The 113,643-nt window shown below is 70.6% G+C and carries 100 protein-coding genes (2 of these 100 cut by a window edge); 40 read left to right on the plus strand and 60 right to left on the minus strand.

Annotation, left to right across the window (positions count from 1 at the left end; translation table 11 throughout):
* Positions 1-308: the beginning of a 5-(carboxyamino)imidazole ribonucleotide synthase gene (locus ABGA98_RS02595; RefSeq protein WP_347616534.1), read on the minus strand. The gene continues 841 nt to the left of window position 1, outside the view; 308 of the gene's 1,149 nt are visible here — the first part of the coding sequence; its start codon is at positions 306-308; the stop codon falls past the left edge of the window.
* 206 nt (positions 309-514) lie between these two features.
* Between ABGA98_RS02595 and ABGA98_RS02600 the strand changes: the two genes are divergently transcribed.
* The gene (locus ABGA98_RS02600) at positions 515-997 is read left to right on the plus strand and encodes a GtrA family protein (protein WP_347616535.1); all 483 of its coding nucleotides are present in this window, start codon (positions 515-517) and stop codon (positions 995-997) included.
* Here the strand turns inward: ABGA98_RS02600 and ABGA98_RS02605 are convergent.
* Both ABGA98_RS02605 and ABGA98_RS02610 read right to left on the minus strand, forming a co-directional pair.
* Positions 981-2,258 (minus strand): ATP-binding protein, encoded by a 1,278-nt coding sequence (locus tag ABGA98_RS02605; protein ID WP_347616536.1) that lies wholly within the window; start codon positions 2,256-2,258, stop codon positions 981-983. The two genes, ABGA98_RS02600 and ABGA98_RS02605, sit on opposite strands and share 17 nt — an antisense overlap.
* Positions 2,259-2,262: 4 nt before the next feature.
* Positions 2,263-2,931, minus strand: a complete 669-nt coding sequence (locus tag ABGA98_RS02610; protein WP_043620820.1) for a response regulator transcription factor — start codon at positions 2,929-2,931, stop codon at positions 2,263-2,265.
* A 331-nt stretch (positions 2,932-3,262) separates the two neighbouring features.
* Here ABGA98_RS02610 and ABGA98_RS02615 point away from each other — a divergent pair, with 331 nt between their 5' ends.
* Positions 3,263-4,318, plus strand: coding sequence for a methyltransferase domain-containing protein (locus ABGA98_RS02615; protein ID WP_347616537.1), 1,056 nt, complete (start codon positions 3,263-3,265; stop codon positions 4,316-4,318).
* A gap of 47 nt (positions 4,319-4,365) precedes the next feature.
* Positions 4,366-6,714: a glycoside hydrolase family 95 protein gene (locus tag ABGA98_RS02620; RefSeq protein WP_347616538.1), complete on the plus strand. Its 2,349-nt coding sequence runs from the start codon at positions 4,366-4,368 to the stop codon at positions 6,712-6,714.
* Here the strand turns inward: ABGA98_RS02620 and bfr are convergent.
* The 6 genes from bfr to ABGA98_RS02650 form a co-directional block, all read right to left on the minus strand.
* A complete protein-coding gene (gene bfr, locus ABGA98_RS02625) occupies positions 6,687-7,169 on the minus strand; it encodes a bacterioferritin (RefSeq protein WP_347616539.1) in 483 nt (160 codons plus the stop codon). The two genes, ABGA98_RS02620 and bfr, sit on opposite strands and share 28 nt — an antisense overlap.
* Positions 7,170-7,193: 24 nt before the next feature.
* Positions 7,194-7,370, minus strand: coding sequence for a (2Fe-2S)-binding protein (locus tag ABGA98_RS02630; RefSeq protein ID WP_132618226.1), 177 nt, complete (start codon positions 7,368-7,370; stop codon positions 7,194-7,196).
* A gap of 135 nt (positions 7,371-7,505) precedes the next feature.
* Positions 7,506-8,126, minus strand: a complete 621-nt coding sequence (locus tag ABGA98_RS02635) for an MBL fold metallo-hydrolase (protein WP_347616540.1) — start codon at positions 8,124-8,126, stop codon at positions 7,506-7,508.
* Complete coding sequence (locus ABGA98_RS02640; protein ID WP_347616541.1) at positions 8,126-9,211, minus strand: S-(hydroxymethyl)mycothiol dehydrogenase; 1,086 nt, start codon at positions 9,209-9,211, stop codon at positions 8,126-8,128. Before ABGA98_RS02640 ends, ABGA98_RS02635 begins: the two co-directional genes overlap by 1 nt.
* A 101-nt stretch (positions 9,212-9,312) precedes the next feature.
* Positions 9,313-9,825, minus strand: a complete 513-nt coding sequence (locus tag ABGA98_RS02645; RefSeq protein WP_347616542.1) for a PH domain-containing protein — start codon at positions 9,823-9,825, stop codon at positions 9,313-9,315.
* Between the two features lie 68 nt (positions 9,826-9,893).
* Positions 9,894-10,712: a biotin--[acetyl-CoA-carboxylase] ligase gene (locus ABGA98_RS02650; protein WP_347616543.1), complete on the minus strand. Its 819-nt coding sequence runs from the start codon at positions 10,710-10,712 to the stop codon at positions 9,894-9,896.
* Between the two features lie 114 nt (positions 10,713-10,826).
* On the opposite strand from ABGA98_RS02650, the gene ABGA98_RS02655 reads away from it, so the two are divergent.
* Positions 10,827-11,906 (plus strand): epoxide hydrolase family protein, encoded by a 1,080-nt coding sequence (locus tag ABGA98_RS02655; RefSeq protein WP_347616544.1) that lies wholly within the window; start codon positions 10,827-10,829, stop codon positions 11,904-11,906.
* A 1-nt stretch (position 11,907) separates the two neighbouring features.
* On the opposite strand, the gene ABGA98_RS02660 is transcribed toward ABGA98_RS02655, so the two are convergent.
* Complete coding sequence (locus tag ABGA98_RS02660) at positions 11,908-14,553, minus strand: phosphoenolpyruvate carboxylase (RefSeq protein WP_347616545.1); 2,646 nt, start codon at positions 14,551-14,553, stop codon at positions 11,908-11,910.
* Positions 14,554-14,601: 48 nt separating this feature from the next.
* Positions 14,602-14,850, minus strand: a complete 249-nt coding sequence (locus ABGA98_RS02665) for an ATP-binding cassette domain-containing protein (protein WP_347616546.1) — start codon at positions 14,848-14,850, stop codon at positions 14,602-14,604.
* Between the two features lie 35 nt (positions 14,851-14,885).
* Here ABGA98_RS02665 and ABGA98_RS02670 point away from each other — a divergent pair, with 35 nt between their 5' ends.
* The 6 genes from ABGA98_RS02670 to ABGA98_RS02695 all read left to right on the plus strand — a co-directional run bounded on the left by ABGA98_RS02670 (position 14,886) and on the right by ABGA98_RS02695 (position 20,708).
* Positions 14,886-16,475: an acyl-CoA carboxylase subunit beta gene (locus tag ABGA98_RS02670; protein ID WP_347616547.1), complete on the plus strand. Its 1,590-nt coding sequence runs from the start codon at positions 14,886-14,888 to the stop codon at positions 16,473-16,475.
* Positions 16,472-16,672 carry an acyl-CoA carboxylase subunit epsilon gene (locus tag ABGA98_RS02675; RefSeq protein WP_347616548.1) on the plus strand — a complete coding sequence of 67 codons (201 nt, stop codon included), beginning with the start codon at positions 16,472-16,474 and terminating at the stop codon, positions 16,670-16,672. The genes ABGA98_RS02670 and ABGA98_RS02675 overlap by 4 nt, the downstream gene beginning before the upstream one ends.
* Before the next feature lie 108 nt (positions 16,673-16,780).
* Positions 16,781-17,725, plus strand: coding sequence for an NYN domain-containing protein (locus tag ABGA98_RS02680; RefSeq protein WP_132591039.1), 945 nt, complete (start codon positions 16,781-16,783; stop codon positions 17,723-17,725).
* Between the two features lie 142 nt (positions 17,726-17,867).
* A complete protein-coding gene (locus ABGA98_RS02685) occupies positions 17,868-19,274 on the plus strand; it encodes an Ada metal-binding domain-containing protein (RefSeq protein ID WP_347616549.1) in 1,407 nt (468 codons plus the stop codon).
* Complete coding sequence (locus ABGA98_RS02690) at positions 19,271-19,783, plus strand: methylated-DNA--[protein]-cysteine S-methyltransferase (protein WP_347616550.1); 513 nt, start codon at positions 19,271-19,273, stop codon at positions 19,781-19,783. Before ABGA98_RS02685 ends, ABGA98_RS02690 begins: the two co-directional genes overlap by 4 nt.
* A 31-nt stretch (positions 19,784-19,814) precedes the next feature.
* Positions 19,815-20,708 carry a hypothetical protein gene (locus tag ABGA98_RS02695; protein ID WP_347616551.1) on the plus strand — a complete coding sequence of 298 codons (894 nt, stop codon included), beginning with the start codon at positions 19,815-19,817 and terminating at the stop codon, positions 20,706-20,708.
* Positions 20,709-20,768: 60 nt separating this feature from the next.
* On the opposite strand, the gene ABGA98_RS02700 is transcribed toward ABGA98_RS02695, so the two are convergent.
* Together ABGA98_RS02700 and ABGA98_RS02705 are read right to left on the minus strand one after the other, a co-directional pair.
* Positions 20,769-21,713 carry a hypothetical protein gene (locus ABGA98_RS02700; RefSeq protein ID WP_347616552.1) on the minus strand — a complete coding sequence of 315 codons (945 nt, stop codon included), beginning with the start codon at positions 21,711-21,713 and terminating at the stop codon, positions 20,769-20,771.
* Positions 21,710-22,345: a hypothetical protein gene (locus ABGA98_RS02705; protein ID WP_347616553.1), complete on the minus strand. Its 636-nt coding sequence runs from the start codon at positions 22,343-22,345 to the stop codon at positions 21,710-21,712. Before ABGA98_RS02705 ends, ABGA98_RS02700 begins: the two co-directional genes overlap by 4 nt.
* A 116-nt stretch (positions 22,346-22,461) precedes the next feature.
* Between ABGA98_RS02705 and ABGA98_RS02710 the strand changes: the two genes are divergently transcribed.
* Positions 22,462-23,568: an RNA-guided endonuclease TnpB family protein gene (locus tag ABGA98_RS02710; protein WP_347616554.1), complete on the plus strand. Its 1,107-nt coding sequence runs from the start codon at positions 22,462-22,464 to the stop codon at positions 23,566-23,568.
* 119 nt (positions 23,569-23,687) lie between these two features.
* On the opposite strand, the gene ABGA98_RS02715 is transcribed toward ABGA98_RS02710, so the two are convergent.
* The 10 genes from ABGA98_RS02715 to ABGA98_RS02760 all read right to left on the minus strand — a co-directional run bounded on the left by ABGA98_RS02715 (position 23,688) and on the right by ABGA98_RS02760 (position 32,457).
* Positions 23,688-26,438 carry a BTAD domain-containing putative transcriptional regulator gene (locus ABGA98_RS02715; protein WP_347616555.1) on the minus strand — a complete coding sequence of 917 codons (2,751 nt, stop codon included), beginning with the start codon at positions 26,436-26,438 and terminating at the stop codon, positions 23,688-23,690.
* Positions 26,439-26,558: 120 nt separating this feature from the next.
* Positions 26,559-26,975, minus strand: coding sequence for a Tad domain-containing protein (locus tag ABGA98_RS02720; protein WP_347616556.1), 417 nt, complete (start codon positions 26,973-26,975; stop codon positions 26,559-26,561).
* A complete protein-coding gene (locus ABGA98_RS02725) occupies positions 26,972-27,364 on the minus strand; it encodes a TadE/TadG family type IV pilus assembly protein (RefSeq protein WP_347616557.1) in 393 nt (130 codons plus the stop codon). The genes ABGA98_RS02720 and ABGA98_RS02725 overlap by 4 nt, the downstream gene beginning before the upstream one ends.
* Positions 27,361-27,798, minus strand: coding sequence for a TadE family protein (locus ABGA98_RS02730; protein ID WP_347616558.1), 438 nt, complete (start codon positions 27,796-27,798; stop codon positions 27,361-27,363). The genes ABGA98_RS02725 and ABGA98_RS02730 overlap by 4 nt, the downstream gene beginning before the upstream one ends.
* Positions 27,779-28,015, minus strand: coding sequence for a hypothetical protein (locus tag ABGA98_RS02735; protein ID WP_246083657.1), 237 nt, complete (start codon positions 28,013-28,015; stop codon positions 27,779-27,781). Before ABGA98_RS02735 ends, ABGA98_RS02730 begins: the two co-directional genes overlap by 20 nt.
* Entirely contained in the window at positions 28,012-28,932 is a 921-nt protein-coding gene (locus ABGA98_RS02740) for a type II secretion system protein (protein ID WP_347616559.1), read from the minus strand. Before ABGA98_RS02740 ends, ABGA98_RS02735 begins: the two co-directional genes overlap by 4 nt.
* Positions 28,925-29,776: a type II secretion system F family protein gene (locus tag ABGA98_RS02745; protein WP_347617692.1), complete on the minus strand. Its 852-nt coding sequence runs from the start codon at positions 29,774-29,776 to the stop codon at positions 28,925-28,927. The genes ABGA98_RS02740 and ABGA98_RS02745 overlap by 8 nt, the downstream gene beginning before the upstream one ends.
* 2 nt (positions 29,777-29,778) lie before the next feature.
* Complete coding sequence (locus ABGA98_RS02750; protein WP_347616560.1) at positions 29,779-31,074, minus strand: ATPase, T2SS/T4P/T4SS family; 1,296 nt, start codon at positions 31,072-31,074, stop codon at positions 29,779-29,781.
* On the minus strand, positions 31,071-31,787 hold the full coding sequence (locus ABGA98_RS02755) for a hypothetical protein (RefSeq protein WP_347616561.1): 717 nt from the start codon (positions 31,785-31,787) through the stop codon (positions 31,071-31,073). Before ABGA98_RS02755 ends, ABGA98_RS02750 begins: the two co-directional genes overlap by 4 nt.
* A gap of 1 nt (position 31,788) precedes the next feature.
* Entirely contained in the window at positions 31,789-32,457 is a 669-nt protein-coding gene (locus tag ABGA98_RS02760; RefSeq protein WP_347616562.1) for an SAF domain-containing protein, read from the minus strand.
* Between the two features lie 335 nt (positions 32,458-32,792).
* Between ABGA98_RS02760 and ABGA98_RS02765 the strand changes: the two genes are divergently transcribed.
* Positions 32,793-37,502, plus strand: a complete 4,710-nt coding sequence (locus tag ABGA98_RS02765; RefSeq protein ID WP_347616563.1) for an FtsK/SpoIIIE domain-containing protein — start codon at positions 32,793-32,795, stop codon at positions 37,500-37,502.
* 187 nt (positions 37,503-37,689) lie between these two features.
* On the opposite strand, the gene ABGA98_RS02770 is transcribed toward ABGA98_RS02765, so the two are convergent.
* Together ABGA98_RS02770 and ABGA98_RS02775 are read right to left on the minus strand one after the other, a co-directional pair.
* Complete coding sequence (locus ABGA98_RS02770; RefSeq protein ID WP_347616564.1) at positions 37,690-38,967, minus strand: hypothetical protein; 1,278 nt, start codon at positions 38,965-38,967, stop codon at positions 37,690-37,692.
* Between the two features lie 32 nt (positions 38,968-38,999).
* Positions 39,000-39,386 carry a hypothetical protein gene (locus tag ABGA98_RS02775; RefSeq protein WP_347616565.1) on the minus strand — a complete coding sequence of 129 codons (387 nt, stop codon included), beginning with the start codon at positions 39,384-39,386 and terminating at the stop codon, positions 39,000-39,002.
* A 95-nt stretch (positions 39,387-39,481) separates the two neighbouring features.
* On the opposite strand from ABGA98_RS02775, the gene eccB reads away from it, so the two are divergent.
* Positions 39,482-40,930, plus strand: a complete 1,449-nt coding sequence (gene eccB, locus ABGA98_RS02780; RefSeq protein ID WP_347616566.1) for a type VII secretion protein EccB — start codon at positions 39,482-39,484, stop codon at positions 40,928-40,930.
* A 4-nt stretch (positions 40,931-40,934) separates the two neighbouring features.
* Here eccB and ABGA98_RS02785 read toward each other — a convergent pair whose 3' ends face one another.
* The 8 genes from ABGA98_RS02785 to eccD form a co-directional block, all read right to left on the minus strand.
* Positions 40,935-41,705 (minus strand): hypothetical protein, encoded by a 771-nt coding sequence (locus tag ABGA98_RS02785; RefSeq protein ID WP_347616567.1) that lies wholly within the window; start codon positions 41,703-41,705, stop codon positions 40,935-40,937.
* Entirely contained in the window at positions 41,702-42,724 is a 1,023-nt protein-coding gene (locus tag ABGA98_RS02790) for a hypothetical protein (protein WP_347616568.1), read from the minus strand. The genes ABGA98_RS02785 and ABGA98_RS02790 overlap by 4 nt, the downstream gene beginning before the upstream one ends.
* The gene (locus tag ABGA98_RS02795; RefSeq protein WP_347616569.1) at positions 42,721-44,043 is read right to left on the minus strand and encodes a WXG100 family type VII secretion target; all 1,323 of its coding nucleotides are present in this window, start codon (positions 44,041-44,043) and stop codon (positions 42,721-42,723) included. Before ABGA98_RS02795 ends, ABGA98_RS02790 begins: the two co-directional genes overlap by 4 nt.
* Positions 44,043-44,435: a hypothetical protein gene (locus tag ABGA98_RS02800; RefSeq protein ID WP_347616570.1), complete on the minus strand. Its 393-nt coding sequence runs from the start codon at positions 44,433-44,435 to the stop codon at positions 44,043-44,045. The genes ABGA98_RS02795 and ABGA98_RS02800 overlap by 1 nt, the downstream gene beginning before the upstream one ends.
* A gap of 69 nt (positions 44,436-44,504) precedes the next feature.
* Positions 44,505-44,810: a WXG100 family type VII secretion target gene (locus ABGA98_RS02805; protein ID WP_347616571.1), complete on the minus strand. Its 306-nt coding sequence runs from the start codon at positions 44,808-44,810 to the stop codon at positions 44,505-44,507.
* Between the two features lie 17 nt (positions 44,811-44,827).
* Positions 44,828-45,145, minus strand: a complete 318-nt coding sequence (locus ABGA98_RS02810) for a WXG100 family type VII secretion target (protein WP_347616572.1) — start codon at positions 45,143-45,145, stop codon at positions 44,828-44,830.
* Positions 45,146-45,406: 261 nt separating this feature from the next.
* Positions 45,407-45,850 (minus strand): YbaB/EbfC family nucleoid-associated protein, encoded by a 444-nt coding sequence (locus ABGA98_RS02815; protein ID WP_347616573.1) that lies wholly within the window; start codon positions 45,848-45,850, stop codon positions 45,407-45,409.
* Between the two features lie 21 nt (positions 45,851-45,871).
* On the minus strand, positions 45,872-47,329 hold the full coding sequence (eccD, locus tag ABGA98_RS02820) for a type VII secretion integral membrane protein EccD (RefSeq protein WP_347616574.1): 1,458 nt from the start codon (positions 47,327-47,329) through the stop codon (positions 45,872-45,874).
* Between the two features lie 146 nt (positions 47,330-47,475).
* Between eccD and eccCa the strand changes: the two genes are divergently transcribed.
* From eccCa to ABGA98_RS02835, 3 genes are all read left to right on the plus strand, one after another.
* Positions 47,476-51,456, plus strand: a complete 3,981-nt coding sequence (gene eccCa, locus ABGA98_RS02825; protein WP_347616575.1) for a type VII secretion protein EccCa — start codon at positions 47,476-47,478, stop codon at positions 51,454-51,456.
* A 79-nt stretch (positions 51,457-51,535) separates the two neighbouring features.
* Positions 51,536-51,835: a hypothetical protein gene (locus ABGA98_RS02830; RefSeq protein WP_347616576.1), complete on the plus strand. Its 300-nt coding sequence runs from the start codon at positions 51,536-51,538 to the stop codon at positions 51,833-51,835.
* Entirely contained in the window at positions 51,832-52,959 is a 1,128-nt protein-coding gene (locus ABGA98_RS02835; protein ID WP_347616577.1) for a transglycosylase SLT domain-containing protein, read from the plus strand. The genes ABGA98_RS02830 and ABGA98_RS02835 overlap by 4 nt, the downstream gene beginning before the upstream one ends.
* A gap of 596 nt (positions 52,960-53,555) precedes the next feature.
* Here the strand turns inward: ABGA98_RS02835 and ABGA98_RS02840 are convergent.
* The 4 genes from ABGA98_RS02840 to ABGA98_RS02855 form a co-directional block, all read right to left on the minus strand.
* Positions 53,556-55,607, minus strand: a complete 2,052-nt coding sequence (locus tag ABGA98_RS02840) for a hypothetical protein (protein WP_347616578.1) — start codon at positions 55,605-55,607, stop codon at positions 53,556-53,558.
* A gap of 108 nt (positions 55,608-55,715) precedes the next feature.
* Positions 55,716-56,864, minus strand: a complete 1,149-nt coding sequence (locus tag ABGA98_RS02845; protein ID WP_347616579.1) for a S8 family serine peptidase — start codon at positions 56,862-56,864, stop codon at positions 55,716-55,718.
* 16 nt (positions 56,865-56,880) lie between these two features.
* Positions 56,881-59,043, minus strand: coding sequence for a serine/threonine-protein kinase (locus ABGA98_RS02850; protein ID WP_347616580.1), 2,163 nt, complete (start codon positions 59,041-59,043; stop codon positions 56,881-56,883).
* Between the two features lie 275 nt (positions 59,044-59,318).
* A complete protein-coding gene (locus tag ABGA98_RS02855; RefSeq protein WP_165960088.1) occupies positions 59,319-59,591 on the minus strand; it encodes a WXG100 family type VII secretion target in 273 nt (90 codons plus the stop codon).
* A gap of 129 nt (positions 59,592-59,720) precedes the next feature.
* Between ABGA98_RS02855 and ABGA98_RS02860 the strand changes: the two genes are divergently transcribed.
* From ABGA98_RS02860 to ABGA98_RS02880, 5 genes are all read left to right on the plus strand, one after another.
* Positions 59,721-60,440: an SDR family oxidoreductase gene (locus ABGA98_RS02860; RefSeq protein WP_347616581.1), complete on the plus strand. Its 720-nt coding sequence runs from the start codon at positions 59,721-59,723 to the stop codon at positions 60,438-60,440.
* 34 nt (positions 60,441-60,474) lie between these two features.
* The gene (locus ABGA98_RS02865) at positions 60,475-62,229 is read left to right on the plus strand and encodes a biotin carboxylase N-terminal domain-containing protein (RefSeq protein WP_347616582.1); all 1,755 of its coding nucleotides are present in this window, start codon (positions 60,475-60,477) and stop codon (positions 62,227-62,229) included.
* A 165-nt stretch (positions 62,230-62,394) separates the two neighbouring features.
* Positions 62,395-63,762 carry a hypothetical protein gene (locus ABGA98_RS02870; RefSeq protein WP_347616583.1) on the plus strand — a complete coding sequence of 456 codons (1,368 nt, stop codon included), beginning with the start codon at positions 62,395-62,397 and terminating at the stop codon, positions 63,760-63,762.
* A 190-nt stretch (positions 63,763-63,952) separates the two neighbouring features.
* Positions 63,953-64,462: an AAA family ATPase gene (locus tag ABGA98_RS02875; RefSeq protein WP_347616584.1), complete on the plus strand. Its 510-nt coding sequence runs from the start codon at positions 63,953-63,955 to the stop codon at positions 64,460-64,462.
* Between the two features lie 45 nt (positions 64,463-64,507).
* The gene (locus ABGA98_RS02880; protein ID WP_347616585.1) at positions 64,508-65,110 is read left to right on the plus strand and encodes a histidine phosphatase family protein; all 603 of its coding nucleotides are present in this window, start codon (positions 64,508-64,510) and stop codon (positions 65,108-65,110) included.
* 202 nt (positions 65,111-65,312) lie between these two features.
* Here the strand turns inward: ABGA98_RS02880 and ABGA98_RS02885 are convergent, their stop codons facing one another.
* Genes ABGA98_RS02885 through ABGA98_RS02895 form a run of 3 tightly spaced genes read right to left on the minus strand, consistent with a single transcriptional unit; the run spans position 65,313 to position 68,885 of the window.
* Positions 65,313-66,236 (minus strand): carbohydrate ABC transporter permease, encoded by a 924-nt coding sequence (locus tag ABGA98_RS02885; protein ID WP_347616586.1) that lies wholly within the window; start codon positions 66,234-66,236, stop codon positions 65,313-65,315.
* Positions 66,233-67,219 (minus strand): ABC transporter permease subunit, encoded by a 987-nt coding sequence (locus ABGA98_RS02890; RefSeq protein ID WP_347616587.1) that lies wholly within the window; start codon positions 67,217-67,219, stop codon positions 66,233-66,235. The genes ABGA98_RS02885 and ABGA98_RS02890 overlap by 4 nt, the downstream gene beginning before the upstream one ends.
* Before the next feature lie 25 nt (positions 67,220-67,244).
* Positions 67,245-68,885 carry an extracellular solute-binding protein gene (locus ABGA98_RS02895; RefSeq protein ID WP_347616588.1) on the minus strand — a complete coding sequence of 547 codons (1,641 nt, stop codon included), beginning with the start codon at positions 68,883-68,885 and terminating at the stop codon, positions 67,245-67,247.
* A 223-nt stretch (positions 68,886-69,108) separates the two neighbouring features.
* On the opposite strand from ABGA98_RS02895, the gene ABGA98_RS02900 reads away from it, so the two are divergent.
* The 3 genes from ABGA98_RS02900 (at position 69,109) to ABGA98_RS02910 (ending at position 74,188) form a co-directional block, all read left to right on the plus strand.
* Entirely contained in the window at positions 69,109-70,320 is a 1,212-nt protein-coding gene (locus tag ABGA98_RS02900) for an ROK family transcriptional regulator (RefSeq protein WP_347616589.1), read from the plus strand.
* A gap of 104 nt (positions 70,321-70,424) precedes the next feature.
* Entirely contained in the window at positions 70,425-73,187 is a 2,763-nt protein-coding gene (locus ABGA98_RS02905; RefSeq protein WP_347617693.1) for a glycoside hydrolase family 3 C-terminal domain-containing protein, read from the plus strand.
* Complete coding sequence (locus ABGA98_RS02910; protein ID WP_347616590.1) at positions 73,184-74,188, plus strand: LacI family DNA-binding transcriptional regulator; 1,005 nt, start codon at positions 73,184-73,186, stop codon at positions 74,186-74,188. Before ABGA98_RS02905 ends, ABGA98_RS02910 begins: the two co-directional genes overlap by 4 nt.
* A 12-nt stretch (positions 74,189-74,200) precedes the next feature.
* Here the strand turns inward: ABGA98_RS02910 and ABGA98_RS02915 are convergent, their stop codons facing one another.
* Positions 74,201-74,776: a DUF6506 family protein gene (locus ABGA98_RS02915; protein WP_347616591.1), complete on the minus strand. Its 576-nt coding sequence runs from the start codon at positions 74,774-74,776 to the stop codon at positions 74,201-74,203.
* Positions 74,777-74,967: 191 nt separating this feature from the next.
* On the opposite strand from ABGA98_RS02915, the gene sigJ reads away from it, so the two are divergent.
* A complete protein-coding gene (sigJ, locus tag ABGA98_RS02920; protein WP_347616592.1) occupies positions 74,968-75,873 on the plus strand; it encodes an RNA polymerase sigma factor SigJ in 906 nt (301 codons plus the stop codon).
* 75 nt (positions 75,874-75,948) lie between these two features.
* Positions 75,949-77,070 (plus strand): FAD-dependent oxidoreductase, encoded by a 1,122-nt coding sequence (locus ABGA98_RS02925; protein WP_347616593.1) that lies wholly within the window; start codon positions 75,949-75,951, stop codon positions 77,068-77,070.
* 79 nt (positions 77,071-77,149) lie between these two features.
* On the opposite strand, the gene ABGA98_RS02930 is transcribed toward ABGA98_RS02925, so the two are convergent.
* The 8 genes from ABGA98_RS02930 to ABGA98_RS02965 all read right to left on the minus strand — a co-directional run bounded on the left by ABGA98_RS02930 (position 77,150) and on the right by ABGA98_RS02965 (position 89,300).
* Entirely contained in the window at positions 77,150-79,837 is a 2,688-nt protein-coding gene (locus ABGA98_RS02930; RefSeq protein WP_347616594.1) for a cellulose binding domain-containing protein, read from the minus strand.
* Between the two features lie 193 nt (positions 79,838-80,030).
* Positions 80,031-80,549, minus strand: a complete 519-nt coding sequence (locus tag ABGA98_RS02935; protein WP_347616595.1) for a hypothetical protein — start codon at positions 80,547-80,549, stop codon at positions 80,031-80,033.
* 70 nt (positions 80,550-80,619) lie between these two features.
* On the minus strand, positions 80,620-83,496 hold the full coding sequence (locus ABGA98_RS02940) for a glycoside hydrolase family 3 C-terminal domain-containing protein (RefSeq protein WP_347616596.1): 2,877 nt from the start codon (positions 83,494-83,496) through the stop codon (positions 80,620-80,622).
* 14 nt (positions 83,497-83,510) lie between these two features.
* On the minus strand, positions 83,511-84,332 hold the full coding sequence (locus ABGA98_RS02945) for a carbohydrate ABC transporter permease (protein WP_347616597.1): 822 nt from the start codon (positions 84,330-84,332) through the stop codon (positions 83,511-83,513).
* The gene (locus ABGA98_RS02950; protein ID WP_347616598.1) at positions 84,329-85,192 is read right to left on the minus strand and encodes a sugar ABC transporter permease; all 864 of its coding nucleotides are present in this window, start codon (positions 85,190-85,192) and stop codon (positions 84,329-84,331) included. Before ABGA98_RS02950 ends, ABGA98_RS02945 begins: the two co-directional genes overlap by 4 nt.
* Positions 85,193-86,497, minus strand: coding sequence for an extracellular solute-binding protein (locus ABGA98_RS02955; RefSeq protein ID WP_347616599.1), 1,305 nt, complete (start codon positions 86,495-86,497; stop codon positions 85,193-85,195).
* Between the two features lie 16 nt (positions 86,498-86,513).
* Entirely contained in the window at positions 86,514-88,799 is a 2,286-nt protein-coding gene (locus tag ABGA98_RS02960) for a TIM-barrel domain-containing protein (protein ID WP_347616600.1), read from the minus strand.
* A gap of 120 nt (positions 88,800-88,919) precedes the next feature.
* Positions 88,920-89,300: an ATP-binding protein gene (locus tag ABGA98_RS02965; protein ID WP_347616601.1), complete on the minus strand. Its 381-nt coding sequence runs from the start codon at positions 89,298-89,300 to the stop codon at positions 88,920-88,922.
* A gap of 257 nt (positions 89,301-89,557) precedes the next feature.
* On the opposite strand from ABGA98_RS02965, the gene ABGA98_RS02970 reads away from it, so the two are divergent.
* Both ABGA98_RS02970 and ABGA98_RS02975 read left to right on the plus strand, forming a co-directional pair.
* Positions 89,558-90,391 (plus strand): helix-turn-helix transcriptional regulator, encoded by an 834-nt coding sequence (locus ABGA98_RS02970; protein ID WP_347616602.1) that lies wholly within the window; start codon positions 89,558-89,560, stop codon positions 90,389-90,391.
* Positions 90,388-90,591: a DUF397 domain-containing protein gene (locus ABGA98_RS02975; protein WP_347617694.1), complete on the plus strand. Its 204-nt coding sequence runs from the start codon at positions 90,388-90,390 to the stop codon at positions 90,589-90,591. The genes ABGA98_RS02970 and ABGA98_RS02975 overlap by 4 nt, the downstream gene beginning before the upstream one ends.
* 62 nt (positions 90,592-90,653) lie before the next feature.
* Here ABGA98_RS02975 and ABGA98_RS02980 read toward each other — a convergent pair whose 3' ends face one another.
* Together ABGA98_RS02980 and ABGA98_RS02985 are read right to left on the minus strand one after the other, a co-directional pair.
* Positions 90,654-91,481: an alpha/beta hydrolase gene (locus tag ABGA98_RS02980; protein WP_347616603.1), complete on the minus strand. Its 828-nt coding sequence runs from the start codon at positions 91,479-91,481 to the stop codon at positions 90,654-90,656.
* 144 nt (positions 91,482-91,625) lie between these two features.
* Complete coding sequence (locus tag ABGA98_RS02985; protein ID WP_347616604.1) at positions 91,626-93,014, minus strand: NAD(P)H-quinone dehydrogenase; 1,389 nt, start codon at positions 93,012-93,014, stop codon at positions 91,626-91,628.
* Between the two features lie 142 nt (positions 93,015-93,156).
* On the opposite strand from ABGA98_RS02985, the gene ABGA98_RS02990 reads away from it, so the two are divergent.
* The gene (locus tag ABGA98_RS02990; protein ID WP_347616605.1) at positions 93,157-93,648 is read left to right on the plus strand and encodes a gamma-glutamylcyclotransferase; all 492 of its coding nucleotides are present in this window, start codon (positions 93,157-93,159) and stop codon (positions 93,646-93,648) included.
* Here the strand turns inward: ABGA98_RS02990 and ABGA98_RS02995 are convergent.
* The gene (locus tag ABGA98_RS02995; protein WP_347616606.1) at positions 93,645-94,949 is read right to left on the minus strand and encodes an MFS transporter; all 1,305 of its coding nucleotides are present in this window, start codon (positions 94,947-94,949) and stop codon (positions 93,645-93,647) included. The genes ABGA98_RS02990 and ABGA98_RS02995 overlap by 4 nt on opposite strands.
* A gap of 109 nt (positions 94,950-95,058) precedes the next feature.
* Here ABGA98_RS02995 and ABGA98_RS03000 point away from each other — a divergent pair, with 109 nt between their 5' ends.
* From ABGA98_RS03000 to ABGA98_RS03025, 6 genes are all read left to right on the plus strand, one after another.
* The gene (locus ABGA98_RS03000) at positions 95,059-96,051 is read left to right on the plus strand and encodes an Lrp/AsnC family transcriptional regulator (RefSeq protein ID WP_347616607.1); all 993 of its coding nucleotides are present in this window, start codon (positions 95,059-95,061) and stop codon (positions 96,049-96,051) included.
* Positions 96,048-97,352 carry a M20/M25/M40 family metallo-hydrolase gene (locus tag ABGA98_RS03005; RefSeq protein ID WP_347616608.1) on the plus strand — a complete coding sequence of 435 codons (1,305 nt, stop codon included), beginning with the start codon at positions 96,048-96,050 and terminating at the stop codon, positions 97,350-97,352. The genes ABGA98_RS03000 and ABGA98_RS03005 overlap by 4 nt, the downstream gene beginning before the upstream one ends.
* A 3-nt stretch (positions 97,353-97,355) precedes the next feature.
* Complete coding sequence (locus ABGA98_RS03010; RefSeq protein WP_347616609.1) at positions 97,356-98,159, plus strand: purine-nucleoside phosphorylase; 804 nt, start codon at positions 97,356-97,358, stop codon at positions 98,157-98,159.
* Complete coding sequence (locus ABGA98_RS03015; RefSeq protein ID WP_347616610.1) at positions 98,156-99,787, plus strand: phospho-sugar mutase; 1,632 nt, start codon at positions 98,156-98,158, stop codon at positions 99,785-99,787. The genes ABGA98_RS03010 and ABGA98_RS03015 overlap by 4 nt, the downstream gene beginning before the upstream one ends.
* Positions 99,788-100,671: 884 nt before the next feature.
* On the plus strand, positions 100,672-101,034 hold the full coding sequence (locus ABGA98_RS03020; protein ID WP_347616611.1) for a hypothetical protein: 363 nt from the start codon (positions 100,672-100,674) through the stop codon (positions 101,032-101,034).
* A gap of 182 nt (positions 101,035-101,216) precedes the next feature.
* Entirely contained in the window at positions 101,217-102,626 is a 1,410-nt protein-coding gene (locus ABGA98_RS03025) for an ATP-binding protein (RefSeq protein ID WP_347616612.1), read from the plus strand.
* Between the two features lie 99 nt (positions 102,627-102,725).
* Here the strand turns inward: ABGA98_RS03025 and ABGA98_RS03030 are convergent, their stop codons facing one another.
* From ABGA98_RS03030 to ABGA98_RS03040, 3 genes are read right to left on the minus strand one after another with little or no spacing between them, the layout of a single operon-like run.
* Complete coding sequence (locus ABGA98_RS03030) at positions 102,726-103,211, minus strand: GyrI-like domain-containing protein (protein ID WP_347616613.1); 486 nt, start codon at positions 103,209-103,211, stop codon at positions 102,726-102,728.
* Positions 103,212-103,228: 17 nt separating this feature from the next.
* Complete coding sequence (locus ABGA98_RS03035; protein WP_347616614.1) at positions 103,229-104,158, minus strand: sigma-70 family RNA polymerase sigma factor; 930 nt, start codon at positions 104,156-104,158, stop codon at positions 103,229-103,231.
* Positions 104,155-104,973 (minus strand): MerR family transcriptional regulator, encoded by an 819-nt coding sequence (locus ABGA98_RS03040; RefSeq protein ID WP_347616615.1) that lies wholly within the window; start codon positions 104,971-104,973, stop codon positions 104,155-104,157. Before ABGA98_RS03040 ends, ABGA98_RS03035 begins: the two co-directional genes overlap by 4 nt.
* Before the next feature lie 102 nt (positions 104,974-105,075).
* Between ABGA98_RS03040 and ABGA98_RS03045 the strand changes: the two genes are divergently transcribed.
* From ABGA98_RS03045 to ABGA98_RS03055, 3 genes are read left to right on the plus strand one after another with little or no spacing between them, the layout of a single operon-like run.
* Positions 105,076-105,774 carry a TetR/AcrR family transcriptional regulator gene (locus ABGA98_RS03045; protein WP_347616616.1) on the plus strand — a complete coding sequence of 233 codons (699 nt, stop codon included), beginning with the start codon at positions 105,076-105,078 and terminating at the stop codon, positions 105,772-105,774.
* Positions 105,734-107,209: an AMP-binding protein gene (locus tag ABGA98_RS03050; RefSeq protein ID WP_347616617.1), complete on the plus strand. Its 1,476-nt coding sequence runs from the start codon at positions 105,734-105,736 to the stop codon at positions 107,207-107,209. The genes ABGA98_RS03045 and ABGA98_RS03050 overlap by 41 nt, the downstream gene beginning before the upstream one ends.
* Positions 107,206-107,961: an enoyl-CoA hydratase/isomerase family protein gene (locus ABGA98_RS03055; protein ID WP_347616618.1), complete on the plus strand. Its 756-nt coding sequence runs from the start codon at positions 107,206-107,208 to the stop codon at positions 107,959-107,961. Before ABGA98_RS03050 ends, ABGA98_RS03055 begins: the two co-directional genes overlap by 4 nt.
* A 51-nt stretch (positions 107,962-108,012) precedes the next feature.
* On the opposite strand, the gene ABGA98_RS03060 is transcribed toward ABGA98_RS03055, so the two are convergent.
* Genes ABGA98_RS03060 through ABGA98_RS03070 form a run of 3 tightly spaced genes read right to left on the minus strand, consistent with a single transcriptional unit; the run spans position 108,013 to position 110,084 of the window.
* On the minus strand, positions 108,013-108,624 hold the full coding sequence (locus ABGA98_RS03060) for a PH domain-containing protein (protein WP_347616619.1): 612 nt from the start codon (positions 108,622-108,624) through the stop codon (positions 108,013-108,015).
* Positions 108,621-109,694 carry an adenosine deaminase gene (locus ABGA98_RS03065; protein ID WP_347616620.1) on the minus strand — a complete coding sequence of 358 codons (1,074 nt, stop codon included), beginning with the start codon at positions 109,692-109,694 and terminating at the stop codon, positions 108,621-108,623. The genes ABGA98_RS03060 and ABGA98_RS03065 overlap by 4 nt, the downstream gene beginning before the upstream one ends.
* Positions 109,695-109,736: 42 nt before the next feature.
* Positions 109,737-110,084, minus strand: a complete 348-nt coding sequence (locus tag ABGA98_RS03070; protein ID WP_347616621.1) for a cupin — start codon at positions 110,082-110,084, stop codon at positions 109,737-109,739.
* Positions 110,085-110,557: 473 nt separating this feature from the next.
* On the opposite strand from ABGA98_RS03070, the gene ABGA98_RS03075 reads away from it, so the two are divergent.
* Positions 110,558-111,247, plus strand: coding sequence for a hypothetical protein (locus ABGA98_RS03075; RefSeq protein ID WP_347616622.1), 690 nt, complete (start codon positions 110,558-110,560; stop codon positions 111,245-111,247).
* A 160-nt stretch (positions 111,248-111,407) separates the two neighbouring features.
* Here ABGA98_RS03075 and ABGA98_RS03080 read toward each other — a convergent pair whose 3' ends face one another.
* Positions 111,408-112,010 (minus strand): hypothetical protein, encoded by a 603-nt coding sequence (locus ABGA98_RS03080; protein WP_347616623.1) that lies wholly within the window; start codon positions 112,008-112,010, stop codon positions 111,408-111,410.
* A gap of 184 nt (positions 112,011-112,194) precedes the next feature.
* Here ABGA98_RS03080 and ABGA98_RS03085 point away from each other — a divergent pair, with 184 nt between their 5' ends.
* Positions 112,195-112,599: a MarR family transcriptional regulator gene (locus ABGA98_RS03085; protein ID WP_347616624.1), complete on the plus strand. Its 405-nt coding sequence runs from the start codon at positions 112,195-112,197 to the stop codon at positions 112,597-112,599.
* Here ABGA98_RS03085 and ABGA98_RS03090 read toward each other — a convergent pair.
* Positions 112,586-113,643 carry the 3' portion of a thymidine phosphorylase gene (locus ABGA98_RS03090; protein ID WP_347616625.1) on the minus strand. Its footprint extends 220 nt past the window's final position, so 1,058 of the gene's 1,278 nt are visible here — the last part of the coding sequence; the start codon falls outside the window, past its right edge; it ends in the stop codon at positions 112,586-112,588. The genes ABGA98_RS03085 and ABGA98_RS03090 overlap by 14 nt on opposite strands.

The following is a 113,643-nucleotide window of genomic DNA, read 5'->3' on the forward strand; positions in this document are numbered from 1 at the left end:
ACGAGGGCCTCGGCCCCCGGGTGCACGGTGTGGCCGTCGGCGACCAGGGCCCTGATGTGCTCGGTGGGCACGTGCTCGTGGTCGAACGTGATCGCGGCGCAGCCCTTGGCGAACGCGCGGAGGTCGCCGAGGTCGCGATAGTCTCCGACCCGCGCGTCGGTGATCACCCGGGCGGCGCTCTCGCCGGGGGCCGCGGCCAGCACCCGCAGTTCGACGCCGAGCGCGATGGCGGGCGGCTGCGTCATCCGGGCGAGCTGGCCGGCGCCGACGATGCCCACGACCGGTCCGATGGGGCTGTAGGAACTCACGCCAGGTGAGCTTACCGGGACGGAACGACTTCCCTGACGGGCGGCCCTTCCAGATCATGGCAGGTTAGCGGGCTTGGCGGGGGTTAGGACGATTTCGCGATGAACGTTCCTTTGCGCGGTATGTTCATCTGTCTGACACCGGGCCTGCACGGTGACCGGTACGCTGAGTTGGTCAGGCTCGACAAGGGAAGGGACCGAGCAGAGACGTGGACTTCGCCAAACGCCTCTACGAGCGGTTCGCCTCCCTGCTGCACGAGCTGGCCAAGTTCGGCAGCATCGGGGCCATCGCGTTCCTGATCGACACCGGCGCCTACAACCTCTTCCTGCTGGGGGTCGACGTGGGGCCGCTCACCTCCAAGGTTTTCGCGACCACGATCTCGGCGACGTTCGCCTACCTGGGCAACCGCTACTGGACGTTCCGGCACCGGGAGCAGAGCGGGCTCGGGCGCGAGTATTTCCTGTTCTTCCTGCTCAACGGCATCGCCCTGCTGTTCGGGCTGCTGGTGATCGGCTTCACCACGTACACGCTCCACCTCGACGACCCCCTCAGCGCCAACATCGCCAACATCATCGGCGTCGGGCTCGGCACGCTGTTCCGCTTCTGGTCGTACAAGAAGTGGGTGTTCCTGGAAGCCACCGAGCCCATTCCGGTCGAGCTGCCGGAAGCCGGGGTCAGGCAGGACCGCTGACCACGCGGTTGCCGCCGTTCTCCTCCGCGGGGCGCAGGAAGACGGCGAACGTGGCCGGGCGCCGGCGCACCAGCTCCAGCCTGCCGCCGTCGGCGGCGGCCAGCGCGCGGGCCAGCGTCAGGCCGAGTCCGGTGCCTCCGCCGCCGCTGACGTTCCGCTCGAAGATCCTCGGGGCGATCTCGTCGGCGATGCCCTGGCCCTCGTCCGCGACCTCGATCACCACGTAGTTGTCGCCGCAGGTGGACGTCACGGTGACGGCGCCGCCGCCGTGGCGCAGGGAGTTCTCCAGCAGCGAGGCGATCACCTGGCCGAAGCCGCCGGTGGTGGCCATCGCCTTCATCCCGCGGGTGCCGTCGAGCCGGATCTCGCGGCCCGCGTCGCGGAAGACCGGCTCCCACTCGATGATCTGCTGGCCGAGGATCTCGTCGATGGCGACCGGATGTGCCTGGGCGTGCCGCTGGCGGCGGGCCGCGGCCAGCAACTCGTCGATCACGGCGGTGAGCCGCTCCGCCTGGACGATCGCCGCCTCGCCCTCCTCTCGGACGACCTCCGGCTCGTCGGAGGAGGCGACGATCTCCTCCAGCCGCATGGTCAGGCCGGTCAGCGGCGTGCGGAGCTGGTGGGAGGCGTCGGTGGCGAACTCGCGCTCGCGGGTGAGCAGGTCGGAGATGCGGGTGGCGCTGCGGTCGAGCACCTGGGCCACCCGGTCGAGCTCGGGGATGCCGTAGCGGTGCTTGCTCGGCCGCGCGTCGCCCGAGCCGAGCCGGTCGGCGATCTTCGCCAGGTCCTGCAGGGGGAGCGTCAGCCGGCGTGACTGAACCACGGCCAGGCTCACGGCCACCGCCAGAGCGGCCACGGCCAGGGCCACGATGAGCAGCAGGCGGGCGGCCACGTCCTGTTCGACCTGGTCGCGGTCGCGACTGATCCGGACGTAGACGCCGGTGTTGGTCTGGGCGTCCTCCGTCATGAGGTGACCGGACGGCGGAGGCGAGCCGACCACGGTCACCCGGAGGGGGGTTCCGTGCTCCCAGATCTGGATGTATCTTCCCGGGTATTTCTGCTCCAGCTGCTGGGGGTCGAGTGGCGTCTCCTGGACACGGGCGTATTCCACCTCTCCCACGAGACGCTTGGCTTCGGACCCAAGCTCCTGAGCCGCTTCGTCGACGATCAGGCGACTCACCACGACGCCCAGGGGGACCCCCAGCAACAGGACCGCGATGACCGCGACGACCAGGGTGGAGGTGAGCAGTCGGCGGCGCATCCGCCTACTCGCGTTCGAACCGGAAGCCGACTCCCCGAACGGTCGTGATGTAGCGGGGCTTGGCGGCATCGTCGCCGAGCTTGCGGCGCAGCCAGGAGATGTGCATGTCGAGGGTCTTGGTCGAACCCCACCAGTTCGTGTCCCAGACCTCCCGCATGATCTGCTCGCGGGTGACGACCTTGCCGGCGTCGCGCACGAGCACGCGCAGCAGGTCGAACTCCTTGGTCGTCAGGTGGAGCTCCTTCTCCCCCATCCAGGCCCGGCGCGAGTCGGCGTCGATGCGCACCCCTTGGACGACCGGGGTCTCCGAGGTGCCTCGCCGCAGCAGGGCGCGGACCCTGGCGAGCAGTTCGGCCAGCCGGAACGGTTTCGTCACGTAGTCGTCGGCGCCCGCGTCGAGCCCGACGACCGTGTCGACCTCGTCGACGCGTGCGGTGAGTATCAGAACCGGAGTGCCGTGCCCTTCGGCGCGGATCCGGCGGGCCACCTCCAGACCGTCCATTTCGGGCAGGCCAAGGTCGAGAACGATGAGGTCTATGCCGCCCGACAGGGCCCTTTCCAGGGCCTGCGGGCCATCGGGACTCACCTCGACCTGATAACCCTCGCGGCGTAGCGCACGCGCGAGCGGCTCGGAAATCGAGGTGTCATCCTCGGCTAGAAGTACGCAGGTCATGAAGCGATCGTAGGACCTTAGGCGATCGTTTCCCGGGCACAGCGCGCGGTTTGACTCGTAGTTGACCTATCCATTGACCTGGGCAAACTCGGCTAAATATCACTTAGTCAGGATTAAATTACCGTGATTATCGACGCGAAACTTGGCCGCCCGTGCACGATGCGCCAGAGTGAAAATTCCGCCCAGCACTTTCCGCCGATCACTTTCCCCGGTCGGGAGCCCGGGTAGGGGACGCGTCCGGGGCGGAACCGGTTGTGTGGCAAAAGACCTTTTCCAGGTGCCACGCGGCCCCGATCCTCGATCGGGGCCCGGCCGGAAGAAGGAGATGATCATGATGACCACGAGCAGCGACGCGTTCGCCGACCGCCTGCTGGGATCGGCACTCGGCACCATCGACCTGCTCTCCATGCACATCGGCGACCGGATGGGCTGGTACCGCGCGCTGGCCGCGCACGGCCCGGCCGACGCCGCCGAACTGGTCGCCCGTTCCCGCGGCCACGAGCGGTACGCCAGGGAGTGGCTGGAGCAGCAGGCCGCCACCGGGATCCTGGAGACCGCGGAAGACGGCCGCTTCGCCCTGCCCGGCGGCGCGGCGGAGGTGCTGACCGACGAGTCCAGCCTGGCCTACCTCGCCCCGCTGGCCCGGATGCTGGCCGCGGCGTCCGTCCAGTTGCCCGCACTCCTGGACGCCTACCGCGACGGCGGCGGGGTGCCCTGGGCGGCGTACGGGGCCGACATGCGGGAGTCGCAGGCCGACATGAACCGGCCCTGGTTCGAGCGCGCCCTGCCGGACGCGCTCGCGGGCGTGCCCGGCCTGGACACCGTGTTGCGGCGGCCCGGCGCCCGGCTCGCCGACGTGGGCTGCGGCGGCGGATGGTCGGCCATCGCGCTGGCCAGGGCCTACCCCGGGGCGACCGTGGAGGGCGTCGACATCGACGGCCCGTCCGTCGAGCTGGCCACCCGCAACGCGGCCGGCGCGGGCCTCGGGGACCGGGCGACCTTCCGCCGCGGCGACGCGGCACTGCTGGACGAGGGCCGCTACGACGCCGTCTTCGCCTTCGAGTGCGTGCACGACATGCCGCGGCCGGTGGAGACGCTGGGGGCGGCGCGGCGGGCGACGAGGCCGGACGGCGCCGTCGTGATCATGGACGAGGCCGTCGGCGACTCCTTCACGGCGCCCGCCGACGACGTCGAGCGGCTGATGTACGGCTTCAGCCTGCTCATCTGCCTGCCCGACGCGATGAGCGAGCAGCCCTCGGCCGCCACCGGCACCGCGATGCGGCCGGGCACGCTGCGCCGCTACGCCCGCGAGGCCGGCTTCTCCGACGTCGAGATCCTGCCCATCAAGGACTTCGGCTTCTGGCGTTTCTACCGGCTCATTTCCTGAGCAGAGGTCGGATGTCTCGCCGCGCGGTCCTGCTAACCTGAGGCCGCATGGCGGACATCTTCGGAAATACACCCGATGACCTGGCGCTCTGGTACGACGAACCGGCCACCGACTGGGAGACCCAGGCGCTGCCCATCGGCAACGGCGCCCTCGGGGCGATGGTCTTCGGCGGCACCCGCACCGAGCGGCTCCAGTTCAACGAGAAGACGTTGTGGACCGGCGGGCCGGGGTCGGCACAGGGCTACGACTTCGGCAACTGGGCCTCGCCCCGGCCGGGCGCCCTGGCCGGGGTCAGACGGCGGCTCGACCGCGACCTGCGGATGTCGCCCGAGGAGGTCGCGGCCGAGCTGGGGCAGCCGAAGTCGGGGTTCGGGGCGTACCAGGCGTTCGGCGACCTGTGGCTGGAGATGGCTGGGGGAGGCGCGGTCGGCGGCTACCGGCGGGAGTTGCGCCTGCGGGAGGCCGTGGCCAGGGTCGGCTACACCGCGGGCGGCGTGCGCCACGCGCGCGAATACTTCGCCTGCCATCCGGCGAACGTGATCGCCGGGCGGCTTTCGGCCGACCGGGCGGGCGCGGTGTCGTTCACGCTCCGCGCGACCTCGCCGCACCTGCCGGCCGGCGGGCAGGCCGGCGTCGCGAACGGGCGGCTGACGCTCAGGGGGGCGCTGGCGGACAACGGGCTGAGGTACGAGGCCCAGGTGCACGTGGTCGCGGAGGGCGGCACCCGCACCGACGGGGACGGCCTGATCACGGTCGCCGGGGCCGACAGCGCGTTCTTCGTGATGTCGGCGGGCACCGACTACGCCGGGACGTACCCGGCGTACCGCGGCGACGACCCGCACGCCGCCGTCACCGCCGCCGTGGACCGGGCCGTGGCGCTGGGCTACGACGATCTGAGGCGGGCCCACCAGGACGATCACCGGGCGTTGTTCGACCGCGTGGTGCTGGACCTCGGGCAGCGGGCGCCGTCCGTCCCCACGGACCGGCTGCGGGCCGCCTACACCGGAGGCCCTGGGGCGGACGACCGCGCGCTGGAGGCGCTGTTCTTCGCCTACGGCCGCTACCTGCTGATCGCCTCGTCGCGGCCCGGATCGTTGCCCGCGAATTTGCAGGGCGTCTGGAACGACTCCACCAGCCCGCCCTGGGCCGGCGACTACCACACCAACATCAACCTGCAGATGAACTACTGGCCCGCCGAGGTGACGAACCTGGCCGAGACGGCGCGGCCGTACGACGACTTCGTCGCGGCGCTGGTGGCGCCGGGCGAGGTGACGGCGCGGGAGATGTTCGGGGCCGGCGGGTGGGTGGTGCACAACGAATCGAACCCGTTCGGGTTCACCGGCGTGCACGACTGGGCCACCGCGTTCTGGTTCCCGGAGGCGGCCGCCTGGCTGACCCGGCAACTGTACGAGCACTACCTGTTCAGCGGTGACCTCCACTACCTGCGCGAGACCGCCTACCCGGTGATGAAGGGCGCCGCGCGGTTCTGGCTGGACACGCTGCACGCCGACCCGCGCGACGGCGGCCTGGTCGTCTCGCCGAGCTACTCGCCCGAGCAGGGCGACTTCTCGTCAGGGGCGTCGATGGCGCAGCAGATCGTCTGGGACCTGCTCACGAACGTGGCCGAGGCCGCCGGCGTGCTGGACGTCGACGCCGCGTTCCGCGCGCGGGTGCGGGAGGTGCTGGCCCGGCTCGATCCCGGGCTCCGGATCGGATCGTGGGGACAACTCCAGGAGTGGAAGGCCGACTGGGACGACCCCGGCAACACGCACCGGCACGTGTCCCACCTGTACGCGCTGCACCCCGGGCGTCAGATCACGGCGGAGAGCCCTGAGGGAGAGGCGGCCGGGGTCGCGCTGACGGCCAGGGGCGACGGCGGCACCGGCTGGAGCAAGGCGTGGAAGATCAGCTTCTGGGCGCGGCTGCTCGACGGCGACCACGCGCACACGATGCTGCGCGAGCAGCTCAGGCACTCCACGCTGGACAACCTGTGGGACACGCACCCGCCGTTCCAGATCGACGGCAACTTCGGCGCCACCGCGGGCATCGCGGAGATGCTGGTGCAGAGCAGGCCCGGCGAGATCCACGTGCTGCCCGCGCTGCCGTCCGCCTGGGGTGCGGGGTCGGTGCGCGGGCTGAGGGCCCGGGGCGACGTGACGGTGGACGCCTCCTGGCGTGACGGCGCCGCCGAGCGGATCACGCTGCGCACAGGGCGCACCGGCCCGATCGCGTTACGGTCGGCGGCCATCACGGCCGGCAGCCGGGTGCTGGACGGGCGGGGCGACGACGTGGCCGCGCACCGCTCCGGCCACATCCTGGCCTGGAACGCCGCCGCGGGGGCGGCCTACACGGTCGTGACGGGGAGCGGTCAGTCCTCCGAGGGGGGCTCGGCGTAGCGGGCGAGGTAGAGCTGCTCACCGAGGCTGCGGATCAGGTCGAGCTCCGTCTCCAGGTAGTCGATGTGCTCCTCCTCGTCCTCGAGGATCTCCTCGAAGATGCGGGCGGAGGTGATGTCGCCCTTCTCCCGCATGAGGTGAATGGCCGGCCGCAGCCGCTGCACCACCGACAGCTCCACCTCGAGGTCGGCCCTGAGCTGCTCCTCGACGGTCTGGCCGATGTGCAGGGTGCCCAGGCGCTGGTAGTTGGGCAGCCCTTCGAGGAACAGGATGCGGTCGGTCAGGCGTTCGGCGTGGCGCATCTCGTCGAACGACTCAGCGCGGGTGTGCTCGGCAAGCTTGGTGTATCCCCAGTTCTCCTGCATCTTGGCGTGCAGGAAATACTGGTTGATCGCGGTCAGCTCGGCGGTCAACTGCTCGTTGAGCAGCTCGATGATCTGCTTGTCGCCCTGCATGGCAGGCCCCTTGCTGCTATCCGGCTAGGCGGTCGTCAGTTCTTCAGACCGTTTCAGGATCGCACAGATTTTCCGTACGCATCGGGCACAGTCACCACCAGCCCCGGTGGTGTCACGGATCTGCTTCGCGCTGGTGGCCCCGGCGGCAATGCAGTCGTGCACCTCGTTCTCGGTCACCGCACGACACACGCACACGTACATCCGGGGACAAGCCTCTCTCGAGTCAAAGGGGGAACACCATGAGGTAAGGCACACCTAAGGTAGCCCACTTTGGTAAGGCTTGCCTATGTTAGGTACGCCACAGCGATGTACCCGTACGCGAGCGAGTCATTCCTCTCAGTGACCCCGGGCGATCCACTCCTCAAGGTGCGGCGCCTCCGCGCCGATGGAGGTCGAGTCGCCGTGCCCGGTGTGCACGACGGTCTCCGCGGGCAGCGTCAGCAGGCGCTCCCTGATCGAGTCGATGATCGTGTCGAACGAGCTGTAGGAGCGCCCGGTCGCCCCGGGTCCGCCCTTGAACAGCGTGTCGCCGCTGAACAGCGCGCCCAGCTCGGGGGCGTACACGCAGACCGCTCCCGGCGCGTGGCCGGGCGTGTGCAGGATCTGCAGCGTGATGCCGCCGACCGCGATCTTCTCGCCGTCGGCCAGCGGTTCGTACGACAGCGAGTCACCGTACTGCTGCTCCCACAGCACCTGGTCGGCGGGGTGCAGCCGGATCGGCGCCCCCGTCAGGCCCGCGAGAGGCCCGGCTGCGTTGATGTGGTCGTTGTGGGCGTGGGTGCAGACGATGGCCCTGACCGCGCGTCCGCCCACCCGCTCGGCGATCGGCGTGGCGTCGTGGGCGGCGTCGATGACGACCACCTCGCGGGCGTCGCCCACCAGCCAGACGTTGTTGTCGACCTCCCACGTGCCGCCGTCCAGCGAGAACGTGCCCGAGGTGATGACCCGGTCGATCATCAGAGGACCACCACCGAGCGCAGCACCTCGCCGCGGTGCATCTTGCCGAACGCCTCCTCGACCTGGCCGAGCTGGATCGTCTCCGTCACGAACCGGTCGAGCGGCAGGCGGTTCTGCAGGAACAGGTCGATCAGCATGGGGAAGTCGCGCGAGGGCAGGCAGTCGCCGTACCAGGAGGACTTGAGCGACCCGCCGCGCCCGAACACGTCGAGCAGCGGCAACTCCAGCCGCATCTCCGGGGTCGGCACGCCGACCAGCACGACCGTGCCGGCCAGGTCGCGGGCGTAGAAGGCCTGCTCGTACGTCTCGGGCCGCCCCACCGCCTCGATGACCACGTCGGCGCCGAAGCCGCCGGTGAGGTCGCGGATGGCCTCGACCGGGTCGTTGTCGCGGGAGTTGACCGTGTGGGTGGCGCCGAAGCCGCGGGCCCACTCGAGTTTGCGGTCGTCCACGTCGACCGCGATGATCTTCGCGGCGCCGGCCAGCGACGCGCCCAGCACGGCCGCGTCGCCGACGCCGCCGCAGCCGATGACCGCCACGCTGTCGCCGCGCGTCACCCCTCCGGTGTTGATCGCGGCGCCGATGCCGGCCATGACGCCGCAGCCGAGCAGCCCCGCGACCTGGGCGGGCGCCTCGGCGGAGACCTTGGTGCACTGGCCGGCGGCGACGAGCGTCCTGGCCTGGAACGCGCCGATGCCCAGCGCGGGCGACAGCTCCGTGCCGTCAGTGAGCGTCATCTTCTGGCGGGCGTTGTGGGTGTTGAAGCAGTACCACGGCCGGCCGCGCAGGCAGGCCCGGCACTGGCCGCACACGGCCCGCCAGTTGAGGATGACGAAGTCGCCCGGTTCCAGCCCCGTGACCCCCTCGCCCACCGCCTCGACGGTGCCCGCCGCCTCATGGCCGAGCAGGTAGGGGAAGTCGTCGCCGATCCCGCCCTCCCGATAGTGCAGGTCGGTATGGCAGACCCCGCAGGCCTGCACATTGACGACCGCCTCGCCCGGCCCCGGATCGGGGACCACGACCGTCTCGAGCGAAACTTCCTGACCCTTGCCCCTGGCGATCACGCCCTGCACTTCGTACGGCATGCCAGCCATCTTGTGTCAGGAGGATGATCTCCGCAAGACATAGGGCCGCACCACGCCGGGCCGTCCGGCCGGAGGCGATTCTCCCACCCCGGGAGCGTGCGTCAGCGCCCGTCGAGCGTCCCGTCGGAGGCGTCCTCGACGAGCCGGAACAGCTCGGTGCGGACGTCCTGGATCTTCGGGATGTCGCGCAGCACGATCTCGCCCCTGTCGGAGGCGGACTCGACGGTCAGCGTGCCGCAGCCGAGCAGCCGCTCGGGGAACGTCTGGTCGGAGCTGACCGTGTTGACCTTGGCGATCGGGATCTCGTCGGTCGACTTGTTGAGCACGCCGGTGCTGATCGAGAAGCGGTGGGTGGTGAGCACGTAGCCGGTGTTCTTCCACTGCAGGTAGGGGACGAACGACCAGATCGTCAGCAGGATGAGGCCGATCACGCCGGTGGCGATCCTGGCGTGGAAGGCGAATTCCCAGTCGGCCGGGATGAAGTAGAGAGCCGCGCCGGCGGCCGCCGCGATGAGCACCAGCGCGACGAAGGGGCCGACGAGCCGCTTCCAGTGCGGGTGGAAGGACCTGACGCGCCGCTCGCCCTGCGTCAGATGATGGTCGGGAAGGGTCATGCGCAGAATGGTGCCACCATCGCGACCCCGGCGGCTATCGCGGTGGTGCGGCGCGCACCCTTCACGCGTCAGGCCGCGCGCACGTGGACGACGTCGCCCGCGCTCAGCGTGTAGTGCTCGCCGCCGGCCTCCACCTGGAGGTGCCCCCACTGGTCGATGCCGGACGCCCGGCCGGTCAGCGCCTGATCGCCCGGCAGCTCCACCCTGACCTGCCTCCCGACCGTGGCGCTGGTCGCGAGGTAGGCCGAGCGCAACCCGGACGCCTCCGCGTCGCCCTTGGCGTCGACCCAGTCGTGGTAGTGGCTCTCGACCTCGCGCAGCACGGCCCGCAGCAGCGGGTCGCGGTCGAGGCAGGCCGCCTGCTCGATGCCCAGCGACGTGGCGGTCTCGACGGGCAGCTCGTCGGGTTTGAGCGACACGTTCAGCCCCATGCCGATGACGACGGCGTCGTCGGCGCGCTCGGCGAGCACGCCGGCCAGCTTGCGCTCGCCGACCAGCAGGTCGTTGGGCCACTTCAGGCGCACGTCGACCTCGGCCAGGCGGCGCACCGCCGATGCGGCGGCGACGCCGTACATGAGGGTCAGCCAGCCCTGGGAGGCGAGGGGCACGTGCGGCCTGAGCAGGATCGAGAACGTCAGGCCGGAGCGGGGCGGAGCCGACCAGGAGCGGCCCAGCCGCCCGCGGCCCGCGGCCTGCTCCTCCGCCACCAGCACGGCCCCCTCCTGCGCCCCCTTCTTGGCGGCGCCGGCCAGGTCGGCGTTGGTCGAGCCGGTGCTCTCGACGACCGTGACGCCCGTCCACAACGAGCCCGGGCGGACCAGCGCGCGGTTGAGCGCCGCCGCGTTCAGTGGCGGGCGGTCGAGGTCGGAGTAGCGCGAGTTGGCCATCTCCCCATCTTGGCCGATGGCGGTGGGGTCCCTGACCGGCGGGAGGACTATTGGAATGAAGCATTCCGTTCTGCTATCATCGGAACAGAACGAACCGTTCCCGAAAGGATCGTCATGAGCATCGCCCCCTTCCGCATCGCCATCCCGCAGGCCGACCTCGACGACCTGGGGGCCCGTCTGGCCTTGACCCGCTTCACCGACGAGATCGACGGCGCCGGCCAGGGAGTGAGCGTCGAGCGGGTCAAGCGCCTGGTGAGCCACTGGCGCGACGGGTTCGACTGGCGGGCCCTGGAGGCCAGGCTCAACGCGTACCCGCAGTTCACCACCGAGATCGACGGGCAGAACATTCACTTCTTCCACGTGCGCTCCGACAACCCCGAGGCCCTGCCGCTGATCCTCACCCACGGCTGGCCCGGCTCCGTCGTCGAATATCTCGACGCCATCGAGCCGCTGTCGCGCCACTTCCACCTGGTCGTCCCGTCGCTGCCCGGCTACGGCTTCTCAGGGCCGACGCGCGAGCCGGGCTGGAACAACCAGCGCATCGCCAGAGCGTGGGCCGCGCTCATGGCCGAGCTCGGCTACGAGCGCTACGGCGCTGCGGGCAACGACGCCGGGTCGATGATCTCGCCCGAGGTCGGCCGGATCGACCCCGAGCACGTCGTGGGCGTGCACGTCACGCAGCTCTTCTCGTTCCCGTCCGGCGACCCCGCGGAGTTCGCCGACCTGAGCGAGGACGACCAGGCGGGGCTGGCCGTGCTCGACTGGTTCTGGAAGGAGAAGGGAGCCTTCAACGTGCTGCAGTCACAACAACCGCAGACGCTCGCGCACGCCCTCGCCGACTCCCCCGCCGGGCTCGTGGGCTGGCTCGCCCAGCTCTTCGACGAGGACCTCGACGACGACTTCGTGCTGGCCAACGCCGCCGTCCACTGGTTCACCGGCACCGCGGGCTCCGCGCTGCGGCTCTACTGGGAGAACGCCCGCATGGAGCAGCCGAAGGAGCCCACGACCGTGCCGACGGCGCTGGCCATGGCCGAGGGCGACTTCCGGTCGATCCGCCGCTTCGCCGAGCGCGACCACGCGAACATCGTCTCCTGGAAGACGCTGCCCGCCCCGGCGCGTGGCCACTACACCGCGCACAGCGCCACGGAGGTGCTCACCTCCGACATCCGGGCCTTCTTCGACGCTCTCCGCTAGCTCAGCCGGTGTTCTGCAGCCCCGCCGCGACGCCGTTGACCGACAGGAGCAGGAGCGTTGACAGCCGGTCGCGCTCCCGCTCCGACGGGTTGCCGGTGCGCAGCGCGCGCAGGGCCCGCAGCTGCAGGTGCGACAGCGCGTCGACGTACGGGTCGCGCAGCTGGACCGCCCGCGAGAGCACCTTGCGGTTCTCCAGCAGACGCCTGTGCCCCGTGACCCTGAGCACCAGCTCGCGGGTCCTGTCGTACTCCTCCAGCACCTGCCGGGCGAAGTCCTCCCTGCCGCCCAGCGCTAGATAACGCTTGGCGATCGAGCGGTCGGTCTTGGCCAACGACATCTCGGCGTTGTCGAGCATCGCGTTGAACAGCGGCCACTCGGCGTACGCCGCCCGCAACTCCTCGATGTCTCCGACGGCCGCCAGGCCGGTGCCGAGGCCGTACCAGCCGGGCAGGTTGACCCGGGTCTGCGCCCACGCGAACACCCACGGGATCGCCCGCAGGTCGTCGAGCGAGCGCGGCGCGCCCAGACCGCGGCGGGCCGGACGGGAGCCGAGGCGCAGCGTGCCGATCTCCTCGAGCGGGCTGACCAGGCCGAACCACTCGGGGAAGCCCTCCGCCTCGGTCAGCGACCTGTAGGCCCGCTCGGACGCCGTGGCGACCTGCTCGGCCAGGCCTCGGAAGCGTTCGGCGGCGGCCGCGGTGCGCGACCCGATCGTCGGCGAGGAGGCCAGCAGCACGGCGTTGGCCACCTGCTCCAGGTGCCGCCGGGCGATCGCGATGTGGCCGTATCGGGCGAAGATGACCTCGCCCTGCTCGGTGACCTTGAACCTGCCCGCGACCGAGCCGGGGGCCTGGGCCAGCACGGCGCGGTTGGCCGGGCCGCCGCCGCGGCCGAGCGCGCCGCCGCGGCCGTGGAACATGCGCAGCTTCACGTCGTGCTCGGCGGCCCAGCGGGTCAGCTCCTCCTGCGCCTCGTAGAGCCGGAGGGTGGCCGCGGCGGGGCCGAGCTCCTTGGCCGAGTCGGAGTAGCCCAGCATGATCTCCATGCGCCGGCCCGTGTCGGCCAGGCGCTGCCGCACCTGCGGGATGTCGAGCATGCCGGTGAGCACGCGCGGCGAGTTGGCCAGGTCCTCGCCCGACTCGAACAGCGGCACGACGTCGAGCACGGGCGCGCGGTCGCCGAGCGCGTGCCCGGCCAGCTCGTAGACGGCCGCGACGTCGCCGGCCGAGCGGGTGAAGGAGACCACGTAGCGGGAGCAGGCGCCGACCCCGAACCGCTCCTGGATCCAGGCGATCACCCGGATCGTGGCCAGGACCTCCTCGGTGCGCTCCGACGGCTCGCCGCCCGCCCGCAGCTCCTCCAGCGCGGCGGCGTGCACCTGGGAGTGCTGACGCACCTCCAGCTCGGCCAGATGGAAGCCGAACGTCTCGACCTGCCAGATGAGGTGCTGGAGCTCGCCGTACGCCTGGCGCGGCGCGCTCGCCGCCAGCGACTCCTGCGCCAGGCGCAGGTCGGCCAGCAGCTCGTCGGGCGAGCGGTAGGCCAGGTCGAGGTCGCGGCGGTGAGTGGCGGCGATGCGCGCGGCCACGAACAGCAGCCACTGCCGGTGCGGCTCGCGCGGCGAGCGGGTGGCCAGCTCGGAGACGACCTCAGGGTAGGCGTCCACGGCCGTGGCCAGCGCCATCTTGAGCTCGGGCGAGCAGGGGGCGAACTGGGCGGAGGCCGTCAGCGTGCGGCCGATGCGCGAGCAGGCGGTCTCGAGGGCCGTCAGCACGTGCTCGGACTGGATCTGGACGGTCTCGCGGGTGACCCTGGCCGTGACGTTGGGGTTGCCGTCGCGGTCGCCGCCGATCCAGCTGCCGTAGCGGATGAACGGCCTGGCCCGCGGCGGGCGGGTGCCGGTGCCCCCGTCAAGAGCAGGGTCGGCCGCCGCGCCGAGCGCCGCGTCGAGCGCGCGGTAGACCTGCGGCACCGTACGGAAGAGCGTCTCGTCGAAGGCGGCCATGGCGGTGCGCACCTCGTCGAGCGGGTCGAGCTTGGTGGAGCGGAGCTGGGCCGTGCGCCACAGCAGGTCGATCTCCTCCAGCATGCGCCGCTTGCTCTCCGCCCGCTCGGAGGCGCCGCGGCCCGGGGAGTTGTACTCGGTGAGCCGGCCGCTGACCCGCTGGATCGCGGTGACGACCGCGCGCCTGCGCGCCTCGGTGGGGTGCGCGGTGAGCACCGGGTGCAGCTCAAGGCCCTCCACCAGCTCGGTGACGCGCTCGTGGCCCAGCTCGCGTACGGCCTGGGCGAGCGACTCGCGCTGCACCCTGCCCTCGGCGTCGCGTTCGCGCAGCGTGCGGATGCGGTAGTGCTCCTCGGCCAGGTTGGCCAGGTGGAAGTAGCAGGTGAACGCGCGGGCCACCTCGACCGCCCGCTCGATCTCCCATCCTGCGATCATGTCGGTGATCTCGTCGGCCGAGATCTCGCCCCTGCGCGCGGCGATGACCGCCTTGCGCAGCCGTTCGACGTCGGCCAGCAGGTCTTCGCCGCCCTGTTCGGCCAGCACCTGGCCGAGCAGCTTGCCGAGCAGGCGCACATCGTGGCGCAGCTCGTCCGGCATCTCGGTCACGGCGGCGCTGCGATGTTCGAGCCCCTGGTCAATCATGTTTCGAAGGGTAGCGAGTCGCCACGAACGACCGTAGACCGGTCTCAGTTATTGGACTAGACCACTGCTGCCCAGCAGGTCAGGTGGGCGTCGACACACGTGGAGCCCGTCGACCTCGGCATGGCCGCCGTCGGGACGGAGCAGCGCAGCGATCATGCTGAGCGTGGTCGTCTTGCCCGCGCCGTTGGGGCCGACGAGACCGGCGAAACTCCCGGGGACCACTAGATCGACCCCTGCCGCAGCGACCTGCGACCCGTAACGTTTGACCAGGCCATGGGTACGAACGGCATCCATCATGGATCCACTCTGACGGACGGACTAGATTTGCGCGCATGACTGCAGCGGCTGACGACCTACCGGAAAAGCTGGACATCCATACCACTGCTGGAAAAATCGCTGACCTGGAGCGACGGCTCGACGAGGCCGCCCACGCGGGGTCGGCGGCCGCGGTGGCCAAGCAGCACGCCAAGGGCAAGATGACCGCCAGAGAGCGGGTGCTGGCGCTGCTGGACGAAGGCTCGTTCGTGGAGTTCGACGAGTTCGCCCGGCACCGGTCCACGATGTTCGGGCTGGAGGAGCGGCGGCCTTACGGCGACGGCGTCATCTCCGGCCACGGCACTGTCGACGGCCGGCCGGTGTGCGTGTTCTCGCAGGACGTGACGGTCTTCGGCGGCTCACTTGGCGAGGTGTACGGCGAGAAGATCGTCAAGGTGCTCGACCTGGCGATCAAGACGGGCTGCCCGATCATCGGCATCAACGAGGGCGGCGGCGCGCGCATCCAGGAGGGCGTGGTCGCGCTCGGGCTCTACGCGGAGATCTTCAAGCGCAACGTGCACGCCTCCGGCGTGATCCCGCAGATCTCGCTCATCATGGGCGCCGCGGCCGGCGGCCACGTCTACTCGCCCGCGCTGACCGACTTCGTCGTCATGGTGGACCAGACGTCGCAGATGTTCATCACCGGCCCTGACGTGATCAAGACGGTGACGGGCGAGGAGGTCACGTTCGAGGAGCTCGGCGGGGCCCACACGCACAACACCAAGTCCGGGGTGGCCCACTACCAGGCCGACGACGAGGGCGACGCCCTCGACTACGTCAAGGCGCTGCTGTCGTACCTGCCGTCCAACAACCTGGACGAGGCGCCGGTCTTCGAGCCGGCCGTCGACCTGGAGCCCGACCCCGAGCTCGACGTGCTGATCCCCGACTCGGCCAACCAGCCGTACGACATGCACCGGGTGATCGAGCACGTGCTGGACGACGGGGACTTCCTCGAGGTCCACGCGCTGTTCGCCCAGAACATCGTGGTCGGCTACGGCCGCGTCGACGGCCAGCCCGTGGGGGTCGTGGCCAACCAGCCGATGCATTTCGCCGGGTGCCTGGATATCGACGCCTCCGAGAAGGCCGCAAGATTTATTCGAACATGTGATGCTTTTAATATTCCTATCCTGACTTTTGTTGATGTACCGGGTTTCCTCCCTGGGACCGATCAGGAATGGAACGGAATCATCCGCCGCGGGGCCAAGCTCCTCTACGCCTACGCCGAGGCCACGGTGCCGCTGATCACGGTGATCACGCGCAAGGCGTACGGCGGCGCGTACGACGTCATGGGCTCCAAGCACCTGGGTGCCGACGTCAACCTGGCCTGGCCCACGGCCCAGATCGCGGTCATGGGTGCGCAGGGCGCGGTCAACATCCTCTACCGGCGCGAGCTGGCCGCCTCCGACGACCCCGACGCCGTGCGGGCGAAGCGCGTCACCGAATACGAGGACACGCTGACCAATCCGTACATCGCGGCGGAGCGCGGCTACGTGGACGCGGTGATCCGGCCGGCCGAGACCCGGGCACAGGTCATCAGGGCGCTGCGGATGCTACGGAACAAGCGGGCGACGCTGCCGCCCAAGAAGCATGGGAACATCCCGCTATGACGAGTCATCTGCGCATTGTTCGCGGCGACGCCGCACCCGAGGAGATCGCCGCGTTGGTGGCGGTACTCGCCGCCCGACACGCCGAACCACAGCCGCCTACCGCCCGCCGACGGCAAACGTGGCGAAACCCCGTCAGAGGTATGCGTAAGCCTGTCGTCCCAGGGAAGTCGGCATGGCGGATGAGCGCACTACCCTAGATAGATCCTGTGAATCGGGTGTCAAGTTCCCCGGGAGTTGGGACTATCTAGAGAAAGTAGGCGTATATAGTCAGCCGATCAACTAACACCCGCGGCCTGGAGGACGACATGGCCATCCCAGACCTCATGCCGCATCCTGTGGCAGCCAAGTACGCCGTCCTAGTGGATGTCGGTTATCTGTACGCTGCGGCAGGTGAGGTGCTGCTCGGCGCGAAGGAGCGCAAGGAATATCGGGTGGCCGCCGATGAGCTCATCCAGAGCCTACAGAAACATGCAGAGGAACGTATTTCCGGCGAACTCCTGCGGATCTATTGGTATGACGCAGCCCGTGACCGTGTGCCAACCGTCGACCAGCGCGTCATAGCCCAGCTCCCCTGGGTCAAGGTGCGACTTGGCAACCTGAACGCCCGCGGCCAGCAGAAGGGCGTGGACGCGCAGATCAGGAGCGATCTGGAGGCCCTGGCCCGACATCATGCGGTCACCGACACGATCCTGCTGGCAGGCGATGAGGACATGGTTCCGGCGGTCGAGGCGGCGCAGGCCTACGGCGTGCGCATCCATCTGTGGGGGGTCGAACCGCCTTACGGCACCAACCAGGCCGAGCGCCTGGTGTGGGAGTCCGACACCGTTGAAGTGATCACCGCTGATTTCCTGAGGCCCTTTTTCAGCCGCGCTCCCCAGCCCGTCCCGGTCACCCCGCCGGCCGCCGCCGCTCCCTCCCCCGCCCAGGTGTTCGCCGGGCGCGCCCCGGTCAAGCCGCACGCCAAGCCCGGCCAGGTGGCCAAGCTCGGCCCGAGCCGGCCCCGCGTCGAGGACGTCGGCGAGCACGTGGCCCAGAAGTGGATCCTCACCCGCGGCCGCGACAACATCCGCGACCTGCTGCCGGGCCCGATCCTGCCGACCGTGATCGACACCGAGCTGCTCATCGAGGCGGAGAAGGAGCTCGGCCACTCGCTGCGGCCCTACCCCGAGGCGCGGGTGTGGTTGCGCGACGGGTTCTGGGCGCGGGTCTACCGCGAGTTCGACCTGGGCGTGGGCGTCTCCTCCAAATAGTGCTCAGCCACCAGCCGCGAACCTTGCGACAGCGAGGTCCGAATCCCGCCGGTCACCCATTCCTGCCTGCGGGCCTGTGGTTTTACGGTGAGGTCTGATTTCCGCTGGTAGGCGCGGCCGACGAGCGCGTAGCGTCGGAGACATGTCACCACCTGAGCTCGACTTCGACTCCTGCTACCGGGCGGTCTCCGCCAGGGACGCCCGGTTCGACGGGCGTTTCTACACCGCGGTGACGACGACGCGGATCTACTGCCGCCCGATCTGCCCGGCCCGTACGCCGTCGTTCCGCAACGTGCGGTTCTACCGGCACGCGGCGTCGGCGGAGGCGGCCGGGTTCCGCCCGTGCAAGCGCTGCCGTCCCGAGCTCTCCCCCGGCGACCCCGGCTGGGACGTCCGCGGCGACCTCATCGGCAGGGCGCTGCGGCTGATCGACGACGGCGCCGCCGACGAGCAGGGCGTCGCCGGGCTGGCCAGGCGGCTGCACATCACCGAACGCCACCTGCACCGGCTGTTCGTGGCCGAGCTGGGTGTCGGGCCGCTGGCGGTGGCGCGGACCAAACGGCTGCTGCTCGCCAAACAGTTGCTGACCGAGACGGACCTGCCGGTCACGGAGGTGGCGTTCGCGGCGGGCTTCGGCAGCGTCCGGCAGTTCAACGCGACGATGCGGGAGACGTACGGCTTCACGCCCAGCGAGCTGCGGGCCACGGCCGGCCGGGCCACGGCCAGGGTCGCCGACGCCGCCGGGCCGGTCACGCTCCGACTGCGGCTGCACCGGCGCGAGCCGTACGACACGGACGGCGTGTTCGGCTTCCTGGCCTCTCGCGCCATCCCCGGGCTCGAGGTGGCGGACCGCACGTCGTACGCCAGGGCCGTGCCCGGCGGAACGATCACGCTCACCGCCCAGCACGACCACATCGCCCTCGACGTGGCGGTGGACGACACGCGGCAACTCACCCGGCTCGTGGGCCGCTGCCGCCGCCTGCTCGACCTCGACGCCGACCCCGGCGCCATCGCGGAGGCCCTCGGGCAGGGCTCGCTCGCCCTGCTCGTCGCGGCGCGGCCCGGGCTGCGGGTGCCGGGCACGTTCGACGGGTTCGAGCTGGCCGTACGCGCGGTCGTCGGCCAGCAGATCTCCGTGGCGGGCGCCCGCACCCTGCTCGGCCGCATCGTCGCGAGGGCCGCCGCGCCCGAGGGCCTTTTCCCCACGCCCGCCCGGCTCCTGGACACCGACCTCACCGGCCTCGGGCTGACGAACCGCAGGATCGCCACCCTCAAGGACCTGTCGGCCCGCCTGGCCGACGGGAGCATCGACCTCGACGGCGGCCAGGACCCCGCCGACGCGGTGGCCGGCCTGCTCGCCGTCCGCGGCATCGGCCCGTGGACGGCGAGCTACGTCGCGCTGCGGGCGCTGCGCGACCCCGACGCCTGGCCCGTGGGCGACCTCGTGCTCGACAAGCGCATGGCCGCCCTGGGCATTCCGCACGACCACATCGAGCGGTGGCGCCCGTGGCGGGCGTACGCCGCCCTGCACCTCTGGAGCTCATCATGATCGCTGCTCGGCTCGTTCCCACACCCATGGGCCCGCTGTCCCTGCTGTCCCGCGAGGCGGTGCTGGTCGCGGCCGGCTTCACCGCCGAACCCAAGGAGATGTACGCCCGCCTCACGCCCGCCCTGCAGTCGGAGGGCCTGGAGGTCGTGGACGGCCCCGGCCCCGCCGGTGAGGCCGTGCTCGCCTACCTGGCGGGCGACCTGGAGGCCCTCGACGCCATCCCGGTCTCGCAACCCGGCACGCCCACGCGCAAGCGGCTGCACGCGGCGTTGCGCGAGGTCAGGCCGGGCACGACCGTCACGTACGCGGAACTCGCCGCGCGGGCCGGGCTCCCGAGGACGGCCGCCAGGGCGGCGGGCTCGGCCTGCGCCCAGAACCTGATCGCACCGTTCGTGCCGTGCCACCGGGTCTTGCCCAGCGGCGGGGGGTATGGCGGCTACTACTACGGCGTACCAGTGAAAGAGTGGCTGATCGCCCACGAATCCGGAGAAAGCACTAACGCTTGGTAATGGTTCGATAACATTCGGTAATGTGTTCGGCATGCCGACACAGGAACACGAATACCTGATCGAGCTCGTACGCCACCGCCCGTCCCTGGTCGCCACGCTGCTGGCCGGGACGGGCGTCTCCGTACCGACGTTCGACGAGGCGCGCTTGGGGAATGCGGATTTCACAGACTGCACGCCCACCGAATACCGCGCCGACTCGGTGGTGATCCTCTGCAAGGAGGGCACCCCGGTTTCTGCGGTGGTCCTCGAGGTGCAACGCGAACCGGACACCCGCAAACGCTGGTCCTGGCCCGTATACCTGTCCACGCTCAGGGCGCGTACGAAGTGTCCCGTGCTGCTCCTCGTCTTCTGCGAGGACTCCAGGACAGCCCGCCGCTGCGCGGAACCCATCGAGATGGGGCATCCCAGGTGGGTGCTGCATCCCATCGTCATCGGCCCGGACGGGATCCCTGCGATCATCGATCTCGGCTGGGCCGTCGACCAGCCTGAGCTCGCGACCGTCTCGGCCATCGTGCACGGCCAGTCGGAAGCGGGCCTCGGCAACATTCTGACCCTCTTCGAGGCACTGGGGCAGCTGCCCGAAGAGTTCAGCGAGTATTCTGACCTCGTCCTTTCGTGTCTGCCCGACTTCATGCTCGACAAAGTGATCAGGGAGCTCAGGATGGCCATGGCAACTGACCACCCCAGAAGCGCAGTGGTGCGCGCGTGGCTCGCCGAGGGCAGAGCCGAAGGAAAGGCCCAAGGAATGGCTGAAGGAAAGGCGGAGGGCGAGGCGAAGGCCGTCCTGCTGATCCTGGAGGCCCGGGGCATCTCGCTCCCCGACGAAGCACGGGCCCGCATCCTCGCCTGCACCGACCTGCGCACCCTGGAGTCCTGGGTGCGCAAGGCCGCCACCGCGGAGAGCGCCGACGAACTGTTCCTCTAGAGGCTCGACGCAGGAGAATCCAGGGGCCGGCACCCGTGCCGGCCCCTGGCCACAACAGGTTCAGGGCTTGACGTTGCTCTGGATCTCCCCCACCGGCACGTCGCGGGTGGCGCCGACCTCCACGGGCTCAAACTGCACCGGCACCACGTTGTCGACCACCTCGACCGGCCAGACGGTGGAGACCGTCAGCGTGTACTTCTCGCGCGGCTGGTCGATCGACGAGCGCAGATAGCGCACGCCGCACGAGAACGTGCCGCCCTTGGTGTACGGCTTGCCGGTCGTCCCGCACCCCTCCTCGTGCACCTCGGCGCGGTCCTTCGTGGTGCCCGGGTCGATCGTGATGCTTTCGAGCGTGGCGACCACGGTCGCGCTCATGACACCGGGGATCGTCGCGGTCACCGACCTGCGCGGCTGGCCGATGCCCTCCAGCCACACCCAGGTGGGCAGATTCACGTAGCTCTTGGCGTCGGGGTTCAGCTTGACCGTGGGCTCGGGCACGGTCAGCGCGGCTCTGGCGATCTCGGCCAGTTCCTGGATCGTGATGCCGGAGGGCGGTGTGGTGCCGGGCGGCACGAAGACGAACGGGTCAAGACTGGCGAAACAGGCCTGCCCTTTCGGGTCGGCGGCGTTGTACGCGGGCCCCCACCAGCGCCCGTCCTTTCCGATCTTGTCCTCGAACTGCTTGAGGAACGCCTGCCACTTCTCCTCGGTGGGGTTCTCCGTGAACCTGAACCAGTAGGCCCGCAAGCTTTCCTGCGACTTGAGCATCTCGTTCGCGTCCAAGCCGGGCTCGTACCAGCATGGGCGCTTGAGCACGTAACCGTCGCTCTTACCGCCCCTGGTCCCGTCGCCGGACACGACGATCTTCGAGTGGGCGAGGTTGAGGCCCCTCGTGCGGCCCTCTTTGATGGGGGTGCCTACCGTCCGTCCACCGTCGTCGTTGGGGTTTGCCGCGCCCGCCAGCACCAGCAGCGCGGCGACGGCGATCGAGCTCATGGGGTTCATCGGGTGCACCCTTCCTCGCCATAGCTGAACGATCTGATCCGCCACACCCCGTCATCGCCGCGGTGCGCGAGCACGGCCTGCAGGTACGGCTCGCGCACGAAGGCGGGCTGAGGCTCGACGGCCTCCCCCGTACGCGTGGACAGCACGCGCACCTCCGACTCGTCCACGCACGCGTTGACCTGCGCGCCCTTGCCAACCAGCGCGGCGACGCGCAGGTTGTAGAGCCGGGCGTCGCCTCTCACGGTCATGTCCTCCTCGGTGTATCCGTGCACCCAGTCGTACGCTTCGCGGACCGCCGTGAGTTCGAGATCCAGATCCTTCAGGTATCGATCGCTTCCGGAGACGAGCGCCTTCCTGGAGGCGACGTAGTAGCCGGTGATGAGCTTCAACAACGGGTCGGGGTCGTCGGGCCACTCGATCCGCACCCGCAGCTTGTCGCCGCCGATCTTCAGGGTTTCGGGCCCTGAGGCAGGAGCGGCGCCGCTCTCGCTCTTCGACGGGCTCGGGGCCGGCCGCCCGCTCGCGGGCGACGCGGCCTCCCGGGGCGTGTACGGCCGCTCGGCCGGTCCGCATCCCGCCAGTACGCCGGCGCCCAGCCCGAAGACGCCCAGCACCGCCATGACTCGTCTCATCGAATCTCCTTAAGCGTGGAGACCCCGGGCTTAAGCCCTGGGGAGGAAACGCGGCACAGCGCCGCATACCGAACACACGAACGATGCTTAGCCGATCGCGTGGTACCATGTGACGCGTGGCGCAGATCGCGAAGCGGGCCTACAAATACCGCTTCTACCCGACCCCCGGCCAAGCCGAAGAGCTTGCCCGGACGTTCGGCTGCGTCCGCCTCGTCTACAACAAAGCCCTCGAACAACGCACCCGCGCCTACACCATGGAAGGCCGCCGCGTCTCCTACGTGGAGTCGTCGGCGAAGCTGACCGAGTGGAAACGCAGCGGCGACTACGACTTCCTGTTCGAGGTGTCGTCCGTGCCGTTGCAGCAGGCGCTGCGCCACCTTCAGGCGGCATTCGCGCATTTCTTCGCCAAACGGGCCCGGTATCCAACCTTCAAGAGCAAGAAGAAGGCGCGGGCGTCGGCTGAGTACACGCGGTCGGCGTTCCGGTGGCGCGACGGGCAGTTGACGCTGGCGAAGATGGACGCGCCGCTGAACATCGTGTGGTCGCGCCCGATTCCCGAGGGTGCGCAGCCGTCCACGGTCACGGTGTCGAAGGACGCGGCTGGGCGCTGGTTCGTGTCCCTGCTGGTCGAAGAGAAGATCAGCCCGCTGCCACCTGTCGCCGCGAACGTGGGGATCGACGCCGGGATCACGGCGCTGGCCACACTGTCCACCGGCGAGAAGATCGTCAACCCTCGTCACGAACGCCGCGACCGGCGCAAGCTGGCCAAGGCGCAGCGGGCGCTCGCCCGCAAGGCCAAGGGTGGCAGCAACCGGGCCAAGGCCCGCCTGAAGGTAGCCCGCGTCCACGCCCGGATCACCGACCGCAGAAGGGATCACCTGCACAAGGTCACGACACGGCTTGTTCGCGATAACCAAGTGATCGCCGTGGAAGACCTGACCGTCCGCAACATGGTCAAAAACCATCGTCTGGCCCGCGCCATCTCCGACGCCCCTTGGCGGGAGCTTCGGTCGATGCTGGAGTACAAGGCGGCCTGGTACGGGCGCACGCTCGTGGCTGTGGACCGCTGGTTCCCCTCCTCCAGGCTGTGCTCGCGGTGCGGGACGCTGCAGGAGGAGATGCCGCTGAACGTCCGGGAGTGGACGTGCGCCTGCGGCGCGGTCCACGACCGGGACGTGAACGCGGCCAAGAACGTGCTCGCCGCCGGGCTGGCGGAGAGCTGAAACGCCTGTGGAGCCGGTGTAAGACCTCAAGGGCGCAAGCCCGGCGGGCGGCTGGCGGTGAAGCAGGAAGACCAACCGGCGACGGTTGGAATCCCCCGGCTTCAGCCGTGGTGAGGAAGTCAAGCCGACGACTCCCTCACCACATGCATGCGCCACGTGGGCAGCAGCTCTTCGATCAACGCCTCGGTCTCCGGGGCCATCCCGCCGCCGTAGGGGTGGGAGGCCGCCCTGCGGGTCAGGCCCTCGACGACGGCGCGCAGGCGCACGATGTCCTCGGTGGCGTGCGTGGCCCGCAGCAGGTCGCGCCAGAGCCCCTCGTCGTCGGCCGCCAGCAGCAGGCCAGCGCGTACGGCGGCCACCGCGGCGTCCGGCCGGCCGTGGGCGAGCCTGAGCTCGCAGAGCTGGTGGGCCGCGTCGGCCACCCCGGCGGTCACGTCGTACTCCAGGTCTTCCGCCGCCAGCCAGGCGTACCTTCCGGGCGGCCTGCCGGCCAGCAGCGGGCCTCTGACCAGGCCGAGCGCCTTCTCCAGCAGCACGGCCATGGCCGTCGGGTCGCCGTGCGAGCGGCGTACGAGCTCGCGGAACAGCGCCCAGTCCGTACGGACGTCGGGCCCCAGCCGCAGCCGGCCGGACTCGTCGGTGAGCAGGTGGTCGGGCCCCAGCCACGCGGCGACCCTGGAGATCGTGGCGTCCCTGACCGTGGTCTGCACGCCGCGCGGCCACAGTACGCCGCCGAGCACCGCGGGGTGCACGCCGCCCGGATGCGTGGCCAGATACACCAGCAGCTCGGCCGCAAGCTCCATCCGGCCTTCCTCCAGGGGGCGCAGGCCGGCGATCTCGAGAGGGCCGAGCACCCTGATCTCGACCGCGGGCGGGTGCAGCCCCTCCAGCGGTTCGGCCTCGGGGATGGCCTCGCCGTCGAGCCGGTCGGCCGTGCGGAAGAGATCGACCAGCGCGCGGTAGTGGCGGCGCGGCAGGAGCTGGGCCTCCACCTCGAAGCCCAGCTCGGCGATCCTGGCCCTGCCGTCGTCGCCGATCTCCATCGTCCACGTGGCGTGCGGGACGTCGCCAGCCACCACGTAACCGGCGGTGTCGCGGCGGGCCAGCAGCGCCAGCCGCCTGGCCTCCTCGTGCGTGGGCGCCACCGCGGACAGCAGGTAGTGGGCGACGTTGTGGCCGCCGCTGATGCGCCCGGTCAGCACCTCTCTGCGCGGGGCCGCGTTCGCCTCCAGCTCGGGCAGCACCTCGGCCAGCCCTCCGACCGCCCTGATCCGCTCGGGGGCGATCGCGGTGAGCTCCTGGCCGAAGCCGACGAGCGTGATGCGCATGCGGTCGGACCACCGGTTGGTGGCCAGCTCGACGGCGAGCGCCGCGAGCGCCGCGGTGGTCTGCGGGCCGCGCACGTTGATCAGGCCCTGGGCGGCCTCCAGGTCGATGAGCACGCGCCCGCCGGCGTCCGTGCCGATGGAGACCAGCCCCGGGTACGGCGCCCCGCCCGCATGCCCGCGCCCGGACTCGCCCCGCAGGTCGGGCAGCAGCCGCCCCTCGTGCGCGGGCAGCCGCCAGACCTGGCCGCCGTCCTGGGCCGTCCAGGGCGCGGGCGGGTCGTTGTCCGGCGGATGGATCCACAGGTCGAGCGTGCGTGGCGACAGGTGCGCGCCGTACACGGTGGGCGGGGTGCGGTGCTGCGCGGCCAGCTCGGCGCCGAGCAGCCGCAGCCCGACGTCCAGGATGCGGGCGCCGGGGGCGTCGCCGCCGAGCCTGAGCGCCACCTCGGCCTCGGCGGCGTCGTCGCGGGGACGGGCGATCCTGCGGCCGGAAAGGCGCCGCCACAGCTGCTCCCTGCGCCGCCTGGCCAGCACGAACAGCAGCCCGGCCGCGGCCAGCGAGGCGGCCGCGAGGTAGTCGGTCAGCTCGCCCTGGCGCTCCTGGATGACCGGCTGCCGCCCGTCCTGCGCGCCCGGCTCGGTCTGGCGGTGTTTGCCCTCGTGCCCGGGCGTCCCGCGCTCCTCGCGGTCCTCGCGCTCCTGGCGCTCCTCGCGTTCCTGGCGGTCCCGCCGCTCCTCGCGGTCCGCGCGGTCGTCGCGCTCGGCCGCCCTGTCTCCACGACCCGGGCCCGGGTCGGCCCTGCCCGGATGCTCGCGCAACGTCTGCTCGCGCGGCTGGTCGGCGGGGACGACGTGCACGTTCTTCGCGTCGTCCGGCATGTCGAGCACCCAGCCGGGCCTGATCAGGTCGGCCATGCGCAGCCGGGTGCCGTCGGGCTGCTCCTTCGCCTGGTTGAGCCGGTAGATCTCGGGATATCGGCGGCCGTCTCCCAGGCACTTCTCGGCGATCTCCCACAGGCTCTCGTGGTGGCGGCCGTGCGGCGGCTGCACGACGTACACCTTCCTGGTCTCGCGTGTCTCCAGCTCCTGCTCGACGATCGGCGCGGAGTAGGCGACCGCGGTCACGGGCGGCGCCGCCGGGGTCGGCGTCAGCTGGGCTACCGGCGCGACCATCGCCCCGGCCGTGAACAGCAGCAGCACGGCCGAGACCAGCTTGTTGGCCAGCACCTGCATGCCTCCGGAGAGCGGCACGCGGGCGGGCATGCCGACCCTGCGCACCCCGGCGTACACCTCGACCAGCACGCACAGGAAGAGCTGGAACCAGGCCAGCCACACCAGCAGCACGAGCACGGCCACGATCGTGCTCGGCCCGACCCTGCTGGTGAGCAAGCCGAGATCGAGCAGCTCGGGCGCGATCGGCGGGCCGACGAAGGTGAGCAGCGCGTACGGCACCCCGCCCACGAGCGCGACCAGCAGGACCAGCGCGCCGAGCCCGGCGAGCACGTCGCCGGCGCTGCGCCTGGCCGGGACGCGCACGGGCACGTGACGTCCGGGTGGACGCGCGGGCTGTCGCGTCTGCTCTCGCGGCGGCATCGCCTCTCCCTTCTCTGTTCCAGCGTCGTGTCTCGTGCGTTCCGCATCCATCGAGTGGTCGGTTTCGGTCTATCTCGCTTCAGGGGCGGCGCTGGCCTCGCCGGTCATCTCGGAGCCGGGGAACCCGATCGCGCTCAGGAAGAAGGCCTCCCACCGCACCGTCACGGTGACCGTGACCTGGGCCTGCCCCTGCTCGACGGCGCACTCGCCGCGGGTCACGTCGCCGCCGCCGTGCGCCTGCACGATCTCGTCGGCCCTGCCGCACACCTCGGCGTCGCCGAGCAGCCGGGTCTCTCCGGTCGTGCGGAGGTGGTCGACGTCGACCTGGTCGGCGCCGGCCCTGGCGGCCTGCTCGGCCACGTCGGTCGCGCGCAGCCGGGCGTTGATCGCCGCTCCGCCGTCCACCAGCAAGCCGGCCAGCAGGAACACGACCACGGAGAACAGCACGGTGAACACCGACATGGACCCCCGCTCGCCGGCCCTCATTCGACCCTCCTGAACTGCTCCAGTGGCACCACCGCGGTGCCGGTCAGCTGTTTGGTGCCGTCGAACCCGAGGAAGGCCAGGTCGAGCTCGCACGTCACCTCGGCCTCGACGTGGCCGCCCTGCTCCCACTCGGACCCGTCGAGCGAGACCGACGAGGACTGGCAGCGGCCGTCGAGCACGCTCGTGGTGATGGCCTCGGCCGCGGACCCGGCGTCGTCGAGCGTGCGCTGCACGGACGCCGCGCGGGCGGCGTCGCGGGCGGCTCCGTTGATCCGTCCCTGCGCCTCGACCAGCACCCCGGCTCCGGCCAGGAACAGCAGGAACAGCAGGAAGACCGGGGCCAGCATCACCGTCTCCACCGCCATGGAGCCGCGTTCGGCCCGTCTCATTGGCAGTCCTCGCCGCCGTTGTCGGGGCGGAAGCACTCGACGGGCCCGCCCGCGGTGGCGGTGATCGTGAACGAGAGCTCGGGCAGCAGCGGGATGACCTGTACGGCGCTGCCGGTCACCGTGACGAAGCGCTCGTCGGGCTCCTTCTCGGACGTCGTGGCGGTGGCGTTGCCGAGCAGCTGGGGGCCGATGGCCCGCACGATGTCGGTGGCCTTCGTGGTGGCCGCGCCCTCCCAGTCGCCCGAGTCGAACGGGGCGGACCTGGCCACGCGGGCGCCTTCCCTGGCGGCCGCCTCCGCCACCTGCCGGCCGTGGAACCAGAGCGCGACCTGCACGATGAGCAGCACGACGGCGAGGATGACCGGCATCAGCACGGCCAGCTCGATCACCGTGGCGCCGCGCTCGCCCTCCGGCTTATTCGCCTCCGCCGCCATCGCCGCCACCGCCGCCGAAGGTGCCCTGGATCTCGCTCTGCTTCTGCTCGACCAGGGTCTTGATGAGCGTGGCCAGTCCGAGCGCGACGCCGGCGATGATGGCGGTGATGATCACCCATTCGACGGCGGACGCCCCGCGGGTGGGGGCGGTCCTGGCCCGGTGGATGCGCACGCCGAGGTACGCGGTCAGATAGATGATCCAGGGATGGTTCATCATGCCCCCAACATCTTCATAGCGGCGGGATAACTGAGAAAGATCACAAAACCGGCGCAGAGCAGGAGCTGGGCCACGAGCATCGACTGCGACCGCTCGCCCGCTCTGCCCTCGATCTCGGCCAGCTCGCGACGGCGCAGCGTGGCCGCCCTGGCCGTCAGCGAGGCGCGTACTTTGGCGCCGTCGTCGGCCACCAGACCGAGCGCGGCCGACAGGTCGCGCAGCTCGTCGACGTTGATCTCCTCGCCGAGCTGGCCGAGCGCCTGCCACGGAGTGATGCCGACGATCCTCGCGCCGGCCAGCGCGTCGCGGATGCGGCCCATCGCCCAGTTGGGCTGCTCGCCGCTGACCGAGACGGCCATCATCAGGGCCTCGGGAACGCCGCGGCCGCCGGCCAGGTTCATCGAGACGAGGTCGAGGAACGCGCCCACGACGTGCCGGAAATCGCGCCGCTTGGCCGCCGCGTCCTTCTTGACCTGCAGGTCGGGCAGGAAGAAGAACACGACCGCTACGAGCACGGCGGACCAGAACGGGATGGCGAGCGAGGTGCCCCACTCCATGAGCACCAGCCAGCCGAGCAGCAGCGGGAAGGCCAGCAGGCCGCCGGCCGCCAGCAGCACCTTCGTGGCCAGGAACGCCTCGAAGGAGCGGCCGACCAGCGCCAGGTCCGATCGGACCGACCTGACCTCCCAGCCGCGGGCGCTGTAGAGGCGGGCCAGCCGCACGCCGAGGCCGCGGCGGAACGCGCTGACCTCCTCGTCGGGCAGCAGGAGCTGGATGCGCGGCGCGCCCGCGTCCTCGCGTACGGCGTCGAGCGCCAGCAGCCGCGCCACCAGCCCGGGACGGGCGGGGAAAAGCGCCCTGAACAGTACGAGCAGGCCGAGCCCGATCACGGCCCCGGCCAGTGCGCCCTCAACCATCGCCGCCTCCTCCCATGAGCAGCCGCGTCGGCTTGTCGAACCTGGCCAGCCTCCGCATCCAGGCGAAACCGGCCCCGAACAGCCCCGCCACGACCACGAGCACGGCCTGGCCGAGAGGGCCGTCGTACTCCTCGACGTAGGAGGGGTTGAACACGACGAGGATCCCGGCGAAGGCCAGAGCGGTGATCACCACGATCTGCACGCTGCGCCGGGTGGCGCGGCGCTCGGCCTCGACGCGGCGGCGCATGTCGAGCTCTTCACGGGCCGAGACGGCCAGCGCGCCCAGCACGTCGCGCAGGCCGGGACCGCGCAGCCGGGAGTTGAGGATGAGCGCGGCCACCACCAGGTCGGCCGAGGGGTCGTCGAGCTCGTCGGCGAAGAGCGCGAGCGCCTGCGGCAGCGCCATCCTGGTGTGCAGCCGGTCGATCAGCGACCGCAGGTGTGGCCTGAGCGTGGGCGCGGCGGCTCTGATGGACGACGGGATGGCCTGTTCGAGCCCGGCCGCCCCGGCGATCGTGTCGCGCAACGACTCGGTCCAGGCGGCGAGCCCTTCGAGGCGGCGCATGGCGGCGCGCTCCTCGGCCGCTCCGCCCGACAACCCGCGCCAGGCGAACACGAGCAGCACCGTGCCCACCGCCACGACCGGCCAGCCGGTGACGATCAGGACCAGGGCGGCGGCCACGGCGGCGATCGCGGCGCGGGTGGTCAGCATCTTGACCAGGTGGCGCCTGGGCCGGGGCGGGCGGGGGCGCAGGCCGTACAGGGAGATGCAGAACAGGAAGAGGCCGCCGCCCGCCACGGCGCCGGCGAGCAGCGCCAGCGGGTCGAACGTGAAGGCGCCCATGCTCACCAGCCCCCCAGGGTGTAGCCGTGGGCGGCGAGCTCCTCCATGCAGGAGATCGGGGCGTGCGGGACTGCGGCGCCGTCGGGGCCTGGCGCGAACACCTCGCTCGACAGGACGCGGCCGTCGCAGCCGTTGACCTCGCGGATGCTGGAGACGTAGCGGCGCAGCGTACCGCCGACGTGGTAGTCGTTGCGCTTCTCGACGAAGACGACGAAGTCGATGGCGCCCGCGATGAGCATGTGGGTGGCGTCGATGGGCAGCCGCTCGCCGGCCTGCAGGGCGTAGGTGGAGATGCGGTTGAAGACCTCCATGCTGGAGTTGGCGTGGATGGTCGACAGGGAGCCGTCGTTGCCCTGGGTCATCGCATTGAGCATGGTGACGATCTCGTCGCCGAGGACCTCGCCGACGATGACCCGGCTGGGGTTCATCCGCAGGGAGCGCCTGACCAGCTCGGCCATGGAGATCTCGCCCTGGCCCTCGGAGTTGGGCAGGCGCTGCTCGAAGGCGACGACGTTGGGGTGGAGCTCGGGGAACTGGTCGAGTCCGAGCTCCAGGGCGCGTTCGACGGTGATGAGGCGCTCGCCGGGCGGGATCTCGTTGGCCAGGGCCCGGAGCAGGGTGGTCTTGCCGGCGTTGGTGGAGCCCGCGATCATGATGTTCTTCCTGGCGGCTACGGCGGCCGTCAGGAACCTCGCGACGTCGGGGCTGATCGTGCCGTTGCCGGTCAGGTCGGACAGGAAGACCTTGCCGAGGCGGGCGCGGCGGATCGACACGGCCGGCCTGACCGTGACGTCCATGACGGCGCTCAGCCGGGACCCGTCGGGCAGCCGCAGGTCGAGCTGCGGGTTGGCGGTGTCGAACGGCCTGCTGGACAGTCCGGAGTAGGCCGCCAGGATCTGGATGAGCTCGATCAGCTCGTCGTCGGAGTCGGCGACCGGGTCGTGCATCAGCTCCTGGCCGTCGGCGTAGCTGACGAAGACCCGGTCGCAGCCGTTGATGTCGATGTTCTCGACCTGGGTGTCGTCGAGCAGCGGCTGGAGGCGGCCCACGCCGAACAGGGCCGCGTGAATGCCGGCCGCGAGCGCCTCCTCCTCCTCGACCGTGGGCGGGGTGCGGCCGAGCCCGATCTCGCCGCGGGCGTGCTCTTCCAGCACCTGGGAGATCAGCGCCCTGGCGAACTGGCGCTCGTCCTCGCCGGTCATCGCGGGCAGGCCGTTGGCCTGGTCGAGCCGGCGCTGGTGGGCCAGCCGGTCGCCGACCTCCTGGCGGAAGCGCTTGACGAGCGAATGGTCGATCATCGGTGGCTCACCAGCCTTCCCGCGAGGTCGCGTGCCGTACGGATCAGGAGGGAGCGGTCGAGCCGGCCGCCCCACTGCCCGCGCAGGAGCTCGGCGCCCTTGGGGTCGTGGGCGAGGCCGTAGACGTACGGGACGGTGTTGCCGACGATCCGGCGCACGTCGTCTATCGAGGCGCGGTAGTTGCGCGGGTCGGCGATCACGGCGACGCCGTGCGCCTTGGTGATCTGCAGCCGCTCGCGCAGGTGGGCGACGTGGTCGAGGGTCGCCCGGGTGAGCAGCACGACCTGCTCGGCCTCGGCCATCAGGTCGCCGAGCTGGGGATGGGCGCCGAGCCGGCCGCAGTCGGCGATCACGTCGGCGTTGGGGATGGCCGCGAGCGCCCGGCCCAGCGGACCCCACAACCAGGTGAGCCCCGAGGCCTGCTCGCCGTGCGTGAGCCCGGCCAGCACGTCGAGCCCGCCGACGATCTTCTGCGTGTGCTGGTGGATCTGCGCGGGCTCGAGGCCGCGCCGGGCGGTGGCGCCGAGCGTGAGCAGGCCCTTGCCGGGGTTGAGCACGCCGCCGTCGGCGGCGGGCAGCCGGTAGGCGAGGTCGCCGCCCGCCGGGTCGCACTCGGCCAGCAGCACGGGCCGCGGCCAGACCGCCGCGAGGGCGGTGGCAGCGGTCGTCACACCCGGCGCGCCCTTGTCGGCGGCCAGGACGATGAGCGCCACGTCAGCGTGCCCCCGGGAGCTCGGCCACCGCGATTTCCCCGCTGGAGGCGAAGGCCACGATTTCCGGCGACGCCGAGGAATCGACGACCACCGTGATCTGGCCGGAATTTCCCGTGCGGGACTTGTCGCCGACGGAGAAGACGAGCGCGCTCGCGGCCAGGACCCGGCTTTCTCCTTGGCTCGCCCGGCTCGGAACGTGCACCAGCTGAACGCGGTCGCCTTCTTTCAGGCCCGCGGGCATTTGACCCGGCTTGAGCGCCAGCCCGACGGTGGCCTTTCCCTCGCCGAGCTCGCTGCTGGCCTTGGCGCCCATCTGGCTGGTCAGCAGGGTGCCGGGCAGGATGGTGACGGCCGCGAAACTGCCGACGACCTGGTCGAGTTGCGACCAGCTGACGTAGTCGACGCCCTCAGCGGCGATCTTGACCTCTTCGAGCGCCTGCGCGGTGAACTTCTGGCCTGCGCCGATCTGCTGGGTGACGCGGATGGCGGAGACGCGGTCGCCGCTGCGCAGGACGAGCAGCGTCGTGGCCAGCGCGCCGCCCAGGATGAGCAGGACGGCCAGCGCGGCGAGGGCCGGCTTGCGTTCGCGGGGTGGCACGGGGAGCTTGCGCGAGGCCGGGCCGGACAACCCCGCCGCCGCGTCGGCGGCAGGCTTTTCACTGGTCCTCATGGGTGGGGGGCTCCCGGAAGTGAATTGCGGAATTCACGCCATTATGTGGGGCTTGACGTGGTGACGGGGGCGGAATGCGAGGACCAATGCTCGTTTCGCAGGTGGCGGGATGTCAACTCGAAATAATCGATGCCTATTGTTTCTAACGAGTTGACGAGTATTGATTTTTCCAGCTAGTCGCCACTTTGATCACACGAGCCACTTTTTTCACACCTTATGGCAGCATATCGGTCGAAGTCGCTGCAGATTCCCCATGCCATTGCCGTCAACTCACGCGCCTGTTCCCGCTCCGGGCGTTACCTTTGGCGCCCGAGGTCGACCGAGGAGACGGCACCATGCGGATCATGCTCACCGTGCTCGGCGGGCAGGGCGACCGTGACGTCGTGATCGACGGAGACGACGGCGCCACGGTGGCGAGGGTGAGCGAGGCTCTCAACGATCAAGGGCCGCTGGCCGACGTCGTCCGGCTGCCCAGAGCCCGAGCCCCCTACGGGCTGTCGGCCGACAGCCCGCACATCCCCCAGCCGCGCAGGCCGCAGCGGGACACCGGCGGGCCGGCCGGCCGCTCGCCTGCGCTCTGGCGCGACGGCCGCCCGCTCGACCCGCGCGCGCCGGCCGCCGCCGTGCTGCGCGACGGCGACAAGGTCACGCTCGACGCCCGCCTCGCCCGCGCCACCGTGGTCGAGGAGCCTGGCGGGGTCGCCGAGGTGCGGGTGGTCGGCGGGCCCCGCGCGGGCACGGTGCACCGGCTGGGGCTCGGCGTGCACGTCATCGGCTCCGACCCGATGTGCGCGATGGCCGTCGACGACCCCGCGCTGGCTCCCGAGGCGGTGGCCGTACGCGTGACACCGGACGCGATCACCGTGGAGCGGGCGTGGCGGGAGCCTGACGAGGCGCCCAGGCTCAAGCTCAAGGGGCGGTGGGCCGACGAGGTCGCCGAGCTCACGGCGCGGGTCGCGGAACGCGAGGCGGCCGAGCTCACGGCCGGTTACGGCGAGACCCCCGAGCTCGACGGCCGGCCGCTCACCGAACCCGTCGACTGGCCCGACCATGCCGTGCTGACCTGCGGCTCGTCGGTGTTCGTGCTGACCTCGATCGAGCCGAAGGACGCCCACCTGGCCCCCAGGAGCGAGGGCGGCGTGGCCTACAACCGCCCGCCGAGGCTCAGGCGCCCGGAGCCCCAGCGCACGTTCGTCAGGCCGAAGGAGCCGGCCAGGAACGAGGGCATGCGCCTCCAGCTGCTCGCCGCCTTCCTCCCGGCCGTGCTCGGCTTCACCCTGGCGATCGCGCTACAGCAGTGGTACTACCTGCTCGTCGCCCTCATGACGCCGGTCATCATGATCGGCCAGTGGTGGAGCGACCGCCGCCACGGTAAGAAGCAGCACAAGAAGGCCGTCAAGGAGCACAAGGAGCGGCTCCAGGCGTACGACGAGGCGGTGGAGCGGGCCAGGGTGGCCGACGAGGCGGTCCGCAGGTCCAACGCGCCCGACCCGGCCCAGGTGCTGCTGACGGCCACCGGCCCGCGCAGGAGATTGTGGGAGCGCAGGAGCCACGACGACGACGCGCTCAAACTGCGGGTGGGGCTGGCCGACCTGCCGGCCGACCTGGAGCTGTCGGAGGAGCAGGGCGGGCGCATCGAACCGCCCGTCTGCCGCTCCGTGCCGGTGGCGCTGCCCATGCGCCGGCTCGGCGTGGCCGGCGTCACCGGCTCCCGCCAGGCCGCGACCGGCCTGGCCGCCTGGCTGATCGCCCAGGCCGCGACCCTGCACAGCCCGCGCGACCTGGCCATCGTGATCGTCTCCGCGCACGCCGACGGCGAGCAGCGCTGGGGCTGGATGCGCTGGCTGCCGCACTGCTCGCCACAGTCGGGCCAGGAATGCGTGACGCTGGCCGGCACCGATCCCGAGTCCGCCGCCCGGCGCGTCTCCGAGCTCGCCCAGCTCATCGACGAACGCCAGAACACCGCCATCCCCGAGCTGGGCAAGATCCCCACCGGGTGGGACGACCTCGGCGGGCCCGAGAAGCCCACGTTCTCCTCCTACGACGTGCGCCCGTACGACGTGCTGGTGGTGCTGGACGGCGCCCAGGTGCTGCGGGGGCTGCCCGGGATGCCGCAGGTCCTGCGCCAGGGCCCGCGCTGCGGCGTGTACACCCTCGCCCTCGACGAGGACCAGCGCCTGCTGCCCGAGGAGTGCCAGACGGTGGCCGCGTGCGGCGACGACGGCCTCGCGCAGCTGCGCGGCGGCGGCCTCGACGTCATCGGGCCGCTCCTTGCCGACCTCGTCTCACCCGGCTGGTGCGACCGCCTGGCCAGAGCCCTCGCCCCGATCCGCGACGTGAGCAGGGACGATCCCGCGGGCAACCTGCCCGGCGCGGTGCGGCTGCTCGACCTGATGGGCCTGCCCGAACCCTCCGGCGAGGAGCTGGCCGCCCGCTGGCGGGAGCGCGGCACCACCGAGGCGCTGATCGGCGTCGGCCCCGACGGCCCCTTCTCGGTCGACCTCAAGCTCGACGGCCCCCACGGGCTCATCGCCGGCACCACGGGCGCGGGCAAGTCGGAGCTGCTCCAGACGCTCATCTGCTCGCTCGCGGTGGCCAACCGGCCCGACCAGCTCACGTTCGTGCTCATCGACTACAAGGGCGGCGCCGCCTTCAAGGAGTGTGTACGCCTGCCGCACACCGTCGGCATGGTCAGCGACCTCGACGGTCACCTGACCCAGCGCGCTCTCGACTCGCTGGCGGCCGAGATCCGCCGCAGGGAGCGCCTGCTGCTGGCGGCCGGGGCCAAGGACATCGACGACTACACCGGCCCCGCGCTCCCCCGCCTGGTGCTGATCATCGACGAGTTCGCGGCGCTGGTGGCCGAGCTGCCCGACTTCGTCACCGGGCTGGTCGACATCGCCCGCAGGGGCCGGTCGCTGGGCATCCACCTGATCCTGGCCACGCAGCGGCCCGCGGGCGTGGTCACCGCCGACATCCAGGCCAACACCTCGCTGCGGATCGCGCTGCGGGTGACGGAGCCCGCGGAGTCGTCCGACGTCATCGACCTGCCCGACGCGGCCCACATCTCCAAGTCGACGCCCGGCCGCTGTTACGTGCGCTCGGGCGTGGGGGCGGCGACCGCCGTGCAGACGGCCAGGGTCGGCGGCCGCAGCCCTGCCGCCGGCGGGCCGTCGCGCGCGGGGAACGTGCGGGTGCTGGAGGTCGGCTGGGGCTCGCTGGGCCGTCCGCTCCCGCCGCCACCGGAGCCGGAGGAGGACGCGACCGGCACGGACCTCGGGCTCGTCGCCGACGCCCTCGTCGAGGCCGCGCGCCTGGCGGGCGTCCCCGTCCAGCCCAGTCCGTGGCTGGACCCGCTGCCCACCGGCCTCGTCCTCGACCAGCCCTCCGCCGGGCATCCCGTCCTGGCCGCCCCGATTCCCGACACCGCGGCGTACGGGGGCGCGTTCGCCGAGGTGGCGCCGTTGCCGTTCGGCGTCACCGACCGCCCGTGGGCCCAGGACCGGCATCCGCTGGCGCTGGACGTGGCGCAGGGCGGTCACCTGCTCATCGCGGGCGCGGCCCGCAGCGGCCGGTCGACGGCCCTGCGCACGATCGCGGGCTCCATCGCGGCCCACGCCTCCCCCTCGGACGTGCACGTGCACGCGATCGACTGCGGCTCGGGCGCGCTGCTGCCGCTAGTGGCGATGCCGCACTGCGGCGCCGTGGTGACCCGCGACCAGCTCGACCGGGTGGAGCGCCTGCTGACCCGCCTCAAGGCCGAGGTGGGCCGCCGCCAGCAGCTGCTGGCCGAGGCCGGGCACGCGTCGCTGGCCGAGTACCGGCAGGCGGGCCACCGGCTGCCCTGGCTGGTGCTCCTGCTCGACCGCTGGGAGGGCTTCGTCGCCGCCTTCGAGGGCTACGACTACGGCCGCATGATCGAAGGGCTGCTCCAGCTCCTGCGCGAGGGTCCGGCGGTGGGCCTGCGAGCGGTGGTCACCAGTGACCGCTCCGGCCTGCTCGGGCAGGTCTCGACGGTCTTCGACGACCGGCTGCTGCTGCGGTTGTCCGACTCGTCCGACTACGGCCTGGCGGGGTTCCCGCTCAAGGGCCTGCCGTCGTCGATACCGCCGGGCCGGGCACTCTCGCTGGGCGAGCACGGCATCGTGGAGCACCACATCGCCCTCCTGGACGCGGACCCGGCAGGCCCGGCGCAGGTCGCCGCGCTGCAGTCCCTGGCCCGCGCCGCCGCCGGCCCTCCCGGCACGGCCCCAGGCCCGAAGCCCGGCCCCGCGCCCGAGAACGGCACGGCCGCAGGCCCGAAGCCGGGCCCGGCGCACGAGAACGGCCGGGGCGTCTGGCGCTGGGAGGGAGATCCTCCGCTGCGGGTGGACGCACTTCCGATGCGCATCACGGCGGCCCAGACGCTCGCCCTCGACCCTGCCTTCAGCCCGCCGTCGCCGCTGTGGGCGCTGGTCGGCGCGGGCGGCGACGCCCTGGCCCCGCTCGGGCTCGACCTGCTGGCCCACGGCCCCGGCGCCGTGATCGCGGGGCCGTCGCGTTCCGGCCGCTCGTCGGCGCTGGTGACGGCGGCCCGCTCGCTGATCGCCCGCGGCACCCCGGTCGTCGCCGTCGCCCCGCGGCGCAGCCCGCTGAAGGAGCTGGACGGCGCCGTCGCGGTGCTGGACGGCAACGCCACCGACCTGCCGGAGCTCGTCGCGGACCTGCATGGCTACGTCGTGGTGGTGGACGACGCCGAGCTGATCAACGCGGACGGCCCGCTGGGCGCCGCCCTGGAGGAGGTGCTCAGGTCGGGCAGGGACGGCGACCACGGGCTGCTCATCGCCGGCGTGACGGGGGACCTGGCGGTCGCCTACCGCGGGTTCGTGGCGGAGACGCGCAAGTCGAGGACGGGGCTCCTGCTGGCCGTGCAGAGCCAGGCGGACGGCGACCTCTTCTCCATCCGCCTGCCGCGCGGCGCGGCCGGGGGCCCGCCGGGGCGCGGCTTCCTGGTGACGACCGGCACCTTCACCCCCGTCCAGGTGGCCCTCCCCGGCGGCCCGTAGGGGTCAGCCCTCGTCGGCGGGGAGGGTGAAAAGGCGGACGTAGAGGGGGCGGGCGCCCGGCGGGTTCTGCTACCTGACCTACCTGATCATGACCGGCGGGAAGCTGGCCGTGCCCGGACCGGTGTTGGGCGGGCGGCCGGTGATCGGGCTCGCGCTCCAGGTGCTCGCCGTGGTCACCGTCCCCGCGTCAGCCGATCTTGCTGTTCACCACCGAGTCCGTGTCGCCGCCCCAGATGTCGTCGTCCTCATGGAGCCACGTGCTGGACTCGCGATCCTGGCCTTCCTGGCCGCCTGCCCCGCCCATCCCGCCCATCGGCATGAACGGCATGCCCATGCCGTTCATGCCGGGCCTGCCGCCGACACTCGGCGAGGCCGCGGCCGCCACCGGGCCGCCGTTGCCGTACGTGCTCGGCCCTCCGGACGTCGCCCCCGGCGAGGACGACGTGGACGGGTTGCCGGAGCCGGTCTGAGGGCCGGTCCCGAGAGGCGAGCCGTTCGAGGTGGGCTGGTGTTCCTGCAGGTCCGTGGGACTGCCGGCGCCCACGTCAGGGTCGGGCGTCCGCCCGCCGTTGGTGGAAGCGCCAGGGCTCTGGGCATTCGGGTCCTGGCCGCCAGGGTTCTGGCCGTCCGCGTCCGGCGTTGTGGGAGAGCCGGTCGACGGGTCGTCGCCCTGGCCGGTCTCCGGATCACCGGGGGTGGTGGGTGTCGGGCCTGAAGGGCCGTCGGGTCCGTCAGAGGGCACCGTCACGCGCGGATCTCCGATCGGCGGCCCGGACGGGTCGTCACCGTCGTACGCGGTGGGAGTCACGTCGCCCGGGTCCTGGTCGGGGAACTGCGGGAGATCGATGTCATCGGGTCCGTCGTCCGGCATCTGCGGAGGCTTGATGTCCCTGAGCGTCGTCTGCAGCGTGTCCGGCATGTCGGCGTGAACCTGGTAGAGGTCCTCGCCGAACGTTTTCAGGTGCAGCCCCGCCAGCTCGTCCTGCGACCCCCAGTCGCCCCGGGCGTTGTCACCCGCGTAATAGCCAGAGTAGACGCTGTAGCCGTCGGCGATGCTGTCGTTCCAGGTGCCGCCGCCCAGACCTCCTTGGTTGGCCCAGGTCGGCATGATCCCCTTCCAGCCGTCCTGGATGAACTCCTGGTGCTTGCGCACGACCGTGGCGAGGGATCCGATCGGTGTGGACATGTTCTTCAGCTTCTCGGCCAGCTCGCCCAGCGACACGTACAGCAGCCCGAGCGCTTCCTGTGCCTCGACCGAGGAGGGGCCCTCCCAGACCTCGGCCAGCCTGCCGGCCTGCGTCCTGATCGCCTCCTTGGCGATGTTGGCCGCCGAGTGGGCGTCGTTGTAGGCGGTCGACGCCTGCTCGATGCCGGTGGCGTCGAAGCCGTTGATGAAGGTCACGACCTCCTCGACGCTCCGGCCGCCCGTGTCCACCGACCAGTCGGCACAGTACGGCTTCAGCATGTGGACGTTCTTCTTCGCCTGCCCCATGCCGGTCAGACACCGCCCTCATTGGCCGCGTTCGTCACCTGATAGGTGCCTGCCCCGGCCTCCACCAAGGAGATCGCGGTGGCGAAGTTCTCCAGGACCTCCTCGTAGGCGGTCAGGAACTCCTGCTGGCTGTGCGACACGAGGTCGGCGAACGCCTGGCCACCCTGCCAGCGCTCCATGCTGCGGATGTGGGTGAGGACCGCACGGAGAGAGCCGTACGTTTCGAGGTCGATGATCGAGCCCTGGTTCTCGCCCCGGCCCTGGCCACTGATGGGCTCCAAGACCTCGCGCAGCTCTCCGGCGATGTTGGCGATCGTCTTGGGGCTGTATTTCACGCCGTCACGATCGGGTTGCAGCCCGGGCCAGTCACGGGGCGGTTCGGTTTCTGCCATGAGCTTCCCCCTTTGAACACTCGATCAAGTAGCGTACTTGACCGTTCCCTTGGAGTACAGAAAGCACATAGTCAACATGCGTAACATTAGATGATATGCAGACCCAGAAGGATCTATACCAGGCGCATCGGTTGATGACGCAGCGCTTGGGGATGGCTCTGCTGCAGGGGGAGCCGGACTTGCCGGAGTCCCCGATGCGCAGACAGAACGTGGCGACGTTCGCAGGGCTTCTGATCGCCGTGCTGATCGTCGCCGGGTTCGGAATCTGGGGACTGCTCAGTCAGGGTGGGCACGCCACCAAGCTCACCGATCCCGGCCAGTTGCTGGTCGAGGAGGAGACCGGCGCCGCGTACGTCTTCAACCAGAAGAGCGGCCAGCTGCAGCCCGTGGCCAACTACGTCTCCGCCCGGCTGCTTCTCGACAGCCAGGACATCAAGGTCAGGTCGGTGTCCGCCGAGTCGCTGGCCGGCTACACCCGAGGGCAGATGGTGGGCATCCAGGGCGCTCCCGACTCGCTGCCCAAGAAGGAGCGGCTGGTCAAGGGGCCGTGGTCGGCGTGCGTGGCCGAGACGGCCGACGCCGCCGCGGGACGCAGGTCGTACGTGTCGCTCGTGGGCGGGACGGACATCGGCGGCACGCCGGTGGGCGACGAGGCGTTGCTCGTCAACGACGGGCGGCAGAACTGGGTGCTCTGGTCCAACCAGCGCCTGCGGGCCCCGAACGTGGACCGGCTCACCGACCAGACCCCGCGCCGCGTACCCGCCTCGTGGATCAACGCCATCCCCGCGGGCGTCGACTTCGCCGCCCCCAAGATCCCGCAGCTCGGCAAGAAGGCCGTCGGCCCCGGCGGCACGGCGTCCAGGGTCGGGCGCGTGTACAAGGTGGCGTCCGTGGCGGGGTCGAGCGAGCGCTGGTACGTCCTGCTGGCCGACGGCATCGCCCCCATCAGCAACACCGAGGCGCTGCTGCTGCTCCAGGACCCGGCCATCAAGGCCGCCTACGGGAGGAGCGGGGCCCGCGAGACGCTGATCGACGCGGCGACCGCCAACGCGACCACGGTGTCGAAGCAGTCGGTGCGCAAGCCGGGCCTGCCGGCCACCATGCCGGCTTTCCGCACGCCCAGCGTTTCCGCCCCGCTCTGCGCGGTGTACGCCAACACCCAGAAGGGCTCGACCAGCGCCGTGCTGACCACCGGCAGCAAGGTCCACATCCCGCCGCCGTCGACGAGCGCCGGCGCGGACAAGGTCGACCAGGTGCTGCTCCCGCCGGGCAGCGCGGTGCTGGCCGGCACCCTGCCCGGCGACGGGCAACTGTCCGCGGTGCAGCAGTACTCGCTCATCACCGACCAGGGCAAGAAGTTCCGGCTCGCCTCGGCGGACGCGATAGGCAAGCTGGGGTACGAGGCGAAGGACGTCGCGCCGGTGCCGGTCCACCTGCTGCGGCTCATCCCTGACGGCCCCGCGCTGGACCCGGCGGCCGCGATGACGCCCGTGCAGGACGTGCGGAACGTCCAGACGAACCGGACGACCCAGACGACGGGATGACGGCCTAACGCGGCAGGCCGCCGTCCATGGACTCGTCCATCTGCGGGGAGAGCGCGCCCATCTCCTTCTCGTACGTCAGGCCGTCGTTCGTGAACGGCATCGCGCCGCCGTTCTGCATCGAGGACATCTGGGTCGGCATGGCCTCAAGTGTGGGGAAGATCTTGCCGACGCTCTCGGTCTGCGTCTTGAGAAAGATCAGCAGTCCGGCGAGGGTGGCGACGGCTATGCCATGCTTCCTGAGCATCGCCTTGGTGATGCTCAGCCCTTTCAGGCCCATGCGCGTCTCCCAGACCTCCTTGGCCACCATGCCCCAGCCAGTGGCCGAGGTGAGCAGAAACCCATAGCTCACTATCACCACAGTCCACATGAACATGGCGAGGGCCGTGCAGGTTACGGCGCCCCACTTGAAGAAATCCGCCTGCGCATCGACGCCGTCGCCTGTGGCGTTACGGGACTCCTTGAGCTGCTGCAGCGATTCCTTGAAGCTGGTGTGAACGGTCTCGAACGAGTCGAAGGCCTGCCCTTCCCACGTGCCTTGGTCTTTGAGCTGCGCCTTCAGATCGTCCAGCTGCTGGTCCAGCTGGTCGAGTTCCTCCATGTCACCGGAGTGGTCGGCCGTGCGCCACTGCCTGGCCGCATCCCCCATACCCTCGGGGTCGGACACCAAGGTGCCGATGGCTAGCGCCATGTACGACGCCCAAGGCTTCCTGAGCACCAACGCTGCGGCCGCAGCCGAACCCGCGGCCGTAAGGTACATCTCCTTAAAGACGCTCATATTTCCTCCTCCCCGATGACCTGCGGTGCGATGTCCTCATCGCCGCCCCAGACGCCTTCGTCCTCGGGGAGCCCGACGTTCTTGTCCCGGTCGCGTTCCTGGCCGGCGCCCGCGCCCGCGCCGCCCATCGGCATGAAGGGCATCATCGGCATGCCGGACGCGCCCGCTCCGCGCAACCCGGCCGCCGAGACGCCGCCGTTCGCGCCGGCGCCGAGTCCTCCCGCTCCCGTGCCCGGGCCGCTGACGGAGCCGGGCCCCACGCGGGTGCCCGAGTTCGGAGCGTTGGGATCCACGGACGGCAGGTTGCCGCCCGGGATCTGCGGGGTCGTGGGGTCGTAGTTCGACAGGTCGGTCGCGTCCGGGTTATTGAGCGCCGAGTCGATGTCGGGGACCTTCATGTCCGCCGGGTCGGTGCCCGGCAGGTTCTGCTGGGGCAGGTCGGTGCTAGGGGTGTCCATGTCGGGCAGGTCGCTGTCAGGCAGCTCGCCATCCGGCAGGTCGCTGTCGGGCAGCTCGCCATCCGGCAGGTTGCTGTCGGGCAGTTCACTGTCGGGCAGGTTGGTGTCCGGCATGGCGGACATCTCCGTTTCGCCCAGATCACCGAGGCCCGGGTCGGGCATTCCACCGGGGTCACCCAGCCCGAGGTCTTCGGGCCCTTGCGGGCCAAGGTCGCCGGGGCCGCCGGGGCCGCTGTCCTCGTCGGCCTTGCGGTAGTTGCGATCGGCCGCCTTGAGCGCCGGAGACCAGGTCTCCAGCGCCCTGCGCGCCCGGTCCAGCGTGTCGCGCTGGGTCTCGATCGACTGCGAGTGGAGGCTCCCGAGCCCCCAGCCCGCCACGCCGAAGCCCGGCCAGGGCACGTCGAGCTTGCTGTCGGCCGTCTGCAGACCGGTAAGAAGATCGGTCTGATCGCCGATCTTGTTGCCTGCCCTCTCGAGCTCGTCCTTGGTGAAGGAGATGCCCGACGACATCTCCAGCCCTTCGCCGCCGAGGCCCGTGAGGCCCGGTATCCCGTACGTCACTCGATCACCGGATCCGTCGTGTCATGACCGACCGTCCAGCAGTTCGCGTCCTCCGGCACGTACGTGTTCCGCTCCAGATCGCTGTACTCGCCGCCGCCCACGCCGCCGCCCATGAACGGCATGAAGGGCATCCCGCCCGCCATCCCCGTCGAGCTGCCGCGTCCGAGGGGGGTGACCAGCGGGGACTGGCCACCGCCGATGGCCGGCGAGCCGATCACCGAGGGGATGCCCGGCGTGCCGCCCGTGGTGGGAAGGTTATAGCCGATCTGCGGGTTGAGCGTGGTGGACGGCGTGGTCACGGTCGGCGGAGCGATCGTGGCGGTCGGCGGCTGGTAGCCGGCCATGTCGGTCTGGCGCGGATCCGTGGGATTCGTGCCGTCGGTCGTCGTCGTGTCGTCGGCACCGATGACAGGCGGCGCCGTGGCGCCGTTCTCCGATCCGGGGTCCTGACCTCCGGGGTCCTGGGAGGCGGGCGGGTCCGTGCCCGGGTCGGCCGGGGTGTCCGGGCCGGGGTTGGTGGGATCACCGGGGTCGGAGCCACCAGGATTGGAGCCGCCAGGGTCGGAACCACGCGGGTCGGAGTCACCGCGATCGGATCCCTGCGGCTCGGAACTGCCGGAAGGGGAGCCACTGCCGGTGCCTCCGGTGCTCGTGTTCGACACTCGCGAGCCGCCGTCGTAGGAGCCGCCATCGTCGTTCACGGGAGTCGTGAAAGCAGGGCCTTCCGTCCCGGGACCCGTGCGGTAGTCCGGTTCCTGCGTCTCGGCGGGGCCGCTGGGGATGGTGACCGCCGGAAGATCGTAGGAGACGCTGTGCGGAAGATCGATGTCGTAAATGCTGACGATCTTCTGGTTGAGCTCGTAGAGCGCGCGCTGGGCCTGGGTGTTCTCGAGGCCCTCCCTGACGAGGTCCTCTTCTTGCTGGGTCAGGCCGGCGGAGGGGACAGACACCTCCTCGTCGACCTGGGTCTTGGTGTCGTTGAGGTGCCCCGCGTACGTCTGCAGCGCGGCGCCCATCATGGACAGCTTGCTGGACAGCTCGTTGCCGGTGGCGTGCAGCAGCTCCAGCGCGGTGCGGGCTCTGGCGGCGTCGGGCCCCTTCCAGACATCGGCGATCTTGCCGGCGTGCGCCTCAAGGGCGTTGATGGCCTGCTCGATCTTGCTCGCCGCGTCCTGGTAGGTCTGCCCGGTGGTCTCGATGGTGAAGGAGTCGGTGTTCTGGAGCAGCGCCTTGATCTCGCTCTTGTCCTTGTCGACCCAGGCGCCCTGGGGCGTCCGGTCGAAGGAGAGGATCGTGACGACCCCCCGCTGCTGGCCCATCAGCCCCTACCCTCGTTGGTCTGGCGGGCCCGGTCGTGGCTGTCGGCGCTCGCCTCCACGGCCTCGACCACGCTCTGATACGTCTCGATGAACCTCTGGTAGACCTCGGCGAACTTCCTGCCCGCGTTCTTCGACTCGACGGTCGAGGCGAGGGCCAGGGCGTCGTCCCACTGACCGATCTGGGCCGCGGAGAACTCTCCGCCCGTCGAGATCTGGTTGATGTTCCCGTTGGGCCGCTCACCGCCGCCGAGCATGGCGTCGAGGCTGATCCTCAGCTCTCTTGCCACCCCTCGTATGCCCGTCGGCGAGTTCTCGCGGGCTCCACCCTCGAACAGCTGCGGATCGGCGGCAAGGGGGTCGCTGCCCCCGTCCGTCGCGTCCCTGCTTGTCATGCTCCACCTCTAGCAGCAGAACTCTCGGCCACCGCGGCTGGCGATGACCGAGAGGATCGACGGTCCGGGTCAGTCCGTCCAGATACCGATGTTGCGCCGCTCGGCCTGCTCATAGTTGCCCTTGGCGACGTTGACCGCCGACGCGGCCTGGAACAGTTGCTGGCCCATCGCCTTCTCGTGGGCGTTCCACTTCTGGCGCTTCTCCTCGAAGAACCGCTCGGCTTCGCCCTCCCAGCTCGGGCCGAGCTCCCTCTTGATGTCCGCGTACAGGTCGTCGGTGGCGCGGTCGAGCTCGGTGACGACCTTCTTGAGCTCCTCGTAGGCCTGCTCCATCGAGCCGAACCGGACGTACGTGTAGTCGTCAGGCGTGGTCATGGCGTTCTCCGTCCTGCTCAGCGGTTGGCGTTGATGAGGGAGTCGATGCGACCGCCCTCACCGGCTCCGACGAAACCACCGGCGATGTCCATGTTCTGGTCGGCCGCGTTCCGGTAGACGCCCGCGCCGATGTTCATCCGGTCGTAGATGTCCTCAAGGATCCTGATGACGCCCCTGAACTCGCCGTCCCACTGGGTGAGGGCCGTGGCGAACTTCTGCGCCGCGCCGCCCTTCCAGCCCTGGGTGGTCAGGTCGGCCTTGATCTGCTCGACCCGCTGCCGCATGCCCTCGATGTACTGGGCGGTGTCCTGGCAGTAGCCTGCCGCGTTCGTCAACTGAGTGGGGCTTGCCCCGTACAGTGCCACTGGACCTCCAAGTCGATATGGCGTTGCTGCTACGGCGGGCGGTCACCCCCTGATGGAACCGACTACCCCCGCGATCAACCTCAAAAGGCATGTTAGCCACCAATGACCCCCTTATTCCCAGAAACCACAAATCACGGATTAGTCGCACTCTTGCAACTTTCAGGTGAACGCCCTGGTGGCGGGCCTGGTATGTCCTGACAAACATCTGATCCAGACGGTGGACGGGCTGCGTCAGAGGTTCATCCTGCGGCGGATGCGGTCGAGCTCGCCCATCACGTCCGCGAACGCCCTGTCGTGCAGCGCCCCCGCTTCCCTGATCCTGCCGAGTGCGGCCTCGGGGTCGGAGAGGTGCTTCATGGGGTTGTCGTCCTCGCCGAACATCTCACTCGTGGCGGCGTTGAGCCGGCTCTGGAAATCAGCCGTGGCCTCCGCGAGCGTGGTTTTGATCAGGTCGGCCAGCTCGCCCGAGGACAGCCGCATCGCCTTCGGGTGGATCTCCAGCGTGCGCATGCCCTGATGGTCGTACTCCACGGTGACGAAACCGTCCTCGTCCTGGGCATGACCGACGTACGACCCGACCTCCTCCTGGAACTTCTCCAGAAGGGCGAGCTGCTCGTCCGCACCCTTCAGCAGCTTGTCTATGTCGATCTTCGCGAAGTCGCCGAACTCCTGCATCTCACTACCCTTCTTGTCGGATCATCCGGACAGCCCGCGCACCCAGGTGTAGACCTCCAGCACGCCCAGAGCGAGCGGGAAGAGCTGGACGATCAGCACGAGGTCCAGGATGTCGGCCGCGCGGCCCCAGAACGGCGAGGGCTTTCCCGTTGGCAGCCACAACCCGATGCCGACGCTCGTCAGCGCCACCCACAACACCCCGATGGCCACGGCCAGCGAGCCGACGATCCCGCCGGAGCTGATCAGCGACAGCGCCAGCATGGAGAGCCCGGCCAGGCCCGCCCCGATGAGCCAGATCCGCTGGCCGAACCCGCGGAAGACCCGGGCCCGCATGATGAGCGTGAGCGACAGTGACACCATCATGACGGCCGCCACCCAGCCGTCGGCGAACACCAGCAGCACCAGCGCCATCAGCGCCGAGAGGGCGATGGCCGCGATCATGCCGGTGGCGTAGCGCTGCGCGCCCCTGGTGCGCTCCTGGATGGCCGCGGCGTCCAGGCGCTGGTTGTCGCTGCGGAGTTCCTCCGCGGTGGTCGGCATCGCCGGCAGCGGCACCTTGGCGAGCTTGAACGACAGCGTGGGCACCAGCGGGCTGAACGCCAGCAGCACCGCGATGGCCAGCGCCGCCACCCCGGCCGGCGGGGCCGACCACACCATGATCACCGCCGCGCAGATCCCGGCGACCGTGGCGGCGACGGCCGTACCGAGGAAGCCGGGAACGCCGTCGGAGATCACCGCGCCCGCGACGGCGGCCACCAGCGCGGTGCAGGCGAACGCCGACAGCAGGTGCGGCACGCCGAAGGCCAGCGGGGTCCCGCCCGGCGCGAACAAGCCCGCGACGAATCCGTACGGCAACGCCGCGTGCCCGATCAGGGCGCCGGCCATGGAGTCCCCGACCGCCCGGGACAGCAGGGCGCCGGTGACGACCAGCAGCAGGGTCAGCAGCGCGGCCACGATCGTGACGGTCACCCCCGGCATGCCGGACACGGCCAGGCCGAACCCCCCCAGGATGAGCAGGCCCGCGGCCCCGCCGGCGCCCACCAGCCTGGTGTGCTTGGCCGACCAGACACCGCCGTCGCGTACGCCGGAGGCGACCACGTCGGCCACGTCGTCATAGAGAGCGGGCGGCAGGATCGCCTCGCGCGGCCTGAGGTAGAGGATCTCCCCGTCGAGCACGCCCAGCGCGCCGAGGCTCTGCCCGAGGTCGAGCGGCGCCCCGCCGAGCCGCTGCAACGTCCACCCGGGAGCGGCCGCGGCGTCGCCGCCCACCTCTCCCAGCGCGCGCAGCAGGCTGGGCAGCACGTTGGGCAGCGGGACGTCAGCGGGAAGCGCCAGATCTGCCTTGCGCCGCGGGCCGACGATCGTCACGTGGCACTGCGCCGGCAGGGGCATCGGCACCTGCGGCAGCGCGCTCTGGTGGAACGGCCCTTGCGGAGGCTGCCCGGGCGGTCCCGGGAAGCCTGGCGGCGGGCCGTGCATCGGAGGAAATCCCGGGGGCGGACCCTGGGCCGGCGGTGGACCGAGTGGAGGCCCCTGAACGATCTGTCCCATCTCAACTCTCCGTCCCCACCAATGGTCACGGACAACAGAGAACATATCTGGTCTTTTCTGGTAAGAACGTCGTGATGAGCATCGTCGTCGTACGCCGGCCAGAACGCCGCCCGGGCCCCAAGCCGCCCCGCGGCGAGGTTCTGATCGAGTCACCGCCCGAAATCCCCGAAGTCCAGGGGCAGGGCTTCTCGATGGTCCTCACCTACCTCCCCATGGTGGCGGGTGCGGCCGCGATGGCCCTGATGTTCACCGCCTACGGCAACGCCAACCCGATCATGTACGTCGCCAGCGGCCTGTTCGCGTTGTCCATGGTCGGCATGACGCTCGGCCAGATGGGCCGCCAGGCGGGCGAGCGGAAATACCGGCTCAACGGCGCCCGCCGCGACTACTTCAGGTACCTGGGCCAGATCCGCAAGCGGACCAGGCGCGCGGCGCAGCAGCAGCGCGAGGCCCTGGAGTGGAGCGGCCCTGAGCCCGACTCCCTGTGGTGGATCGCCATGGGCCCCCGGCTGTGGGAGCGCCGCCCGCGCGACGAGGACTTCGCGACCGTACGTCTCGGCACCGGCGTCCAGAAGCTGGCCGTCCAGCTCATCCCGCCGGACTCCAAGCCCGTCGAGGACCTGGACGCGCTGTCGGCCGGCGCGCTGCGCAGGTTCATCAGGGCGCACTCGACGGTCGCCCAGTTGCCCGTCGCCGTGGCACTCGGCTCGTTCGCCAGGATCAGGGTGAACGGCGACCCCGTCGCCGTGCGCGACCTGCTGCGCTCCGTGATCAGCCAGCTGACCGTGTTCCACTCGCCCGACGACATGCGGATCATGGTGTGCTCCGGCGAGGAATGGATGCCGCACTGGGAGTGGGTCAAGTGGTTGCCGCACGCGCTGCATCCCGAGGAGGAGGACGCGGCGGGACAGGTCCGGCTGATGGCGGAGAACCTCAGCGAGCTGGACCGGCTGGTCGGGAACGAGCTCAAGGAACGCGCCAGGTTCCGGCCGGGGTCGGCCGGGGACGCGCTGCCGTACCACGTGCTCATCGTGGACGGCGGGCACGTGCCGCACGACTCCCAGCTCGGCAGCGACGCCATCCAGGGAGTGACGGTGATCGACCTGTCCGGCTCGACCGCCGACGTGGCGGAGCAGAACACGTTGCGCCTGGACGTCCAGCCCGACGGCTTCTACATGGTGAAGATCGACCACGCGGGCAAGGAGCACAGGACACGGTTCGGCGACCCGGACAAGCTCGACTTCCTGCGGGCCGAGGGCCTGGCCAGGCAGCTCGCGCCGCTGCGGGCCTCGGCGGCCTCCGCGGGCGAGGCCGAGGACGTGCTGGCGATCAACACCACCCTGACCGACCTGCTGGGCGTCGGCGACCCGGCCCGCGTGGACCCCGCGCTCACCTGGCGGCCCCGAGCCGGTCGCAACAGGCTGCGGGTGCCGATCGGGCTCGGATCCGACGGGCGGATCGTGGAGCTCGACATCAAGGAGTCGGCCCAGGGCGGCATGGGCCCGCACGGGCTGGTGATCGGAGCCACCGGCTCGGGCAAGAGCGAGCTGCTGCGGACGCTGGTGCTGGGGCTGGCCGTCACGCACTCCCCCGAGATCCTCAACTTCGTCCTGGTCGACTTCAAGGGCGGCGCGACCTTCCTCGGGCTCGACTCGCTCACCCATGTCTCCGCGGTCATCACCAACCTGGAGGACGAGCTTCCGCTGGTCGACCGCATGCACGACGCGCTGCACGGCGAGATGGTGCGCAGGCAGGAACTGCTGCGCTCGGCCGGCAACTACGCCTCGCTGCGCGACTACGAGCGGGCCAGGGAGCAGGGGGCCGACCTGGCCCCGCTGCCCACGTTGTTCGTGGTGCTCGACGAGTTCAGCGAGCTGCTGTCCGCCAAGCCGGAGTTCATCGACCTGTTCGTGATGATCGGCCGGCTCGGCCGCTCGCTCGGCGTGCACCTGCTCCTCGCCTCCCAGCGGCTGGAGGAGGGGCGGCTGCGGGGCCTGGACACCCACCTGTCGTACCGGATCGGTTTGCGCACCTTCTCCGCGATGGAGAGCCGGGTCGTGCTGGGCGTGGCCGACGCGTACGAGCTGCCCTCGGCGCCCGGCAACGGCTACCTCAAGGTCGACACCACCAACATGACCAGGTTCAAGGCCGCCTACGTCTCGGGCGCCTACCAGGGCGACCACCGCCACGCCGGCTCGGACGACGACCAGGCCACCCAGCGCCAGGTCGTCGAGTACACCTCGGCGTACGCGCCGCTGCCGCTCGTGCCCGAGCCCTCCAAGGAGGCCCCCTCCACGGAGGTGGACGAACGCGGCCCGCAGGACAGCCTGCTCGACATCGTCGTCCGGCGGCTGGCCGGACACGGCCCTGCGGCCCACCGCATCTGGCTGCCCCCGCTCGACGAGCCACCCACGCTCGCGCACCTGCTGCCGCCGCTCTCGGTCACGCCGGAGCTCGGGCTGTCCACGCCCACGTGGGACGGCCGTGGCAAGTTGCACGCCGTCATCGGGATCATCGACCGGCCTTTCGAGCAGCGGCGTGACCCGTACTGGCTGGATCTGTCCGGGGCGGCCGGCCACGTCGGCGTGGCCGGCGGGCCGCAGAGCGGCAAGAGCAACGTGCTGCGCACGCTGATCTCCGGCATGGCCCTCACCCACACGCCACGCGAGGTGCAGTTCTACTGCCTGGACTTCGGCGGCGGCGCCCTGGCGGCGCTGGAAGGGCTGCCGCACGTGGGCGGCGTGGCCACCAGGCTCGACGCCGACCGGGTGCGCAGGACCGTCGCCGAGGTGTCCTCGCTGGTACGGCAGCGCGAGCGGGGCTTCGCCGAGTCCGGCATCGAGTCGATCGCCGCCTACCGGCGGATGGTCGCCGACGGCAGCACCAAGAGCGACGGGTGGGGCGATGTGTTCCTCGTCATCGATGGGTGGCTGACGATCCGGCAGGAGTTCGAGAGCCTGGAGGCCGTGATCACCGACCTGGCGGCGCGCGGGCTCAACTACGGCGTCCACGTGGTGGCCACGACCAACAAGTGGTCGGAGTTCCGGCCGGCGATCAGGGACCTGTTCGGCACCAGGATCGAGTTCAAGCTGGGCGACGCGTACGAGTCGGAGATCAGCAGGAAGGCCTCGCTCGCGGTGCCGGAAGGGGTGCCGGGGCGCGGCCTGACCAGGGACGGCATGCACTTCCTCGCAACCCTGCCGCGGATTGACGGGCAGCGCACCGCCGAGGACGTGTCCGAAGGGCTGCGCTCGATGGTGGAGATCGTGCGGCGGTCCTGGCAGGGGCCGTCGGCACCGCCGGTGCGCCTGCTGCCGTCGCTGCTACCCGCGGCCTCCCTGCCGTCGCCGGAGAAGACGGGCCCGCAGCGCATCGCGATCGGCATCGACGAGGACACGCTCTCGCCCGTCATGCTGAACTTCGACACCGACCCGCACTTCATCGTGTTCGGCGACAACGAGTGCGGCAAGTCGAACGTGCTCAAGCTCATCATGGAAGGCGTGGTCGCCAGGAAGACGCCGGCCGAGGCCATGATGCTCGTGATCGACTACCGGCGCTCGCTGCTGGACACCGCGGTGACCGACCACCGCATCGGCTACGCCGCCTCCAGCACCGCGGCCGCCGAGCTGATCCAGGACGCCCGCTCCGCCCTGCTCAAGCGCCTTCCTCCGGCCGACCTCACTCCGGAGCAGCTGCGCTCGCGGAGCTGGTGGCAGGGCTCGGACCTGTACATCGTGGTGGACGACTACGACCTCGTGGCCACGTCGAACAACCCTCTGGCGCCGCTGGCGGAGCTGCTGCCGCAGGCCCGCGACATCGGGCTGCATCTGGTGCTGGCCCGGCAGAGCGGCGGCGCCAGCCGCGCCATGTACGACCAGGCCGTCCAGCGCATGAAGGAGATGGCCAGCCCGGCGCTGATCATGTCGGGCAACCGGGAGGAAGGCCAGCTCTTCGGCAACGTCCGCCCGCAGCCGCTGCCCGCGGGCCGCGGCTTCTACGTCGACAGGAAGTACGGTGCGCGCCTGATCCAGACCGCCTACATGGAGCAGCCGTGATTCCTGGTCCCGGGACGAAGGTGCCCATGTTGACCGCCCTTTCCTGCCTTCACCGACCGCCGGGAGTCCCATGAGTTACGTGGACGTACATGTTCAAGCGCTGGAGGAGTGCGCACGCCAGGCCCTCAGGGTGAAGAACATGCTCGACTTCGGCGACGCGTTCGTGAACTCCGACGTCACCGCACCTCACGGCGACACCAAGTCCGATGTCTTCGGCGAGCTCGAAGGCGCCGGCGACCTGGCCGCGAAGATCGACGCGGTCTGGGAATCGGTCAGGTCCGAACTCGGCGAGGGACGCAACCGCCTGACCAACGTCGAGCGGGCGCTCGGCCAGGTCGCCTCCAACTTCCGCGACGCCGAGACGGGGTCAGGCGCATGAGCATCGTCGAGACCCTGGCCGGGCTCAAGAACAAGGTCGACGGCGACCCGGTGGCGATCAGGAACATCGCCGCCGCCATGCGGACGATGGGCGGGCACATCGCCACCTCGACGAACAAGCTCGTCAGAAACGTCACCGAAGTCGGCAAGGCCTGGGAGGGCGACTCGGCCAACGCCTTCGCCGACTACATGACCGCCTACCCCACCGCCGGCCGGAGGCTCAAGAGCGCCCTCAACTCCTGCGCCTCCGCCCTCGACACGGCGGCCACCAAGCTGGAGACCGCCCACTCCACGGTCAGCGGGCTCCACGAGGCCGCGACCACGGCCGCGAGCGACTACCGGCGCGACCACAGCGACGCCACGCAGACCGAGATCGACAACCACGTCAAGCAGCAGCTCGACGATCCGGTCGGCAAGGCCAACCAGGCCGTCACCACGGCCACGACAGCCCTGACCACCGCCAAGACCGCGCTCGACAGGAAGCTCGGCGAGGACGGGTTCGGCTTCTTCAAGGGCATCCGGCAGCCCGGAGGCGCCGACTTCCTGCCGGGTGACCACCAGATCGACTGGGAGAAGACCGCGGGTTACTCCCCCACCTCGCTCGCCTCGGCGAACGCGCCCGACGGCCCGGACTCCGGCCCAGGGGCCGGAGGAGGCGGCGGAGGCGGAGGAGCCGGCGCGCCATCGTCGTACGGCAACACCCCGGCGCCAAAGCCGCAGGTCGTCGAGTGGATCAAGGAGGCCATCAGGGTCATCAAGTCGCCCGAGATGGCCGCGATCCTGAGGCAGAGGGGTCTGGACGTGAGCGACCTGGACCCGAACGACCCCAAGGACATCGAGCGCATCTGGACGATCATCCACCACGAGTCGGGCGGCAACCCCAACGCGATCAACAACTGGGACATCAACGCCAAGAACGGCGTGCCGTCCCAAGGGCTGATGCAGACCATCCCGCCCACCTTCAACGCGCACGCGCTGCCCGGGTACGACAAGATCCGGGAGCCGGTGGACAACATCATCGCCGGCGTCCTGTACACCTACAGCCGCTACGGCAATCTCGGCGAACACCCCGGGATCAAGTCCCTGGAGAGTGGAGACCCGAACGCCGGATACAAGCCCTACTGATCGAGTAGGAGGGTGAGGCCGCCTCACCCTCCTCTCCCACCACCGGACATGCGGGCCCGCATCCGGCGGTTCGTCAGCCGTGGTGCTGAGCCTGCGCCAGGTGTTCTGGAGTCCGAGCAGGCCGAGATCGTCCGAATGGGTGTTGGGCAGCGCCCGTTTCACAACCCTTCCCGGCTGATTGTCCCGTTCCCCTCACCGGTACTACGACCTCTGCTGACTTCTGCCTGGTCAGCCCTCACCTCACGACGGGAACCGTCGGCGCGGCGACAACAACAGCACAACCGACACCCGGGCAGATCTAGAACGATCATTTCCCCCTGCGCCCGCCGCGTCTACCTGACGGTCCTGTCGGTGATGACGGGCTTCACCTTCGCGTGCAGGCTCGCCCAGACCCATCCGGCCTCATACGCGGTCCGCGTTCCTCAGTGCAGAGTTTCGCCTCGGGCTTCCTCCAGGCCCCGCCTCACAACGACGCCCTTGCCTCCGGCTCGGAGTTAGCACCACCTCTTCCTCCAGGGGACTTTCACCCCCAAGGGGCGCACACGCGGAAACCCCCTCAGGAACCGGCCTGAGGGGGTTTCGCCGTCACGGGCGGGTCAGCCGCAGTTAGCCCAGTTCGAGCTGGTGCTCTTGCCCCTGTGGCTGCCGGCGAACCGCACGCACTTGCCCCTGGCCTGCAGCTTGACCGGCCCGGCGTAGTACATGTAGGTGCCGGACTCCGTCCAGGTGCGGCCGCCCTTGACTTCGAGCGTGGCGGTCACCTCGGTCGGCTTGCCCACGTACGTCGACTTCATGGTGACCACGCAGTTCTCACCGGTGCCGCCGTTGTAGAGCTGGAAGGTCTCGCCACCGGGGAAATCCTGGCTGCGCTGCACGGAGAAGCCCGGCCCGCAGACCATGACCGGCGTGTACGGGTTCCGCTGCGGCGGCGAACTGGTCTTGGTGGGCTGGGGTTTCGGGGTCTTCGTCTTCGTCGGCGTAGGTTTCGGGGTCTTCGTCTTCGTCGGCGAGGGCTTCGGCTCGGACGGCGTCGGCTCGGGGGTCGGCTCCTCGCTGACCGTCGGAGTGGGGGTCGGGGTGGGCGTCACCGTCACCGTGACGGTCGGCGCGGGTGTCGGTGTCGATGAGGGCTCCGGGGTCGCCGGTTGGGTCACGACGGCATCGGACGTGGGCGTCGGGCTCTGGCTCGGCCCGCCCGTCATGGTCACCGTGGGCTGGGCCTGCGTCGGCTGCGCGGCCACCGGCTGGGTCTGGATCGGTGCCGGCGTCGGAACGGTGCTGAGCTCGGGCGGCGTGGGCGTCTGCGACGTCCAGTCGGAAGGCAGCGTCATGGGGCCCACGTCGGCGTCCGACGGCTCACCCCACGGCGCGGTCACCTCCGGCTGGGCCTCCTGCTGCACCGGCTGCTCAGGCACGCCCTCCTGCGCGGCCGTCCTCTCGGACCGGCCGGCCTCCGGGGTTCCCTCCTCGGACGTTCCCACGGCCACGTTCACCGGCTCGAACCGCTGCGACGACGCATACTGGCTGGCGCCCCACAGTCCCGCGCCGGAGAGGACCACCAGCACGCCCACCGCGGCGGCCAGTCCCATGGGGAACTTCCGCGGCGGGCGGGAGGAGACCGTCTGCCCCTGGACCGTCGCCTGCCGCTCCTGCCTGGGCGGCTCCCACATGGGGCCCGATGGCGGCATCGGCACGCCTTCCATCGGCGAGGCGCCACCCTGAGTCTGCGGCGGCGCCGCCGGCCCCCAGTCCTGCTGCGAGGGCGGCGCCATCGGCAAGGGCACGCCCTCGATCGGCGCTCCCGGCACGGTCATGCCCTCAAGAGGCACCGCGGGAATGGGCACGCCCACGAGCGGCGCTCCCGGCTGGGACGGCTGCTGCTGCGGCGTCGGGCCGGCGGCGCCCCGCTGGTCCCCGAGGAGCCGCAGCATCGCCGTGTACGTGGTCGGCCGCGCCTCCACCTCCTTGGCCAGCGCGGCGAGCACCACCCCGCGCAGCGGCTCGGTCAGGTTCCCCACCTCGGGTAGCCCGTTCAGCACGGACTCGGCGTCCTGCCCGAACGGCGGCTCGCCGGTCGCGGCGAACACCACCGTCGCGGCCCAGGCGAACATGTCGGCGTATGGGCCGGAAACCGGCCCTCTGAGCTGCTCGGGAGCGCGGTAGCCCAGCTCGCCGACTGGCCCGCCGAGGTCGACGTCCGTCACCCTCGGGCCGCCCGCAGCGATGATCACGTTGTGCGGGGTGAGCCCGCGGTGCGTGATGCCGGCCAGGTGCACCGCGGTCAGCGCGGTCAGCATGCCCACCGACAGCCGCTCGAGCGCGTCGTGGTCGAGCGGGCCGTCCTCGGCCACGACCTGGGCGAGGCTGCGGCCCTCGACGTACTCGCGCACCACGTAGGGGCGGTCCTCGTGCCTGCCGGACTCCAAGGTCCTGGCGACGTACGAGCTGGAGACGCGCTGCACTCCTCTGAGCCGGGCGATCTCCTCGTCGTCCTGCTCCGGGACGGCGGGCAGCAACCTGATCACTCGTAGAGGCGCGTCCTCGGACTCTCTGCCGAGGTAGGCCACGCCACGGGGCCCATCGGCCAGCCGTCCTGAGATGGCGTACTCGCCCAGCTTCTCGGGATCACCCGGCCGTAGGGGGTGCATGATCGTCCCTTCGCTGATTCAAGATCTCAATGGGACATTCAACCAAATCCATCACATAGGTATCAGTAGTTTCACCGGCGAACTTCCGGTTTCACCAAAACGCAACCATCAGGACGGCCGGCCGGGACGCCATCCCCTGCGGCGGCCCAGCGGAATGAGCAGCGCGAGCGCGCCCGCCACGGCGATCGCCACCATGGCGCCGGTCCCCATCACCATGGAGATGCCGATGGCCCGCTCATCTCGGGGCGGGACCTTGGCGATGGCATCGGCGGGAAGCGCGGAGGGCGGCGGCTCGGCTACCACGGGGGCGTCGGCGTCCTCGTAGGGCAGCACGGCCGTCAGAGCGAGCACCGGGTTCACCATGCCCGCGCCGCTGCCCGTGCCCGTCGTGCCTTCGGCGGTGGCGATGATGCGGCGGCGCACCTGCTCCTGGGTGAGCTGGGGGAAGCGGGACCGCACGAGGGCGGCGGTGCCCGCCACATAGGGCGTGGCGAAGCTGGTGCCCTTCAGGTCGCGCTTGTAGCCAAGGCCCGGCCAGGGGGCGGTGATGTCCGTCCCCGGGCCGAGCACGGAGACGGGGGTGGTGGCGTTGGACAGGTCGGCGCGGCGGCCGTCTGGGGTGGCCGCGCCCACGGACAGCACACCCTCGTACGCCGCGGGATAGGCGGGCACGTCCTCGTCGTCGGGGCCCGTGACGTTCCCCGCCGCGGCGACCACGACGATGTCCTTGTCGAGCGCCCGCTGGACGGCAGCCCTCAGTCCGGAGTGATCGGAGGCCCGCACCGAGACGTTGATCACCTCGGCCTTCGCCGCGACGGCGTCGTCGATGGCGCTGATCAGCTTGGCGATGTCACCCTCGGTCTTGTTGCTCTGCTTGATCATCACCAGCTCGGCCTCGGGCGCGACCCCGTGGAAGGGCACCCCGCTCACATAGCGGGCGCCGATGATGCCCGAGACGGCCGTGCCGTGGCCGACGCAGTCGCGGTGACCGGTGTGCGTCTCGTCAATAATCTTGGAGATCTGGACCTGCGGGTGGTAGTCGGCACCGCTGTCGACGACCGCGACCCTGACCCCCGCGCCGCGCGTCAACTGCCAGGCGTTCTTGATGTCGAGCCGTTTCTGCGCCCAGGGCTCGCTGGCAGGCAGCTTCAACGTGCCCTTCTCCGGTTTGCACTCCTCGGGCGCGGCCACCGCCGCAGCCGGGGCCGCGCCGAGGTGCAGGGCGAGCAGGCTTGCGAGCAGAACGCGGCCGATCATGACGGGAAAGCGAAGCTCAGCCGCAGTTGGCCCACCCCGCACTCGTGCTCCCAGAACCGGCGCTGCCGGAGTAGCGGACACATTTGCCCTTGGCGGACAGCTTGACAGGACCCGCGTAGTATTCGAAGTTCCCCGAGTCGGTCTTGCTGCTGCCGCCCTTCACCTCCAGCGTCGCGCTGACGCGAGTGGACTTGCCGACGTCCGAGCCCGACTTGAGGGTGACGACACAGTTCTGCCCCGAGCTGTTGTTCCACAGCTGGTACGTCGTGCCGCCCTCGAACGAGGAGCTCCGCTGCACCACGAAACCACTGCCGCACACCTGGGTAGCGCTGTACGGGTTCTTCTTCGCCGCAGGCTTGGTCGTCTTCGTCGGCGTGGGCTTCGGGGTGGGCTTCGGGGTGGGCTTCGGGGTGGGCTTCGTCGTCTTCGTCGGCGTCGGCTCGGGCTCCCTCGTCGGCTCCTTGGTCGGCTCCTTCGTGGGCTTCTTGGTCGGGGTGGGCGTCTTGCTGGGCTTCACGGTCTTGGTCACCGTGGCCGTCGGCGAGGGCTTCTTGGTCGGCTTCTTGGTCGGCTTGCTGGTCGTTGTCGTCGGCTGGGCCGTCGCCGTCACCGTGGGCACCGGGACAGTCGTGATCGGCGACGGTGTCGGCACCGCCGTGAGCTCAGGAACCGCCGGCGAGCTGGTGGGGAGCTCGTCGGTCGGAAGCACCATCGGGCCGACGTCGCTGGAGTTAGGGTTCGGCGTGGTCGCCCACGGCGCGGTCACCTCGGCCTGCGGCTGCGGTGGCGCGCCCGTCGCCGACCCCTCACCCTGGGCGGAGAAGCCGTTGCCCTCGCCGGTCGTGTCCGTGCTGGACGCGGCGATCGGGGAGAACGTCACCTTGTCGGAGTACTGGCTCGCGCCCCACAGGCCGAGGCCGGACAGGAGCGCGACTGCGGTCAGGCCCGCCACGAGCCCGACGGGGAACGGCTTGCGCTGCTGCCCCTCACCCGGCTTGGGCACGACGCCGGGCTCCGGATTCTGGGGCGGCGGAGCCTGCTGGCCGGGGCCTGGCGGAGGACCCCAGGCAGAGGGTCCGGGCCCTGCCTCCACGGGACTCTGCGCCGGCACATGCCCCGGACCCATCGGACCCGGACCCATCGGACCCGGACCCGGCGGGATCTGGCCGATCGGGCCCTGGTGGTGCGCGGGGCCGGGGCCGCCTGGGCCGAACTGGCCGGGAGCAGGCTGCAGAGGACCGGGCTGCATGGGGCCAGGCTGTACGGGGCCCCGGGCGGTCTGGGGAGCGGGTGACGCCGGCGCCTGAGGCGGCTTGATGCCCTTGACGGAGAGCTGGATCGGCAGGATCGTGGGCGTCATCGGCCCGGGCTGCCCGCCGGGCGCGCCCTCAGCAGGGGCGGACGGCGCAGCGGAATCCTCCTGCGGGCCGGTGGGCACGTTGCCCCCCAGCAACCGCAGCATCGCCGTGTGCGTCGTCGGCCGCGCCCCCACCTCCTTGGAGAGCGCGGCCAGCACAACCTCGCGCAGCGGCTCGGGCAGTTCCCCTGTCTCGGGCTCCCCGTTCAGCACGTTCTCGGCCTCGTGGCCGAAAGGAGCGGAGCCGGTGGCGGCGAACACGACGGTCGCGGCCCAGGAGAAGATGTCGGCGGACGGGCCGTACCGCAGTCCATTGAGCTGCTCGGGCGCCCGGTAACCGATCTCACCGACCGGATCGCCCATCTCGACGTCGGTGACGCGCAGGCCCTCACCGGCGAGGATCACGTTGGAAGGGTTGAGGCCGCGGTGCGCGAATCCGGCCAGGTGGACGGCGGTCAGCGCGGTGAGCATGCCCACCGAGACCCGCTCCAGCGCGTCGCCGGTCAGCGGTCCGTCCGCGGCGACGGTCTCGGCCAGGGAGCGTCCTTCGACATGCTCCCTGATCACGTACGGCAGGCCCTTGTCGACGCCGGCGTCGAACGTCCGGGCCACGTACGTGCTGGACACCCGCGCGACGCTCTTGAGCCTGGCCACGAAGCCGGGGTCGGCGGCCGGGTCGGCGCTCAGCGTCTTGACGACCACCTGCGGCGCTTCTTCGGACTTCCGGCCTAGGTGGACGACACCGCGCGGCCCCTCGCCCAGGCGGCCCGTGATCTCGTGGCCGCCGATCCGCTCAGGCTGAGGGGCGTCGTTCTCCGCCATGACCGTCCTTTCCGGGATTGCGTCATGAACGAAGGACATTTAACCAAATACGCCCCATACGCATCAGGGGTTTCGGCTGCTCGCTTGACTGCCGGCTCCTACAACACCGGGGCACGACGCCGGTCGCTCGGCGGCACGAGGAGGTGACGGCATCCCGCCGTCCGGCGTCGCGGCGCCCGTGACGTGCGGGAGGCCGCCCGAGCGGCGCCGGCGACGGTGGCCGCCCGCGCCTGTGGAAGAAGCCCCGGCACCCTCGCCAGGGCCCCTGCCCGTGATCATTTCGTGGCGGATTCGATGTTCTGGCGGTAGGTGCCGATGACCCGCGAAGCCTCCTGAAGCTCCTCGGTCATGCGCTGGAACGCCGTGCGGTAGTTCTGCCACGCCTGCTGGAAACGCTGGGCGCCCGGCCCCGTCCACGCGGTGCCGACCTTGGCGGCCTCGCGGTCGAGTGCGGTCATCGTGGTGCGGACCGCCTCGGACTGCTGGGTGAACTGGGTGGACATCTGCTGCATTTCCGCGGGGTCGCCGCCGAGCATGCTCTGACTCATGCATACCTCCTGGGGGAACCTGTGAAAGCGCCCTCAGGCTAAGGTCGCCCATCTCCCGTCGCCCCTGTTATGCCGAGCGGCTATGGTCTAGCGGAGGATCGTTCATCTTCGGCGGAAGCGGAGACTTCCATGCGCGAGATCGTGGTCACCGGCGGCGGCACCGGCATCGGATACGCCGTCGCGGCGGCGTTCGTCTCGCTCGGCGACCGCGTCACGATCACCGGGCGCCGCGAGAGCGTGCTCAAGGAGGCCGCGGAGCGCCTGGGCGCCTCCTGCGTGCCCTTCGACGCCACCGACCCCGCCGCCGTGAACGAAGCGCTCGCCGACCTGCCCGCGCACGTCGACGTGCTGGTCAACAACGCCGGCGGCAACACCAACCTCGACCGGGGCCAGCCAGGCGAGCTGGCGGAGGTGGCGCGGGCCTGGTGGGCCAACCTCAACGCCAACCTCATGTCCGCCGTGCTCGTCACCACCGCGCTCGCGCCGCGCGTCGCCAGGGACGGCAGGGTCGTCTCGATCGGCTCCATCGCCGCGCGCGGCACCGGCTCGGGCTCGTACGGCGCCGCCAAGGCCGCCCTGGAGTCCTGGACCGCCGACCTGGCCGCCGAGCTCGGCCCCAGAGGCATCACCGCGAACGTCGTCTCGCCCGGTCTCGTCGTGGACACCGAGTTCTTCCGCGGCCGGCTGACCGAAGACGGCATCAGGGCCCGCGTGGAGAACACGCGCAACGGCCGCCCTGGAAATCCGGCCGATGTGGCCGATACCGTTCTCTTCCTGGCGTCAGCGGGTGCCAGGCACGTGACAGGGCAAGTGATTCACGTGAACGGCGGCGCATACCTGGGCCGCTGAACCGCAACTCGGGCAGCAGGAAGGACTTACGTCGGTGCGGAAGGTTCTGATCACCAACCGCGGCGAGATCGCCGTACGCGTGGCCCGTGCGTGCAAGGACGCCGGGATCGGCAGCGTGGCCGTATACGCCGACCAGGACCTCGACGCCCTGCACGTCAGGGTGGCGGACGAGGCGTACGCGCTGGGCGGGCAGTCGCCGGCGGAGACCTACCTCGACTTCGCCAAGCTGCTCGACGTCGCGCGGCGCTCAGGGGCGGACGCCGTGCATCCCGGCTACGGCTTCCTGGCCGAGAACGCCGCCTTCGCGCAGGCCGTCATCGACGCGGGGCTGATCTGGATCGGCCCGCCGCCGGCCGCGATCGCCGCGCTCGGCGACAAGGTGCAGGCCAGGCACATCGCCCAGAAGGTCGGCGCGCCGCTGGTCGCGGGCACGAAGGACCCGGTCTCCGGGGCCGCCGAGGTGGTGGCGTTCGCCGAGGAGCACGGGCTGCCGATCGCGATCAAGGCCGCGTACGGCGGCGGCGGGCGCGGCATCAAGGTGGCGCGCCGGCTCGAGGAGGTCGCCGAGCTGTACGAGTCGGCGGTGCGCGAGGCGGTCGCGGCGTTCGGCCGCGGCGAGTGCTTCGTCGAGCGCTATCTCGACCGGCCCCGCCACGTCGAGACGCAGTGCCTGGCCGACCGGCAGGGCAACGTGGTGGTCGTCAGCACCCGCGACTGCTCGCTCCAGCGCCGCCACCAGAAGCTGGTGGAGGAGGCGCCGGCGCCCTTCCTGTCGGAGGAGCAGCTCGACGTCCTCTACTCCAGCTCCAAGGCCATCCTGAAAGAGGCCGGCTACGTCGGGGCGGGCACGTGCGAGTTCCTCGTCGGCCAGGACGGCACGATCTCCTTCCTCGAGGTCAACACGCGCCTGCAGGTCGAGCACCCGGTCACCGAGGAGGTCTCCGGCATCGACCTGGTGCGCGAGATGTTCAGGATCGCCGACGGCGAGCCGCTCGGCTACGACGACCCGGTGGTGCGCGGGCACTCGATCGAGTTCCGGATCAACGCCGAGGACGCGGGGCGCAACTTCCTGCCCGCGCCCGGCACGCTGACCGTCATGCGCCCGCCGTCGGGGCCGGGCGTCCGGCTCGACGCCGGCTACGAAGCGGGGATGACGGTCCCGCAGACGTTCGACTCGCTGGTGGCCAAGCTGATCGTGACGGGGCGCACGCGCCAGGAGGCGCTGGAGCGGTCGCGGCGGGCGCTGGCCGACTTCGCGATCGAGGGCATGCCGACCGTGCTGCCGTTCCACGAGGCCGTCGTCAGCGACCCGGCCTTCGTCTCCTCGCCGTTCACCGTGCACACCCGCTGGATCGAGACCGAGTGGGACAACACGATCGCCCCGTACGCGGGTGAGATCGCCTCCGGCGAGGCTCCCGAGCGCGAGTCGGTGACCGTCGAGGTCGGCGGCAAGCGCCTCGAAGTGGTGCTGCCCGCGGGCCTGGGCGCGGCCTCCGCCACGACCCCCGCCGGGTCCGGTACGAAGGCGCCGAGGCGCGGCGGCGGTGGCGCGAAGAAGGCGGCGGCGGGCGGCGACGCGCTCGTCAGCCCCATGCAGGGCACCATCGTCAAGATCGTGGCCGGCGACGGCGCCGTCGTCGCCGAGGGCGACACGGTCGTGGTGCTGGAGGCCATGAAGATGGAGCAGCCGCTCACCGCGCACAAGGCGGGGACGATCACCGGGCTCTCCGCGGACGTGGGGCAGACGGTCACCTCGGGCGCCACGATCTGCGTGATCAAGGACTCGTGACGGGAGCTGCCCCGCCTCTTTCCCCGCGGGGCGGCAAAAGGGACATCTGCCGTCCAGGATCTTCGCCCGCCTTGTGCACCCGCGCACTCCTGGGCGGGTAACGTTCAAGTGAGGAACTTTGCCGACCGCCCGTTCGTCCTCATGGGCGAAGGAGGCTTGCTGCCAATGACCCATTCGCTGCGCCGAGCAGGGGCCGTGATCGCGGCTCTGATCGCCGGTCTCATCGTCGTTCTTGCGCTGTCCCCTGCCGCCAACGCGGCGGCCGCTCCACCTGACGCTCAGGAAGTCGTGTCCTTCTGGAAGGACAAGCAGGACCCGCTCTTCGTCGAGTCGGGCTCGCCCCTGACCTCTGACCAGCAGAGTGACATCCGTGACGCGCTGAAGGGGGCCGACACCAAGATCTACGCTGTGGCGCTCCCCGACGGCACGGTCGACGACTCCTCCATCAAGGGCTACATGACCCAGCTCAACTCCGCGCTGACCGCGGCGGGCCGGCCGCGGGCCACCTTCGCGGTGCTCGACGGCATGACGCTGTTCGCCGCCTCGAGCGCCCTGCGCCAGCCGGGCCTGGCGGGCGAGCTGGCCAACCGCGCGGTCAGCTCCAACGAGGGCAACGTCGTCGACGGCATGAAAGACTTCGCCAACCGCGTCGACCTGGCCGCGCAGGGCAAGCGCTCAGCTCTCGACTCCGGCAGCCAGGCCAACCCCGGCGCCGGCGGCACCGCCGCGCTGATCGCCCTGGGCACGCTCGTGGTCGTCGGTGGCGGTGGCTACTTCCTCTACTCCAGCAACAAGAGGAAGAAGAAGGCCATCCAGGACGCGAAGGACCTCGCCGCGGTCAAGCAGACCGTCGACGAGGACGTCACCAAGCTGGGCGAGGAGATCACCGCTCTCGACACCGACGTGACGCTGTCCGGCGAGAGCGGCAAGCACATCGACGAGTGGCAGACGGCGCTCGACTCCTACGACAAGGCCAAGACCCAGCTCGCGGCCGTGGAGCGCGCCGACCAGGTCCGCGAGGTCACCCAGACTCTCGAGGACGGCCGCTACGCGCTGGCCGTGGTGAAGGCCAAGGTCAACAACGACCCCGTGCCCGAGCGGCGCGCGCCCTGCTTCTTCAACCCGCAGCACGGCCCGTCGGCCCGTGACGTGCGCTGGGCCCCGCCCGGCGGCGCGGTGCGCGACGTGCCCGCCTGCAAGATGGACGCCGAGGCCGTGGAGCGCGGCTTCGACCCGCAGATGCGCGAGGTCATGGTCGACGGCCAGCGCCGCCCCTACTACGACGCGGGCCCGGCCTACCAGCCGTACGCCTACGGCTACTACGGCGGCTTCGGCGACATCATGACCGGCATGTTCATCGGCACCATGATGGGCAGCATGCTCGGCGGCGGCTTCGGCGGCTGGGGCGGCGGCTACGACGCCGACGCCGGTGACCTCGGCGGCGACTTCGGCGGCGACGCCGGCGGCGGCTGGGGCGACTTCGGTGGCGGCGGCGACTTCGGCGGCGGAGATTTCGGCGGCGGCGACTGGTGACGCCACACCACCGGCCGTTCTAGTTCGGCAGGAGGAGCGCTCCCCCGCGAGGCCCGGCACACGGGCTCCCGCGGGGGAGCGCTCCGTTTTTCCGCGGAACCCACGGCCGCCGGACGCCCGGCCGCGCAGGCCGTGGGCAGGCGTTCGGGCGGCGGCGTGAAGGAGGGTCCCGTCTGGCAGCATGAGGGGCATGCTCATCGTCATGGGCGGCCTGCCCGCGACCGGGAAGACGACGCTCGCCCGCCTCCTGGCCCGACGCATGGGCGCGGTTCACCTGCGTATCGACACCATCGAGCAGGCGATCGTGCGCTCGGGCCTGGCCCGCCCGCCCCTCGGGCCCGTCGGCTATTTCGTCGGCTACGCCCTGGCCGAGGAGCATCTCGGCCAGGGCCTGACCGTGATCGCGGAGTCGGTCAACCCGCTCCTCGTCACCCGTGACGCCTGGCGCGCCGTCGGGGTCGCGTCGGGCGTACCGGTCGCCGAGGTGGAGGTGGTCTGCTCCGACCGCGCCGAGCACCGCGACCGCGTGATCTCGCGCTCGGTCGACATCTCCGACCTGCGGCTCCCCGAGTGGCAGGAGGTGGTGGAGCGCGAGTACGAGCCGTGGCACCGGGAGCGCATCATCGTCGACACGGCCGGCCAGACGCCGCAGGAGTCCCTCGCCACCCTCATCCACCACCTCGACCGGGCAGGCCCGTAGCGCACCTTGGGGAACCCGGCGCAGCGTTCGGTTAGGCTCCCGGCCATGAGCGATCACGTGCGCCTGCTCTGCATGCGCCACGCGGAGTCGGAGAACGTCACCGCCCGAGCCGCCGGCGCCCTCCCCCATGCCCGCCTGACGCCGAGGGGGCACGAGCAGGCGGCGGAGGCGGCGCGACGGCTGGCCGGCGAGGGCATCACGCACGTGTACGCCAGCACCGCGGTCCGCGCCCGGCAGACCGCCGAGATCATCGGGCACGCGCTCGGCCTCGACGGCGTCGTGACCCTGGAGGGCCTGACCGAGATGCACGCCGGCCGGCTGGAGGGCTCCGCCGACCCGGCGGTCCGCGTACGCGTGCTCGAGACGCTGCGTTCGTGGATCGTGGACGGCGACCTGGACGCGGCGGCCGGCGACGGCGAGGACGGGCACGCGGTCACGGCCCGCACCGTCGCCGCCCTCACATCGATCGCCGCGGCGCACCCCGGTGCGACGGTGGCCGTGGTCGGGCACGTCGCGAGCCTGACGGCCGGGCTCAACGCCCTGTGCGGGCTGGGCGCGCGGGTGTGGGGGGCGCCGCTGCCGCACGCGGTGCCGTTCCTCGTGCAGTGGGACGGGCGGTCATGGCGGTGCGAGGCATGGCCGGGCTGAATTCGAGCGCGAGGGGTTCTCGCCGAAGTTCCAGTTCGTCGACGGGGCGTGGAGGGATCACGAGCGCTGGGCCATCACCGCGGAGATGACGGGTCAGGACCGCAGCAGCTCGTACGCCACGTTGGCGGCGACGCGCTGGTCCCGGCGGCGCCCGCGACCAGGCCCTTCACGATGGTGTGCGTGAACGGGTGCCACCCCTGGTTCAGCCCTTGATGGCCCCCACGATGACGCCCTTGGTGAAGTGGCGCTGCACCAGTGGGTAGATGATCAGGGCCGGCACCACGGCGATCACCACGATGGCCATCTTGATCGCCAGCGTCGGCGGTGCGTCGCCCGTCACCCCCGCCGTGGCGCTGGGCAGCGGGTTGGAGTCGACGACGTACTGCCGCAGGATGAGCGCGAGCGGCCACTTGCGGGTGTCGTCGATGTAGAGCATCGCGTTGAACCAGGCGTTCCAGTAGCCGACCGCGTAGAACATCGCGACGACCGCCGTGACCGCCCTGGACATGGGCAGGACGATCCGCCACAGGATGCGGAACTCGCCCGCCCCGTCGATGCGCGCGCTGTCGAGGATCTCGCCGGGGATGTTCATGAAGAACGAGCGGAGCACGACCACGTTGAACGCCGAGACGGCCGTCGGCAGGATCAGCGACCAGTAGCTGTCCTTCAGCCCGAGCCCGCTCACCATCAGGTAGACGGGGATGATGCCGGGGAAGAACACGAACATCAGCAGCACGCTGAACAACAACGGCCGGTGCAGGAACGAGCCGGGCCGCGACAGCGAGTACGCCCCCAGCACGCTCACCCCGGTGCTGATCAGCGTGCCGGCGACGGTCACGCCGGTGCTGACGAGCACGGCCCTGCTGACCACGGTGTCGGAGAAGATCTGCCGGTACGCCTCGAACGTGATGCCGTCGGGCACCAGCACGAGCCCGCCGACCCGGTTGACGGTGGCCGACGAGCTGAGGCTGGTCAGCACGATCGTGTAGAGCGGGCCGAGCACGGCCAGGACGATCAGGGTCACCAGCGTGCCCTTGCCGAGCCGGGCGGCCGGCGAGGGCTGTTCCTCCCAGGGCGCCAGCCCGGCGGGCGCGCCCCTGCGGCGTCTGGACGTCAGCACTGTCATGATCGTGAATACACTCCTCGCTCGCCGAGCGCGTGCGCCACCCGGTTGGCCGCCAGGATGAGCAGCAGGCCCACCAGGCCCTTGAACAGCCCGGCCGCGGCGCCGTACCCGAGGTCGCCGGTGCGCAGGCCCGACCAGTAGACGAACGTGTCGAACACTTCGGACGCCTCGCTGCCGACGGCGCTGCGCTGCAGCATGAACTGCTCGAATCCGACGTTGAGCGCGTCGCCCAGCCGCAGGATGAGCAGCAGCACGATGACCGGCCGCAGTCCTGGCAGGGTGATGTGCCACATGCGCCGCCACCGGCGGGCGCCGTCCACGGCGGCGGCCTCGTACAGGTTGGGGTCGATGGTGCTGAGCGCGGCCAGGAAGATGATCGCGCCCCAGCCGGCGTCCTTCCAGATCGTCTGCGAGGTGATGAGCAGGATGAACGTGTCGGAGTTGGTCATCCAGTCGACGGCCTCGCGCCCGTTGTCCCGCAGGATCTGCGCCAGCAGCCCGGCGCCGCCGAACATCTGCTGGAAGATGGCCACGACCAGCACCCAGGAGAAGAAGTACGGCATGTAGACCACGCCCTGCACGAACGCCCTCAGCCGGGCCGAGACGATGCTGTTGAGCAGGAGCGCCAGCATGATCGGCACGGGGAAGTAGAAGACGAGCTGGAAGGCGGTGATCGACAGGGTGTTCAGGATGGCGCGCAGGAACTGCGGGTCCTGGAAGAGCAGCGCGAAGTTGGTGAAGCCGATGATCGGGCTGCCGGTGATGCCGCCGGTGTAGGGGTTGTAGTCCTGGAACGCGATGACGTTGCCGAGGGCGGGGATCCACCAGAAGGCCAGGACGACCAGCAACATCGGCAGGTTCATCACCAGCAGCGGCCAGTCCCTGCGTGCCTTGGCCCGCCAGGACAGCCGGTGCGGTGGTGCGGCGTGACCTGGCCGGCGGGCGCCGCGCCGGACGGGCCGCTTGGCCGTCATCGTGCCCATGGGAGGTCCTTCGTGCCCATGGACGTCACAGCCTGCCGTTCTCGCGGGCGACCTTCATGTAGAACTCGCGCGCCTCGTTGCCGCCCTGGTCCTGCCACTCCTTGACGATCTTGGGCCATTCGGAGAGCGGCCGCTTGCCGCGGAACACCTCGTTCATCTTGTCCTCGGTGGGCGTCGCCAGGCCCGCCATCTTGGAGGGGGTCTCCACCCGGATTCCCACGAACGGGTCGTTGTCGAGGATCGCGGCGGCCTTCGTCTGCCAGTCGTGCTGGGCCTGGACCAGGCCGTCGTACTGGCTCATGGAGTTGGCCGGCGGGCGGCCCGACAGGAACATGTACGTGGGCGCGATCTCCTTGCGCCCGAGCGCGGTCTGCTTGACCTTGCCGTCCTTGACGTCGTAGTGCTCGCCCTCGACGCCGTTGTTGACCAGCTCGTACTCCTGCGTGCCGAACGGCCCCGAGCACCAGTTGGCCAGCGCGAGCAGCTCGCGGGTGCGGGCGTCGCCGAGCCCTTTCCTGATGAAGCAGAACATGCCGGCCGGCTCGTTCCGCCACATGATCGTCTTGCCGCCGGGCTTGGCCGGGTAGGGGTCGACGGCCTGCATGTCGAACTCGGGGTTGTCGGGCAGGAACCGGCCGAGGCTCTCGTGCCAGGCCCCCGGTCCGTCACGGTAGATGATCATCTGCCCGCTGCCGAAGATGCCTTTGTTGTCGGCGTCCTTGTTCGCGACGATGTCGGGGTGCACGTAGCCGGCCTCGAAGAGCTTGACCATGAACTCGACCGACGCGGCGAACTCGGCGGTCTCGTACTTGTACTCGAGCGTGCCGTCGCTCTTCTTGCGCCACTCGCGCGGCGCGCCGAAGGCCCGCTGCATCTCCTGCTCCATGCCGCCGCCGAACGCCCAGCGCTTCTTCTTGGCGTCGGTGATGGCCTTGCCGAGCGTGACCAGGTCGTCGCCGCTCTTCGGCTGTTCCAGGCCCAGCTCCTCCAGGATGTCCTGGCGCACGAAGGTGGCGAACGGGAAGGGTTCGTTCTGCCAGGGGATGCCCTGCAGGACGCCGCCGAAGACGCCGTACTGCCAGGCCGCGGTGTCGTAGTTGGCCAGCAGCGGGAACTCCTTGGCCTTGTCGCCGGCCAGGTAGGGGGACAGGTCGGCGAAGAGCTTGTTGGCCGCTTCCGTGAACCGCGCGATCGTGATGATCTCCCAGCCCGGGATCTGGATCATCTCCGGCACGTCGCCGCTGGCCAGCAGGGTGCTGACCTTCTGCCCATAGGTGTTGCCGTCGGAGATGTTGAAGCGCACGGTCCCGCCGAGGCGTTCGTTGACGGCGTCGTAGTAGGAGTTGTCGCCCAGGCCCGGCGGCACCGTGCCCCAGAGCGGCGTCATCGCGGTCACCTCTTTGCCGCTGGTCAGCGGCTTGGTGGTGACGGCCTGGACCATGGTGGTGGGGCGGGTCAGGAAGCCGGGCGCGACGAACTCGCTGCCGGGCAGGTCGGGCTTGAGCCCGGGGATCTCGAACGGGATGCGGGTCGGCACCAGGCTCTTGAGCTTGTCGGCCGCTACGGCGGTGCCCTTGGAGGTGGCTTTCTTCTCGGCGCAGCCCGCTACCAGAACACTCGCTCCGACCAGGCCGAGAAACCCGCGGCGCGTTGTGGTGGTTGGCATGGCTCGCTCCCTTCTCCGAGTGAGGGATGGGCCTCAGAATTAGTTGGTATTTCAGCCAAACAAATTAGTAGACTGTCAGCATAGGCCACAAGGATCGGGACGGTCACAGGTTGGCACTGATGGGAAACGTGCTACGCGGCGGCGCCTCTCGCGAGCGGGTTCCTCGTTAGGGAAGGGAGCCTGCGATGCGGCATGCTGGGGTCATCTGGGAACGGGGCTGATATTGATCACTTCTACGACCGGCCCTCAGCCGGCCGACTTCGCCGACGTGCGCGCCACCAACCTCGCGGTCGTGCTGCGCTTCGTCCGCGAGCACGCGCCGTGCTCGCGGGCCGACATCGCGGCCTCCACCGGGCTGAACAAGGCGACGGTGTCGAGCCTCGTCGCCGACCTCATCGACCGGCGGCTCGTACGCGAGACGGGTCTGACGGAGAACCGGGTCGGCAGGCCGGCCACGATGCTCGTGCTCGACGGCTCCCCCTACGCGGCCATCGGGGTCGAGATCAACGTCGACCACGTGTCGGCCGTGGCCACCGGCCTGGCGGGCGAGCGGCTGCTGACATGGCGGCGCGGGTTCTCCGGAGGCGGCTCGGTCAACCAGGGCATGGCCGGCGTCGGAGCGATCATCAGGCGCGTGGTCGGCCGCATGGCCAAGGAGGAACGCCAGGTGCTGGGCCTGGCCGTGGCCGTGCCGGGCCTGGTGGACGTGCAGGGCACCGCGCGCATCGCGCCCAACCTGGGCTGGCGCGACGCCGACATCGGCGGCGACCTGGCCAAGGCGCTGCGCGACCCCGGCTTCCCCATCCAGGTCGACAACGACGCCAACCTCGCCGCGCTGGCCGAGCAGCGCTTCGGCGCGCACGCCGGGGCCTCCGACCTGGTCTATCTCACCGGCGAGATCGGCGTGGGGGCGGGCATCATCCTCGACGGGCGGCTGCGCAGGGGGCGCCTCGGCTACAGCGGCGAGATCGGCCACGTGCAACTCGATCCCGACGGCCCCGCGTGCCCCTGCGGGCGGCGCGGCTGTCTGGAGGTCATGGCGGGCATCGGCGCCGTGCTGCGCAAGGACCTGTCTCCCGCCGAGGTGCAGATGGAGATCGAGGAGGCGGTGCGGCTCGCCCGCGCCGGCGACCCCGGCACCCTGGCCACGCTCGACGCGGTGGGCAGGAGCCTCGGCAAGGGCGTGTCCATCCTGGCGAACCTTCTCAACCCCGAGGTGGTGGTCCTGGGAGGCTACTACGTGCCGCTGGCGCCCTGGCTGCTGCCGGCGGTGCACGGCGAGATGGGCGAGCGCGTCATCGCCGTCGAGGGCGGCGGATGCCAGGTCGTGGCCTCGACGCTGGGTCACGACGCGGCGGCGCTCGGGGGCGCGGCGCGGGTGCTCGACTCCATCGATTCGGGAAGATTGCCCGGAGGATTGCCGCGAATCCCTTGACCTCGGTCTCCGGGACGTGCACCCTTCAGTCAACCCACCGAAATGTCCGCGTAACTTCGCCAGGCCGGTCGTCGAAGCGCTTCGACACTCTCCGAGGGATGACCATGCACCAACCCTTCCGCGACCCAGCGCTCCCCCTCCCCACCCGGATCGACGACCTGCTGCGCAGGCTCACCCTCGAGGAGAAGACGGGCCTGCTCCACCAGTACCAGGCCCCGGTCGAACGGCTGGGTGTCGGGGCGTTCCGCACCGGCACCGAGGCGCTGCACGGCCTGGCCTGGCTCGGCCCGGCCACCGTGTTCCCCCAGGCCGTCGGGCTGGCCTCGACCTGGGACCTCGACCTCGTCCGCAGGGTGGGCGAGGCGGTCGGCGACGAGGTGCTGGCCTTCCACCACAAGGATCCGGCCGGCGCGGGGCTCAACGTGTGGGCCCCCGTGGTCAACCCGCTGCGCGACCCCCGGTGGGGGCGGAACGAGGAGGGCTATTCCGAGGACCCGTGGCTGACCGGCGTCACGGCCACGGCGTTCGCGCTCGGGCTACGTGGGAGCGCTCCCGATACGTTGAAGACCGCGCCCACGCTCAAGCACTTCCTCGCCTACAACAACGAGACCGACCGCTGCACGACCTCCAGCAGCCTGCCGCCCCGGGTGCTGCACGAGTACGAGCTGCCCGCCTTCCGGCCCGCCATCGAGCAGGGCGCCGCGGTGGCCGTCATGCCGTCGTACAACCTGGTCAACGGGCGTCCCGCGCATCTCAGCCCGCTGATCGGGCAGGTGCTGCGGGCCTGGGCGCCCGGCGACCTGCTGGTGGTCAGCGACGCGTACGCGCCGGGCAACCTCACCGCGCTGCAGGGCTACCACGACACGCCTCCCGAGGCGTACGCGCACGCGGTCAAGGCCGGGATCGACAGCTTCACCCAGGACGACGACCGCGCGGAAGCCACCCTCGGGCACCTGCGCGAGGCGCTGCGGCTCGGCCTGCTCACGGAGGAGGACGTCGACGGCGCCGCCCGCCACGCGCTGTCGATCCGGTTCCGGCTCGGCGAGTTCGACCCCGCGACGCCGTACGACGGCATCACCGGCAACGTGGTCAACTGCCCCGGGCACCAGGCGCTGGCCAGGGAGGCGGCGCGGCGCTCGTTCGTGCTGCTGCGCAACGACGGCCTGCTCCCGCTGGACGGGACCGGCACGGTCGCGGTGATCGGCCAGCTCGGCGACGCGCTCATGGAGGACTGGTACAGCGGCACCCTCCCCTACGCCGTCACCGCGCGCGCCGGGCTGGCCGAGCGCTGCCGGACGGTGTTCTGCGAGGCCGTGGACCGGGTGACGCTGACCGCCGAGGCCGGGCCCGTGGCCGCCGACCCCGCCGGCGGGCCGCTCAGCGTGGGCGGTCCGGAGGCCAGCGGGTTCGACCTGTTCGACTGGGGTGGCGGCGCCTACGCGCTGCGGGCCGTGGCGACCGGGCGGTTCGTGTCGGTGGACGGCCAGACGCTGGTCAACGACCAGCCGGGGCCGAACGGGTGGGAGGTGCGCCAGACGTTCCGCATGGAGGAGCGCCCGCGCGGGACCCTCGCCCTGCGCCACATCTCTACCGGCTGCTACGTCGGCGCGGGAGCCGACGGCGTGCTGCGCCTGGTCGACGACGCCGACCAGGCCGTCTGGCTGGCCATGGACGTCGTCAGGAGCGGCGCGGAGGAGGCCGCGAGGCTCGCCGCCGGCGCGGACGTCGCCGTCGTCGTGGTCGGCGACCATCCCCTCGTCAACGGCAGGGAGACCGAGGACCGCATGACCCTGGCGCTCGCCCCCGCCCAGGACGCCGTGGTGCGGGCCGTGCGCGCGGCGAACCCCCGCACCGTCATGGTCGTCACCAGCGGCTACCCGCTCACCTGGACCGACGGCGACGTGCCCGCCGTGGTGTGGTCGGCCCACGGCGGCCAGGAGTACGGACACGCCCTGGCCGACGTGCTCTTCGGCGACGCCGACCCGGAGGGCCGCCTCACCCAGACGTGGTACCGCTCGGAGCAGGAGCTGCCCGACCTGCTCGACTACGACATCATCGCCTCCGACGCCACCTACCAGTATTTCCGCGGGGTGCCGCTGCACCCGTTCGGCCACGGCCTCAGCTACACCACGTTCGGCTACGCCGACCTGCGCGTGCACCTCGACGGCGACGTGCTGCGCGCCGAGGTCACGGTCACCAACACGGGCGCGCGGCCCGGCGTCGAGGTCGTGCAGTTCTACACCCACCAGCAGCGCTCCCGCGTCAAACAGCCGCTGCGCCGCCTGCGCGGCTTCGAGAAGGCGCACCTCGCGCCCGGCGAAAGCCGTACGGTCAGGCTGGCGCTGCCCGTCTCCGAGCTGGCCTTCTGGGACGTGACCAGGAGCAGGTTCGTCGTGGAGCACGCGCCGCACCGGCTCATGGTCGGCCGCAGCGCCACCGACCTGCGCCTGAGCGCCCCCTTCGAGGTCGAGGGCGAGACCATCCCGCCCCAGTCGGGGCTGCTGCGCGCGGCCTGCCACGACGAGTACGACGCGATCACGTTCGTGGACGAGACGAAGGAGGACGGCGACGCCGTACGGTCCGACGCGGAGGGCGCCTGGATCCTGTTCCGGCAGGTCGACCTGACCGGCAGCGGGTCCTGCGTGGCGACGGCGGGCAGCGCGGAAGGCGGCATGATCACCATCCGCCGCGACGACCCGCTCTACGGCCCTGCCCTGGCCACGCTTCCCGTGCCGCGGACCGGCCGCTACACCTACCACGCCGTCACGGCTCCCCTTGCGGACGCGGACGGCGTGCACGATCTTTATGTCGTGTTCGAGAACGACGGGGTGAGGCTGTCCCGGCTCGACTTCGGAGCCGGGGCTTGAGCGGGCGCGCGGTCACGATCTCCGAGGTCGCCAGGCACGCGGGCGTGGCCGTCAGCACGGTCTCCTACGTGCTCAGCGGCAAGCGGACGATCTCGGCCGACACCAGGCGGCGGGTGCTCGACAGCATCAACGCCCTCGGCTACCACCCGAACGCCGGCGCCCGCGCCCTGGCCAGCAGGCGCTCCAACGTGATCGCGCTGGTGCTGCCGCTGCGGGCCGGCATGCACGTGCCCGTCCTCATGCGCTTCGCCAGCGCGGTCGTCACCGCCGCCCGCCGCTTCGACCACGACGTGCTGCTGCTGACCGCCGACGAGGGCACCGCCGGCATCCGGCGGGTGGCGGCCAGCGCGCTGGTGGACGCGCTCGTCCTCATGGACGTCGAGCTGGACGACCGCCGGGTGCCGCTGCTGCGCGAGCTGGCCGAGCCGAGCGTGCTCATCGGATTCCCCGCCGAACCCGCCGGGCTGACGTGCGTGGACCTCGACTTCGCCGCGGCCGGCGCGCGCTGCGTCGAGCACCTGGCCGAGCGCGGCCACGACGAGATCGCCCTGCTGGGGGCGCCGTCCGTGGTCTACGAGCGGGGCACCGGCTTCGCCCGGCGCACCCGGGAGGGGTTCGTGGAGGCGGTGGACGCCCACGGCCTCAAGGGGGTGGCGCTGGCCTGCGAGGAGACGTTCGACGAGGTGTACGAGACCGTCCGCGACCTGCTCCTCGACCAGCCCGGCCTGTCGGGGCTGGTCGTGCACAACGAGGCCGCGGTCGGACACGTGCTCGCGGCGCTGCGCCAGCTGGACCGGCGGGTTCCGCACGACGTGGCCGTGGTGGCGATCTGCCCCGACGACGTGGCCGAGCGCGCCAGCCCGCCGCTGACCTCGGTGCTGATCCCGGCGGAGGAGGTGGGCAGGGAGGCCGTCCGCCTGGTCATGGACAAGCTGGAGGGCCGCGCGGTGCCTGACTCCACCCTGCTCACCCCGCAACTCGCCGTCCGCGCCAGCACCTGAGCCCGTCTCCGGTCAGCGGCGGTGGGCGATGACGCCGACGGGGACGGCGGCGGCCTCCACGGCGCGGATGACCGGCTCGGCGGCGTCCGGTCCCGGTGTGCCGTAGAGCTCGATGAGCTGCAGGCCGGCCGCCATCTTCCCGGCCAGTTCCGCGGCCGCCGCCGTGTCCGGCACCCCGACCACGGTGGTGCTGCCGCCCTCGTCCTTGTCGTGCACAACCTGGTCGGTCGCGGGGTCCGCGCCCTCGTGCACGATGATGAACGCTTCCGACAGCGCCTCCCCGGCTTCGTACCTCGCCTTGAAGGACGCCACAGCGGTCAGCGACTCGAAACCGTAGTAGATCGCGCCCACGGGCACCCTGCCGCTGACGGCCCTGACGGCGTCGGCGTGCGGGAGGGCGCCGAACCCGCCGCAGAGCTCGAACTGGTCCACCCCCTCCGCCACCAGACCGGTCACCAGGTCCAGCATCTGCGCGGGATCCTCCACGGCGCGCACGCGGGTGCGTCCGCTCGCGTTCTCGATGACCAGCACGTCAGTCGTCGGGTCGGCGCCGGTCGCCTCGTAAATGATCACCTTGTCGTCAGCCATGGCGCTCTCCTTATCTCTCACGACCTACTCTGCAACCTCGATCTTGGTTGAGGTCAACCCCCGCGGTGGTCTGGTGCGACCGTGCGCTACCGCACCGCCTGACCGCCTCGTCGACCGGCTCGGGCAGGTTCCGTAGGCCGGCGGCTCGCCCGCCCGGGACGGCGACCGGGTGACGTCCTAGCATCGGGTGCGTGGAGGTTCCCGGCGCGGAGGAGCGGCACCCGGCGCCCGTGGCCGTGTTCGAGGAGCAGCGGCCGCGGCTGTTCGCGCTGGCCTACCGCCTGCTCGGCTCGGCCGCCGAGGCCGAGGACATGGTCCAGGAGGCTTACGTACGCTGGAGCCAGGCCGGGCCGGTCGAGGTGCCCGCGGCCTGGCTGACCAGGGTGGTCACCAACCTGTGCCTGAGCCAGCTCGCCTCGGCGCGGCGGCGGCGGGAGAGCTACGCGGGGCCCTGGCTGCCCGAGCCGGTGCTGACCGGCGACGGCGCCCTCGGGCCGCTGGAGACCGTCGAGCAGCGCGAGTCGGTGTCCCTGGGCGTGCTCATCCTGCTGGAGCGGCTGACCCCGGTGGAGCGGGCGGTGTTCGTGCTGAGGGAGGCGTTCGGGTACGGCCACGCCGAGGTCGCCGGCATCCTCGGCATCACCGAGGCGCACTCCCGCCAGCTGCACCGCCGGGCCAGGGCGCACGTCGGCGAGCCGCGCAAACGGTTCGAGAGCGACCGCGAGCACCATCGCCGGATCGTGCGGGGGTTCCTGCGGGCGACGCTCGGCGGCGACCTGGCGGCGCTGGAGCGACTGCTCGCCGACGACGTGGTGGCCTGGGCCGACGGCGGCGGCACCGCCACCTCCGCCCGCCGCCCGGTGTACGGGCGGGCGAGGGTGCTGCGTTACCTGCGCGGGCTCGCCGGCCGGCCGGAGGCGGCCGGGATCGCATGGGACATCGTGGACGTCAACGCCGAGCCCGCGGTGGTCGTACGTGACGCCGGCGGCGGCCTGCTCGCGGTCTTCGCCGTTGAGGTCGTGGACGGTCGGGTCTCCGCGGTCAGGACCATCGTGAGCCCGGCCAAGCTCGCCTTCGCCGCCACGCAGCTGGTGTGAGCACCGTCACAGGTCAGGTGTGTCACGAACGGCCCGGCTCGCCGGTTCATGTGGGGACTCTCGAACGGAGGAACCATGACGGACCACATCGTGGTGCTGGGAGCCGGATACGCCGGGCTGGGGGCGGCCAAACGCGCCGCCCGCCGGCTGCGCTCGACGGGCGTACGGGTGACGCTGGTCAACGCGGCCGACCGGTTCGTCGAGCGGGTGCGGCTGCACCAGCTCGCGGCCGGGCAGCGGCTGCCCGACCTGCCGCTGGCCGGCCTGCTCGACGGCACCGGCGTCGGGCTGGTGCTGGCCCAGGTGACGGGCCTCGACCTTCAGGCGCGGACGGTCCAGCTGGACGGGCCACCGTACACGCTGAGCTATGACGTGCTGGTCTACGCCCTCGGCAGCGCCGCCGAACTGGACACCGTGCCGGGCGTGCGCGAGCACGCGTGGCCGATCGCGACGGAGGACGACGCCGTACGGTTGCGGGCACGGCTGGCCGGGCCGGGACCGGGACCGGTGACCGTGGTGGGCGGCGGGCTCACCGGGATCGAGACGGCGGCCGAGCTCGCCGAGACCCGCCCGGGGCTGCGGGTCGAGCTGCTCTGCGCGGGCCCCGTCGCCCCGGGCCTGTCCGTACGGGGCCGCCGCCACGTCCACCGGGCCTTCGCCCGCCTGGGCGTCGTGGTCCGCGAGCACGAACCCGTCGCCAAGGTCGGCCCCGACGGCGTCCTGCTGGAGAGCGGCGACGAGGTGCCCGCGCGGACGGTGGTGTGGGCGGGCGGGTTCCGCGTCTCCCCGCTGGCCGCCGCGTCGGGGTTGCGCACCGACGAGGAGGGCCGCATGGTCGTCGACCGGTCGCTGCGCTCGGTGTCGCATCCTGAGGTGTTCGGCATCGGCGACGCGGCGGCGCCGCCCGGCGAGCGGTCGAGTATGTCGTGCCAGACCGGGCTGCCCATGGGCCTGTGCACGGGCGACGCCGTGGCCGACCTGGTGACCGGGCGGAAGCCCGGGCCGGCCAGGTTCCGCCACGTCTGGCGCAACCTCAGCCTGGGCCGCCGCGACGGCGTCACCCAGTTCACCCGCGCCGACGACAGCCCGCTGGACGTCGTGCTCACCGGCCGTGCCTCCGCCGCGTTCAAGGAGAGCATCATCCGCGGCACCGTCCAGGTCATGCGCCATCCCGGCCCCTACCGCCCCTTGGCCTGACCGGCCGGTGCTCGTCCCGCCCGGGGTGATCGCGGTGCCGGGGACGACCCGCGGGAGGCGCCTCCCGCGGGTCGTCGGGTCAGGACTCCGTACAGGTGAGGGTGGGGGGTGAGGTGTGGCTGCCGCTGCCGTTGAAGCCGAACGACGCGGTTCCGTTCGGTGACAGGTTGCCGTTGTAGCCGGCGTTCCCGACGCTCACGTCGGCGCCCGTCTGGGTGACGGTGCCGTTCCAGAGCTGGGTGATCTTCTCGTCACCCGCCCATGTCCAGGTGACCGTCCAGCCGTTGATCGCGGATGTGCCGGTGTTCTTGACCGTCACCTCCGCCTGGAACCCGCCCGGCCACTGGTTGCCCGCCTTGTACGTGGCCGTGCAGCCCCCGCCCGCCGTGGGCGTGACGGTCGGGGTCACTGTGGGCGTGACCGTGGGCGTGACGGTCGGGGTCACTGTGGGTGTGACCGTGGGCGTGGCGGTCGGGGTGACGGTGACGGGCGGGCCCGTGCGGTCGCCGTAGATGATGCCGCGGCCGTTGGTGCCGAGGTAGACGCGGCCGTGGACGCGCGGGTCGCCGGTGAGGGCCTCGCCCATGTTGCCCCACTGGTGCTCGTCGTCGTTGATCCTGAGCCAGCTCGCTCCGGCGTCGTCCGAACGGTAGAGGCCGGTGACGCCGTCGAGGGTGGCCACGGCGAAGACCGCCATGTACGTCCCGCCGGGCGCGGCCTTGCCGAAGCCGACGTTCACCGACTTGGTGATGCCGGGCACCTTGGAGAAAGACGCCCCGCCGTCCGTGGAGTGCCACAGGCCGCCGTCGCCGGCCAGCCACAGGTCGCCCTGGCGGCCGGGCACCGCCTTGAACTTGCCGCCGGCCGGCAGGCCGGTCGCGGCGGTGGCGGCGAACGTGGCGCCGCCGTCGGTGCTGCGGTAGAGGCGGCCGCCGCTCAGGCCGTAGAACGTCATCGGGTCGACCCGGTCGGACTCGACGACCGCGTCCGTGGGCAGGCCTGAGGCGGGCTGCCAGGAGTTGCCGTAGCCGGCCGAGTAGACCGGCGCCACGCCCTTGGGCGCCCAGACGAAGCGGGAGCCGTCGGCCGCCGCCGCGACCGTGCCGCCCTCGTTGACGCCGCCCGGCTCGGTGCCCTGGAACCAGTTGGCGCCGCCGTCCGTGGAGAAGGCCACGTGGCTGTCGTTCGGCCGGTCGGCGTCGGTGAAGTTGCCGGCCCGCACCATGACCGACGGGTTCCGCTCGGCGTAGTCGAGGCTGGTGGTGGAGGTGAACGTCGGCGAGGTGAACATCATCGGCGGCACGGCGTCGAGGCCGGTGTGGCGGAAGCCGGCGATGTCGCCCAGGCCGCTGATCAGGGGTGCGCCGCTCGGCGGGCTGATCAGGTCGAGCACGGCCGTCTCCTCCAGGCCCCTGGCCATGGGCTTGATCGTGAACTGCCCGCCCGCGTCCCAGCGGGTGAGGTTCTCGGTGCCGTAGATGGTGGCGCCGGTGCCGTACATCATCCTGTCGGAGTCGAACGGGTCGATCTCCAGCGACTCGGTCATCCAGCCGAGCTTCGGCGCGGTCTCGGGGGGCTGCGGGTTACCGCCGAACGTCAGCCACGGGTTCTCCGAGATGTCCATCGTGTAGCGGAAGCTGCGGTTCGGGTACGACGTCCAGTCCCACACGCGGGTCCAGGTGGCGCCGGAGTCCGTGGACCGGAAGAAGATCACATCGGGCCACCAGGAGATCTGGGTGGCCACCATGATCGTGGACGGGTTCTGCCGGTCGATGGTGAGCCCGCTGTAGCCGAAGTAGTCGTCCTCGCTGGAGGACGGGATGGGGCTGATCCGGGTCCAGGCGCCCGTCTCGGTGGCGTAACGCCACACGTCGCCCTTGGCCCCGTCGTACGGCCCGCCGGTGTCGCTCGTGGCGATGTACAGGTAGCCGTTCTCCGTGTCGAGCACGCCCTTGTGCGGCAGGTAGCCGGTGGGCTGGCCGGCCACGCGCTGCCAGGTGGCGCCCGCGTCCGTGGTGCGGTAGACGCTGTTGTCCTTGTCGGCGACGCCCACGTAGATGGTCCTGGTGGCGCTGCCCTCAGCGGACGAGCGCGGGTCGTAGGTCACCCAGAGCACGCCGGGCTCGTGGCTGAGGTAGCCGTTGGGGTCATTCGGATCCTGGGCGTAGTTGCCGGGGTTGGGGAAGCTCGTCACCTCCGACCAGGTCGCGCCGTGGTCGGTGCTGCGCCACAACCCGTTGCCGTTGGGGGCGCCGAAGTAGAGCACGCTGTTGTCGTTGGGGTCGACGGACAGCGCCTCGCCCATGCCGCGGCCGGGCATGTTGCCGCCGAGCTTGAACGGCAGCGGCGTGACCTGCCAGCTGTCGCCCCTGTCGGCCGAGCGCAGGATGGCTCCGTTGTTGGGGTCCCAGCTGTTGGTGTACATGCCGACGGCGGCGTACACGCGGTCGGTGTCGACGGGGTCGGTGGCCAGGCTGATCACGCCGTTGTAGCCCCACTTGTCCCAGCCCACCCAGTCGAGCAAGGGGGTCCACGACCTGGTGGACTGGTCCCAGCGGTAGGCCCCGCCGATGTCGGTGCGGGCGTAGATGAGGTTGCGCTCCGACGGGTTGAAGATGATGCCGGGGACGAAGCCGCCGCCGTCGATCCTGACGTTCTTGTACGCGTACGGATCCGAGGCGACGGCCGACACCGGTGACATCCGCACGACCGCCGCCACGAGCAGGACGACGGCGGTCGCGAGCATGACGAACAGTCTTCTTCGCATGCGCGGCTCTTCCTTTCCGGGCACGCCGGCAGGCGCCCCGAGGGCTTCAGATGACCCGCCATGCACGAGCAGAGTGCAGGACCCTGACCGTCGCCGCGCCTTCGCGCATGAGCTCACCAGAAGGCTCACACACGCCCGAGCCGATGGTCAATAGTTTGGACGGACAACGAATTAAAAGCACCGGCACCCCTGGTCACCGGCCATACGCCGCCCTCCCGCGGCCGAACGATCCGGCGATCCTACGCAGGGCCGCCGGACGGCCCGCGGCCCAGAGCGCGATCCCGATGTAGAGCACCTGCTCCGGGATCCGCTGCCACAGCGGCGAGGCCTCCCCGCCCGCGAACGGCACGTCGGCGAGGGCCGCGTGGACGTTGGCCGGCAGCATGGCCACGAAGAGCAGCGCGAGGCAGACCCCCGCGGCCTCGCGGGTGCCGGCGAGCACGAGCCCGGCGGCCCCGGCCAGCTCCAGCACGCCGGTCAGGTAGACCATCAGCGCGGGGAACGGCACGAACGGCGGCATCATGGCCACCAGGTCGGCGTGGTTCGGCATGACGGTCACACCGGCCGGCACGAAGTGCGCGCTGGCGGTCATGACCAGCATGACGGCCAGGCCGTGGGCCGCGCTGACCCGCCACGTGGCGAACCGCCGCACCCCCAGCGCCCCCAGCAGCCGGAACACCAGCGTGCCGACCAGCAACACGATCACAGTCATATGCGTCCTCCTCTTGGATAGCGCCACTATCTCACAAGATGGATAATAGCGCTATCCAATAAGGGGTCGCCTACCCGGTGAACACGAAGTCCCTGATCCGCAGGTCACCCTTGAACACGAGGTAGAGGTCGCCCTTGCCCGCCCTGAGCGAGGCGCTCGCCGTACCCCACTGGTAGATCCCGCCCGTGGCGGGCACCTGCGCGGTCGCGAGCAGCCGGCCCTTCGGCGAGCCCGACCGCACCTCGACGGCCCCGCCACTCACCGACGCGACCCCGGCGGTTAACCGGGAGCCGTACGCCGCGCGGGTGAAGGAGATCCAGTCGCCCTCCGAACCCGCCACGACCTCGCCGGCCGCCTTCGTCTCCTCCGCGAACGTCACGCCCCGGTAGTCGTCGAAGTCCATCGCCCGCGTGGTCCTGGCCAGGTCGCGCACGGGAATGGTCTCGCCCCGCACGCTCAGGGTCGCGCGCCCGCGGATCCGGTCGGACGAGGAGCCGACGAGCACGTCATGAGTGGCCTCCTCCACGGCCCACCTGGAGCGGGTGTGGTCCCAGACGGCCAGGTCCGACCGCTTCAGCGTGAAGGTCACCGTACGCGACTCCCCCGGGTCCAGCGTGACCCGCTGGAAGCCGCGCAACTGCTTGACCGGCTGCGCGAAGCGGGAGCGGCGCTGGTGGGTGTAGAGCTGGACCACCTCGTCGCCCCTGACGTCCCCGGTGTTGGTGACCTTGACGCTCACCTGGTCGCCGCGCACCTTGAGGCCCTGGTAACCGAACGACGTGTAGCTCAGCCCGTGCCCGAAGGCGTAGAGCGGCCTGTCCTTCCCGTAGAGGTACGTCATGCCGGTCTTGGTCAGGTCATAGTCCAGGATGTCCGGCAGGTCGTCCGACGCCGGCCAGGTCTGGGTGAGCCGGCCGGCCGGGTTGACGTCGCCGAACAGCACGTCGGCGACGGCGTGGCCGGTCTCCGAGCCGGCGTGCGTGGTCCACAGCAGGGTCGGCGCGTCCACGATGACGGGGTAGCCGGTCTCCAGCACGACGACCGTCCTCGGGTTGGCCTCGCGCACGGCCTCGATCAGCCGCCGCTGCCCCTCGCCGAGCCGCAGGCCGTCGCGGTCGCGGAACTCGCGTCCCGCCACGAACGGGTGGCTGCCGACCACCACGACCGCCACCTCGGCCTCCGCCGCCCGCGCGGCGGCCTCGGCGACGCCGTCGGAGACGACCTCCTTGCCGAACTTCGCCGCCTGCGCCCTGGGCGCCAGGCCGAGCGTGCCGTCGGCGGCGACGCTCACGTACGGGTCGGGCAGCGCGTACCAGCTCTCGACGGTCTCGAAGCCGGCGTACCTGATCAGGTAGGCGCCGTCGGGCTGCCGCTCCAGCGCGAACTGCTGGGAGACGTACCAGCCGTCGGGGTCGGCGTCGTCGGTGTCGAGCGAGCGCCAGTCGCCGCCGAGCAGCCGGCCGTTGCCCGCGTTGCGCAGCGTGGACACGCCGTCCGTCCAGTCGGTCAGGTCCCACTGCGAGGCGGCCGTGGGCGCGGTGTCGGTGAGCGCCGCGTTGTCGTCGGGGCCCGTGCCGGTGGCGGTGACGTATCTGCCGGACGCGAGGTGCTTGAGCGCGACGCGCTCCAGACCCTGGCTGGTCGTGACGTCCCCGACCCGCTCCTTGATCCCGTCGAGCGGCGTCACCTGGTAGGGCGCCTGCCCGGAGTACCAGTCCCGGTACACCCTCCCGGCCAGCGGCCCCACCACGGCCGCCGACTTCGGAGCCGCCAGCGGCAACACACCGGAGTTCCGCAGCAGCACCGCGGCCCTGCCCGCGGTCTCGCGGTTGAGCTCGCGGTGGGCGGCGCTGTCGATCACGTCCTCGGTGATGTTCCTGTACGGCCCGCCGTCCGGGTCGAAGTGCCCCAGCCGGGTCCTGATCGACAGGACGTTCCGCACCGCCCTGTCCACGTCGGCCTCGGTGATGAGGCCCTGGTCGAGCGCCGCCGTGAGGTGCTGGGCCAGCGGCCCGCCGTCGCTGCCGTCGATCGTGTAGCTGTCGAGCCCGGCCTTGAGCACCGCGGCGAACGCCTCGGGCTTGGTGTCGTAGTACTTCTCCAGGTCCGTGAGCGCGTGCGGCCCCCAGGCGTCGCTGACGTTGTAGAGCGTCCTGTCCGTCCACGACCTGACCACCGTGTCCAGGTCGGGGTTGACGTGGTTGGGCCGCCCGTTGACCAGGTTGTACGACGCCATCACGCCGGTCGCGGCGTCGGCCGAGACGGCGGCCTTGAACGCCGGCTCGTAGTACTCGTGCTTGAGCTTCGGCGTCAGGTTGGACGAGGTGAGGCTCCGGTCGGTCTCGTTGTTGTAGGCCAGGTAGTGCTTCAGCACGGGCGCGGTCTTCAGGTAGAAGGGGTCGTCGCCCTGCAGGCCCTTGCCGTAGGCGGTGGAGATCGCGCCGGTCAGCAGCGGGTCCTCGGAATAGCCCTCCTCGTTCCGGCCGGAGCGCGGGTCGCGCAGCAGGTCGGCCACGGGCGCCCAGACCTGCAGACCCCACAACACCGGATCGACGGCGTTGTGGCCGCGCACCTCGTCACCGACCGCCGAGCCGACCCTTCTGATCAGCTCCGGGTCCCAGGTGCTGGCCAGCCCGACCGCCTGCGGGAAGACCGTCCCGGCGGCGAACTTCTGGTTCCAGCCGTCGTCGCGGTGGTTGGACCAGGCGACGCCGTGCAGCGCCTCCGTGCCGTTCTTGTGATAGCCGATGCCGAGCCGCGGGATCGCCGGCTGCGACTGGTGCAGCAGGCCGAGCTTCTCCTGCAGCGTGAGCCGGCCGAGCAGGTCCTCGACCCGCTGCTCCAGCGGCAGGCCGGGATCCTGGAACGGATGGCCGACCGCCTGGGCGGGCGGCACGGCGAGCATCGAGGCCGCCAGGGCGAGGGTGGCCAATAACGGGATTCGCATGGGGGGGTTCTCCATCACTTGATGGCGCCGACCGTCACACCTCGGGTCAGCGTGCGCTGGAAGATCAGGAAAAAGGCGATCGCCGGGACGACGCCGAGCAGGGCCGAGGCGCTGGACATCGTCGCGTCCATGTAGCGCTCGCCCTGCAGGACACCCAGCGCGACGGGCACCGTCTGGGTGTCGTTCGAGATCAGCAGGATCAGCGGCAGGAAGAACTCGTTCCAGGTCCAGATGAAGAAGAAGATCAGCAGCACGCTGAGCGTGGGCCGGCTGATCGGCACCACGATCCGCAGCAGCGACCGCAGCCGGCCGGCGCCGTCGATGGCAGCCGCCTCCAGGATCTCCTTCGGGAACCGGCCCAGCACCGCGCTCAGCAGGTACGTGCCGAACGCCGCCTGGATCGCCGTCATGACGATGATCACCGACAGCCGGGTGTCGTACAGGCCCGCCGCCTTGGCCAGGTAGTAGAGCGGGTAGGCCAGCGACTCCTGCGGCAGCGTGTTGGCCACCAGGAAGAGCACCAGGATCGACAGCCGGCCCTTCACCCTGCCGATGCCCAGCGCGTACGCGTTGAGCACCGACAACACGACCGCCAGCACCGACACCGACGCGCTGATGACGAAGCTGTTCCAGAGCTTCGTGCCGAACTCGACCCGCTGCCAGAAGTCCACGATGCCCTGCAGGTAGAGCCCGTCGGGCAGGCTCAGCGGCCCCTGCGAGCTGTACTCCGCCGGCGACTTGACCGCGTTGATCGCCACGACCGCGAACGGGAAGACCATCACGACCGCCAGCACGGCCAGCGCGAACAACACCGCCCAGCGCCCCGGGCCCCTCACGGCTCACGCTCCTGCACGCGCAGGAACAGGAACGTCACCACGACGATGACCAGGGCCAGCACCGTGGCGATCGCGGAGCCGTACCCGACGTTGCTCTTCTGGAAGAAGTTCAGGTACGAGAAGTACGACGGGACCATGGTGGCGTTGCCGGGCCCGCCGCGGGTCAGCACGAAGATCGGCCCGAACACCTTGAGAGCGGCGATCGTGCACGTCAGCAGCACCACGAAGATCTCCGGCCGGATCTGCGGGACCGTGACGTGCCAGAACCTGCGCCACCACGAGGCCCCGTCGATCTCGGCCGCCTCGTGGTAGGACGGGTCCACGCGCTGCAACCCGGCCATGAAGATCACCACCGGATAGCCGAGCTGGAACCAGACCATGACCGCCATGACGGTGGCCAGGGCCAGGTCGGGATCGCCGAGCCAGTCGAGCTCCAGCCCGAAGATCTGGTTGACCGCGCCGTACGACGGGTGCAACATCCAGCCCCACACCACGCCGGCGATGGCCACCGGCAGCACCTGCGGCAGGTAGTACGTCGCCCGCAGCGCCGAGGCCGTCCGCGTGCCGAAACGCCGGCCGATGTAGTCGAACAGCGCGGCCGCCAGCACGAGGCCGATCGCGGTCGGCACGACGGCCATCGCCACGATCAGCCCCACGTTGTGCTGGAACGACTCCCAGAACCGTTCGTCGCCGAGCAGCCTGGTGTAGTTGTCGAGGCCGATCCACCGCGGCGTGCCCACCCCCGACCAGCGGGTGAAGCTCGCGCCCACGTTCATCAGGAACGGCACGACGATGACGGCGAGGAACAGCAGCAGGCTGGGGACCAGGTAGGGCCAGTAGCCCCTCGTGCGCTCCCCCATCTAGAAGCCAAGGTCGGCGAGGTTGTCCTCGTACGGCCCGGCGATCTCGTCCAGCACCTCGGAGGTGGTCTTGCTGCCGTTGATGAGGTTCTGGACGCCGGCCACGAGCACGTCGTAGTAGCCGGGCGCGGGCCAGTCGGGGTAGAAGGCCAGGCCGTCGGCGGCGGTCAGCTTGTTGAAGCTCTCGATGAGCTCCTTGCTCTTCTCGTCGGTGATCGTGGCCGGGTCGGCGGCCACGGGCACGCCGCCGGAGTTGCCGAGCAGGTTCTGGATCTCCTTGCTCATGGTGATGTCGATGAAGTCGTAGGCCAGGTCCTTGTTCTCCGACTTCTCCGGCACGACCCACAGGTTTCCGCTCGAACCGGGCGACATGGTGGCGCCGGGGAAGAGGAAGTGGCCCCACGCGAAGTCCTTGATCTCCGAGGCGAGGCGGCCGTACCACCAGCTGCCGCTGATCATGATGGGGAACTCGCCGTTCATGAACGCCACGCCCATGTCCTCGGCCTTGAGCCCGGAGGAGTTCTTGGCGATGTAGCCCTTCTTCACCCAGTCGGCGAACGTGTCGGCGCCGTAGGTGAACTCGGGGCCGTGGAAGTCCACCTTGCCCTGGTACGACTGGAACGCCGCCAGCCACGGCTTCTGCGCCTTGGTGAGCGCGAGCTGGTAGAGGATCTGCTGGGCCGGGTATTCGGCGCCCGCGTTCGCGACGGGCGTCACGCCGGCCTTGACGAACGTGTCGAGCGCGGCCGTGAGCTCCTCGAACGTCTCCGGCACGTCGACCTTGTGCTTGGCGAAGAGGTCCTTGTTGTAATAGACCATGACGAACTCGCCGTAGTTGGGGATGCCGTACCACTGGCCGGAGCCCATCACGCCGCGGTCGTCGTACATCGCGGTGGTCCGCAGGCCGCCGGTCAGCAGCTTGTCCCAGCCGCGCCTGGTGGTCTCCTCCGTCAGGTCGGCGAGCAGGCCCTGCTTGGACAGCAGGCCGGCGGTGGCGTTGCCCTTGTTGTACTCCATGAGGTCGGGCGCCTCGTCGGAGTTGAGCACCATGCTCGCCGTCTTCTGGATCTGCTCGAAGCTCTTCTCCTCGAACTCGACGGTCACGTTCGGGTGGGACGCCTCGAACTTCCTGATCGCCTCGGCCCATGCCTTGCCCATGGCGCTCTCGGCCGACTCGTAGTGCCACAGCCTCAGCACGCGCGGCTGGCCGCTGTCCGCGGGCGACGGGCTGCCGGAGCCCGAGCCGCAGGCCGACAGCGCGAGCACCACGGCGGCCAGCGCCGCGGCGCCTCTCAACTTGACCATGATCCCTCCAGGGGTGTCACACGATGACGGTTCGCGCGGGGGCTCCGGGCACCGGGACGATCTCGACCCCGGTGACCCGCTTCGGGCCGGTGACGGAGACGCGCAGCTCGTCGCCGTCCCTGGTGGCGACGGCGACCGTCACGCCGTCGGTGTCGTGGATCTCGGCGGTCCCGTCGACGCCCCCGAAGGCGAGGAGGGTGATCTCCGCCGGCACGCCGATCGTGTCCTGCGGCTCGGCGACCGGGATGAGCGCTCCGTGGCGGGCGAACAGGGGGATCTGGTCGAGCGGCTTGTCCACCCGGACGTGGCGGGAGCCGTCCAGCACCTCGCCCGTCCAGTAGTCGACCCACGTTCCGCGCGGCAGGTAGACCTGCCGGACGCACTCGGGCGCGGTCATGGGGGCGACCAGGAGGTCACGGCCGAGCAGATATTCCAGGTCGGCCTGCCAGGCCACCGGGTCGTCCGGATGGTCCACGCACAGCGCCCGCATCATCGGCGCGCCCGTGCGCGCGGCCTCGACGGCCGCCGAATAGAGGTAGGGCATCAGCCGGTAGCGCAGCCTCAGCGCCGCCACCGCCGCCTCCTCGACCTCGGGGAACTCCCAGGGCTCGCGGGTGGTGGTGCCGTGCAGGCGCAGCAGCGGGGAGAGCGCGCCGAACTGGGTCCAGCGCACGTACAGGTCGTCGGACGGGCGGCCGGTGAAGCCGCCGGCGTCGTGGCTCCAGAACGGCACGCCCGACAGGCCGTGCGCGAGCCCGCCCCTGATCGTGCTGCCCATGGCGGCGTAGCTGGTGTAGGTGTCGCCGCTCCACTGGGCGCTGTGGCGCTGCCCCCCGAGGTACGACGAGCGCGCCCACACCAGGTCGTGGCCGTGGACCTCGCGGGTGACGGCGGCGACCGCGTCGTTGAACAGCAGGGTGTAGACGTTGTGCAGGTCGGTGCCGGTCATCCCGTTGGCGGCGACCGCGTCGCTGGGCACGCCCTCGGCGAAGTCGGTCTTGAACGCCGCGACGCCCTGGCGCAGCAGCCCGCGCAGCAGGCCGGTGAACCACTCGACGGCCGCGGGGTTGGTGAAGTCGACGATGCCGCAGGGCGGGAAGGAGCCGTGCCAGCAGTCGGCGACGTAGACCTCGCCCTCCCGATTTTTCAGGAAATATCCGGCTGCAGCGGCCTCCTCGAAGGCGGGGCTCAGGTGGGAGACGTACGGGTTCATCCACAGGCAGACCTTGAACCCCATCCCGTCCAGCTCCGCCAGCATCCCCTCCGGGTCGGGGAAGTTCACCGGATCCCACCGCAGGTCCGACCAGTGCCCGTCGGCCTGCCAGTACGTGTCGAGGTGCAGCACGTCGCACGGGATGCCGCGCTCCCTGATCGTGCGCCCCCTGGCCAGCACCCGCTCCTGGCTGTCCACGCAGAACCCGGAGGAGATCCAGGTGCCGAACGCCCATTTCGGCGGCAGCGCCGGCCGGCAGGTCAGCCGGTCGTAACGGTCCAGCACGTCGGCGGGCCCCGGCCCGGCGATCACGTAGTAGTCCATCACGTCGTCGGGCACCAGGATCTGCACGACGCTGTGCGTCGACTGGCACACGTCGAACTCCACGGGCGCCCCGCTGTCGACGAGCACCGCGTACCCCTTGCTCGACAGGTAGAGGGGGACGTTCTTGTACGCCCGCTGCGACTCGGCCCCGAAGGCGTCGAAGTTCCACATGACCGGCCGCTGGCCGCGCTTGTCCAGCCGGGTGAACGACTCGCCGAACCCGGCGAACGCCTCGTCGGGCGCGGCGGCGAAGCTCTCGTGGTAGGCCACGGGGGTGCCGCCGGCCGAGGAACGGCCGAACGGCAGCGTACGGAGCCTGCCGCTGATGTCGATGTGCCCGCGGTCCTGCTCGGCCAGCGTGGCGCCGGAGGCGTCGGTGAAGCGCAGGTGCCACGGCGCGAGGCTGATCTCGGCACGCAGGGAGCCCGCGTCGATCACGATGGGCTCGCCCGGCGCCACCTCGGCCCTGGCCTCCGGATACCTGCCGGGCGTCACCAGGGAGATCGCCCTCTCCGAGCGGGGCCTGGCGGTCGCGTCCTCCGACAGCCGCACCCGGATGACGCCCTCCCCCGCCACGCCCACCTGGACGACCAGGGTCTCCTCCGCCGAGGTGACCGCCTTCAGCATCACCTCGGCCCCGTCGGCCGCGACCAGCTCGGCGGCGGTCAGCGCCGACAGCCCGCCCTCGCCTCGCGTGCGGACCGGCAGCTCGGGCGGGTCCGCCACGAAGTACTCGTGGGCGACCAGCGGGGGGCGGTAGGGCATGGAGGCTCCTTCGAACGGCTGCGCCAACTCGTGAGTTAGTTTGCTGTCCATACCAACAAACGTCAACGGCCCACCAGGTCGTCCGCGGACGCCTTTCACGGGGGACGCCCGGCCCACCCCTCACGGACCGGCCGGTAGCAGAGCCCACACGACTCGTTCACCGGTCCGCGTGCGATCGGTGGCCCAGCAGCCGCGGGTGAGGTGGTCCACGATCCACAGGCCCCGACCTCGCGACTCGTCCGGTCCCGGCATGCGCGGCATGGGGACGGAGGCCGGCAGGCCAGGGTCTTCGACGGCCAGCCGCCAGTAGCAGCGTTCCCCCTCATCGACCGCCCGCAGGCTCATCCGGACCCAGGGGCCGGCACCGTGGACGACCGCATTGGTGACCAGTTCTGTCGCGATGAGCTGAAGGTCGGCCAGGGACGGGTGATCACCGATCCACCGCCGAAGCTCTCGGCGCGCCAGCCCGGGGAGCCGGGCAGGGTTCTCGATCTCCGCCATGAACCAGACTTTGATGCCGTGATTTGGGTGCTCTGCGATGGCTATTCGCATATGGGCTAATCACCAACCAGTTTCGGAGATTGACCGAATTGACTACACGACCGCGTCATTCCTGTGTCACCGCAGAAGACGCGCTCTAGCCAAAGCTGACATGAGCCGGATAATTGATGAGTGCCGCACATGTTCCCGTGTTACACAGATGACGCGCGGATCGGTGCAACGCGTTGTGTCACGTCTGCGAAAGAGCAGGGGGCCGGATGCCGAATCCCAAGAAGTTGGACCCCGACGCGAGCCCGGAGGCTCGATTTGGGTATGAACTACGCAAGGTGCGCATGGAGGCTGGGCTGACTCTTCAACAGGTCGCCGACAAGACGCGATATGCCGCGTCCACCGTCAGTGCTTTCGAAAGAGCGGAGCGGTCACCTACCGAGTTGATAGCGCGCCGGGTCGAGGACGAGCTGGGGCTCCCGCCGGGCAGACTGGTCAGTTTCCTGCCGGCGACCCGTCGCGATCCGATCTTCCGGACGCTGGCTCCGTGGCTGCAGGTCGAGAAGACCGCCGGGGAGTTGTGCACCTGGGCACCGCTCATCGTGGCCGGTCTGCTTCAGACGGAGGCGTACGCGCGAGCCATCCTCAGCGGCAAGCCCGGGTCCAAGGAGAGCGACACCGAGGCGTCCGTCAAGGCCAGAATGGCGAGACAAGCAGCTTTTGAGCGGGATGCTCCTCCGTCGCTCCTGGCCATCCTCGACGAATCCATCCTGTACCGTCCGATCGGCAGCGAATCCATCACCCGTGACCAACTGGCACACCTGATCAAGATGAGCCGGCGTGACTCGATCACCATTCAGATCCTGCCGTTCAGCGCCATGTCGACGCCCGGTTTGCTGGGCGGATTCGTGATCGCCCACTCCGCGGGCCTGCCCGATGCCGCATTCGTGGACTCCCCCGTGACCGGCAAGGTGTGGGACGGTCCAGAAGACGTCGAAACCCTCAGGCGACGCTTTCGGGCCATTCAGTCGGAGGCCCTGCCTCAGAGCTTGTCGATAAGACGCATAGAAGAGAGGTTGGAGGAAGAGTGGACATGGAAATGAGCGACGAACTCAAGGTCGCGGACTGGCGGAAGTCCTCGTTCTCAGGCGACAACGGCGAATGTGTGGAGGTCGCTCCGCTCAGCGGTGGACGTGTCGCCGTAAGAGACAGCAAGGACCGCAGCGGGCCTGCCCTGGTGTTCACCTCGGCGGAGTGGAGCGCATTCAGGACAGGCATGTCCAGGGGAGAGTTCGACTTTTAGCCGGGCCCACGGGGACCTGCCCTCGGGCCAGGTCCCCTTCTCCGGCCGGGAGGTGACCCTGGTCAGGCGCGCAGGAACTCCAGCAGGTCGCCGTTCAAGCGCTCCTTCTGCCCCGGGACGAGGGCGATGCCGTGGGAGCCGCCCTCGTACACCTTGTACGAGCAGTTCTCGATGAGTTGTGAGGACTTGTCGCCGGACGCCGCGATCGGCACGATCTGGTCGTCGTCTCCGTGGACGATCAGGGTCGGGATGTCGAACTTCTTGAGGTCCTCGGTGAAGTCGGTGGAGGAGAACGCGTCCACGCAGCGCACCCCCGCCTGGATGTTCTCGGCCATGCCCATCAGCCAGAAGGCGTCCTTGTTGCCCTGCGTCACCGTGTTGCCCGGGCGGTTGGCGCCGAAGAAGGCCTCCGCGCTGTCACGCCAGAACTGCGAGCGCTCGGCGAGGATGCCGGCCTTGAGATCGTCGAAGACCTCCTGCGGCGTCCCTTCGGGGTTGGCGTCGGTCCTGAGCATCAGCGGCGGGATCGCCGACAGCAGCACCGCCTTGCGCAGGCGGGACGTCCCGTGCCTGCCGACGTAACGGGCCAGCTCGCCACCGCCCATCGAGTGGGCCACCAGCGTGATGTCGTTGAGGTCGAGCGCGGTGATGAGGTCGTTCAGGTCGTCGGCGAAGGTGTCGAAGTCGTAGCCGTCCCACGGCTGGCTGGAGCGGCCGTGCCCGCGCCGGTCGTGCGCGATCGCCCGGAAGCCGTTGTCGGCCACCAGCTTCATCTGGTCGTGCCAGGCGTCGGCGTTGAGCGGCCAGCCGTGGCAGAAGACGACCGGCGGGCCGCTGCCCCAGTCGTAGAAGAAGATCTGCGTGCCGTCGCGCGTGGCTACGTAAGGCATGGTGCTCCCCCGTCGTGGTCGTGTCGATGCCGGGTGCGCGTGCACGCCGCACACGGGAGCACCTCACCCGCGAACGAGCCATACCGCAGATCGCCGTCGGGTAAGGCCAAGCCCGGACCAACGGGTCTTTGCCGAAGAAACGGCCTAGATGGCGACGCCCGGCTGCATGAGGCGGCGGGCGGCCTCGGTGATGGAGCCCGACATCGAGGGATAGACCGCGAACGTGTGCGCGAGCTGGTCGACGGTGAGCCGCTGCTGCACGGCCACCGACACGGCCAGGATCAGCTCGGACGCGCCCGGCGCCACCACCACGCCGCCCAGCACGATCGCGGTGTGCGGGCGGCAGAACACCTTGACGAACCCGTCGTTGAAGCCCTGCATCTTGGCCCGCGCGTTGGTGGCGAGCGGCAGCTTGACCACGTTGGCCTCGACCTCGCCTGCCTCGATCGCGCGCTGCGCGACCCCGACCGCCGCGATCTCCGGGTCGGTGAAGATGTTGGAGGCCACGGTCGACAACCGCAACGGCTGCACGGCCTCGCCGAGCGCGTGCCAGACCGCGATGCGTCCCTGCATGGCGGCGACCGAGGCCAGCATGAGCACGCCCGTGCAGTCGCCGGCCGCGTAGACGCCCGGCGCGGACGTGCGGGAGACCTTGTCGACCTTGATGAAGCCGCCGTCGTCGAGCTGGACCCCGGCCTCCTCCAGCCCGATGCCCGAGGTGTTGGGCACCATGCCGACGGTCATCAGCGCGTGCGAGCCCTCGGCCGTGCGGCCGTCCTCCAGCGTCACCACCACGCCGTCGTGGGTGCGCTTGACGGAGGCGGCGCGCGAGCGGCCCATGACGTTCATGCCGCGCCGCCGGTAGACCTCTTCGAGCACCTCGGCGCCGTCGGCGTCCTCGTTGGGCATCATCCGGTCGCGGCTGGAGACCAGCGTGACCTCCGCCCCGAGCGAGCGGTAGGCGCCGGCGAACTCGGCGCCCGTCACGCCGGAGCCGATCACGATCAGGTGCTCGGGCAGCTCCTCCAGGTCGTAGAGCTGGCGCCAGGTGAGAATGCGCTCGCCGTCGGGCTCGGCGCCCGGCAACACGCGCGGGGTCGCGCCGGTGGCCACGAGCACGACGTCGGCCCTGATCGTACGGTCGCCCGCGCGCACCACCTGCGGGTCGACCAGCCGCCCGCGCGCCTTGACGATCTCGACGCCCTCGGCCTCCACCCGCGTGGCGATGTCGGCGGACTGCGCCTGGGCCAGCTCCTTGACGCGCTGGTTGACCAGCGGCAGGTCGACGCCGACCACGCCCGCGTCACCGTCGGGGCCGCCGGAGAACGACACTCCCAGCGAAGGGGCGTCGAGCAGGGCCTGCTTGCGGACCGAGGTCGCGATCAGCGTCTTGGACGGCACGCAGTCGGTCAGCACGCACGCTCCGCCAGGACCGTCCTGCTCGACCAGGGTGACCTGCGCGTCTAGCTGTGCGGCCACGAGTGCTGCTTCGTAGCCGCCTGGTCCGCCACCGATGATCGCGATCCTCGTCACGCCTCCCATTGTCCCGTACGCGGTGGGGCGGGCGGCAACCGGGCCACGCCACCTGATCCGGATGGATCGACTCCGGCGGGTGGCGTGGCAGGATGGCGCGGTAGCTGGATGACGAAGCAGCACCCGGCGAGAGGGGTGGATCGTGGCGTGGCTTTCGGATCCTTCGGGCAAGTCCAATGACCTCAGGCTCTATGCCGCCTACGGCACCAACATGGACCCGGAGCAGATGGCCATGCGTGCCCCCCACTCCCCCATCTGGGGGGTCGGCTGGCTGCCCGGCTGGCGCCTGACGTTCGGCGGGATGGACCTCGCCTGGGAGGGCGCCGTCGCCACGATCGTCGAAGACCCCGACGAGCACGTGTTCGTCGTGCTCTACGACGTGCCCGAGTGGGAGGAGACCTCCCTCGACCAGTGGGAGGGCGCGGTCCGCGGGCGCTACCACAAGGTGCGGCTGCGGGTGCAGACCCTCGACGGCGAGGTCGTGGCCTGGGTCTACGTGCTCGACGGCTATGAGGGCGGCCTGCCCTCGGCCCGCTACCTCGGCAGCCTGGCCGAGGCGGCCGAGCGGGCGGGCGCCCCCGACGACTACGTCAAGGAGCTGCGGGAGCGCCCCTGCACCTCGGTCGGCGGTTAGCGCAGCGGCTGGTCCTTGGTCTCCGGCAACACGAAGATGTAGACCAGCGTCGAGATCAGCGCCAGCCCCGACATATACCACGGGAAGAGGCCGGGGTTGCCCATCTCCTGCATCGCGGTGCCGATCAGCGGGGCGGTGCCGCCGAAGAGCGCCACGGTCAGCGAGTAGGGGAAGCCCGCGCCGGCCGCGCGCACCCTGGTGGGGAAGAGCTCCGAGTTCACCGCCGCCGAGATCGACGTGAAGCCGCCCAGGAAGACCATGCCGATGAGCTGCACGGTCAGCAGGCTGCCGTACGCGTCGGTCAGCAGGCCCAGCAGCGGCACGGGCAGCAGCACGAACCCGAGCCCGAACGCGATCAGCATCGGCCTGCGCCCGATCCGGTCCGACAACATGCCGAGCAGCGGCTGCAGGACCATGAAGAAGACCAGCGAGATCGTGCCGATCTGGAGCGAGTCGGCCTTGTCGAAGTCCACGGTGATCTGCGCGTACGTCGGCAGGAACGTGGTCCACGTGTAGTAGGCGACGGTGCCGGCGATCGTGATGCCCACGATGGTGGCGGCCGACCTCGGGTGCAGTTTGAGGAACTCGAACATCTTCTGCCGTTCGGCCCTGCCCTGGCGCACCTCCTCCGCCACGGCCGAGGTCTCGTCGGCGCCCTTGCGGATCCACAGGCCCACGAGGCTGAGCACGGCGCCCACGAAGAACGGGATGCGCCAGCCCCACGCGTCCATGTCGGCCTGGACGAGCATGGTGGCCAGCACCGCCGCGAGCCCCGAGGCCAGCAGCTGGCCGATGGTGGTGCTGACGTACTGGAAGCTGGAGAACAGGCCGCGGCGGCCGGGCGGGGCCGACTCCACGAGGAACGTGGTCGCGGCGGCGAACTCACCGCCCACCGACAGGCCCTGGATGAGCCTGGCCACGACGAGGATGATCGGCGCCAGCACGCCCACGGCCTCATAGGTGGGGGTCAGGCCGACGAGCAGCGAGCCCACGCCCATCAGCACGATCGTGCCCGTCATGGCGAGCTTGCGGCCGTACCTGTCGGCGAACGCGCCGACCAGCAGGCCGCCCAGCGGGCGCATGAAGAACCCGACGGCGAACACCGCGAACGAGCTCAGCAGCGGGACCAGGCTGTTGCCCGCGCTCTCGGGGAAGACCTGGCTGGAGAAGTAGATCGCGAGGAAGCTGTAGGCGTACCAGTCGTACCACTCGACGACGTTGCCGATGCTGGCCGCCGTGAGCTGGCGGACGCGGCTCTTGGGGATGCCGAGTGGTGACTGCGTGGTGGGGGAGGTCGCCACGGATGGCTCCTTTGCTGAACAGTGCGTGATGGCCTACTGTGCATGGGACGACCGAAACAGTCAATTATCTGGGAATATATTTACATACCCGACATTGAGATGGTTGTAGGTGGATGTTCTCGACCGGCGTCTGGTCGCCGCGTTGCAAGTCAGCCCTCGCGCCTCGTGGGGCGAGCTCGGCAGGGCCGTGGGCGAGCACGAACGCACCGTCGCCCGGCGGCTCCAGCGGCTCATCGCCGAAGGGATCGTGCGGGTCACGGCCATCTACGACGACCTGCGCACCGGGCACGGCCGCCCCGTCCACCTGCACGTCCAGGTGCGTCCCGGCACCGCGGGCAAGGTCGCGCAGGCACTGGCCGACCGGCCTGACACGCGCTCGGTCTACTCGCTGACCGGCGCCGCCGACCTCGGCAGCGAGCTGGTCTCCCCGTCCCGCGAGGACCTGCACCACATCGTCTCCGCGCAGATCAGCGAGATCGACGGCGTCGTGCAGACGCAGACCCAGGTTGTCCTTCACACGTTCAGGACCGTCGCGGAATGGCACGCGCCCTACCTCACCGAGCAGGAGGTGGCCGAGCTCCGGCCCCCGCCGCCGCCGGAGTGCCTGCCCGACGAGGACGGCCTGTCGCCGCTGGAGGAGGAGATCGCCCAGCTGCTCGCCCACGACGGCAGGATCGCCTTCACCGCGGTCGCCGAGCGGCTCGACATCTCCGTGCCGACCGCCCGCCGGCGCGTCACCTCGCTGCTCGAACGGCGGCTGCTGCTGCCGCGCGCGGAGGTCGAACCCGCGCTGCTCGGCCTGGAGGTCGAGGCCATGCTCTGGTTGAAGGTCCGCCCGCACGGGCTCGACCTGGTGGGCCGGCGACTGGCCGCGCACCAGAACGTCCGTTACTGCGCCGCCACCACAGGCACCCACTCCCTCATCGTGCAGGTGGTGGCGGCCCACGAGGCCGACCTCTACCGTTTCCTGACCGGCGTCGTCGGCCGGCACGACGAGATCACCGACATCGACCTCACCCTCATCACCCGCGCTCACAAGCGCGGCCACCTGCTCAAGTCCGGACTGCTCACGCTGGATCACCGTTGGGAGAAAACGCCATGACACCTGCCGAGAAGGAAGTCGCCGACCTCTGCGTGGAGCTGATCCGCGTCGACAGCAGCAACTACGGGGACGGCAGCGGGCCCGGCGAGCGCGCCGCTGCCGAGGTCGTCATGGCCAGGCTGGCCGAGGTCGGGATCGAGTCCACGTACGTCGAGAGCGAGCCGGGCCGCGGCAACGTCGTCACCCGCGTCGAGGGCGACGACCCGACCCTGCCCGCCCTGCTCGTGCACGGGCACCTGGACGTCGTGCCCGCCAACGCCGCCGACTGGACGGTCGACCCGTTCGCCGGCGAGGTGCGCGACGGCTACATCTGGGGCCGCGGCGCGGTGGACATGAAGGACATGGACGCGATGATGCTGGCGGTGCTGCGCCAGATGAAGCGCGAAGGGCGCAGGCCGCGCCGCGACATCGTCTTCGCCTGGCTGGCCGACGAGGAGGCCGGCGGCGTGTACGGCGCCAAATACCTCACGGCCAACCACCCCGAGCTCTTCGAAGGGGTCACCGAGTCGATCAGCGAGGTCGGCGGCTACTCCCTGGAGGTCGACCCGTCGTTGCGCCTCTACCTCATCGAGACCGCCCAGAAGGGCCTGGCCTGGATGAAGCTGACCGCCGACGGCACCGCGGGCCACGGATCCATGCTCAACGACGACAACGCCGTCACCGAGGTCGCCAGGGCGGTCGCCAGGATCGGCGAGCACGACTGGCCGCTCACCTACACGCCCACGGTCCGCCGGTTCCTCACCGAGGTCGCGTCCGCGTACGGCATCCCGTTCGACGAGAACGACCCGCAGCCGATCCTGGACAGGATCGGGCCGCTGGTGCGCTTCGTCGGGGCGACGCTGAGGCACACCACCAACCCCACCCAGCTCGGCGCCGGCTACAAGTCGAACGTGATCCCCGGCCAGGCCACGGCCGTGGTCGACGGGCGCTTCCTGCCGGGGTTCGAGGAGGAGTTCTTCAAGACCGTCGACTCGCTGCTCGGACCGAAGGTGCGGCGCGACTTCGTGCACCACGACATCGCGCTGGAGACCTCGTTCGACGGCGCGCTGGTCGAGTCGATGATCGCGGCGCTGAAGGCCGAGGACCCGGCGGCGCGGGCGATCCCGTACTGCATGTCGGGCGGCACCGACAACAAGACCTTCTTCGCCGACCTGGGCGTGCGCGGCTTCGGTTTCGTGCCGCTGCGGCTGCCTGCGGACATGGACTTCGCGGCGATGTTCCACGGCGTGGACGAGCGGGTGCCGGTGGACGCGCTGCACTTCGGCGTGCGGGTTCTGGACCGGTTCCTCCTAAACTACTGAAACGTGAGTGAAGACCCTTACACCCTGGCCTCCGAGGCCGCCACGGCGCTGCGTGCCGCCACCGGCCTCGACACCTTCGACGTGGCGCTCGTCATGGGGTCGGGGTGGGTGCCCGCCGCCGAGGCGATCGGCGAGACGGTGAGCGAGATCCCGTTCACCGGCCTGCCGGGGTTCCGCGCCCCCGCCGTGGCGGGCCACGGCGGCAGGATCCGCGTGGTCCGCACCTCCGCGGGGCGGCACGCGCTGGTGTTCCTCGGGCGTACGCACCTCTACGAAGGGCTCGGGGTCGACGCCGTGGTGCACGGCGTGCGCACGGCGGCCGCGGCCGGGGTCCGCACGCTCGTGCTGACCAACGCGGCCGGCGGCCTGCGCCCGGAGACGCAGAACGTCGGCGACCCCGTACTGATCAGCGACCACATCAACCTGACCGGGTCCAACGCGATCACCGGCACCACGTTCCTCGACCTCACCGAGGTCTACTCCCGCCGCCTGCGCGCGCTGGTCCGCGAGATCGACCCGACGCTGGCCGAAGGCGTCTACATCGCCTTCCGCGGGCCCACGTACGAGACGCCCGCCGAGATCCGCATGTGCCGCACGCTGGGCGGCGACATGATCGGCATGTCCACCGTGCTGGAGGCCGTCGCCGCCCGCGAGGCCGGGCTGGAGGTGCTCGGCATCTCCCTGGTCACCAACCCGGGAGCGGGCCTGTCCGGCGAGCCGCTCGACCACGAGGAGGTCCTGGAGGTCGGCCGGGCCACGGCGGCCCGCATGGGCGTGCTGCTGGCCAAGGTGGTGGACCGGCTTTGAGCGTTCTGCGGCAGGCGCGCGAGTGGCTGTCCCAGGATCCCGACCCCGACACCCGCGCCGAGCTCTCCCGCCTGGTCGAGGGGGAGGACCTGGCCGCGCTCGAAGAGCGCTTCGGCGCCCGGCTCGAGTTCGGCACGGCGGGCCTGCGCGGCGAGCTCGGCGCCGGCCCCAACCGGATGAACCGCGTCACCGTCATGCGCGCCGCCGCCGGCCTGGCCGCGGTGCTCGGGCCCGGCAAGCACGTGGTCATCGGCTACGACGCGCGGCACAAGTCCGACGTGTTCGCCCGCGACACGGCCGCCGTGCTGACGGGCGCAGGGGTGCACGCCTCACTCCTGCCCGGCCCGCTGCCCACGCCCGTGCTGGCCTTCGCCGTACGCCGCCTCGGCGCGGACGCGGGCGTGGCGGTCACCGCCAGCCACAACCCGCCGCGTGACAGCGGCTACAAGGTCTACTGGGACGACGGCTCCCAGATCGTGCCGCCGATCGACCGCGGGATCTCGGCCGCCATCGACGCCGTCGGCCGCGTCGACCGGCTGCTGATCGACGGCCCCGGCACGCTGACGGAGCTGGGCGAGGGCATCGTCGACGACTACATCGCCGCCGTGACGTCGCTCCCGCTGGGCGACGCCCGCGACCTGAAGGTGGCCTACACGCCGCTGCACGGGGTGGGCGCCGCCACGCTGACGGGCGCGTTCCTGGCCGCCGGGTTCCCTTCGCCGCTGGCGGTCGAGGAGCAGCGCGAACCCGATCCCCGCTTCCCGACGGTGCCCTTCCCCAACCCGGAGGAGCCGGGCGCGATGGATCTGGCCGTGGCGCTGGCCGCCGAGGTCGGCGCGGACCTGGTCCTCGCCAACGACCCCGACGCCGACCGGTGCTCGGTGGGGGTGCCGTTGCCCGGCGGCGGTTGCCGCATGCTGACCGGCGACGAGGTCGGTGGCCTGCTGGCCGAGCACGTCATCGCGCACACCACCGGTGACCGGATGGTGGCCACCACCATCGTCTCCTCGACGTTGCTCGGCAAGATCGCGCAGGCGCACGGCGTGCGCTACGGCGAGACGCTGACCGGCTTCAAATGGATCATCAAGGCGGGGCCGGGGCTGGTCTTCGGCTACGAGGAGGCCATCGGCTACAGCGTCGGCACCGACGCCGGCCTCCCGGTCCGGGACAAGGACGGCATCGGTGCGGCGCTGGTGGTGGCGGGTATCGCGGCGGAGGCCAAGCGCGCCGGGCGTACGCTGCTGGACCTGCTGGACGACCAGGCCCGGCGCTACGGGCTGCACGCCACGGAGCAACTGTCCATCCGGGTGTCCGACCTGTCGCTGATCGCCGGCGCCATGTCACGGCTGCGCGCGGCCCCGCCCGCGACGCTCGGCGGGCGGGCGGTGTTGCGGGCCGACGACCTGGCCAGGGGCTACGGCGGCCTGCCGCCGACCGACGGGCTGCGCTACGCGCTGGAGGGGGACGCCCGCGTGGTGGTGCGCCCCTCGGGCACGGAGCCCAAGCTCAAGTGCTATCTGGAGGCGGTCGTGCCGGTGGCGGGCGAGGTCACCGAGGCACGGGCCGTGGCGGCCCGCGAGCTCGACCTCCTGCAGAGAGAACTCTCCGCCCTGCTCGACCCCTCGTAGTTACCCTGCGTTATTCAGGCGAGACGCACGGTGATATTCGGGAGGCCCGCACGCAGCCCGACACGCCCACGCCATAGATTTTACTCAAGCCGCCCGCGGCCCTTGCCGACCTGCCGATTCAGCAAGGGAGAAATGATTCTTCCGCCGCACCTTGGATTACGTTCCAGCCGAGCCGGTTAAACGCATCGGATTGCGCCTGGAGGCGTTTTTGTAAACGCCGAAGATTTCCATCGGCCGCCGACGGTTCGCCACGCGGAAGCGAAAGATCGTTCCTCGAATCGCGGGCCAGAAAGTCACCTCATACCGCCTCATAACACGCCATCCAACCCGAAGCCATCAAGTATTCTCAGTTCACGCGCAAACCCACCCCACACGCCACACATTCCGGACAAACCACCCCTCGACCGAACTGCGGAAGCAAGGACATCAACCCCTCTCACCTGTACAATTACAACGATGACCTTGAGTCCGATCGCGTGGACGCAAGGCCTGGAAGGGGCAGGGGAAGGCACGTCGACGCGAGCGCTCCCAGCCCTCTCCTCTGATTCCGGAAGATGGTCCGCTGACTCCAGGTGGACGCCGGAAAACCGTTGACAGAAGAGGTCTCCCGGGCAAACGGGAGACCTTTTCGTTTTTCTCCGCCACGCGCTGCGACGAAAGCGGGAACCTTATTCGCGGCACGGTCACCTGGCGTGAGCGCAAGTCGTCATGCCATGCTTACCGCACTACGAGGAGCTCCCGCTCTCCTGTTTGCCCAGGAGACGAGAAACACGAGCCCCTCATAGACCGGCGCCGAAAAGCGGCCTCTTTCCGTGCCGCGTTTCGACGCCTTCCACCTGGAGTCAAACCGAGCACCGACGTTCCCGGACGAGAGGAGAACACCGATGGCGACATCGCCCGCACGTTCCGGCAGGAGCCGCCGCCCACAGACCCCCGCACCCGTTCAGCCGTCCGGGGGGACCGCGTCCTGGGTGATCGCGTTCATGAGCGCGCTGGCCACGTACCCGATCTTCGTGGACATGCTGCTTCCCCAGGGCTACAGCCCGTGGGTGGCCGTGGCCGTCGCATCCACGGCCTGCCTGGGCGCGGGCCGGGCCACGCAGATGATGACGTCCGGCCCGGCCCGCCAGGGCGCGGCCGGCGCCGTGCTCACCCCTTCGTTCATCGCACGGGTGGCGACGCTGGTCATCCGGGCCGCCCTCACACCGCGCCCCCAGGACAACGACCCGCCGGACACAAGGCCATAGCCGGTCTGGGGCACTCAGGCAAGGCCCGCCCGTGGTCGCACCACTGGTGAACCATCCACAGGTGGATGCACCAACGTCGGTGGTCTCATCCGTGAGACCACCGTCCCACTCAGGGTCAGAATATCCCCACCTTGATACCAATAGCTGCGTTAGTCTCACCGGTGAGACTAACTGGAGGAACGGTGGAACCCTTCATCGGCAGGCGACGAGAACTGACCGCCCTCACGCGTGCGCTTGAAAAGACGAATCGCCGTCATTTCGATCGGCCGGGACGCGCACTCCTGATGAGAGGACGCCGCCGGGTCGGAAAATCCAGGCTGGCGGAGGAGTTCATCCGGCAGGCGCAGGTGCCTCACCTGTACTACACGGCGACGGGGCAGACGCTCCGTGAAGAACTCCACATCTTCACGGACGAGGCGTCATCGTCCAACCTCCCCGCCGCTTCCGTCTTCGATGTCGAGCAACCCGAATCGTGGCACGACGCGCTTTCCCTCCTGGCACGCGCCCTGCCCGAACACTCCCCCAGCATCGTGGTCATCGATGAGCTCCCCTACCTTGTCAAGGCAGATCCCACGCTGGAGAGCGTGCTGCAGAAGCTCTTCGACAGGGAGTTCTCGAGACGGCCGGTCCTCCTTCTCCTCATCGGCTCGGATCTGTCGATGATGGAAGCCATCAACACCTATGGCCGCCCCTTCTACCAGCGGGCCGCCGACTTCATAGTGGGCCCCCTCACACCGTACGACGTCGGACAGGCTCTTGATCTGCCCCCTGAGGCGGCGTTCGACGCACACCTGGTTTCAGGCGGGTTGCCGATGATCTGTGAGGAGTGGCCCAAGGGCGCCCCGCTCTGGGCATATCTGGAGCAGGCACTCCACGACCCGCTGTCGGCTCTGGTCGTCAGCGGCGAGCGGGCCCTCGCCGCTGAATTTCCGCCAGAAGCGCATGCCCGCCAGACCCTGAACGCCATCGGGTCGGGCCAGCGCACACACTCCAACATCGCGACCGCCACCCAGGAGATCCCGCGCGCGACGATGAACCGCGCACTTCAGCTTCTGCTCGAGAAGCGCATGATCGCTGTGGACCGGCCCTTGTCGACGCGCCCCTCACGAGAGTCGCGCTACCGCGTCATCGACTCTCACTTGCGCTTCTGGATTCCCTTCATCGCCAACCGCCTGACGGACATCGAACGCGGCCGGGGAGACAAGGTCCTGGAGCGGATCCGCAGCTCTTGGACATCATGGCGCGGAGTCGCCGTCGAGCCCCTGATCCAGGAGTCGCTTCGCCGTATGGACGGCCTGCCCGAGGCGACGGGAGCGATCGGGGGCTTCTGGACCAGGACCAACGATCCGAAGATCGACATCGTCGGCGCGGACCGGGAGCCGGTCGCTAAGCAGATCACGATGGTCGGGTCCGTCAAATGGCTGGAGAACCGCCCGTTCGATCACCATGATCTGAGCGAGCTCATCGTGCACCGGTCCAAGATGCCCGGAGTCGACTCCTCCACGCCGCTCTACGCCGTCTCCCGCAGCGGCTGCGAGGTGGAGGGCGTCACGCACATCACCCCTGAGCACCTGGTCGACGCCTGGCGATGAGCACGGATGGTCTCAGCGATGAGACCAACGCGAGATCAGGTCCGCTAGAGACCGGGGTTGAGACCAACAGCGCGTGTTGGTCTCAACCATGAGACCTACTCAGGCGAGGCGGATCTGCAGGTCGGTGTCCCAGTTGTGCATGTCGGGCTCGACCCTGGGATCGGTCTGGAAGAGCTCCAGCCGGCAGCCCCAGTGCTCCGTCCCGTCCTTCTCCGTCATGTCCCAGGCGAGCCTCTGCTCCGCGCCCCACTTCAGCAGCGCCTCGATGACGCCGATGAGCTGGTCGGGGTGTCCGTGGTGGGACGTGACGGCGTAGCGGCCGGCGGGCAGGGTGGCGGCGAAGATGTCGCCCTCGCCCTCCACCGGCTCGGCCACCGGGACGCCCGCCTGCACCACCAGCCGGTCCTCCGGCATGTTGATGGCGTCATACCTGAGGAAGGGCGCTCCGGCGGGGGCGTGGCCGCGTTGGGCGAGCCAGCCGATGATCTCCCCGATCCGGTCGGCGACGAGGCCGAAGGTGGTCATGGTGATGGTCCCGCGCACCCCGACGTACGGCCGCTCGGGAAGTTCGACGATCTGTGGCATGTTCTGTTCCTCCTTCATCAACCTGTACGGAGCGGCGCCGCGAAACTCATCGGCAGGCCGAAGAACGGGAACAGACCGGGATCGAGGTAGGTGGTCTCGCTCGCGATGCGGCCACCGGCGACGTCGAGGACGACCAGGGCGAACGGCTCGCCGTTCAGATACTGGCCGAAGGCCGGGGAGCCGTTCGCCCTGACCGGCAGCAGGCGGGAGCCCGCGCACGGGGCATCGCCGCTCGCGGCGGCCGCGGTCAGGACCAGGTGGATGTGCTCGCGCCCGCGCAACCACCACGCGAACGGCGGCATCGACGACGTCGCGTCCTCATGCAGCAGCGACACCAGCGCGGCCACGTCGTACCGTTCGAACGCCGACACGTACCGGGCCAGCAGGCCCTCGTCCACCGTCTCGTCGGTCTCCTCCGCCGGGGGGAGCTTGGCACGGGCGCGCTGGAGCGCGCTGTTGACCGACGGGACGGTGGTGGACAGCAGGGCGGCCGTCTCGGCGGCGGACCACGTGAGGACGTCGCGGAGGATGAGCACGGCGCGCTGCCGCGGCGGCAGGTGCTGGAGCGCCGCCACGAACGCCAGCCGGACCGTCTCCCGGGTGACCGCCAGTTCGGCCGGGTCGAGCACCTTCGCGTCCGGGACGGGCTGGATCCAGCGGCTCGGCGGCAGCGGCTCGCCCAGGGCGTCGCCGGGGGTAGCGGCGGGGCCCAGGTCCATGGCGCGGGCGCGGCGCTGCGGGCCCCTGAGCATGTCGAAGCAGACGTTCGTGGCCAGGTGGAACAGCCACGTGCGCAGCCCGCCCCGAGCGGCATCGTACGTCCGCCAGGCCCTGACGAACGTCTCCTGCACCGCGTCCTCGGCCTCGAAGCCCGAGCCGAGCATGCGGTAGCAGTAGCCGGTCAGCGCCACCCGGTGGTGTTCGAGTTCCTCCTCGACGTCCGTCATCCGGCCGGAACCACCGCGATCTGGAGCTCCGTCACCCATTCGTCCAGGTTTTCCGGGCAGTGCAGGGAGACCTCCCTGGCCAGGGCGAGCGAACGGTAGCCGTGCTCCTCGATCCAGTGGGCCAGGGTCTGGAACGTCTGCCCCACCTCCTCCATCGACCCGTGGTGGATGATCGTGGCCGCCGTCTCGATCGCCGGCAGGTCGAGGACCTGGAAGTCGTGGTCGCCGGGCGTCGCGGACACCGGCAGGCAGGCGTGGGCCATGACCGAGCCGTCGTCCTCCTCCTCGTAGTAGGCGACCCCCGGGCCCACGACCTTGACCGCGGCCTCCTCCACGCGGCGGCAGATTTCGGCGAAAAGGGGCTGGATGACCGGGCCGATGTCCTCTTCCTCGTAGCTGGCCGCCCTGGCGCTGAGCTCGGCGACCCTGATCGGGGCGACGCGCTTCAGCACGACCTCCGCACTCTCCATGTGGCCCTCCGTTTCGATCGTCCGCAGGCGTGCCTCGACGCTGCGCAACCTCGCCAGGTCGGCGCTGATCCGGGCTTCGAGCTGGGCGCGGCGCATGCGTACCATGCCGTGCAGTTCCTCCGTGCTGACCTTCTCGTCGAGGATGGCCCTGACCTGCTCCAGCGTGAAGCCGAGGTCCTTGATCGCGACGATGCGGTTGAGCCGGGACAGTTGCGCGGCCTGGTAGGAGCGGTAGCCGCTGACCGGGTCGACGTGCGCGGGGCGCAGCAGCCCGATCGCGTCATAGTGCCGCAACATGCGTACGGACACCAGCCCCAGCCTGGCGAACTCTCCGATGGTGAACATGACGTCTCCGGTCTAGGGCCTCACACGGTGTCAGAGTCAACCTATGGCGATTTTTCAGGAGTTGAGGTAGCTTGCGAGGCGACCGAACGTTCGGTAGGTGCCATGATCGTCAACCTCACGGACCCTGACACTGACGCGCACGAGCGGATCAGGACCGCCGCGGTGCTGCTGTTCGCCCGGCAGGGCTACGCCGCGACGAGCATCAGGGACCTCGGCCGGGCCGTCAACATGACCAACGCCGGGATCTATCACCACGTGGCGAGCAAGGAGGCCCTGCTCGCCGACCTCATGCGCGTCGCCCAGCAGGGCCTGAACGACGCCACGGAAGGCATGCTGGCCACGGCCGGCGGCGCGGCCGATCGGCTGGCCCTGCTGATCGGCTCGCTCACCGCCATCCACGCCCTCAACCCCCTGACCACCCGCGTCATGGACGGCGAGCTGCGCTCCCTGACGCCGGGCTCGACCGCCCACGTCGAGATCATCGCCCTGCGCGACGCGTACGAGGCCCACTGGAAGCGCACGCTGGCCGACGGCGTCGCCGGGGGCATCTTCCGCGTCGCCGACCAGAAGCTGACCCGCCTCGCCCTGATGTCGATGTGCACCGGCACCAGCGAGTGGTACCGCCCCGACGGGGACTCCACGCTGGAGCAGGTGTGCGCCGAGTTCGTCACGATCGGCCTGGCCGCCGTACGCGCCCCCGCCCAGGTCACGACAAGTCCTGACTTCTCCCTGCTGCCCGACTTTCCGTGGGAGCCGCCGGATGCACACAACGATCCCCGACCTGATGAGGCACGCCGCTAGAACGTACGGCACGCGCGAGTTCCTCCGCTTCCCCGACACCTCGCTGACCTTCGACGCCGCGGACACCCGGTCGGACCGCCTGGCCGCCGCCCTGATCGACCAGGGCGTGCGCCCGGGCCACCGGGTGGCGATCATGCTGGACAACGTGCCCGAATGGCCGCTGAGCTGGCTCGCGATCCTGAAGGCCGGGGCGATCGCCGTCCCGGTGAACGTGCGCTACCAGGCGGCCGACCTGAGTCACGTGCTCGACGACTCGGGCGCGGTGCTGACACTGACCACGGACGACGTGGCCGCGATCAACCCGGGGCCGTGCCGCGACCCGCGGACCCTGATCCGGCAGGCGGGCGACCGGAGCCCGCAGGTCTCCGTCAAAGCCGACGATGTTGCCAATTTTCAGTACACGTCGGGCACCACGGGCTTCCCCAAAGCCTGCATGCTCACCCACGACTACTGGCTCAGGACCGCCCAGATCGTCGCCGACCAGGCACGCCTCCGCGACGAAGACGTCGTGATCATCGCCCAGGCGTACTCGTACATGGACCCCCAATGGCTCACCGTGCTCTGCCTCGCCGGCGGCATCCCCCTCGTGGTGCTCCCCCGCTTCTCCGCCTCCGGCTTCTGGAACTCGGCCAGGGAGCACGGCGCGACGCTCACATACCTGCTCGGCACCATGCCCCTGCTGCTGCACAAGCAGCCACCCCACCCGCGTGACCGCGACAACCGCATGCGGCTCGTGCTCTGCTCCGGCATCCCGCCCGAGCTGCATCACACGTTCGAGGAACGCTGGGGCGCGCCATGGCGCGAGCTCTACGGCTCCACGGAGAGCGGCCCCGACCTGGTGGCGGCCGTCGACGCGGACGACACGGTCGGCACCGGCGCCATGGGCGTCGCGCCACCGGGCAAGGAGGTCAGGCTCGACGACGACGGCGAGATCCTGGTCAGGGGCGTGCCCATGATGAAGGGCTACTGGAACCACCCCGAGGCGACCGCCCACGCCTTCAGAGGCGGCTGGTACCACACCGGCGACCTGGGCTTCCGCGACGACCACGGCTACCTCCACCACGCCGGGCGGATCAAGGACATGGTGCGCAGGGGCGGCGAGAACATCTCCTGCGCCGAGGTCGAACGTGTGCTCACCCAGCACCCGGCCGTGCTCCAGGCGGCCCTGGTGCCCATCCCCGACGACCTGTGGGGCGAACTGCCCAAGGCATTCCTCCAGCTCCGCCCCGGTCACGCCTCCGACGCGCGTACCGCCATGGACGTCATCGAGCACGCCAGAGGCCGGCTGGCCCGCTTCAAGGTCCCGGCGTACGTGGAGTTCGTCGAGTCGTTCACGCTCACCCCGTCGGCCCGTATCGAGAAACGCCACCTGCTCCACCCCGGACGTGACCAGCGCGCCGCTCCCGCCATCCCCGTCGGCAAGGAGAGACCATGATCGAAGTCACCGAACGCGACGGGGTGGCGCTGATCACCCTCGCCCGGCCCGCCAAGCTCAACGCCCTCACCACCGGCATGCGCAGGGACCTCGCGGCGGCCGTACGGGACCACGGCGATGGCAGGAGCGCCAGGGGCATCGTGGTCACCGGCACGGGCCGGGCCTTCTCCGCCGGGGAGGACATCCACGAGGCCGCCGGCCGTTCGCTGGTCGACGAGGTGGCGTCGTTCCACGACATGACCAGAGCCGTTCTGGAGACGCGCGTACCGGTCGTGGCGGCGGTCAACGGCCTGGCCGTCGGCGGGGCCGCCGAGTGGACGCTCTGCTTCGACACGCGCATCGGCACCCCGTCGGCCGAGTATTTCCTACCCGAGAACCACATCGGCCTGTCGATCTCGAACGCCGCCAGCTACCTGCTTCCCCGCCTGGCGGGCGCAAGGGCGCTGCGGCTGGTGCTCGACTCGACCCGCATGAGCGCGCACGACGCCCTGGCCGCGGGCCTGCTGGACGAGATCGTCGCGCCGGAGGCGCTGCTCGACGCGGCGATCGCCCGCGTGCACCGCTGGACCGCGCCCGGCACGGCCACCGCCGTGCACCTCCGGCTGCTGCGGCCGCCGGCGCGCGAGGTCGAGCGGGCCTTCGAGGCGGAGACGGAGGCGGCCAGGCTCGTGGAGGAGGCGGGCATCGCCCAGGCGGGCATGACGAAGTTCATCGACCGCACGCGCCGGCCCGGCCAGGACTCCCCCGGCTGAGCGACGGCCACGGAACTCCTGACGAGCCGGCGACCCTCGCGGTGGTGCTGGTCAGGCGACGACGATCGCGGCCACCACCAGGGCGATCGCGGCCACCAGCACGGCGATGGAGTCGTAGGACCAGGTGACCCGGGCCGGCGCCGCCTGCTCGTCGCGGCGCCTGGCCGCCTCGGCGCGCTCGCGGATCTGGTCGCCCAGCCAGTCGGCGTGGGTCTTGCCCGCGAACGCCTCGACCGCCGCCTGCTCCGACCTGGAGAGCGTCGGCTCGGTCGTGAAACGCCCGCGTTGCCGCCTGGGAGCGCCGCGCCGCTGCGCCTTGGCCCGCTCTCTGGCACTGCTCATCGGCGTCCACAACCGCAGCACCCGCTCGTCGCCGTGGTGGACGTTGATGGAGTGGGAGACCGTGACGTCGTCGATGGAGGCCCACGACAGGAACGTCGTGCGGAACGGGTTGCGCCCCACCAGGCCCTTTTCCGTGAACACGGTGGCGGGCCTGAGCGCGATGGAGTAGACCAGCGCCGTCAGCGCCCCCAGCACGGCCAGCGCCACCAGCGACGACTTGCCGGTGTAGTGGGCGATGAGGTCCCACACGTTGAACGCGACGAAGGCCAGCCACACCCACGCCAGCGCGAACGCGGTCTTGGAACGGTAGGACTCTTTCACGACTGCCACTTGATCTGCGCGAACCCGGGCTTGATCACGCCGTTGATCAGCGCCAGCCGCTCGTCGAACGGGATGAACGCCGACTTCATCGCGTTGACCGTGAACCACTGCAAATCATCCCAGCCGTAGCCGAACGCCTCGACCAGCTTGTGGAACTCCTGCGACACGCTCGTCGAGCTCATCAGCCGGTTGTCAGTGTTGACCGTGACCCGGAAGTGCAGCCGCCGCAGCAGCCCGATGGGGTGCTCGGCGATCGACGCGGCGGCGCCGGTCTGCAGGTTGGAGGTCGGGCACATCTCCAGCGGGATGCGCTTGTCGCGCACGTAGGCGGCCAGCCGCCCCAGCTTGGCCGACTGGTCGCCGGCCACGGAGATGTCGTCGATGATGCGCACGCCGTGGCCGAGCCGGTCGGCGCCGCACCACTGGATGGCCTGCCAGATCGACGGCAGCCCGAACGCCTCGCCCGCGTGGATGGTGAAGTGGGCGTTCTCCCGCTGCAGGTATTCGAACGCATCGAGGTGCCGCGTGGGCGGGTAGCCGGCCTCGGCGCCCGCGATGTCGAAGCCCACGACGCCCACGTCGCGGTAGCGCACGGAGAGCTCGGCGATCTCCATGGAGCGCGCCTGGTGCCGCATGGCCGTCAGCAGCGTGCCGACGTGGATGTCACGCCCTTCCGACCCCTGCCTGAACCCCTCGAGCACGGCCTCGACCACCTGGTCGAGGCTCAGCCCTCTGGAGGTGTGCTGCTCGGGCGCGAAGCGCACTTCGGCGTAGACCACCCCGTCGGCGGCCAGGTCTTGAGCGCACTCGGAGGCGACGCGCACCAGGGACTCGCGCGTCTGCATGACCCCGACCGTGTGGTCGAACGTCTCGAGGTAGCGCTCGAGCGAGCCCGAGTCGGATGCCTCCTCGAACCACTGGCGCAGGTTGTCGGGGTCGTGGGTGGGCAGCCGGCCGTAGGCGGTCTCCCGGGCCAGCTCGACGATCGTCTCGGCGCGGAGCCCGCCGTCGAGGTGATCGTGCAGCAACACCTTGGGAGCCCGCCGGATCTGGTCAAGCGTGGGGCTCATCAGGCCATGATATGAGCACCGCCCCGTCTTCCGGGTTACGGCTCAGTCGCGGCCGGCCGATTCCGGGCTGAACGCGGGCAGGCACACGGCGATGTACTCGGCCCCTTCGGGACCGGCGCTGTATCTGACCTTCTCCCCCGGCGAGGTCACCACCGACTGCCCCGCCTCGACCTCGGTCGTGCCCTCCGCGTGCTCCACGATCACCGTGCCGCGCAGGACCACGGTGTACTCGGTGAACGACGGCGTCTGGGCGGGCTCCTCCCAGCCGGCCGGCGCGACCATGCGGGCGATGGAAATCGCCTCGTCGCCACTGCTGACACGGCCCACATGCTCGTCAATGACCTTGCCACCGGGCACCGGTATGCGTGCGGCCCCCTCGATCTTCCTCACCACCTCAGGCTACTGAACTTGGACCCGTGATGTCGGGTGGCGCAAGCCTTGGTGGCAGGGGACTGTCGGTGGCTGGTGGCAGGATCACCCGCATGGTTCTCTCACGTACGACTCCGCCGCGGCCTGTCGAGGTGACCGCGGTCTTTCCTGAGCTGGCTCCGTTGGCGCGTCCTGCGATTCGGCTCCATCCTCGTCCCGGGTCGCCTTCGGCAGGGGAAAGCTCGGTCGGGGGACCGTTGTTGTGGCCGGCTGAGGAGCCGTGGCCACACTGCGAAAGCGAGCACCCGGACAGTGGGTTCCGCCGGTCGCCGGCAGACGTACGGCTGGAAAGGCGCAGGCTGGCCCGGCTCCACCATGATCCCCATGGTCCCGAGTTCACGACCGAGGAGGAGGCGATCAAGGAACAGAATGCCGCGAGGCTCGCGAAGCGACTCGACGCCGGCCCTCCCTGGCCCGCGGAGTGCCCGGTCCCCATGTTGCCCGTCGCTCAGCTCTATCTGCGCGACATAACCCTGTTACGGCCGCCCGGAGACGCCGATCTGCTCCAGGTCCTCTGGTGTCCCTACGACCACGATCCGGACTGGAAGCCCGCGACCGCAGTGTTCTGGCGGTCCGCCGCCTCGGTCGTCGATGTCCTCGCCACGCCACCGGAACCGTATGAGGCGAACTATTCAGGCTATGTGCCGGAGCCCTGTCTGCTGGCACCAGAAGCAATCACCGAATACCCCAACAGCCTTGAGCTGAGCCCGGAGATGAGGCTGGCGGTGGGCGACTGGAGCAGATGGCAGACGGCCGGCGTGGGCGTGGACAACTCGTACGCGGACTGTCCGGAGGAGTTCTACGACGGCAATCTGGCTGACGCTCCCGGATGGAAGGTCGGGGGCTGGCCGCCATGGGGCCGCACCGACCCGTACCACCGATACTGCACTGTCTGCGACGCTCAGATGGCCCCGCTGCTGACCATTGCCTCCTTCGAATGGGACGGTGGTGAGCGCGGCTGGGCACCGTACGAAGACCAAGCCGCCGCCTACGCTGCCGGTCATCGAGCCGCCGGTCAGGACCCGGCGCAGCCGACGAAGGTCGAAGTGGGCAGCACGGACAATATGCAGCTCTACGTTTGCCCGACCTCTCCCGAGCATCCACACACCGACCTGATCCAATGAGCGGAGGCCGCTTCGGACGCGTAGGGCGGCAGGTAGTACAGGTCAGCCCGGCGATGGAGACGCGTCTACGGGAGCGGCGGACGGGGACCTGGCACGACCAGCCGTTACGCACCAACCGCTCGGCCGCATCCAGCCGCAACCGGTGCTCAGGGGCTGCGGCTCAGTGGGCCACGTCGATGACCAGCCGGCTGGGCGTGTCCTGTTCCTGGATCTGGAAGGCGGCCCGCCGCTTCAGCACCAGACCGATGCCGACGCGGCCCTCGAAGTCGCCGGTCCTGACGACGTCGGCGAGGTTGCGCAGGCCGGCGTGGTAGATCGGGCCGGCCTTCCACGTGGGCGTGCCGTCCTCGTCGTGGGCCTGGGAGGGGAAGAGCGTGACGAGGAGGTACGCGCCGCCGCGGATGTCGATCGGCCGGCCGGAGCCGTCCTCCACGAACTCGTCCACCCATCGCACGTTGTAGCCGGGTATCTCGCCGTCGAGGTCGATGACCACGCGGTCGTACGTCCTGTGCCCGGCGTACCGCACGCCCGTCACGATGGCGGGCTCGATGCCGTCGCGCCGGACGTCCACCTCGGCGGTGCTCGTCGGGACGTTGCGGCCAGGAGTGTCGCGGGCGGTGGTGGACGACCTGGTCGGGCCCGGCGATCCGGGCAGGGCGGTCTGCTGGGCCGGGCCGCAGGCGGTGAGCGCGGCGAGGCAGGCCAGCGAGGCCAGGGCGCGCGAGCGCGACGACCGGCGGCCGGACGGGGATGGCGAGCGCATGCCCGGTAGATGCCCCGCCCCGCCTCGCCGCAAGCCGCGTTTCCGCAGATCGCGCCGCTCCCTCGGACCGGCAGCCGGGCGAAACACGCAAACGGTTCCGCATCGTGCGGGCCCATGGCCGGGCGCGCAACCGTCCCGGAAGAACGTATGCAATTGCATTCACCGAGGTGGTACCCTCCGCGACATGGACGAGGAGTTCGTGGTCGGCACCTGGCACTACGTCCTGGCCAAGCACGCCAGGGCCATGTGCGCCCTGGAGCGCGAGCTGGGCGACCGGCACGGACTGGGTCCCAGCGAGTTCGAGGTGCTCGACCGGATCGTCCACCACGAGAGGAAGCTGCGCATCCAGGAGCTCTGCGACGAGGTCCACCTGAGCCAGAGCGCCCTGTCACGGGTGGTGGCGCGGCTGGAGAAGGCCGAGCTGGTCTCGCGCGGCGTGTGCGACGCCGACCGGCGGGGCGTCTACGTGTCCATCACCGACGCGGGGCGCGCCCGGCACGCCGAGGCCCTCCCCACGCAGCGCGCCGTCCTGCTCCAGATCTTCGCCGGCGACCCCGCCCCGAGCGGGGTCGTGGTCACGGGGCGGTGACGCGTTCGATGATCAGTGGCGGCCGTGCCACGTCCGCGGGGCCCACCGCGTAGCCGCCGTCCAGCGCCTCCAGCGCCCGCTCGAAACGGGCCGTCTCGTCGGCGTGGAGGGTCAGCAGCGGCTGCCCCTCGCGCACCGGGTCACCGGGCTTGGCGTGCAGCGTGATGCCCGCCCCCGCGGAGACCGGGTCCTCCTTGCGTGCCCGGCCCGCGCCGAGCCGCCAGGCGGCCAGCCCGACGGCGTACGCGTCGAGCCGGGTCAGCACGCCCGACGCCGGGACCCGCACCGTGGTGGTCTCGGCAGCCCTGGGCAGCTCGGCATCGGGGTCACCACCCTGGGCGGCGATCATGCGGCGCCAGGAGTCCATCGCCGAGCCGTCGGCCAGCGCCTTCGCCGGATCCTTGCCGGAGACGCCGGCGGCGGCCAGCATCTCCCGCGCCAGGCCCACCGTCAGCTCCACCACGTCGGCGGGCCCTCCGCCGGCCAGGACCTCGACGGCCTCCTCGACCTCCAGGGCGTTGCCCACGGCCCGCCCGAGCGGCCGGTCCATGGCCGTCAGCAGCGCGACCGTGCGCACGCCCGCGTCCGTGCCGAGCGCGACCATGGTCTCGGCCAGTTCCCTGGCCGTCTCCGTGGTCGTCATAAAGGCCCCTGAGCCGACCTTCACGTCGAGGACGAGCGAGCCGGTGCCCTCGGCGATCTTCTTCGACATGATCGAGGAGGCGATCAGCGGGATCGACTCCACGGTGCCGGTGACGTCGCGCAGGGCGTACAGCTTCTTGTCGGCGGGCGCGAGGCCCGAGCCCGCCGCGCAGACGACCGCCCCGGCCTCGCGCAGGACGTGCAACATCTCGTCGTTGGAGAGCGAGGCGCGCCAGCCGGGGATCGACTCGAGCTTGTCGAGCGTGCCGCCGGTGTGGCCGAGGCCGCGGCCGGACAGTTGCGGCACGTACGCCCCGCACGCCGCCACGAGCGGCGCCAGCGGCAGCGTGATCTTGTCGCCGACCCCGCCGGTCGAGTGTTTGTCGGCGGTGGGACGGTCGA

This window comes from Nonomuraea sp. B1E8 (assembly GCF_039871515.1).
Taxonomy (GTDB): Bacteria; Actinomycetota; Actinomycetes; order Streptosporangiales; family Streptosporangiaceae; genus Nonomuraea.

Bases quoted from the DNA above. Each gene is read 5' to 3' on its own strand.
- ABGA98_RS03050 (WP_347616617.1), top strand. From the start codon at position 105,734: ATGCACACAACGATCCCCGACCTGATGAGGCACGCCGCTAGAACGTAC.
- ABGA98_RS02640 (WP_347616541.1), bottom strand. From the start codon at position 9,211: ATGCCGTACGAAGTGCAGGGCGTGATCGCCAGGGGCAAGGGTCAGGAA.
- ABGA98_RS02955 (WP_347616599.1), bottom strand. From the start codon at position 86,497: ATGGTCAAGTTGAGAGGCGCCGCGGCGCTGGCCGCCGTGGTGCTCGCG.
- ABGA98_RS02685 (WP_347616549.1), top strand. From the start codon at position 17,868: ATGTCACCACCTGAGCTCGACTTCGACTCCTGCTACCGGGCGGTCTCC.
- ABGA98_RS03005 (WP_347616608.1), top strand. From the start codon at position 96,048: ATGACACCTGCCGAGAAGGAAGTCGCCGACCTCTGCGTGGAGCTGATC.
- ABGA98_RS02745 (WP_347617692.1), bottom strand. From the start codon at position 29,776: ATGGGCGCCTTCACGTTCGACCCGCTGGCGCTGCTCGCCGGCGCCGTG.
- ABGA98_RS02960 (WP_347616600.1), bottom strand. From the start codon at position 88,799: ATGCCCTACCGCCCCCCGCTGGTCGCCCACGAGTACTTCGTGGCGGAC.
- ABGA98_RS02800 (WP_347616570.1), bottom strand. From the start codon at position 44,435: ATGACAAGCAGGGACGCGACGGACGGGGGCAGCGACCCCCTTGCCGCC.
- ABGA98_RS02930 (WP_347616594.1), bottom strand. From the start codon at position 79,837: ATGCGAAGAAGACTGTTCGTCATGCTCGCGACCGCCGTCGTCCTGCTC.
- ABGA98_RS02965 (WP_347616601.1), bottom strand. From the start codon at position 89,300: ATGGCGGAGATCGAGAACCCTGCCCGGCTCCCCGGGCTGGCGCGCCGA.
- ABGA98_RS02655 (WP_347616544.1), top strand. From the start codon at position 10,827: ATGAGCATCGCCCCCTTCCGCATCGCCATCCCGCAGGCCGACCTCGAC.
- ABGA98_RS02935 (WP_347616595.1), bottom strand. From the start codon at position 80,549: ATGACTGTGATCGTGTTGCTGGTCGGCACGCTGGTGTTCCGGCTGCTG.
- ABGA98_RS02845 (WP_347616579.1), bottom strand. From the start codon at position 56,864: ATGATCGGCCGCGTTCTGCTCGCAAGCCTGCTCGCCCTGCACCTCGGC.
- ABGA98_RS03085 (WP_347616624.1), top strand. From the start codon at position 112,195: ATGGACGAGGAGTTCGTGGTCGGCACCTGGCACTACGTCCTGGCCAAG.
- ABGA98_RS02740 (WP_347616559.1), bottom strand. From the start codon at position 28,932: ATGGTTGAGGGCGCACTGGCCGGGGCCGTGATCGGGCTCGGCCTGCTC.
- ABGA98_RS02650 (WP_347616543.1), bottom strand. From the start codon at position 10,712: ATGGCCAACTCGCGCTACTCCGACCTCGACCGCCCGCCACTGAACGCG.
- ABGA98_RS02675 (WP_347616548.1), top strand. From the start codon at position 16,472: ATGACGAGTCATCTGCGCATTGTTCGCGGCGACGCCGCACCCGAGGAG.
- ABGA98_RS02925 (WP_347616593.1), top strand. From the start codon at position 75,949: ATGACGGACCACATCGTGGTGCTGGGAGCCGGATACGCCGGGCTGGGG.
- ABGA98_RS02665 (WP_347616546.1), bottom strand. From the start codon at position 14,850: ATGATGGATGCCGTTCGTACCCATGGCCTGGTCAAACGTTACGGGTCG.
- ABGA98_RS03030 (WP_347616613.1), bottom strand. From the start codon at position 103,211: ATGCCACAGATCGTCGAACTTCCCGAGCGGCCGTACGTCGGGGTGCGC.
- eccD (WP_347616574.1), bottom strand. From the start codon at position 47,329: ATGCACGGCCCGCCGCCAGGCTTCCCGGGACCGCCCGGGCAGCCTCCG.
- ABGA98_RS02735 (WP_246083657.1), bottom strand. From the start codon at position 28,015: ATGATGAACCATCCCTGGATCATCTATCTGACCGCGTACCTCGGCGTG.
- ABGA98_RS03035 (WP_347616614.1), bottom strand. From the start codon at position 104,158: ATGACGGACGTCGAGGAGGAACTCGAACACCACCGGGTGGCGCTGACC.
- ABGA98_RS02950 (WP_347616598.1), bottom strand. From the start codon at position 85,192: ATGGGGGAGCGCACGAGGGGCTACTGGCCCTACCTGGTCCCCAGCCTG.
- ABGA98_RS02630 (WP_132618226.1), bottom strand. From the start codon at position 7,370: ATGTACGTGTGCGTGTGTCGTGCGGTGACCGAGAACGAGGTGCACGAC.
- ABGA98_RS02700 (WP_347616552.1), bottom strand. From the start codon at position 21,713: ATGAACCCCATGAGCTCGATCGCCGTCGCCGCGCTGCTGGTGCTGGCG.
- ABGA98_RS02605 (WP_347616536.1), bottom strand. From the start codon at position 2,258: ATGCGCCGCCGACTGCTCACCTCCACCCTGGTCGTCGCGGTCATCGCG.
- ABGA98_RS02980 (WP_347616603.1), bottom strand. From the start codon at position 91,481: ATGCCTTACGTAGCCACGCGCGACGGCACGCAGATCTTCTTCTACGAC.
- ABGA98_RS02695 (WP_347616551.1), top strand. From the start codon at position 19,815: ATGCCGACACAGGAACACGAATACCTGATCGAGCTCGTACGCCACCGC.
- ABGA98_RS02850 (WP_347616580.1), bottom strand. From the start codon at position 59,043: ATGGCGGAGAACGACGCCCCTCAGCCTGAGCGGATCGGCGGCCACGAG.
- ABGA98_RS02705 (WP_347616553.1), bottom strand. From the start codon at position 22,345: ATGAGACGAGTCATGGCGGTGCTGGGCGTCTTCGGGCTGGGCGCCGGC.
- ABGA98_RS02730 (WP_347616558.1), bottom strand. From the start codon at position 27,798: ATGGCGGCGGAGGCGAATAAGCCGGAGGGCGAGCGCGGCGCCACGGTG.
- ABGA98_RS02895 (WP_347616588.1), bottom strand. From the start codon at position 68,885: ATGCCAACCACCACAACGCGCCGCGGGTTTCTCGGCCTGGTCGGAGCG.
- ABGA98_RS02750 (WP_347616560.1), bottom strand. From the start codon at position 31,074: ATGATCGACCATTCGCTCGTCAAGCGCTTCCGCCAGGAGGTCGGCGAC.
- ABGA98_RS03080 (WP_347616623.1), bottom strand. From the start codon at position 112,010: ATGCGCTCGCCATCCCCGTCCGGCCGCCGGTCGTCGCGCTCGCGCGCC.
- ABGA98_RS02785 (WP_347616567.1), bottom strand. From the start codon at position 41,705: ATGAGCGTCTTTAAGGAGATGTACCTTACGGCCGCGGGTTCGGCTGCG.
- ABGA98_RS02795 (WP_347616569.1), bottom strand. From the start codon at position 44,043: ATGGGCCAGCAGCGGGGGGTCGTCACGATCCTCTCCTTCGACCGGACG.
- ABGA98_RS02770 (WP_347616564.1), bottom strand. From the start codon at position 38,967: ATGCTGAAGCCGTACTGTGCCGACTGGTCGGTGGACACGGGCGGCCGG.
- ABGA98_RS02835 (WP_347616577.1), top strand. From the start codon at position 51,832: ATGAGCATCGTCGAGACCCTGGCCGGGCTCAAGAACAAGGTCGACGGC.
- ABGA98_RS03045 (WP_347616616.1), top strand. From the start codon at position 105,076: ATGATCGTCAACCTCACGGACCCTGACACTGACGCGCACGAGCGGATC.
- ABGA98_RS02645 (WP_347616542.1), bottom strand. From the start codon at position 9,825: ATGACCCTTCCCGACCATCATCTGACGCAGGGCGAGCGGCGCGTCAGG.
- ABGA98_RS02690 (WP_347616550.1), top strand. From the start codon at position 19,271: ATGATCGCTGCTCGGCTCGTTCCCACACCCATGGGCCCGCTGTCCCTG.
- ABGA98_RS02905 (WP_347617693.1), top strand. From the start codon at position 70,425: ATGCACCAACCCTTCCGCGACCCAGCGCTCCCCCTCCCCACCCGGATC.
- ABGA98_RS02660 (WP_347616545.1), bottom strand. From the start codon at position 14,553: ATGATTGACCAGGGGCTCGAACATCGCAGCGCCGCCGTGACCGAGATG.
- ABGA98_RS03075 (WP_347616622.1), top strand. From the start codon at position 110,558: ATGTTGCCCGTCGCTCAGCTCTATCTGCGCGACATAACCCTGTTACGG.
- eccCa (WP_347616575.1), top strand. From the start codon at position 47,476: ATGAGCATCGTCGTCGTACGCCGGCCAGAACGCCGCCCGGGCCCCAAG.
- ABGA98_RS02620 (WP_347616538.1), top strand. From the start codon at position 4,366: ATGGCGGACATCTTCGGAAATACACCCGATGACCTGGCGCTCTGGTAC.
- ABGA98_RS02615 (WP_347616537.1), top strand. From the start codon at position 3,263: ATGATGACCACGAGCAGCGACGCGTTCGCCGACCGCCTGCTGGGATCG.
- ABGA98_RS02855 (WP_165960088.1), bottom strand. From the start codon at position 59,591: ATGAGTCAGAGCATGCTCGGCGGCGACCCCGCGGAAATGCAGCAGATG.
- ABGA98_RS02680 (WP_132591039.1), top strand. From the start codon at position 16,781: ATGGCCATCCCAGACCTCATGCCGCATCCTGTGGCAGCCAAGTACGCC.
- ABGA98_RS03055 (WP_347616618.1), top strand. From the start codon at position 107,206: ATGATCGAAGTCACCGAACGCGACGGGGTGGCGCTGATCACCCTCGCC.
- ABGA98_RS02840 (WP_347616578.1), bottom strand. From the start codon at position 55,607: ATGCACCCCCTACGGCCGGGTGATCCCGAGAAGCTGGGCGAGTACGCC.
- ABGA98_RS02860 (WP_347616581.1), top strand. From the start codon at position 59,721: ATGCGCGAGATCGTGGTCACCGGCGGCGGCACCGGCATCGGATACGCC.
- ABGA98_RS02915 (WP_347616591.1), bottom strand. From the start codon at position 74,776: ATGGCTGACGACAAGGTGATCATTTACGAGGCGACCGGCGCCGACCCG.
- ABGA98_RS02805 (WP_347616571.1), bottom strand. From the start codon at position 44,810: ATGACCACGCCTGACGACTACACGTACGTCCGGTTCGGCTCGATGGAG.
- ABGA98_RS02885 (WP_347616586.1), bottom strand. From the start codon at position 66,236: ATGACAGTGCTGACGTCCAGACGCCGCAGGGGCGCGCCCGCCGGGCTG.
- eccB (WP_347616566.1), top strand. From the start codon at position 39,482: ATGCAGACCCAGAAGGATCTATACCAGGCGCATCGGTTGATGACGCAG.
- ABGA98_RS02875 (WP_347616584.1), top strand. From the start codon at position 63,953: ATGCTCATCGTCATGGGCGGCCTGCCCGCGACCGGGAAGACGACGCTC.
- ABGA98_RS02775 (WP_347616565.1), bottom strand. From the start codon at position 39,386: ATGGCAGAAACCGAACCGCCCCGTGACTGGCCCGGGCTGCAACCCGAT.
- ABGA98_RS02890 (WP_347616587.1), bottom strand. From the start codon at position 67,219: ATGGGCACGATGACGGCCAAGCGGCCCGTCCGGCGCGGCGCCCGCCGG.
- ABGA98_RS02880 (WP_347616585.1), top strand. From the start codon at position 64,508: ATGAGCGATCACGTGCGCCTGCTCTGCATGCGCCACGCGGAGTCGGAG.
- ABGA98_RS02760 (WP_347616562.1), bottom strand. From the start codon at position 32,457: ATGAGGACCAGTGAAAAGCCTGCCGCCGACGCGGCGGCGGGGTTGTCC.
- ABGA98_RS03040 (WP_347616615.1), bottom strand. From the start codon at position 104,973: ATGTTCACCATCGGAGAGTTCGCCAGGCTGGGGCTGGTGTCCGTACGC.
- ABGA98_RS03020 (WP_347616611.1), top strand. From the start codon at position 100,672: ATGGCGACATCGCCCGCACGTTCCGGCAGGAGCCGCCGCCCACAGACC.
- ABGA98_RS02610 (WP_043620820.1), bottom strand. From the start codon at position 2,931: ATGACCTGCGTACTTCTAGCCGAGGATGACACCTCGATTTCCGAGCCG.
- ABGA98_RS02940 (WP_347616596.1), bottom strand. From the start codon at position 83,496: ATGCGAATCCCGTTATTGGCCACCCTCGCCCTGGCGGCCTCGATGCTC.
- ABGA98_RS02815 (WP_347616573.1), bottom strand. From the start codon at position 45,850: ATGCAGGAGTTCGGCGACTTCGCGAAGATCGACATAGACAAGCTGCTG.
- bfr (WP_347616539.1), bottom strand. From the start codon at position 7,169: ATGCAGGGCGACAAGCAGATCATCGAGCTGCTCAACGAGCAGTTGACC.
- ABGA98_RS02970 (WP_347616602.1), top strand. From the start codon at position 89,558: ATGCCGAATCCCAAGAAGTTGGACCCCGACGCGAGCCCGGAGGCTCGA.
- ABGA98_RS02635 (WP_347616540.1), bottom strand. From the start codon at position 8,126: ATGATCGACCGGGTCATCACCTCGGGCACGTTCTCGCTGGACGGCGGC.
- ABGA98_RS03065 (WP_347616620.1), bottom strand. From the start codon at position 109,694: ATGAGCCCCACGCTTGACCAGATCCGGCGGGCTCCCAAGGTGTTGCTG.
- ABGA98_RS02975 (WP_347617694.1), top strand. From the start codon at position 90,388: ATGAGCGACGAACTCAAGGTCGCGGACTGGCGGAAGTCCTCGTTCTCA.
- ABGA98_RS02765 (WP_347616563.1), top strand. From the start codon at position 32,793: ATGCGGATCATGCTCACCGTGCTCGGCGGGCAGGGCGACCGTGACGTC.
- ABGA98_RS02720 (WP_347616556.1), bottom strand. From the start codon at position 26,975: ATGAGGGCCGGCGAGCGGGGGTCCATGTCGGTGTTCACCGTGCTGTTC.
- ABGA98_RS02725 (WP_347616557.1), bottom strand. From the start codon at position 27,364: ATGAGACGGGCCGAACGCGGCTCCATGGCGGTGGAGACGGTGATGCTG.
- ABGA98_RS02670 (WP_347616547.1), top strand. From the start codon at position 14,886: ATGACTGCAGCGGCTGACGACCTACCGGAAAAGCTGGACATCCATACC.
- ABGA98_RS02870 (WP_347616583.1), top strand. From the start codon at position 62,395: ATGACCCATTCGCTGCGCCGAGCAGGGGCCGTGATCGCGGCTCTGATC.